Source organism: Mucilaginibacter sp. OK268, assembly GCF_900103125.1.
GTDB lineage: Bacteria > Bacteroidota > Bacteroidia > Sphingobacteriales > Sphingobacteriaceae > Mucilaginibacter.
Map to the genome: position 1 here is coordinate 806,564 of NZ_FNJV01000001.1, position 115,343 is coordinate 921,906.

The 115,343-nt window shown below is 42.4% G+C and carries 108 protein-coding genes and 5 tRNA genes (1 of these 113 cut by a window edge); 67 read left to right on the forward strand and 46 right to left on the reverse strand.

The features are described from left to right. Window positions 1-442: 442 nt before the first annotated feature. From cysQ to BLR84_RS03340, 14 genes are all read left to right on the forward strand, one after another. On the forward strand, window positions 443-1,228 hold the full coding sequence (gene cysQ, locus BLR84_RS03275; RefSeq protein ID WP_176851932.1) for a 3'(2'),5'-bisphosphate nucleotidase CysQ: 786 nt from the start codon (window positions 443-445) through the stop codon (window positions 1,226-1,228). 160 nt (window positions 1,229-1,388) lie between these two features. Continuing rightward, window positions 1,389-2,621 carry a chromate efflux transporter gene (chrA, locus tag BLR84_RS03280; RefSeq protein ID WP_090464250.1) on the forward strand — a complete coding sequence of 411 codons (1,233 nt, stop codon included), beginning with the start codon at window positions 1,389-1,391 and terminating at the stop codon, window positions 2,619-2,621. Further along, complete coding sequence (locus tag BLR84_RS03285; protein WP_090464253.1) at window positions 2,618-3,634, forward strand: sulfotransferase family protein; 1,017 nt, start codon at window positions 2,618-2,620, stop codon at window positions 3,632-3,634. The genes chrA and BLR84_RS03285 overlap by 4 nt, the downstream gene beginning before the upstream one ends. Window positions 3,635-3,743: 109 nt before the next feature. Further along, window positions 3,744-5,693, forward strand: coding sequence for a M1 family metallopeptidase (locus BLR84_RS03290; RefSeq protein WP_176851934.1), 1,950 nt, complete (start codon window positions 3,744-3,746; stop codon window positions 5,691-5,693). Window positions 5,694-5,727: 34 nt separating this feature from the next. Continuing rightward, the gene (gene cysC, locus BLR84_RS03295; RefSeq protein WP_090464256.1) at window positions 5,728-6,270 is read left to right on the forward strand and encodes an adenylyl-sulfate kinase; all 543 of its coding nucleotides are present in this window, start codon (window positions 5,728-5,730) and stop codon (window positions 6,268-6,270) included. Window positions 6,271-6,789: 519 nt separating this feature from the next. After that, window positions 6,790-9,870, forward strand: coding sequence for a SusC/RagA family TonB-linked outer membrane protein (locus tag BLR84_RS03300; RefSeq protein WP_176851935.1), 3,081 nt, complete (start codon window positions 6,790-6,792; stop codon window positions 9,868-9,870). A 45-nt stretch (window positions 9,871-9,915) separates the two neighbouring features. Further along, a complete protein-coding gene (locus BLR84_RS03305) occupies window positions 9,916-11,433 on the forward strand; it encodes a RagB/SusD family nutrient uptake outer membrane protein (protein WP_090464262.1) in 1,518 nt (505 codons plus the stop codon). 68 nt (window positions 11,434-11,501) lie between these two features. Continuing rightward, window positions 11,502-12,944: an aryl-sulfate sulfotransferase gene (locus BLR84_RS03310; RefSeq protein ID WP_218128199.1), complete on the forward strand. Its 1,443-nt coding sequence runs from the start codon at window positions 11,502-11,504 to the stop codon at window positions 12,942-12,944. Beyond that, window positions 12,944-13,960: a c-type cytochrome gene (locus BLR84_RS03315; RefSeq protein WP_090464265.1), complete on the forward strand. Its 1,017-nt coding sequence runs from the start codon at window positions 12,944-12,946 to the stop codon at window positions 13,958-13,960. Before BLR84_RS03310 ends, BLR84_RS03315 begins: the two co-directional genes overlap by 1 nt. A 32-nt stretch (window positions 13,961-13,992) precedes the next feature. Further along, entirely contained in the window at window positions 13,993-16,971 is a 2,979-nt protein-coding gene (locus BLR84_RS03320) for a glycoside hydrolase domain-containing protein (RefSeq protein ID WP_090464268.1), read from the forward strand. Window positions 16,972-16,982: 11 nt separating this feature from the next. Beyond that, window positions 16,983-20,096 (forward strand): DUF5107 domain-containing protein, encoded by a 3,114-nt coding sequence (locus BLR84_RS03325; protein WP_176851936.1) that lies wholly within the window; start codon window positions 16,983-16,985, stop codon window positions 20,094-20,096. An 8-nt stretch (window positions 20,097-20,104) separates the two neighbouring features. Then, window positions 20,105-21,430, forward strand: a complete 1,326-nt coding sequence (locus BLR84_RS03330; protein ID WP_090464273.1) for a DUF3472 domain-containing protein — start codon at window positions 20,105-20,107, stop codon at window positions 21,428-21,430. Between the two features lie 132 nt (window positions 21,431-21,562). After that, complete coding sequence (locus BLR84_RS03335; RefSeq protein WP_090464276.1) at window positions 21,563-23,362, forward strand: glycoside hydrolase family 35 protein; 1,800 nt, start codon at window positions 21,563-21,565, stop codon at window positions 23,360-23,362. 218 nt (window positions 23,363-23,580) lie between these two features. Then, on the forward strand, window positions 23,581-24,213 hold the full coding sequence (locus BLR84_RS03340; protein WP_090464281.1) for an ankyrin repeat domain-containing protein: 633 nt from the start codon (window positions 23,581-23,583) through the stop codon (window positions 24,211-24,213). Between the two features lie 430 nt (window positions 24,214-24,643). On the opposite strand, the gene BLR84_RS03345 is transcribed toward BLR84_RS03340, so the two are convergent. After that, window positions 24,644-26,062, reverse strand: a complete 1,419-nt coding sequence (locus tag BLR84_RS03345) for an aminotransferase-like domain-containing protein (RefSeq protein WP_090464285.1) — start codon at window positions 26,060-26,062, stop codon at window positions 24,644-24,646. A gap of 117 nt (window positions 26,063-26,179) precedes the next feature. On the opposite strand from BLR84_RS03345, the gene BLR84_RS03350 reads away from it, so the two are divergent. Further along, window positions 26,180-27,211, forward strand: coding sequence for a zinc-dependent alcohol dehydrogenase family protein (locus BLR84_RS03350; RefSeq protein WP_218128200.1), 1,032 nt, complete (start codon window positions 26,180-26,182; stop codon window positions 27,209-27,211). Window positions 27,212-27,404: 193 nt separating this feature from the next. Then, complete coding sequence (locus tag BLR84_RS03355) at window positions 27,405-28,346, forward strand: NAD-dependent epimerase/dehydratase family protein (RefSeq protein WP_090464288.1); 942 nt, start codon at window positions 27,405-27,407, stop codon at window positions 28,344-28,346. A 317-nt stretch (window positions 28,347-28,663) separates the two neighbouring features. On the opposite strand, the gene BLR84_RS03360 is transcribed toward BLR84_RS03355, so the two are convergent. Beyond that, window positions 28,664-29,737: a phosphotransferase enzyme family protein gene (locus BLR84_RS03360; protein ID WP_090464291.1), complete on the reverse strand. Its 1,074-nt coding sequence runs from the start codon at window positions 29,735-29,737 to the stop codon at window positions 28,664-28,666. Between the two features lie 157 nt (window positions 29,738-29,894). Next, the gene (locus BLR84_RS03365) at window positions 29,895-30,932 is read right to left on the reverse strand and encodes a LacI family DNA-binding transcriptional regulator (protein WP_090464295.1); all 1,038 of its coding nucleotides are present in this window, start codon (window positions 30,930-30,932) and stop codon (window positions 29,895-29,897) included. A gap of 32 nt (window positions 30,933-30,964) precedes the next feature. On the opposite strand from BLR84_RS03365, the gene BLR84_RS29915 reads away from it, so the two are divergent. Together BLR84_RS29915 and BLR84_RS03370 are read left to right on the forward strand one after the other, a co-directional pair. After that, window positions 30,965-31,114, forward strand: a complete 150-nt coding sequence (locus BLR84_RS29915; RefSeq protein ID WP_176851937.1) for a hypothetical protein — start codon at window positions 30,965-30,967, stop codon at window positions 31,112-31,114. A gap of 34 nt (window positions 31,115-31,148) precedes the next feature. After that, complete coding sequence (locus BLR84_RS03370; RefSeq protein WP_090464298.1) at window positions 31,149-31,559, forward strand: DUF4267 domain-containing protein; 411 nt, start codon at window positions 31,149-31,151, stop codon at window positions 31,557-31,559. A gap of 69 nt (window positions 31,560-31,628) precedes the next feature. Here the strand turns inward: BLR84_RS03370 and BLR84_RS03375 are convergent, their stop codons facing one another. The 3 genes from BLR84_RS03375 to BLR84_RS03385 form a co-directional block, all read right to left on the reverse strand. Then, window positions 31,629-31,901, reverse strand: a complete 273-nt coding sequence (locus tag BLR84_RS03375) for a DUF1905 domain-containing protein (protein ID WP_090464302.1) — start codon at window positions 31,899-31,901, stop codon at window positions 31,629-31,631. Between the two features lie 106 nt (window positions 31,902-32,007). Next, entirely contained in the window at window positions 32,008-32,718 is a 711-nt protein-coding gene (locus BLR84_RS03380; RefSeq protein WP_090464305.1) for an SDR family oxidoreductase, read from the reverse strand. A 76-nt stretch (window positions 32,719-32,794) separates the two neighbouring features. Next, on the reverse strand, window positions 32,795-33,721 hold the full coding sequence (locus BLR84_RS03385) for a helix-turn-helix domain-containing protein (protein ID WP_255366845.1): 927 nt from the start codon (window positions 33,719-33,721) through the stop codon (window positions 32,795-32,797). 468 nt (window positions 33,722-34,189) lie between these two features. Between BLR84_RS03385 and BLR84_RS03390 the strand changes: the two genes are divergently transcribed. Further along, a complete protein-coding gene (locus tag BLR84_RS03390) occupies window positions 34,190-34,738 on the forward strand; it encodes an inclusion body family protein (protein WP_218128201.1) in 549 nt (182 codons plus the stop codon). An 88-nt stretch (window positions 34,739-34,826) separates the two neighbouring features. Here BLR84_RS03390 and BLR84_RS03395 read toward each other — a convergent pair whose 3' ends face one another. After that, complete coding sequence (locus tag BLR84_RS03395; RefSeq protein ID WP_090464308.1) at window positions 34,827-35,894, reverse strand: cobalamin-independent methionine synthase II family protein; 1,068 nt, start codon at window positions 35,892-35,894, stop codon at window positions 34,827-34,829. A 529-nt stretch (window positions 35,895-36,423) separates the two neighbouring features. Between BLR84_RS03395 and BLR84_RS03400 the strand changes: the two genes are divergently transcribed. Beyond that, window positions 36,424-37,122 (forward strand): NAD-dependent epimerase/dehydratase family protein, encoded by a 699-nt coding sequence (locus BLR84_RS03400; protein WP_090464311.1) that lies wholly within the window; start codon window positions 36,424-36,426, stop codon window positions 37,120-37,122. A gap of 49 nt (window positions 37,123-37,171) precedes the next feature. Here the strand turns inward: BLR84_RS03400 and BLR84_RS03405 are convergent, their stop codons facing one another. Beyond that, window positions 37,172-39,847, reverse strand: coding sequence for a TonB-dependent receptor (locus tag BLR84_RS03405; RefSeq protein ID WP_090464314.1), 2,676 nt, complete (start codon window positions 39,845-39,847; stop codon window positions 37,172-37,174). Continuing rightward, window positions 39,844-40,776: a GLPGLI family protein gene (locus tag BLR84_RS03410; protein WP_090464317.1), complete on the reverse strand. Its 933-nt coding sequence runs from the start codon at window positions 40,774-40,776 to the stop codon at window positions 39,844-39,846. Before BLR84_RS03410 ends, BLR84_RS03405 begins: the two co-directional genes overlap by 4 nt. A 234-nt stretch (window positions 40,777-41,010) precedes the next feature. Between BLR84_RS03410 and BLR84_RS03415 the strand changes: the two genes are divergently transcribed. The 6 genes from BLR84_RS03415 (at window position 41,011) to BLR84_RS03440 (ending at window position 50,382) form a co-directional block, all read left to right on the forward strand. Next, window positions 41,011-42,159: a sensor histidine kinase gene (locus BLR84_RS03415; RefSeq protein ID WP_090464320.1), complete on the forward strand. Its 1,149-nt coding sequence runs from the start codon at window positions 41,011-41,013 to the stop codon at window positions 42,157-42,159. After that, window positions 42,156-42,851 carry a LytR/AlgR family response regulator transcription factor gene (locus tag BLR84_RS03420; RefSeq protein ID WP_090464324.1) on the forward strand — a complete coding sequence of 232 codons (696 nt, stop codon included), beginning with the start codon at window positions 42,156-42,158 and terminating at the stop codon, window positions 42,849-42,851. The genes BLR84_RS03415 and BLR84_RS03420 overlap by 4 nt, the downstream gene beginning before the upstream one ends. Window positions 42,852-43,005: 154 nt before the next feature. After that, window positions 43,006-43,959, forward strand: a complete 954-nt coding sequence (locus BLR84_RS03425; RefSeq protein ID WP_090464327.1) for a family 43 glycosylhydrolase — start codon at window positions 43,006-43,008, stop codon at window positions 43,957-43,959. A 420-nt stretch (window positions 43,960-44,379) separates the two neighbouring features. Next, entirely contained in the window at window positions 44,380-47,406 is a 3,027-nt protein-coding gene (locus tag BLR84_RS03430; RefSeq protein ID WP_090464330.1) for a SusC/RagA family TonB-linked outer membrane protein, read from the forward strand. Between the two features lie 38 nt (window positions 47,407-47,444). Continuing rightward, on the forward strand, window positions 47,445-48,992 hold the full coding sequence (locus BLR84_RS03435; protein WP_090464333.1) for a RagB/SusD family nutrient uptake outer membrane protein: 1,548 nt from the start codon (window positions 47,445-47,447) through the stop codon (window positions 48,990-48,992). Window positions 48,993-49,098: 106 nt separating this feature from the next. Beyond that, window positions 49,099-50,382, forward strand: coding sequence for a glycoside hydrolase family 99 protein (locus BLR84_RS03440; protein ID WP_090464335.1), 1,284 nt, complete (start codon window positions 49,099-49,101; stop codon window positions 50,380-50,382). 97 nt (window positions 50,383-50,479) lie between these two features. Here BLR84_RS03440 and BLR84_RS03445 read toward each other — a convergent pair. Beyond that, window positions 50,480-50,564: transfer RNA gene (locus BLR84_RS03445), tRNA-Leu, on the reverse strand. A 73-nt stretch (window positions 50,565-50,637) separates the two neighbouring features. After that, window positions 50,638-50,710, reverse strand: a tRNA-Gly gene (locus BLR84_RS03450). 231 nt (window positions 50,711-50,941) lie between these two features. Between BLR84_RS03450 and BLR84_RS30525 the strand changes: the two genes are divergently transcribed. From BLR84_RS30525 to BLR84_RS03465, 3 genes are all read left to right on the forward strand, one after another. Next, window positions 50,942-51,244 (forward strand): N-acetylmuramoyl-L-alanine amidase, encoded by a 303-nt coding sequence (locus BLR84_RS30525; protein WP_369829170.1) that lies wholly within the window; start codon window positions 50,942-50,944, stop codon window positions 51,242-51,244. Between the two features lie 121 nt (window positions 51,245-51,365). Continuing rightward, on the forward strand, window positions 51,366-51,602 hold the full coding sequence (locus BLR84_RS30530) for an SH3 domain-containing protein (protein WP_369829171.1): 237 nt from the start codon (window positions 51,366-51,368) through the stop codon (window positions 51,600-51,602). A gap of 267 nt (window positions 51,603-51,869) precedes the next feature. After that, window positions 51,870-52,115 (forward strand): GlsB/YeaQ/YmgE family stress response membrane protein, encoded by a 246-nt coding sequence (locus BLR84_RS03465; protein ID WP_090464343.1) that lies wholly within the window; start codon window positions 51,870-51,872, stop codon window positions 52,113-52,115. A 64-nt stretch (window positions 52,116-52,179) separates the two neighbouring features. On the opposite strand, the gene BLR84_RS03470 is transcribed toward BLR84_RS03465, so the two are convergent. Continuing rightward, window positions 52,180-52,860 carry a GNAT family N-acetyltransferase gene (locus BLR84_RS03470; protein ID WP_090464346.1) on the reverse strand — a complete coding sequence of 227 codons (681 nt, stop codon included), beginning with the start codon at window positions 52,858-52,860 and terminating at the stop codon, window positions 52,180-52,182. 131 nt (window positions 52,861-52,991) lie between these two features. Here BLR84_RS03470 and tam point away from each other — a divergent pair, with 131 nt between their 5' ends. Further along, on the forward strand, window positions 52,992-53,759 hold the full coding sequence (tam, locus tag BLR84_RS03475; protein ID WP_090464349.1) for a trans-aconitate 2-methyltransferase: 768 nt from the start codon (window positions 52,992-52,994) through the stop codon (window positions 53,757-53,759). 59 nt (window positions 53,760-53,818) lie between these two features. Here the strand turns inward: tam and BLR84_RS03480 are convergent, their stop codons facing one another. Together BLR84_RS03480 and BLR84_RS03485 are read right to left on the reverse strand one after the other, a co-directional pair. Beyond that, window positions 53,819-55,027: an FAD-dependent monooxygenase gene (locus BLR84_RS03480; protein WP_090464352.1), complete on the reverse strand. Its 1,209-nt coding sequence runs from the start codon at window positions 55,025-55,027 to the stop codon at window positions 53,819-53,821. A 1-nt stretch (window position 55,028) separates the two neighbouring features. Continuing rightward, a complete protein-coding gene (locus BLR84_RS03485; protein WP_090464355.1) occupies window positions 55,029-55,715 on the reverse strand; it encodes a GIN domain-containing protein in 687 nt (228 codons plus the stop codon). Window positions 55,716-55,877: 162 nt separating this feature from the next. Here BLR84_RS03485 and BLR84_RS03490 point away from each other — a divergent pair, with 162 nt between their 5' ends. Further along, window positions 55,878-56,861: a helix-turn-helix transcriptional regulator gene (locus BLR84_RS03490; RefSeq protein WP_090464359.1), complete on the forward strand. Its 984-nt coding sequence runs from the start codon at window positions 55,878-55,880 to the stop codon at window positions 56,859-56,861. Between the two features lie 58 nt (window positions 56,862-56,919). On the opposite strand, the gene BLR84_RS03495 is transcribed toward BLR84_RS03490, so the two are convergent. Beyond that, entirely contained in the window at window positions 56,920-57,348 is a 429-nt protein-coding gene (locus tag BLR84_RS03495) for an SRPBCC family protein (protein ID WP_090465790.1), read from the reverse strand. Window positions 57,349-57,583: 235 nt separating this feature from the next. On the opposite strand from BLR84_RS03495, the gene BLR84_RS03500 reads away from it, so the two are divergent. Then, window positions 57,584-58,003 carry an SRPBCC family protein gene (locus BLR84_RS03500; RefSeq protein ID WP_090464362.1) on the forward strand — a complete coding sequence of 140 codons (420 nt, stop codon included), beginning with the start codon at window positions 57,584-57,586 and terminating at the stop codon, window positions 58,001-58,003. A gap of 47 nt (window positions 58,004-58,050) precedes the next feature. Next, window positions 58,051-58,518 carry a MarR family winged helix-turn-helix transcriptional regulator gene (locus BLR84_RS03505; protein ID WP_090464365.1) on the forward strand — a complete coding sequence of 156 codons (468 nt, stop codon included), beginning with the start codon at window positions 58,051-58,053 and terminating at the stop codon, window positions 58,516-58,518. Window positions 58,519-58,542: 24 nt separating this feature from the next. Here the strand turns inward: BLR84_RS03505 and BLR84_RS03510 are convergent, their stop codons facing one another. After that, window positions 58,543-58,971: an SRPBCC family protein gene (locus BLR84_RS03510; RefSeq protein WP_090464368.1), complete on the reverse strand. Its 429-nt coding sequence runs from the start codon at window positions 58,969-58,971 to the stop codon at window positions 58,543-58,545. 217 nt (window positions 58,972-59,188) lie between these two features. Between BLR84_RS03510 and BLR84_RS03515 the strand changes: the two genes are divergently transcribed. Beyond that, window positions 59,189-59,470 carry a hypothetical protein gene (locus BLR84_RS03515; protein ID WP_176851938.1) on the forward strand — a complete coding sequence of 94 codons (282 nt, stop codon included), beginning with the start codon at window positions 59,189-59,191 and terminating at the stop codon, window positions 59,468-59,470. Window positions 59,471-59,530: 60 nt separating this feature from the next. Here BLR84_RS03515 and BLR84_RS03520 read toward each other — a convergent pair whose 3' ends face one another. Then, the gene (locus BLR84_RS03520; RefSeq protein WP_090464371.1) at window positions 59,531-59,905 is read right to left on the reverse strand and encodes a winged helix-turn-helix transcriptional regulator; all 375 of its coding nucleotides are present in this window, start codon (window positions 59,903-59,905) and stop codon (window positions 59,531-59,533) included. 105 nt (window positions 59,906-60,010) lie between these two features. On the opposite strand from BLR84_RS03520, the gene BLR84_RS03525 reads away from it, so the two are divergent. Then, window positions 60,011-60,676 (forward strand): NAD(P)H-dependent oxidoreductase, encoded by a 666-nt coding sequence (locus tag BLR84_RS03525; protein ID WP_090464374.1) that lies wholly within the window; start codon window positions 60,011-60,013, stop codon window positions 60,674-60,676. A gap of 126 nt (window positions 60,677-60,802) precedes the next feature. Further along, a complete protein-coding gene (locus BLR84_RS03530) occupies window positions 60,803-61,366 on the forward strand; it encodes a CCDC34 family protein (protein WP_090464376.1) in 564 nt (187 codons plus the stop codon). Between the two features lie 272 nt (window positions 61,367-61,638). Here the strand turns inward: BLR84_RS03530 and BLR84_RS30535 are convergent, their stop codons facing one another. The 4 genes from BLR84_RS30535 to BLR84_RS03550 form a co-directional block, all read right to left on the reverse strand. Then, window positions 61,639-61,851 (reverse strand): VOC family protein, encoded by a 213-nt coding sequence (locus tag BLR84_RS30535; RefSeq protein WP_369829172.1) that lies wholly within the window; start codon window positions 61,849-61,851, stop codon window positions 61,639-61,641. 103 nt (window positions 61,852-61,954) lie between these two features. Beyond that, window positions 61,955-62,812 (reverse strand): class I SAM-dependent methyltransferase, encoded by an 858-nt coding sequence (locus BLR84_RS03540; RefSeq protein WP_090464383.1) that lies wholly within the window; start codon window positions 62,810-62,812, stop codon window positions 61,955-61,957. 60 nt (window positions 62,813-62,872) lie between these two features. Beyond that, a complete protein-coding gene (locus tag BLR84_RS03545) occupies window positions 62,873-63,247 on the reverse strand; it encodes a VOC family protein (protein WP_090464386.1) in 375 nt (124 codons plus the stop codon). Window positions 63,248-63,332: 85 nt separating this feature from the next. Further along, window positions 63,333-64,127 carry an AraC family transcriptional regulator gene (locus BLR84_RS03550; protein ID WP_090464389.1) on the reverse strand — a complete coding sequence of 265 codons (795 nt, stop codon included), beginning with the start codon at window positions 64,125-64,127 and terminating at the stop codon, window positions 63,333-63,335. Between the two features lie 173 nt (window positions 64,128-64,300). Here BLR84_RS03550 and BLR84_RS03555 point away from each other — a divergent pair, with 173 nt between their 5' ends. From BLR84_RS03555 to BLR84_RS03570, 4 genes are all read left to right on the forward strand, one after another. Further along, window positions 64,301-64,882 (forward strand): Crp/Fnr family transcriptional regulator, encoded by a 582-nt coding sequence (locus BLR84_RS03555; RefSeq protein ID WP_090464392.1) that lies wholly within the window; start codon window positions 64,301-64,303, stop codon window positions 64,880-64,882. 3 nt (window positions 64,883-64,885) lie between these two features. Then, window positions 64,886-65,458, forward strand: a complete 573-nt coding sequence (locus BLR84_RS03560; protein WP_090464394.1) for a Crp/Fnr family transcriptional regulator — start codon at window positions 64,886-64,888, stop codon at window positions 65,456-65,458. A gap of 72 nt (window positions 65,459-65,530) precedes the next feature. Further along, window positions 65,531-66,286: an SDR family oxidoreductase gene (locus BLR84_RS03565; RefSeq protein ID WP_090464397.1), complete on the forward strand. Its 756-nt coding sequence runs from the start codon at window positions 65,531-65,533 to the stop codon at window positions 66,284-66,286. Window positions 66,287-66,369: 83 nt separating this feature from the next. Beyond that, window positions 66,370-66,744 (forward strand): hypothetical protein, encoded by a 375-nt coding sequence (locus BLR84_RS03570; RefSeq protein ID WP_090464400.1) that lies wholly within the window; start codon window positions 66,370-66,372, stop codon window positions 66,742-66,744. Window positions 66,745-66,862: 118 nt separating this feature from the next. Here the strand turns inward: BLR84_RS03570 and BLR84_RS03575 are convergent, their stop codons facing one another. From BLR84_RS03575 to BLR84_RS03585, 3 genes are all read right to left on the reverse strand, one after another. After that, a complete protein-coding gene (locus BLR84_RS03575) occupies window positions 66,863-67,564 on the reverse strand; it encodes an alpha/beta hydrolase (RefSeq protein ID WP_090464403.1) in 702 nt (233 codons plus the stop codon). A 192-nt stretch (window positions 67,565-67,756) separates the two neighbouring features. Continuing rightward, entirely contained in the window at window positions 67,757-67,960 is a 204-nt protein-coding gene (locus BLR84_RS03580; RefSeq protein WP_090464406.1) for a helix-turn-helix domain-containing protein, read from the reverse strand. 171 nt (window positions 67,961-68,131) lie between these two features. After that, entirely contained in the window at window positions 68,132-69,316 is a 1,185-nt protein-coding gene (locus BLR84_RS03585; RefSeq protein ID WP_090464408.1) for an acetyltransferase domain-containing protein, read from the reverse strand. Between the two features lie 396 nt (window positions 69,317-69,712). On the opposite strand from BLR84_RS03585, the gene BLR84_RS03590 reads away from it, so the two are divergent. From BLR84_RS03590 to BLR84_RS03605, 5 genes are all read left to right on the forward strand, one after another. Beyond that, window positions 69,713-70,282, forward strand: a complete 570-nt coding sequence (locus tag BLR84_RS03590; protein WP_090464410.1) for a dihydrofolate reductase family protein — start codon at window positions 69,713-69,715, stop codon at window positions 70,280-70,282. A 66-nt stretch (window positions 70,283-70,348) separates the two neighbouring features. Next, window positions 70,349-70,501 (forward strand): hypothetical protein, encoded by a 153-nt coding sequence (locus BLR84_RS29920; RefSeq protein ID WP_176851939.1) that lies wholly within the window; start codon window positions 70,349-70,351, stop codon window positions 70,499-70,501. A gap of 247 nt (window positions 70,502-70,748) precedes the next feature. Then, window positions 70,749-71,354: a GTP pyrophosphokinase gene (locus BLR84_RS03595; RefSeq protein ID WP_090464414.1), complete on the forward strand. Its 606-nt coding sequence runs from the start codon at window positions 70,749-70,751 to the stop codon at window positions 71,352-71,354. Beyond that, window positions 71,351-72,346 (forward strand): MvdC/MvdD family ATP grasp protein, encoded by a 996-nt coding sequence (locus tag BLR84_RS03600; RefSeq protein ID WP_090464417.1) that lies wholly within the window; start codon window positions 71,351-71,353, stop codon window positions 72,344-72,346. Before BLR84_RS03595 ends, BLR84_RS03600 begins: the two co-directional genes overlap by 4 nt. Beyond that, the gene (locus tag BLR84_RS03605; protein ID WP_090464420.1) at window positions 72,327-72,527 is read left to right on the forward strand and encodes a hypothetical protein; all 201 of its coding nucleotides are present in this window, start codon (window positions 72,327-72,329) and stop codon (window positions 72,525-72,527) included. Before BLR84_RS03600 ends, BLR84_RS03605 begins: the two co-directional genes overlap by 20 nt. Window positions 72,528-72,653: 126 nt before the next feature. On the opposite strand, the gene BLR84_RS03610 is transcribed toward BLR84_RS03605, so the two are convergent. From BLR84_RS03610 to BLR84_RS03620, 3 genes are all read right to left on the reverse strand, one after another. After that, window positions 72,654-72,738, reverse strand: a tRNA-Leu gene (locus BLR84_RS03610). Window positions 72,739-72,811: 73 nt separating this feature from the next. Then, window positions 72,812-72,884 (reverse strand) — tRNA-Gly (locus BLR84_RS03615). Window positions 72,885-72,952: 68 nt separating this feature from the next. Then, window positions 72,953-73,435, reverse strand: coding sequence for a regulatory protein RecX (locus BLR84_RS03620; RefSeq protein ID WP_090464423.1), 483 nt, complete (start codon window positions 73,433-73,435; stop codon window positions 72,953-72,955). A gap of 59 nt (window positions 73,436-73,494) precedes the next feature. On the opposite strand from BLR84_RS03620, the gene BLR84_RS03625 reads away from it, so the two are divergent. Continuing rightward, a complete protein-coding gene (locus BLR84_RS03625) occupies window positions 73,495-75,957 on the forward strand; it encodes a bifunctional UDP-N-acetylmuramoyl-tripeptide:D-alanyl-D-alanine ligase/alanine racemase (protein ID WP_090464426.1) in 2,463 nt (820 codons plus the stop codon). Window positions 75,958-76,054: 97 nt separating this feature from the next. Next, a complete protein-coding gene (locus BLR84_RS03630; RefSeq protein WP_090464429.1) occupies window positions 76,055-76,651 on the forward strand; it encodes a DUF502 domain-containing protein in 597 nt (198 codons plus the stop codon). An 87-nt stretch (window positions 76,652-76,738) separates the two neighbouring features. Here BLR84_RS03630 and BLR84_RS03635 read toward each other — a convergent pair whose 3' ends face one another. Both BLR84_RS03635 and BLR84_RS03640 read right to left on the reverse strand, forming a co-directional pair. Beyond that, window positions 76,739-78,013: a TCR/Tet family MFS transporter gene (locus tag BLR84_RS03635; RefSeq protein WP_090464432.1), complete on the reverse strand. Its 1,275-nt coding sequence runs from the start codon at window positions 78,011-78,013 to the stop codon at window positions 76,739-76,741. Between the two features lie 254 nt (window positions 78,014-78,267). Beyond that, window positions 78,268-79,527, reverse strand: coding sequence for a TCR/Tet family MFS transporter (locus tag BLR84_RS03640; protein WP_090464435.1), 1,260 nt, complete (start codon window positions 79,525-79,527; stop codon window positions 78,268-78,270). 470 nt (window positions 79,528-79,997) lie between these two features. On the opposite strand from BLR84_RS03640, the gene BLR84_RS29615 reads away from it, so the two are divergent. Beyond that, complete coding sequence (locus BLR84_RS29615) at window positions 79,998-80,207, forward strand: hypothetical protein (protein WP_143013819.1); 210 nt, start codon at window positions 79,998-80,000, stop codon at window positions 80,205-80,207. A gap of 65 nt (window positions 80,208-80,272) precedes the next feature. Here BLR84_RS29615 and BLR84_RS03645 read toward each other — a convergent pair whose 3' ends face one another. The 3 genes from BLR84_RS03645 to BLR84_RS03655 form a co-directional block, all read right to left on the reverse strand. Next, window positions 80,273-80,980 (reverse strand): LOG family protein, encoded by a 708-nt coding sequence (locus tag BLR84_RS03645; protein ID WP_090464438.1) that lies wholly within the window; start codon window positions 80,978-80,980, stop codon window positions 80,273-80,275. 111 nt (window positions 80,981-81,091) lie between these two features. Then, the gene (locus BLR84_RS03650) at window positions 81,092-82,594 is read right to left on the reverse strand and encodes a sodium:solute symporter (RefSeq protein ID WP_090464441.1); all 1,503 of its coding nucleotides are present in this window, start codon (window positions 82,592-82,594) and stop codon (window positions 81,092-81,094) included. A 181-nt stretch (window positions 82,595-82,775) separates the two neighbouring features. Beyond that, a complete protein-coding gene (locus tag BLR84_RS03655; protein WP_090464443.1) occupies window positions 82,776-84,089 on the reverse strand; it encodes a DUF2268 domain-containing putative Zn-dependent protease in 1,314 nt (437 codons plus the stop codon). Window positions 84,090-84,287: 198 nt separating this feature from the next. Here BLR84_RS03655 and BLR84_RS03660 point away from each other — a divergent pair, with 198 nt between their 5' ends. The 4 genes from BLR84_RS03660 (at window position 84,288) to BLR84_RS03675 (ending at window position 87,539) form a co-directional block, all read left to right on the forward strand. Next, on the forward strand, window positions 84,288-85,721 hold the full coding sequence (locus BLR84_RS03660; RefSeq protein ID WP_218128202.1) for a glycoside hydrolase family 76 protein: 1,434 nt from the start codon (window positions 84,288-84,290) through the stop codon (window positions 85,719-85,721). Window positions 85,722-85,871: 150 nt separating this feature from the next. Beyond that, entirely contained in the window at window positions 85,872-86,615 is a 744-nt protein-coding gene (locus BLR84_RS03665) for a hypothetical protein (protein ID WP_090464446.1), read from the forward strand. Between the two features lie 168 nt (window positions 86,616-86,783). Then, window positions 86,784-87,329, forward strand: coding sequence for a DUF2975 domain-containing protein (locus BLR84_RS03670; RefSeq protein WP_090464451.1), 546 nt, complete (start codon window positions 86,784-86,786; stop codon window positions 87,327-87,329). Window positions 87,330-87,332: 3 nt separating this feature from the next. After that, a complete protein-coding gene (locus tag BLR84_RS03675; protein ID WP_090464456.1) occupies window positions 87,333-87,539 on the forward strand; it encodes a helix-turn-helix domain-containing protein in 207 nt (68 codons plus the stop codon). 85 nt (window positions 87,540-87,624) lie between these two features. Here BLR84_RS03675 and BLR84_RS03680 read toward each other — a convergent pair whose 3' ends face one another. Further along, on the reverse strand, window positions 87,625-89,115 hold the full coding sequence (locus tag BLR84_RS03680; protein ID WP_090464459.1) for an MAC/perforin domain-containing protein: 1,491 nt from the start codon (window positions 89,113-89,115) through the stop codon (window positions 87,625-87,627). A gap of 338 nt (window positions 89,116-89,453) precedes the next feature. On the opposite strand from BLR84_RS03680, the gene BLR84_RS03685 reads away from it, so the two are divergent. Then, window positions 89,454-89,879 carry a hypothetical protein gene (locus tag BLR84_RS03685; protein WP_090464462.1) on the forward strand — a complete coding sequence of 142 codons (426 nt, stop codon included), beginning with the start codon at window positions 89,454-89,456 and terminating at the stop codon, window positions 89,877-89,879. A gap of 417 nt (window positions 89,880-90,296) precedes the next feature. Here the strand turns inward: BLR84_RS03685 and BLR84_RS03690 are convergent, their stop codons facing one another. Continuing rightward, complete coding sequence (locus BLR84_RS03690; RefSeq protein WP_090464464.1) at window positions 90,297-91,451, reverse strand: hypothetical protein; 1,155 nt, start codon at window positions 91,449-91,451, stop codon at window positions 90,297-90,299. Window positions 91,452-91,666: 215 nt separating this feature from the next. Here BLR84_RS03690 and BLR84_RS03695 point away from each other — a divergent pair, with 215 nt between their 5' ends. Then, complete coding sequence (locus BLR84_RS03695; protein WP_090464474.1) at window positions 91,667-91,876, forward strand: hypothetical protein; 210 nt, start codon at window positions 91,667-91,669, stop codon at window positions 91,874-91,876. A gap of 451 nt (window positions 91,877-92,327) precedes the next feature. Here BLR84_RS03695 and BLR84_RS03700 read toward each other — a convergent pair whose 3' ends face one another. Further along, window positions 92,328-92,963 (reverse strand): hypothetical protein, encoded by a 636-nt coding sequence (locus BLR84_RS03700; RefSeq protein ID WP_090464477.1) that lies wholly within the window; start codon window positions 92,961-92,963, stop codon window positions 92,328-92,330. Window positions 92,964-93,227: 264 nt separating this feature from the next. Here BLR84_RS03700 and BLR84_RS03705 point away from each other — a divergent pair, with 264 nt between their 5' ends. From BLR84_RS03705 to BLR84_RS03725, 5 genes are all read left to right on the forward strand, one after another. Further along, window positions 93,228-93,572 (forward strand): FxLYD domain-containing protein, encoded by a 345-nt coding sequence (locus tag BLR84_RS03705; RefSeq protein ID WP_143013820.1) that lies wholly within the window; start codon window positions 93,228-93,230, stop codon window positions 93,570-93,572. A 451-nt stretch (window positions 93,573-94,023) separates the two neighbouring features. Beyond that, a complete protein-coding gene (locus BLR84_RS03710) occupies window positions 94,024-95,061 on the forward strand; it encodes an alpha/beta hydrolase family protein (protein ID WP_143013821.1) in 1,038 nt (345 codons plus the stop codon). Window positions 95,062-95,110: 49 nt separating this feature from the next. Then, complete coding sequence (recR, locus tag BLR84_RS03715) at window positions 95,111-95,728, forward strand: recombination mediator RecR (protein ID WP_090464483.1); 618 nt, start codon at window positions 95,111-95,113, stop codon at window positions 95,726-95,728. Between the two features lie 3 nt (window positions 95,729-95,731). Continuing rightward, window positions 95,732-96,565, forward strand: a complete 834-nt coding sequence (locus BLR84_RS03720) for a glycosyltransferase family 2 protein (RefSeq protein ID WP_090464486.1) — start codon at window positions 95,732-95,734, stop codon at window positions 96,563-96,565. Continuing rightward, a complete protein-coding gene (locus tag BLR84_RS03725; protein ID WP_090464489.1) occupies window positions 96,552-97,367 on the forward strand; it encodes an SDR family oxidoreductase in 816 nt (271 codons plus the stop codon). The genes BLR84_RS03720 and BLR84_RS03725 overlap by 14 nt, the downstream gene beginning before the upstream one ends. A 1-nt stretch (window position 97,368) precedes the next feature. Here BLR84_RS03725 and BLR84_RS03730 read toward each other — a convergent pair whose 3' ends face one another. Further along, complete coding sequence (locus BLR84_RS03730; RefSeq protein ID WP_090464491.1) at window positions 97,369-98,325, reverse strand: ion channel; 957 nt, start codon at window positions 98,323-98,325, stop codon at window positions 97,369-97,371. 279 nt (window positions 98,326-98,604) lie between these two features. Here BLR84_RS03730 and trpD point away from each other — a divergent pair, with 279 nt between their 5' ends. From trpD to trpA, 4 genes are all read left to right on the forward strand, one after another. After that, window positions 98,605-99,594, forward strand: a complete 990-nt coding sequence (trpD, locus tag BLR84_RS03735) for an anthranilate phosphoribosyltransferase (RefSeq protein WP_090464493.1) — start codon at window positions 98,605-98,607, stop codon at window positions 99,592-99,594. Window positions 99,595-99,596: 2 nt separating this feature from the next. Beyond that, window positions 99,597-100,241 (forward strand): phosphoribosylanthranilate isomerase, encoded by a 645-nt coding sequence (locus BLR84_RS03740; protein WP_090464496.1) that lies wholly within the window; start codon window positions 99,597-99,599, stop codon window positions 100,239-100,241. Continuing rightward, entirely contained in the window at window positions 100,225-101,406 is a 1,182-nt protein-coding gene (gene trpB / locus BLR84_RS03745) for a tryptophan synthase subunit beta (RefSeq protein WP_090464500.1), read from the forward strand. The genes BLR84_RS03740 and trpB overlap by 17 nt, the downstream gene beginning before the upstream one ends. 102 nt (window positions 101,407-101,508) lie before the next feature. Continuing rightward, the gene (trpA, locus tag BLR84_RS03750) at window positions 101,509-102,279 is read left to right on the forward strand and encodes a tryptophan synthase subunit alpha (RefSeq protein WP_090464503.1); all 771 of its coding nucleotides are present in this window, start codon (window positions 101,509-101,511) and stop codon (window positions 102,277-102,279) included. Between the two features lie 120 nt (window positions 102,280-102,399). Here the strand turns inward: trpA and BLR84_RS03755 are convergent, their stop codons facing one another. Both BLR84_RS03755 and BLR84_RS03760 read right to left on the reverse strand, forming a co-directional pair. Next, window positions 102,400-103,020: an L-threonylcarbamoyladenylate synthase gene (locus BLR84_RS03755; RefSeq protein ID WP_090464506.1), complete on the reverse strand. Its 621-nt coding sequence runs from the start codon at window positions 103,018-103,020 to the stop codon at window positions 102,400-102,402. 689 nt (window positions 103,021-103,709) lie between these two features. Then, entirely contained in the window at window positions 103,710-104,252 is a 543-nt protein-coding gene (locus tag BLR84_RS03760) for a YceI family protein (protein ID WP_090464509.1), read from the reverse strand. A 164-nt stretch (window positions 104,253-104,416) separates the two neighbouring features. Between BLR84_RS03760 and BLR84_RS03765 the strand changes: the two genes are divergently transcribed. After that, window positions 104,417-106,057, forward strand: coding sequence for an FMN-binding glutamate synthase family protein (locus BLR84_RS03765; RefSeq protein WP_090464511.1), 1,641 nt, complete (start codon window positions 104,417-104,419; stop codon window positions 106,055-106,057). 153 nt (window positions 106,058-106,210) lie between these two features. On the opposite strand, the gene mgtE is transcribed toward BLR84_RS03765, so the two are convergent. Further along, window positions 106,211-107,581: a magnesium transporter gene (gene mgtE, locus BLR84_RS03770; protein WP_090464514.1), complete on the reverse strand. Its 1,371-nt coding sequence runs from the start codon at window positions 107,579-107,581 to the stop codon at window positions 106,211-106,213. A 272-nt stretch (window positions 107,582-107,853) separates the two neighbouring features. On the opposite strand from mgtE, the gene ychF reads away from it, so the two are divergent. Together ychF and BLR84_RS03780 are read left to right on the forward strand one after the other, a co-directional pair. Further along, the gene (ychF, locus tag BLR84_RS03775; protein ID WP_090464516.1) at window positions 107,854-108,957 is read left to right on the forward strand and encodes a redox-regulated ATPase YchF; all 1,104 of its coding nucleotides are present in this window, start codon (window positions 107,854-107,856) and stop codon (window positions 108,955-108,957) included. Between the two features lie 36 nt (window positions 108,958-108,993). After that, window positions 108,994-109,449 carry a nuclear transport factor 2 family protein gene (locus BLR84_RS03780; RefSeq protein ID WP_090464519.1) on the forward strand — a complete coding sequence of 152 codons (456 nt, stop codon included), beginning with the start codon at window positions 108,994-108,996 and terminating at the stop codon, window positions 109,447-109,449. A 161-nt stretch (window positions 109,450-109,610) separates the two neighbouring features. Here BLR84_RS03780 and BLR84_RS03785 read toward each other — a convergent pair whose 3' ends face one another. Beyond that, on the reverse strand, window positions 109,611-111,041 hold the full coding sequence (locus BLR84_RS03785; protein ID WP_090464522.1) for an MATE family efflux transporter: 1,431 nt from the start codon (window positions 111,039-111,041) through the stop codon (window positions 109,611-109,613). A 356-nt stretch (window positions 111,042-111,397) separates the two neighbouring features. Here BLR84_RS03785 and BLR84_RS03790 point away from each other — a divergent pair, with 356 nt between their 5' ends. Next, on the forward strand, window positions 111,398-111,616 hold the full coding sequence (locus tag BLR84_RS03790; protein ID WP_090464525.1) for a hypothetical protein: 219 nt from the start codon (window positions 111,398-111,400) through the stop codon (window positions 111,614-111,616). A 166-nt stretch (window positions 111,617-111,782) separates the two neighbouring features. Here BLR84_RS03790 and BLR84_RS03795 read toward each other — a convergent pair whose 3' ends face one another. From BLR84_RS03795 to BLR84_RS03820, 6 genes are all read right to left on the reverse strand, one after another. After that, window positions 111,783-112,865, reverse strand: coding sequence for a DUF262 domain-containing protein (locus BLR84_RS03795; RefSeq protein WP_090464528.1), 1,083 nt, complete (start codon window positions 112,863-112,865; stop codon window positions 111,783-111,785). Then, window positions 112,855-113,433, reverse strand: coding sequence for a hypothetical protein (locus BLR84_RS03800; RefSeq protein ID WP_090464531.1), 579 nt, complete (start codon window positions 113,431-113,433; stop codon window positions 112,855-112,857). The genes BLR84_RS03795 and BLR84_RS03800 overlap by 11 nt, the downstream gene beginning before the upstream one ends. A gap of 119 nt (window positions 113,434-113,552) precedes the next feature. Further along, window positions 113,553-113,624: transfer RNA gene (locus BLR84_RS03805), tRNA-Arg, on the reverse strand. 100 nt (window positions 113,625-113,724) lie between these two features. Further along, window positions 113,725-114,096 carry a DUF1801 domain-containing protein gene (locus BLR84_RS03810; protein ID WP_090464534.1) on the reverse strand — a complete coding sequence of 124 codons (372 nt, stop codon included), beginning with the start codon at window positions 114,094-114,096 and terminating at the stop codon, window positions 113,725-113,727. Continuing rightward, complete coding sequence (locus BLR84_RS03815) at window positions 114,096-114,491, reverse strand: hypothetical protein (protein ID WP_090464536.1); 396 nt, start codon at window positions 114,489-114,491, stop codon at window positions 114,096-114,098. The genes BLR84_RS03810 and BLR84_RS03815 overlap by 1 nt, the downstream gene beginning before the upstream one ends. 74 nt (window positions 114,492-114,565) lie before the next feature. Beyond that, window positions 114,566-115,343, reverse strand: the 3' portion of a protein-coding gene (locus BLR84_RS03820; RefSeq protein ID WP_176851940.1) for a helix-turn-helix domain-containing protein. Its footprint extends 26 nt past the window's final position; 778 of the gene's 804 nt are visible here — the last part of the coding sequence; its start codon lies beyond the right edge, outside the window — the gene reads right to left on this strand; the stop codon is at window positions 114,566-114,568.

Here is a 115,343-nt window from a genome sequence, read left to right on the forward strand (position 1 = left end):
AGCAAACATGAATAGTTGACCTGCTTATGTAGAGATTGCTTCGTACCTCGCAATGACGCGCGGAAAAAAGACAAAGCGCAGACAGGGCGACCCCATTTGCTTATCCCTCCAATTTTTTGTATATTTGAATAAGCACCGGCCCGGTTCTCTTTTATCAGAGAAACCGGGCTGTTTTGTTAAGGGGAAAAGGGCACAAAAATAGATGGTTTTATACTTAGTTATTTGACAATCAATTAATTAATACTTTTTAAAGTTTAAAAAACACGTTAAAACTGTGTTAAAATTTGTTAAAAAGTGTTAAAATCGATGGTTTTGGATCAATTTTCAAGCGTTTTTTGCCCGTTTTTGCCCCGGAAATTGTTAAAATAAAAGGTTTAAAAAGTTTTTGGAAGCACAATTTATTACATATTTATCCGATCATTAAAATAGCATATCCCTCAAAATGATTTTTACTTACCAGGATCTGGAACCAATCGATTTGACTAAAATTAACCAAATAGCCAAAGAAGCCGGGGCCGCCATACTCAGCATTTATAACCTGTCGCCCGAAAATATTGGGCTCAGCCTGAAGGACGACCAATCACCCCTTACTGCTGCCGATAAGTTATCGCACGAGGTGATCATGAAGGCCCTGACCGCCTTAACACCGCATATCCCAATCATTTCTGAGGAAGGCAAAGATATCCCCTACGAAACCCGCAAAAACTGGCCATATTTCTGGTGCGTCGACCCGCTGGATGGTACCAAGGAGTTCATCAAGCATAATGGCGAGTTTACCGTGAACATCGCGCTTATCCATCAAAATACGCCGGTTTTGGGCATTATCTATATACCCGTTACCGGCGAACTATACTACGGTGGCCAAAACATCGGGAGCTGGAAAGAGACCCAGGATGGAACCACCACCCATCTGCATGCGGATATAAACAGTACCAACTGGACAGCCGCAGGCAGCCGCTCCCATGCCTCGCCCGAAGAAACCGCGGTATTAAGTCAATACTCTATAAAAGAGACTATTTCGGCAGGTAGTTCACTTAAATTTTGCCTGATAGCCGAAGGCCAGGCCCATATCTATTATCGCCATGGCCCAACCATGGAGTGGGATACGGCCGCAGGGCAGGCCATCGCCACGTTTAGCGGTGCAAAAATGACCATGCCCAATGGTGAGCCTTTTCTGTATAACAAGGTTTCACTGCTCAATTCAGGCTTTTTGTGTAAGGTAAAATAGGGGTTTAAGTATTGCTCTGGAGCCGCGAAATATCGCTATTGAAAATTAACTGATCTTAAAGTAATTAGGATTATAACAAACGTTTGTGTTGACTTAATTATTAACGCAGCGTGAGTTAATCATTAACTTCATCAGTATAATTTAAATCGGCGGCATATTAATGGATGGGGCAGCTATCAATATAACACAAGAGCAAAAGGTTCAAGCTAGCTTAAAATACCTGTTTTTTACCTTCTTGAAAATAGGTTGCGTAAGCTTTGGCGGCTATATGGCCCTGGTTGCGCTGGTTCAAAAAGTAATGGTCGACCAGGACGAGGTTCTGGATAATGATACCATCCTGGATAGCGTTACCGTGGCTAGTTTGTTACCTGGTCCGCTTGCAGTAAATATTGTGGCCTATATAGGTTATCACTTAAAGGGTAAAGCCGGGGCTGTGATCAGCATGCTGGCCGTTTTGCTGCCTGCTTGTACCTTGATACTGTTATTATCATGGCTATACTTTAACTATTCGTACAAAATTGAATGGGCGCAGATAATGCAATACGTGGCTGCTGCGGTAAGCGCCATTATCCTTTCGGCAGGAATGCAATTGTTTAAAAAGGAGATCGCTAAAAACTACCCGAAAGCGCTATTATGCCTGTTTACCATCGCGGTTATTTCCTGGTTCAATAGCTATTTGGTTACCATCACACTTATTTTAACAGGGGCTGTGGCCGGGCTTTTCCTGAGCGGCAATAAGTATAAGAATATAGCTGTACTTACTGTTTTTAAAAGCAGGTTTAAGTTCAGTCCGACTTCTGTATTGATTGGTTTGCTGTTGATTAACGAAGGGGTATTTATCAGTAATATCTACAAAAACATCAACAGTATCTTACTAAAAATGGGGATTGTTTTTTCGGGGATAAGCCTTTCTTTGTTTGGTGGTGGGTATGTGATGGTCCCCATTATGCAATCATTATTTGTAAAAGACCTGCACTGGGTCACCACTCAGCAATTTGTGGATACGATAGCCTTTAGCCAGGCTACGCCGGGGCCTATCCTGGTGAGCGCCACTTTTATCGGTTATAAACTGGCTGGTATTGCCGGGGCGATATTGGCTACGGTGGCTATGTTTGGGCCTTCTGCCGTATTGATGATCGTGGTAAGTAAACTATTTAAAAAAAATAAAGACCACAGCCTGGTTAAAGATATGGTGTCGGGTATCAAGGTGGTGGTTATCGGCCTGATTATTTCGTCGGCATTTAAAATCTTCTTTCAGCAGCATTTATCGGTGCTTTTTGTAGCCGTGGGATTAGTGTCCTTGCTGCTGAGTTTTAAGTATAAAATAAACCCGGTTTATTTAATTATAGGCTCCATAACACTTGGGGTAATCGCAAAATTTTATGGCATATGAGTAAACTTTACCAACCACAAGGCATTCAGATGATCGGCACGCAGCGGTCGGGCTCCAATTTATTAAGGGTGATACTGGATCAGTCGGAAGCTATTGCATCCCCGCATCCGCCGCATATACTGGTTACTTTTGTACCCTTATTAAAGTTCTACGGTCCGCTGGATGAGAGCGCTTATAAGATACTCATTAACGATGTAGTTGATTATGTAGAAGCCAATCCCGTGCCTTGGGAAGGCATCAGTTTGAACCGGGATCGGATCTTCGAGAACTCTACTGTACACAGCCTTTTCGAGATCAACCGGCTTATTTATGAGCAGGCCGCTGTAGCCAAACATGCCCGGTATTGGTGCTGCAAAAGTATGGCCAATGTGCATTATGCGGCTGAGCTGGAAAAACATAACCCAGGCCTGAAATACATTTACCTGTACCGCGATGGCCGCGATGTAGCTGTATCGTTTAAAAAAGCTATCGTTGGCGAAAAGCATATCTATCATCTGGCCCAGCAATGGACGCACGACCAGCAGGCCTGTATCGATCTGTCTGAACGTATTGGTGAGGATCGTTTCTTCGCTCTGAATTACGAAACGCTTATTACCCAGCCCGAAATGCTGATCCGAAAGCTCTGCGCATTTCTGGAGATCGATTATAGCGATAATATGCTCAGTTTTTATAATTCCAACGAGTCAAAGGCTACCGCCGCTGCTGGTGAGATGTGGCAGAACCTCGAAAAACCTATCATGACTAACAATAAAGGCAAGTTTCATAAGGAATTGACATCACAGGAAATTGAAGTATTTGAACTGCTGAGTCACCAGGTTTTAACCCGGCTGAATTATCCTTTATTGACCGCTTTAAGCAATGTCGAACTCCTAACACCTGATGCTATCGAAGTTTATGATGCCGAGAACAAGGCGCTGAAAAAAGCGATACTGAGCAATGCCCGGCAATCAGATCTTGACCGCCGAGAACTACAATTACAGATCCTGGCCGATATTAAAAGCAAGGTGGAGTAAACGGTTCGGCTCTCAAACGTTTGCGTTGAATAATATCGTGTAAAGGTTGTTTTAGCGCCTTATCTTTCATTTTCGCTAAAGCAAACCAAATAAATACATCCAATATAATATGAAGTTTAAACAGATCAATTTGTGGCTCTTTTGCGTGACCATGATGCCACTTTTGGCCATTGCCCAAACCAAACCGGCCTATAACGAACTCCAGGTTTTCGACCATTCGTTTTTTACCTATAATGGTAACGAATTCCGTAGCGCCAACGGCGCACCCGGCCCCAAATACTGGCAAAACAAAGCCGACTACGTGATCAATGCCGAACTGGTAGAGAAGGATACGCTGATCAAAGGCAATGTAAGCATCAATTATACTAATAACAGCCAGGATACGCTCAATTACTTATGGCTGCAGTTGGATCAGAACCTGTTTAAACCCGATTCAAGAGGTGCTGCCTCAACCCCGGTTAGCGGCGACCGTTTCGATGCCAAAGGTTATACCAAAGGCGGTTACGATATTGGTGCGGTTTCGGTTACCTACATGGGCAAAAACTATGTGATCAAACCTACCATCACTGATACGCGCATGCAATTGCGCTTACCTTTTGTAGTAAAACCGCACGGCGATCAGATCAATGTAAAAGTTAACTATTCGTTTTATGTACCCCATTATGGCGCCGACCGTATGGGCCGACTGGGTGTTAAACAAGGTGTGATCTATCAGCTGGCGCAATGGTACCCGCGCATGTGTGTGTATGATGATGTGAATGGCTGGGATACTTTGCCTTATATAGGCACCGGCGAGTTTTACTGCGAATATGGCAATTACGATTACTTTATCACCGCGCCTGCCGATATGATCATAGCTGGTTCCGGCGATCTGCAAAACTCACAGCAGGTATTAACCGCGAAGCAAAACAGGCGCCTGGCTGCCGCCGCTAAGAGTGACAGTTCGGTACATATTATTACTGAAACTGAGGTTGGTACAGCAGGCATCAGGCCAAAACATGAAGGCACGCTTACCTGGCATTATAAAATGCACAACACCCGGGATGTATCCTGGTCGGCTTCAAAAGCCTTCATCTGGGATGCGGCGCGGGTTAACCTGTCGGGTGGTAAAAAGGGAATGGCCAATGCCGTTTACCCGGTTGAAAGTCGCGGCTATGATCGTTATGGTCGTGCGGCACAATATTTAAAAAACAGCATCGAATTTTATTCCAAAAACTATTTTGAGTATCCCTGGCATTCGGCATTTGTAGTGGCCGGGGTAGCGCTGGGTATGGAGTATCCAGGTATCGTGTTCTGTAGTTACCAGATTAAAAAGGATGATCTGTGGCATGATATCACACACGAAATGGGCCATAACTGGTTCCCGATGATCGTGGGCAGCAACGAGCGCCGCTTTATGTGGATGGATGAAGGGATGAATACTTTTATCAACGGCTACGCCTCGAACTGGTTTAACCACGGCGAATATGGCGATACCAGCAGCATGGCTGTAGGCATGACCCGCAGTTTGATGCGAGAGAAAGACCCGCTGATGACCGCGCCCGAAGTAATGCACGATGGCGGCCAATATTATTACAAAACGGCCCTGGCCCTGAATATCTTACGCAACGTGGTTTTAGGGGCAGATCGTTTTGATTATGCCTTTAATATGTACATTAAACGCTGGGCCTACAAACATCCACTGCCGCAGTATTTTTTCCGCACCATGAATGATGCCGCGGGCGAAGACCTAAACTGGTTCTGGAAAGAATGGTTTTATACCACCTGGAAGCTTGATCAGGCGGTTACTGACGTAAAATATAACAAAAACGACCCTGCTACTGGTGCCATCATCACCATTGAGAATTTAGGGGAAATGGCCTTACCTGTAACCTTAAAGGTAACCGAGCAAAACGGTAAGGTGCAGCAAATCAAGCTTCCGGTTGAAGTATGGCAAAAAGGGGCTAAGTGGAAATTGAAATGCAATACCACATCAAAAATAACCTCGGTTATCGTCGACCCCGACAGGCAATTGCCGGATATTGATCGTAGCAATAATATTTTTAAATTGCCTGAATAAGTAATTCGCTACTGGATTCGCAAAAGGGCATCAAATGAACAGGATATCTGATCAGAAAGGAATGGTTGTTTGGCTGTACGGATTATCCGGGGCGGGTAAAACAACCATTTCTTTGTTATTAAAGCAGATGCTGGAAAATGATGGTTTTTTCGCGGTTTGTTTGGATGGTGATGAACTGCGCTCGGGTATTAATAAAGACCTGACTTTCACCGAAGACGACCGGGAAGAAAACATCCGCAGGGCTGCCGAAATTGCCCGGCTCATGCTGCAAAATAATATCATTACCATCTGTTCCTTTATCACCCCACTCCAAAAACATAGAGCTTTGGCTGCCGGTATCATCGGCGAATCTTATACTGAGGTCTTTATTGAATGCCCCCTGGATGTTTGCCAGGCCCGCGATGTAAAAGGCCTGTATAAAAAGGCCCGAACCAATCAAATAACACACTTTACAGGCATCAGCTCAGGATTTGAAGCTCCTGCCAATCCGGAATTGATCATCCATACTGCCGTCGAAAGCCCTGCAGAGAGCATGGAAAAGGTGTATCAGCATATAGCGCCGCTGTTAAAAAGGTAACAAACAAAGAGGGCTGTCATCCTGAGCTTGTCGAAGCATGGTGGGCAGGGCCTCTACGCACGATCCTTCGACAAGCTCAGGATGACAGCCCTCCATTATGTCCTCGCTATGACATGAGAGGGTCATGCCATGTTAGCTTGGTTTCAGCTACCGCCTTAAAAATGTGTTTGTTACAACATCAAAAATCAAAAATTTTTACCGCTTTACCCAAAACAGGAAGCTTTTGATCAATATCATCCGATTTCTCATTCTAAAAACCGCGAAGTCCGTCATTAACAGTCGTTTTGATTTGCGGAACAGGCCATTTTGTGCTTGTTATCAAACGTTTGCGTTGTTTAAGTTTTTGTAAAACAAACGTTTGCGTTGTGTTTGAGGGCCCTCAATTTTGCTTTGTTAGGGCCTTATCTCTAATTTCCAATATCCAAAAAACATAAAAAACGGACTAAAAATTTCTTGATTAATTAATACTAACACCAACAATGTATGATTAAAATTTACTCACAACTTAGCTCGGATTTCATGCAAGGTATTTTCACAAAAGGACGCTCAGGCATCAGTCCTTTTGTGAAACTGATCTGCTGTTATCTGTTTGTATTGTTACCCACCTGGGCCAGTGCCCAAACGGTAATAAATGGTACCGTAAAAGATACCAAAGGTTTAGCCGCGATTGGCGCTACAGTATCCGAAAAAGGAATCAAAAACTCTACTGTAACCGATGTCAATGGTAAATTCAAATTAACCCTTAAAGGTAAATCCAATGTTTTAACGGTAACCTATATAGGTTTTAAGCCGCAGGAAGTAACGGTAGGCTCATCAAATGAAGTATCCGTTGTTCTGGAAGAGGACTTAAATAAGTTGAACGAAGTAGTGGTAGTAGGTTACGGTTCCGTAAAGAAGAGCGACCTCACCGGTTCTGTAAGTTCTGTAAAAAGTGATGACCTGATTTTAGGTGGTACAACTTCAAATTTGGGGCAAGCTATACAAGGTAAAGCCGCCGGTGTGCAGGTACAACAATCGAGCTTTGCCCCGGGAGGCGCTATTTCAATCACTGTACGTGGCGGTAACTCTATCAGTACAAGTAATGCACCACTATATGTTGTTGACGGATTTATTACCGACAACGGAAACTTGATAAACCCGAATGATATTGATGATATTCAGATATTAAAAGATGCTTCGGCAACTGCTATTTATGGTTCACGTGGGGGTAATGGCGTAATTTTAATCACTACCAAAAAAGGTAAAACCGGTAAAGTATCTATTGATGCAGATATATCTAACGGTACACAATACCTAACATATAAACCTGCTTTATTAACGGGACAACAATACACAGATATTCAGAATGCCACCGCTATTGAGGATGGAAACCCTCCGCTTTTTCCTGCAGGGTTTCCTGTAGCTAATACCAATTGGTTAAAAGCTGCCACCCGTAATGCTACCGTTCAAAACAGGACTGTAAGCATAAGCAGTGGCGATAAAAATTCAAAAATTTATGTATCAGGTAACTATATTAAGCAGGTTGGTGTATTGAAAAATACCGATCTGGAAAGATATAGTGCAAGGATAGGTGCCGAAAAAACACTTAATGAGAACATCAAATTAAGCGCTAACTTTTATGGTGCAAGTACCAATCAGAACCAACAATCTTATTCAGGCGATATTACGGCGCCGTTATTTGGCCTTTTAACAGCGCAACCCAATATCCCGGTTTATAATCCGGATGGCACTTATTATGTTTACCAGGGGAAAAACAATGCACTGGCCAATCTTTTAGAACCAACCAATACCAGCGGTAACAAACTTATTAACGGAAACATCGCTTTAGATTACCAGATCCTAAAAAATCTAACCTATCATCTTGGTGCTGGTAGTGAATATAACCAGACAATCGCCGGTCAGTACACGCCAACAACATTAGTAGCGGGGGCTAAAAATGGAGGGTTGGCAAGTGAGCAAACATATAGCACCTTTAGGTGGTTGGTTGAGAACTATTTTACTTATAAATATAATTTGAAAGATCATGCCTTTACACTATTAGTAGGTAATTCGAATCAAAAAGATGTTTATCAGTCTTTAAATGCTGGGGCAAGGGGTTTTTCAACTGATGCCTTCTTGTTTTATAATTTAGGTGCAGGGTCTGCTGCATACGCAAGTAATGGTTATAGCGCTTATAATAGCTATAAAGAAGAAGCAACGCTTACAGATTACTACGGAAGGCTTAATTACGCGTATAAAGATAAAATTTTAGCCACGTTTACTTTAAGGGATGATGCTTCATCTAAGTTTGGACCTAACTTTCGCCATGGTATTTTCCCATCGGGAGCGATAGCTTATAAACTTACTGAAGAAGACTTTATTAAGAATTTAAATACGTTTTCAAATTTAAAACTTAGGGTAAGTTATGGTATTACCGGTAACGACCGTATCCCCAACTACAGGTATTTGACCACATTTGGTAATTACAGTACTACACTTGATGGCTCCGCTTTGCAGGTAGGTATCGAACCATCATTGTTACCAAATCCAAACCTGAAGTGGGAAAGTACCGCACAGCTTGATGTTGGTTTAGATATGGGATTTGCAGATGGAAGGATCAATGCCACTATCGATGTTTACCGGAAAAAAACCAGCGATTTACTCCTCAATGTTCCTGTTGGCCAGTATTATGGTTTCAGCACCCAGTTACTAAATGCAGGCTCTGTTGAAAATAAGGGTATAGAATTATCTGTAAGCTCAAATAACATCAGAACAAAAGATTTTTCATGGAATACCAGCTTCAATATTGCCTATAACAAGCAAAAAACATTAAAGCTGGCCGACAATGTTGCACAAATACTTACCAACACTGCTAATCCAAGCGGTACCGTTTCTGGTCGGCCATTTACTAAGCTGGTACCAGGGGTTGAGTTAGGAGAGCTTTATGGCTATGTTTACGAAGGTGTAATAAAAACCGGCGAAAACTATGCTCCTCAGCCAAATTCAAAACCGGGCGATCCTAAATATAAAGATGTTAATGGCGACGGTAAAATTACGCCCGATGATCAAACCTATTTGGGTAATTCAAACCCGCACTATACCGCAGGTTTAGGTAACGATTTTCATTATAAAGGATTTGATCTGAATATTTTTATCCAGGCATCATTTGGTTATTCGCTGTTTGATATGAACAGGTTGGTATTAGAGTCAACAACAGGTGCTGATGCTTTAAACCGCTTTGTTGCCGGTAAAAATGAAAATACACAAGTACCACGTGAAGGTTACTTTTTAAGTACCTACGGTGGTTATGTAAATTCAAGGTTTGTAGAGAATGCTTCTTTTGCCCGCCTAAAATCGGTTTCATTAGGTTATAGTTTCCCATCATCATTATTCCAGAATATGAAAATACTTCAGGGTATAAGGATATATGCCGAGGCTCAGAATTTGTTCACCATTACAAGTTATAAGGGTACCGATCCGGAAGCTAACGTTCACGCCGCCGCCGTTTCTGCAAGTACACAAAACGTAGGTACCATCAATAACCTGGCCGGTGGATTGGATTTTGGCTCATTCCCTGCATTCAGGACTATAACTTTTGGTATAAGAGCTTCTATTCACTAATTACTCATAAACCTTTTATTAAGGTTCAACATAAAATTAAAAGAGATGAAAAAATATAGTATTCTTCTTATGGTGATGATGGTTTTTGTACAGTTTTCCTGTAATAAGAATCTCGATCCTAAAGTATATAGCAGTTTAACTACTGTTAATGCGTTCCGTACAAAATCTGATGCTATTGCAGCAGTAAACGCGGTTTATGCACGCTTAAAAGGTCCTGCTGTTGGTGATAATTTTGATTATTGGACAGTAAGGCACTTCGCCCTTACCGATTTGAGCACTGATGTTGGCCATTGCTCTTTAGGGGGTGATCCAGGGCAATTGTCATTAGTACAATGGAACTCGGCTAACGGCCTGATAGCGGAAGACTGGCGCCAGATATACAAACTGATAGCCAATGCCAATAACGCGATATATAACATCAGCCCAATGACTGCTCTTACAGCGGAGCAAAAAAAGCAGTTTCTGGCAGAGATTAAATTTTTACGCGCTCTGGCGTATATGGACCTAATTGATGCCTGGGGCCCGGTTGTATTGATCACGGAAAAAGATTTGGCTAATCCCAATTATACTGCTCAGCCACCAGTTACTTCGGTTGAGCAGATCGATGCACTATTAATAAGCGATCTTACCGATGCGATTAATACATTACCGGTTGACTATAAAAGCAATGCTATATATTCCAATAACGATGTTGGCCGTGCAACCAAAGGTTCAGCACTTACTTTGCTCGCTAAACTTTACCTGCGCGAAAAACAATGGCAAAAAGTAGTTGATTTAACCAAGCAGGTTATGGATCTGAATGTTTATCAGCTATATCCAAGCTACTCTGGTTTATTCGCCGAAGCAAATAAATGGTGTTCTGAAAACATCTTCTCTGTATTGAGTGATGCCAACGTAAACGGTACCGAGCTTTTGAATCACTTTGGTCCGTTACAGCACCCCGTATTGACTGATAGATGGCAATATTATGCCGTAACCTGGGATTTTTACAGCACCTACGGTGACGAGGATGACCGTAAAAAAATGTTTTTTGCATCATACCTGGGTGTGGACAAGTTGATACATCAGCAAGCGCCAACCATAGGCGCTACCCCTCCTGCAGGCGTTTTTTATATGCCCGATGTAGCCACCATGAAGTATGCCGATCCACACGGTGCTAACACCTATTATGACGGTCACAGTGTGGATATTTTACGCTATGCCGATGTATTATTAAGCAGGGCCGAGGCTATCAATCAATTAAGCGGCCCAACAGCCGAGGCTATCTCTCTGATCAACCAGGTGAAGGCACGTTCGCACGCTAAATTATTGGTTGCGGGTAACTATACACAAACAAGTTTGAACGATGCTCTTTTACAAGAGCGGGGTTGGGAGCTATATTATGAAGGAAAACGCAGAGCCGATTTGATACGTTTTGGTAAATACGCCGAGGTGGTAAATGCCTACCTGAAACGCACTGGCCAAACCCAAACCGTTCAAATGCCGCGCGATCAGTATTTCCCATATCCTTTAAACCAGGTTACCCTTAATCCAAATTTAAATAACGCGGGCAGGCAACAGTAATTGATATCCCGTTCTGAAAAAAGAATATACAGCCCGAAAAGGCTGTATATTCTTTATATTTAAAACAGATGGTACATAACCTGTTTAGCATTGTAAATGGTATGATGAAGTATTTCTTTAAAGGGATAACCTTACTGGCTTTTTTAACAGTTTTTGCAGGCTGTGCTAATAACAGCACTGCTATCAAAGAAATAAAGGTAGGCCTGCATAATAATAATGAACTAAAGATCGAGATCAACGTGCTCACCGGTTCGCCGGTGGATGCCTATGCCGAATATTGGGTTGATAAAGGCGCGGACACCACGAAACAGGTTTCACCCTTATCAAAAAATACAGCTCAGCATAAGCTTGTACTATGCAACATAACCCCCAAAACCAATTATGCCTACCATATTGTTACCATAGCTAATGGGGTTAAAACGGTAAGTAAAACATACACTTTTAGTTCGCATGAGTTGCCTTTGTTTTTGCAGGAGCAATTCACGGCAAAAAGCGCGTCTGAAAATCATATCCCGGCAGCTTTTAAAAATGGCTTAATGCTTATCAATAAACGATATGCGCCGGGCGTAGCTTACCTGGTTGATTACAAAGGGCAGATCAAATGGTACCACATGATCGATAACCTGGGCTTTAAGGTGATCCATTTTACTAAAGATCATACTCTGCTTTCTATCCTCGGTCGCAATGACGAGCCTACCAGCTATGGCAGCGAGATATTGGAAGTAAACCTGGAAGGCGATACCCTGCTGCATCTCAAAAAAGGTCAGGGTGATTTTAAACAAACCATCCACCACGAAATTTTAAAGAATACCAGCAACCAGATAGTAACCCTGTTTGTCGATCAAAAGATCATGGACCTGAGCATGGTTGGTGGCGGTAAAAAGGACACGGTGAACGGCGATGGTATTATGGTGATGGATAAAACCGGCAAGCAGCTCTGGAAATGGAGTGTGTTTGATGTGATGGATCCATTTAAAGATCCCAAACTGCTTAAAACCAAAAAGGATTGGATGCACGCCAACAGCCTGAATTATGACAAGGATGGCAACTACCTGATCTCCTTTTACAATAACGGGCAGATCTGGAAGGTTGATGCCCATACCGGCAAGGTGATCTGGAAGTTTGGCAAGGGCGGCGACATAGCCATGCCCGCCGAATGTAATTTTACTCAGGCCCATGCAGCGCATATCAACAGTGAGGGTAACCTGATGTTTTTTGATAATGGTGTCGAAAAACACCAATCAGGTGTATTCGCCATGAAATTGGATGAACAACAAAAAACATCTAAGATCGATCTGCATATTCAACTGCCAAAAGAAGTATTTAATGGCCGCATGGGCAGCGCCTATATGATCAATGATACCAGTGTGCTTTGCTGCTGCTCCAAAAGGCATATCCTGGTGCTCAGCGACCGCAAAGGTGTTTTGTTATGGACGATGGAAACTGCCGTGCCTACATACCGGGCAATTTTTATAAAAAACAGCGAGCTCAATCCTTATTTAAAACACTGATGAACAAAAGGTATCCATATTTCATCATTTGGCTTGCAGCAGTCTTTGTACTGTGGAACCTGGCGCAAGTCTGTTCCTGCAACGAAGACCGGGCAGCGACCTTAAAAAGCCCTGCTACTGCCGTTAATGATAACCTGGTGACCATCGATACGCTTAAGATACCACATGATAAATTTGGAGAGGCCGTGCGATATGGTCGTGCATTGATGCTACGTACTGCCTATTATATTGGTCCCGATGGTGTAAATGGACATTATACCGGCAACAAGATGAACTGTACCAATTGCCACCGCGATGCCGGTACAAGGCCCTTCGCATTTAACCTGGTCAATTCATTTAAGGAATATCCGCAGTACCGGGCCAGGGAAGGCAGGATTCTGTCGCTGGCAGAGCGGATCAATAATTGTGTGATGCGCCCCAACCTGGGCCGGCCTTTACCGCTGGACGGGCGGGAGATGATCTCGATCATGTCATACCTCAAATGGCTCAGCGATTCGGCCAGGGTGAACAGCCATACCAAAGGACTAAAGAACATGGAGGTCAGTTTCCCCGATAGGGCAGCATCTTCAGATCATGGTGAAAAACTATATGTACAACACTGCGGACGCTGCCACGCGGCAAACGGCGAAGGACAAATGCAGTTTGACCAGGCAACTTACACTTACCCTCCGTTGTGGGGGCCAAAAGCCTACCGCCAGGGATCAAGCATGCACCGGGTTGTAAAATTGGCGCAATGGCTGAAAGCCAATATGCCTTTTGATAAAGTAACGCACAACAAACCATTTTTGACCGATGCCGAGGCGCTTGACCTGGCCGCTTTTATCAATGATGATCAGAAACATCCGCGACCGTCAAAAGGGGTAACCGAGGTACAATACCCTCATGCCAACGAAAAAGCTATTGATTATGATAAAGGGCCTTTTAACGATCCTTTTTCCGAAACACAACATAAATACGGGCCATACAAACCAATTGCCGATTACTGGGAGAGTAAAGGATTAAAGCCCACTTACTAAATTTTGAATACCACTGATATTGACCAATTAACATGAAAAAACAACTCTTTGCGCTCATCCTCTTATTGTCTGCCCTTGCGGCCCAAGCCCAAAAAATACCTTATACCAATTGTAAAAACTGCTGGCTACCTGATTCATTGGGGAACCACCGGGTGGTTTTAACTTTTAACGGTACAGGTAAAGCAGCCAAAGTAATTATCCCCTGGAGAAGAAGGGATAACGATCCGGAAAACAAGCGGTTGATCATAGAAGATGCCAAAACAAAGCAAAAAGTGACCAATGTAAAATTGGGCGCCATCACCCGCGAAAGCGGCGAAGTGGTTTTTGAGCCTACATCGGGCAAGGGCACTTACTTTGTGTATTACATGCCTTATAAAAACGAAGGCAGGTCCAATTATCCGAGGGGTATCTATCTGAAACCGGAGAACACCGCTTCATCTGCCTGGTTAAACAGTTTGGGCGCTAATATCCCTGCGGCTACGGTAAAAGAGTTTCAGTCGATAGATGCGTTTAATAGTTTTTATCCGATGGAAGTGATCGCCACCAAAAATGAGACGGATGCGCTGATCGCCAAACATAAAAATGAATCGTTTTTAGTATTCCCGGAGGATAGACTGAACTCTATCCGCATGACGAAAGACCTGCCACAGCGCTGGATAGAGTTTGGTCCGCAAAGTAAATATACCTCCGCTACCCTGCGAGGCGAAAACTTCTCGTTCCAGTTAGGGGTATATGCCCTGCAAAACCTGGACGACGTAAAAGTTACTTTCAGTGATCTCAAAAGCACAACCGGTAAAAAGATCCCGGCTTCGGCCTTGTTCTGTATCAACACGGGCGGTACGGCCTATGATGGTTCTGCACTGACCAAAACCGTAAATGTAGCAACCGGCACTATCCAGGCTTTATGGTGCGGTGTAGATGTGCCTGCAAGCGCTACCGCCGCTGTTTATACTGGTAAAGCTACTATCAGCAATGGCAAAACTTCTAAAGAGGTCCAGTTATCTATCAAAGTTAACGCCGCCCTTGCCAAAAATGGAGGTGTTGATGAGCCATGGAAAATGACCCGCCTGGGCTGGTTGAACTCTACCATGGCGCAAAAAAACACGGTGATAGCGCCATACAAGCCATTGGTCATAAAAAATAACACCGTAGAATTGTTAGGCAGAAAAGTGGAGGTGAACAGCGATGGTTTCCCAAAACAGATCCAGACCTTCTTCACGCCAGAAATGACCGAATATGCCGATGCTCCTAATAACCTGCTGACAGAGGCCATCCATTTCCATTTCCTGAACACCGCGGGCAAAAACATCAAGCTGAAAAGCCAGGGCCTGCAATTTACCAAACAGGAGCCGGGCACCGTGCAGTGGACAGCCACCAGCGCGAACGACAGTCTGCAAATGGAAGTAACCGCTTCAATAGAGTTCGACGGTTTTATAGCTTACACCGTAAAGGTAAAAGCCCTGCAGGATGTGAGCTTTAAAGACATTACTATGCATATCCCTTTTAAAAGAGATGTGGCTAAATACATGATGGGACTGGGCCAGAAAGGCGGCTATCGCCCCGAGAATTTTGAGTGGAAATGGGACGTTACCCATAAAAACCAGGATGGCGCCTGGATAGGTAATGTAAACGCTGGTTTGCAATACTCGTTGCGCGATGAAAAGTATGTTCGTCCGCTGAATACCAATTTTTACCTGCAAAAGCCACTCATCCTGCCATCATCATGGGGTAATGGCGACAAGGGCGGTATCAATGTAAAAGACGATGGTAAAGCCGTATTAGCCAACAACTACAGCGGCGAGCGCAAGCTAAGTAAAGGCGATGTGTTGTATTATAACTTCAACTTACTCGTTACGCCTTTCCATACCATCAATACCGATTTTCAGTGGGCTACCCGTTTTTATCACTCCTATAAACCTATCGATACCATTAAACAGGCCGGCGCTACGGTGATCAATATTCACCATGCTACGGCTATCAATCCTAATATCAATTACCCTTTCATCGCCTGGAAATCTATGAAGGCTTATGATGATTCGGCACATGCTGCTGGTTTAAAAGTGAAGATCTACAATACCATCCGTGAGCTATCTAACCATGCTTATGAAACTTTTGCCTTACGTAGTTTGGGTCATGAGATCTACTCGTCGGGTAAGGGTGGTGGTTTTAGCTGGCTGCAGGAGCACGTGGGCGACGATTACATAGCCGCCTGGTTTGTACCTGCAATTAAAGATGCCGCCATCATCAACAGTGGTATGAACCGCTGGCACAACTACTATGTGGAAGGCATGAACTGGCTAACCCAAAACGTAGGCATCGATGGTATTTACCTGGACGATGTGGCCTTTGACCGCGTAACTATGAAACGGGTTAAAAGGGTGTTGACCAAAGATGGTCACCCGGGCATTATCGACCTGCACTCGGCTAACCAGTACAACAAAAGCGATGGCTTTAACAACAGCGCCAACCTGTATATGGAGCATTTTCCATATCTGAACCGCTTATGGTTCGGTGAGTATTTTGATTACGAAAAGAACAGTCCGGATTTTTTCCTGACCGAAGTGAGCGGTATCCCATTTGGTTTGATGGGCGAAATGCTGCAAGACGGCGGCAACAAATGGCGTGGTATGGTTTATGGTATGACCAACCGCATGCCCTGGAGCGATGGCGCCGACCCACGCCCCATTTGGAAAGTGTGGGACGATTTTGGCATCAAAGGCACCAAAATGATAGGCTACTGGGTTGATGATAATCCTGTAAAAACTGACCATGATAAAGTGCTGGCCACCATTTACAAAAAAGATGGCGCGGTGCTGGTTTCCATAGCCAGCTGGGAAGATACGGATACCGAGATCCAACTGAAAATAGACTGGAAAAAATTAGGTATCGACCCATCAAAAGCGACGATCACCGCACCGGAGATCAGGACATTTCAGCATGCCAAAACATTTGGTTTGAATGATAAGATTCCGGTTGAAAAAGCCAAAGGCTGGTTGCTGATCATTAAATAATGTCTATAGCTATGCGAAAAATCGGACTGCTTGCTTTAGGGATATGTTTATCGGCCAGCTGGGTTAAAGCCCAGGAAAAGGCGGGTTTCAGGGAGTATAACAAAGTGATCACTACCTACCCGTTCTCGGATCCTAACCCGATACCGGCGTTCACCAATATTTACCCCTACTTCAGGTACGATGGCTTTACCGATAAACCCGTGCAGAAGGAGTGGAAGGTGGTGGAACTGCAAAACAAGTATATCACCTTAACCGTGCTGCCGCAGATCGGCGGCAAGATCTGGTCGGCTGTGGAACGGTCGACAGGCAAAGGGTTCATTTATGAGAACCACGTAGTAAAGTTCCGGGACATTGCTATGCGCGGCCCCTGGACAAGCGGCGGTATCGAACCCAATTATGGCATTATTGGCCATACCCCCAATTCAGTTACTCCAGTTGATTATATAGTACGCAATAATGATGATGGCAGCGTAAGCTGCATCATCAGCGTGCTTGACCTGCTTACCAGCACCACCTGGGCCATGGAGATCAACCTGCTCAAGGATAAAGCGTATTTCACCACCAGGTCTACCTGGTATAACGCCAACACGCTGGATGAGCCCTATTACCACTGGATGAACATCGGGATAAAAACCAAAGGTAACCTGCAATACATGTACCCCGGTACCGGTTTCCTGGGCCACCAGGGTGAGCATGGCGACTGGCCCATCAACAAGCAAAACGGGAAGGACGTTTCCTTTTATAATAACAACGATTTTGGCGGTTCCAAATCATACCATGTATTTGGCAAGTACACCGATTTTTTTGGCGCTTACTGGCATGACGATGAAATGGGTATGGCCCGCTATTCGGGTCGTGATGACAAAGCCGGCAAAAAGATCTGGATCTGGGGATTGTCGGAGCAGGGCATGATCTGGGAGAAACTGCTGACAGATAATGATGGTCAGTATTCCGAGATCCAGTCGGGCAGGTTGTTTAACCAAACATCGCCCGAAAGTACATTTACGCCGTTTAAGCACAAAGGCTTTGCACCCGGCGAAGCTTCGGTATGGACGGAATACTGGTACCCGGTACTCAAAACCAAGGGTTTTGTGGAAGCCAATAACTACGGCGCATTAAACGTAAAGACCGGAAATGGCTGGCTAAAACTGGCGCTGAGCCCGGTGCAAAAAATTGCCGATAGCCTGGTTGTGAAGCAAGGCGAAACCATCATCTACAGCAAAAAACTGGAATTGGATCCGCTGCAAACTTTTGCCGACTCTGTTCAAATGGATGCAGGCAAGGGTGATGTGCTGGTTACGCTGGGACGCGATAAGATCATATACAATTCAAAACCTGACGAAGGTGATCTGAGTCGCCCGCTTAATTCGCCCAAAGATTTTAACTGGAATACGGCCTACGGCCTGTATATACAAGGCAAGGAACTGATGGACGAAAAAGCCTATCCGCAGGCCGAAGAAAAATTGCAGGCAGCGCTGAAACTCGATCATAACTACGTGCCGGCTCTGGTAAAAATGGCCCAGCTGGATTACCGTAACCTGGACTATACAGAAGCTCTGGAACTGGCCAAACATGCCTTAAGCATCGATACCTATGATGGCGGGGCGAACTATTATTACGGCATCATCAATACTAAACTGAACCACATTGCCGATGCCAAAGATGGTTTTGATATCGCAGCTTTATCCATGGAATACCGGACTGCAGCCTATAACGGACTGGCTGGTATATATCTCCGGGAAAAAAACTACGACAAAGCCCTGGAATATACGGCCAAAGCGCTCGACTTTAACCGTTATGATCTGTCGGCTTTGCAGGTTCAGGTTATCGCTTACCGCTACCTGCATCAGCAGCAAAATGCGGAACGAGTATTGGCTCAGATCCTGGCATTTAATCCGCTTGATCATTTTGCCGGGTTCGAAAAATATTTGTGGGATGCTTCGACCAAAACTGAGTTCACTGCTGCTATCCGGAATGAACAGCCGATTGAGAGCTACCTGGAACTGGCCAATGTTTATTATCAGAACGGGTATTTAGAAGAGTGTCGCAAAGTGCTTGAACTTTCGCCAGCGAATGCTTTGGTAAATTATTGGCTGGCCTTTTTACAGCATCAAGCAGGCAAATCGTTTGCACAGCAATTGGATAAGGCCAACAATACCACACCTGCCTTTGTATTCCCCTTCAGAGCTGATGATGAAGAGGTGCTGACCTGGGCCATGCAGCAAAGTAATAGCTGGAAACCCAAATACTTCCTCGCCCTGCTGTATAAAGATCGCAACCGTATCAACGAAAGCAAAACCCTGTTTACCCAATGCAGTAACCAGCCCGATTTTGCGCCGTTTTATGCTGCCCGTGCAGCCATGCTGATGGGAGCATCTGATCTGACCGATCTGCAAAAAGCCCTGAAATTACAGCCCAACGAATGGCGTTATTCCAAATTACTGGGCGAATATTATGTGGCTCATAACCAGTATCTGGAGGCTTTGGCTACGGTGGAACCTTTTTACCGCAAGCACTCCGAAAATTATATTATCGGCATGCTGTATGCCAAAACGCTGCTGCTGGATAAACGCTATGCAGAATGTACTAAGTTGCTTTCAGGTATCAATATATTGCCTTTTGAAGGCGCTACTATTGGTCGAGATTTGTACCGGGAAGCTAAGCTGATGCTGGCTATCGAAAAATTAAGGAGCAACAATTATACTGCTGCACTTGCTTTAACCGCCGATGCTAAACTATGGCCGCTCAACCTGGGCGCCGGTAAACCTTATCCCGAAAACATTGACGAAAGGGCAGAGGACTGGCTGACCTACCTGTGTTATACCAAACAGGGCAAAGATGCGGAAGCGCGCAAGTACCTGCAAAAGATCATCGCATTTACCCCAAAAACCGACAATACCGTCAAAAACTTTTTACCGGCCAATAGCCTGGTAACCGCCTGGGCTATGGAAAAGCTGGATGGAAAAGCCGCTGCCACCACATGGATGGATGCGCAGGTTAAACAGCACCCGGATAATGATATCATACAATGGTGCCGGCAGGTTTTCGAAAATGGGTCGGCCCCAAAAGCTGATACCAGTGATACCATCGTGCGCATCCTGCAACAAATCATGACGCTGAAATAATCATCTATATGAAAAAACACAGAATAACCACGATTGCTAAAATTGCTTTATTGGGCGCTGCGTTTGCACTGCTGCAATTGAATAGTCAGGCGGCTACACTCCCGGCAGATACCGCGCTTAAAGTACCGCTGGGCGGCAACAGCTGGGTAAGCAAAAACGGGCAGGCTGTTATTGACAGTGCCGGTCTGAGTAACTGGAGCGCCAATACCGATGTGGTAAGCATATACGTGCGCCTGGAGGCCGCCGGAGACTTGAAAATAGCCCTTCGATTGCAGGTGCCTGAGGGTAGCAGTACCATCAAAGTATCGGCAGGGTCAATTGTGTTAACCAAAACGGTATCTAACCACGAATCTGCTATTGTTGATTTTGGTACTGCGCATATCAAAGCTCCGGGCTATGTGCAAATAAAGCTGCAGGGTTTAAAAAAGAGCGGCAAAGTATTCGCACAGGTAAGTGATCTGTTGTTGAGTGGTGCAGCTACGGCTAATGGCGCTGAGTATACTAAAGATAACCATGGCAGTTATTTTTACTGGGGCAGGCGAGGCCCGTCTGTGCACCTGAACTATCCTTTACCTGATGAAGCCAAAACGACCGCCGAATGGTTCTATAATGAAGTGACCGTACCCGTTGGTAACGATGTGCTGGGTTCGTACTTCATGGCCGATGGCTTTACTGGTGGATACTTCGGTATGCAGGTAAACTCACCCACCGAGCGCCACGTGTTGTTCTCTATCTGGAGTCCTTTCAATACCGATGATCCAAAAAGTATCCCCGATAGTTTAAAGATCCGCCTGCTGAAAAAAGGAACTGGTGTACATGCCGGCGAATTTGGCAGCGAAGGTTCAGGAGGACAAAGTTATATGAACTTTCCCTGGGTGGCCGGTAAAACCTATGCTTTTTTGATCCATGCCCAGGCCGATGCCTCGGCTAAAACCACCATATTTACCGCATATTTTAAACCGGCTGATCAAGGCACCTGGCAACTGGTGGCCAGCTTTAAACGACCAATGTCGGGTTTTTATTTAAAAGGCTTGTATTCGTTCCTGGAAAATTTTGATCCGGAAATGGGTACTACCGAGCGCCGGGTAAACTTTGGCAATGGCTGGCTGGTAGATACAGCAGGCAAATGGTACCCGCTTACCAAGGCCCTTTTTACAGGCGATGCCACCGCAAATATCAAATACAGAAAGGATTACGGCGGTGGTGTACAGGGTGATCATTTTTACCTCAGAAATTGTGGATTTTTTAATGATTTTTCGACACTCAAAACCGATCTTAGCCGCCAGCAATCAAGCGCGGCTCACCCGACAATTGATTTTAATAAATTACCGTAAGTGGTATCAAGTAGCTAGTATCAAGTATCAAGATACCTTGCTTCTTCCATGTTAAAAGAAAAAAGTCGTGATACTTGATACTAGCTACTTGATACTAAATATGCTACTCGATACTAAATAAAAACAAGAACCGTGAAAAAATACCTTTTACCCTTACTCTTTTTGTTACCCGTATTGTGTTTTGCGCAGGACAAACATGTTTTTAGCCTGAGTAAAAACGAATTTCTGCTGGATGGCAAACCTTTCCAGATCATCAGCGGCGAAATGCACCCGGCCCGGATCCCCCGCGAATACTGGCGCGACCGTATCCGCATGACCAAAGCCATGGGCTGTAACACCATTGCGGCTTATGTATTTTGGAATTATCATGAGGCCAAGCCAGGTGTTTTCGACTTCAAAACAGGCAACCATGATATCGCCGAATTTATCCGCATTTGTAAGGAAGAAGGCATGTGGGTGCTGCTGCGTCCTGGTCCGTATGTGTGTGCCGAATGGGATTTTGGCGGATTGCCGTCATGGCTGTTGAAAATACCTGATATAAAAGTGCGCTGTATGGACAGCCGCTACATGAGCGCTGTAAGCCGTTACGTGGCCCATCTGGCTGCCGAGGTTAAACCCCTGCAATGTACCAATGGAGGGCCTATCATCATGTCGCAGATCGAGAATGAGTACGGTAGCTATGCCAATGATAAAACTTACCTGGAGGCCCTGCGTAAACTATGGGTACAAAACGGCATCACCGTACCTTTCTATACAGCCGATGGCGCTACACCTTATATGCTGGAAGCCGGTAATATCGATGGTGCGGCTATTGGTCTGGATAGTGGCACCAGCGATGAGGATTTTGCCCAGGCAAGCAAACGCAATCCCAACGTGCCATCTTTCAGCAGCGAAACTTATCCCGGCTGGTTAACGCACTGGAAAGAGAAATTTGCCAAACCTGATACCAGTGGTCTCAAGAAAGAAATTACCTACCTGTTGGAGAACCATAAATCATTTAACCTGTATGTGATCCACGGTGGTACCAACTTTGGCTTCACAGCAGGTGCCAATGCTTTTTCGGCTACCCAATACCAACCCGATCTCACCAGCTATGATTACGATGCGCCCATCAACGAGCAGGGTCAGGCAACGCCTAAATACTATATGCTGCGTAACCTCATCAGCAAATATGTAAAATATAAAATTCCGGCTGTACCGCAGGCTGCCAAAGCTATCAGCATACCGGCTATCACTTTAGCGCCACTCACCAGTATCTGGCAGCAACTGCCAAAGCCGTTCCTGTCGCCACAGCCACAGCCGATGGAATATTATGATCAAAACCAGGGCCTGATGCTTTATCGCACCAAACTCATCGGCCATAAAAAAGGCACGCTTACCATTACCGAACCGCATGATTATGCCATGGTATTTGTAGATGGCAAACTCATCGATACCGTTTACCGCGATGGCGGCAAATGGAACGTGAAGATTCCCGAAAGCAGCAGTAAAGACCCGGTACTGGATATTTTGGTAGAAGGTATGGGCCACATCAACTTTGCTCAATACATCATTGATCGTAAAGGTATTACCGATCGCGTAACCCTCAATGGCATGACCCTGATGGACTGGCAGATCTATCCTTTACCCATGACCGAAGCTTTTATCAAAACACTAAAACCGGCAAAAGCCGAAGCTGATGCCAAAGGCATGTTCTTTAAAGGAACGTTTGATCTGAAAGCAACCGGCGACACTTATTTCGACCTGAGTAATTACGCAAAAGGCATCATTTATGTGAATGGTCATAACCTGGGCCGCTACTGGAACACCGGTCCGCAGCAAAGGCTGTACTGTCCGGCATCATGGCTCAAAAAAGGTTCCAACGAAGTTTTGGTGTTTGATTTTCATCAGAACGAAGCCAAAACCATCAGCGGTAAAACTACTTTGGAGTAGGGGATAGTATCAAGAAGTTAGAATCAGGAATCAAGACTTTTTTCCTACTTGGGAATTGTAAGACTTACAAAGTTTTCAAAACTTCTTAAGTCTTTACGTGTTTTAGCAAACGGGTGTCATGCCGACACCCGTTTTTTTTTGCTGTTGTTTTTATAAATAAATAGTTAAATTCAACAAGTAAAAAGTCGTGGTGCTTGATACTATCTACTTGATACTAAATGAAAACACTTATTGACAATAAAGATTACCAGGGGATAGAGCAGGCACTTATCCATGATCCGGCTTTGGCCAATGAAGGCATTCCATATGATAGCGTGAACACCACCCTGGCCCACCCGCTGCACCGCATCTGCGACGGCGTGTTTTCCGGAACATATACCGATGCAGAAGGTGTTCAAATGGCCAGAATATTTTTAGCGCATGGAGCAAATGTTAATGGTAACGGACTGATAGAAAAACAGGATACGCCACTTACCGCCGCGGCAAGTCTGCATGCCGATCAGGTTGCGCTTTTGTATATCGAAAACGGGGCGATTTTAAACCACCCAGGCTGCCATGGCGGTACCGCATTACACTGGGCAGCCTGGTGCGGCCGGGATAAAGTAGTTGAAAAATTGGTACAGCAAGGAGCAGAAATTAATAAGATATGTATCGATTTTAAAGCCACGCCGCTCTTTTGGGCAGTTCATGGATTAAAAAATGGAGGGGCAACCAGTTCATCCAATTATTTGGAATGCGTCAGGATCCTGGTTCAGGCTGGCGCCGATAAAACTATCCCCAATTGTGATGGAAATACAGCTTTTGAATTGTTGGATGATGGGGATTTGGAGTTAAAGGAATTATTGAAATAAGGGCAGTGCTCCCGCGAGATTAGTGATAGCGTATCTCGTGGGTGGTATGGTTAAAGCCTTCTGCTTTTTAGTTTAGCTAAAAGCATGTTGTCTCCATTGCTACCTCAAGCGTACCGCTTTTGATCATATACAATTGAACGGTTTGAGTGTATAACTAATCCTGGGGACCACAAGCGGGACGCTTGCGGTAGCTGGGAATTGGTAACATTACCGCTAAAGAAGAAGTATTGCCGATGGTGGAATAGCTGAAAACCTATCCCGGAAAATCAATTACTTTGAAAGCTTTAATATTTTTTGTTCCCCAGCTGGGCTCGAACCATATAGTTGATCAATTAAAGATATTAAACGATTTTTAGCTTATTTTACTGTAGGCGCTTGACTTAACTAAATCTCCCTTGGATAAATCGATTGTCTTCGTTTACAAAAGCTGTCAATAATTTTTAATGTGCTTTGCAAGGATTTTGATGGCGTTTTCAATTCTACTATTCCATAGTGGGCAGCAATTTAATCGGATATAATTATGATAATAATTTAAAGAAGAAAAGATATGGCCAGGGCAAATACCTATTCCGTTACTGAGTGCCGTTTTTTGATAATTGAATGAGTCAAGACCGGCAGGAAGCTCAATCCAAATACTTAAGCCTCCTTTCGGCACGGCGAGTTTGGTTCCTTCCGGGAAATAAGTAATAATGGCACCGATATATTTAATCATTTGCCCCTGAAGTTCAATTCGCATTTTTCTGATATGCTTGGTATAAAAACCACTTTCAAGGTATCTGGCAATAGCGTCCTGAAATATTCCGTTGGTAGAGATATTAGAACCAAATTTTAACTTTTCTATAGTTTGATGATGTTTGCCTGATGATACCCAGCCAATTCGAAAGCCCGGTGCGAGTGTTTTAGAAAAAGAGCTGCAATAAAGTACATTATCATATTGGTCATATGCTTTTGCTGGAAAGCCATTAGCACCATCAAAGCATAACTCCCCAAGGCAATCGTCCTCGATCAGTGGAATATTCCGCTTACCTAATAGTTCAACTAGTCTGATCTTATTTTCTTCAGGCATCGAACATCCAGTCGGATTATGACAGCGCGGCATAAAAACGCAGGCCGTTACCTTGTTTTCCTTCAACGCCACTTCGAGTTCGTCTAAAGAAAGCCCAATCTGTGGGTCAACGTTTATTTCAAGCGCTTGTAATCCCCGGCGTTCCAAGCTTTGCAAAATACCGTGATACGTGGGGGATTCGATGGCTATGATGTCGCCGGGTGAAGTAATTGCATCCAAACAAAGATTGATAGCTTCCATACCACCATTAGTGACTAATATTTTATTGGATGAAATAGGGTTTCGCCAGTCTAATGATAATCTTGAAATTTGCTTGAGCAATTTAGGGTGGCCATCAACAAGTGGATACTGGAAATTGTCATTCCCTGCTTCAGTCAGTGATGCCCTTACCGCTTTGTTCAAACTTGTAATTGGTAAGAACTCATTGACAGGTGCCAGGATAGAGAAATTGATTATGCCGTTCTCTTTCGCGTTTTTCATCATGGCAGCAGCCATTGCTGTAATTTCTACATTCGCAGGAAGCATCGGACCTGATTTAGTCTCGGGCACCTTCAGTGTTCCCATTGAATTGATAATATAACCCGACCTTGGTCTTGATACTATAATGCCTTTTGCTTCCAATAGGGAAAAAGCCTGGAAAGCCGTATTCATACTTACCTTCTGATCTTTCACAATCTGGCGTACCGAAGGTATCTTATCGCCTGCCTTTAGTTGAAGAACCTTGATGGTTTCCTCAATTTTTTCTGCGATCTGTTCATAACGAAAGCTTTTACCTGTCATCATTGTACAATTAGCAATAGTGAGCGAAGGTACGCAAAACTGTTCTCGTTTTATTTATGCAATCTGCACCTGTTCTTGTTATTGCATTTACCTCATCTTTGTCCTAAATAAAAAATGATTATGTCAGATATAAATAAAACAATGAAAGCCTGGCAGCTACATGCTTTCGGATTAGATAACTTAACATTAGATACCATTGCTAAATCGGAGCCAAAGGCACATGAAATCTTAATTAAGGTAGGCGCGGTTTCCTTAAACTTTAGAGATAAGGCTATCGTTGATGGTATATACGAACCTGAAATGATACCAAAGCCATTGATTCCGGTATCGGATGCGGCAGGCACTGTGGTTGCCGTTGGCGCTGATGTTACCAAATTCAAAGTTGGTGACCGTGTCATATCGCACTTATATTCTCATTGGATTGAAGGCGCTCCCGCACCTGATGAGCCTGCTCATTGCCTTGGCGCTCCTTATCCAGGCGGCCTTGCCGAGTACATGATCCTTGAAGCCGAATCTGCGGTACTGGCTCCCTCAACAATAACCGATGAAGAAGCATCTACTTTGCCTATTGCTGCTTTAACCGCATGGTTTTCTCTGGTCACCTATGGAAATTTAAAAGCGGGCGAAACAGTCGTTATTCAGGGAACAGGTGGTGTATCCATATTTGGTTTACAGATCGCTCATGCGCTGGGTGCAAGGGTTATCGTAACAACCAGCAGCGATGCGAAGGGTCAAAAGGCAAGAGAACTGGGTGCTGATGAGATCATTAATTACGTTACAACACCTGATTGGGCAAAAAAAGTTCAGCACTTAACTAATGGCAAAGGCGCTGATCAATTACTGGAAGTAGTAGGTGGTGAGGGTTTGAATGACTCTGTTGAAGCGACCAAAGTTACCGGACAAATCGCAGTAATCGGTTTCTTAGCAGGACAGACAACCAATCTCGACCTGATGAGGGTAATCTTCAAACAAACAAAAATACAAGGTATCGCTGTTGGTCACCTTACAGCATTTGAGGAGATGAATAAAGCTTTCGATGCGTATAATATCAAGCCAGTTATTGAAAAGGTATATCCATTTGAACAGGCAGTTGAAGCCTATCAACATCTTGCAAAAGGCGCTTTTGGTAAAATTGTGATTAAAATGAGCTAATCATAAACCCACTCTGATGAGTGGGTTTTAAATTCCAAATCCCCTGGATGGCCTCGAATCATTTGATCGCACGTTTGAGTTTAAGGGCGATCGAAATAAAACCTATAATTATCAAACGTTTGTGTAGAAATTGAAGAGCCGCTGGGCCTCTTTTTCGGTTAATCATCCCTAATTTTCGGTTTTTAAACCGGATATGGATAGTATTTTAGTAATAGGCTCAAACGGCCAGATAGGTACCGAACTGATTGATGCCTTAAAGGTAACCTGGCCGGCGTATCAGGTCATTAGCTGCGATATAAGGCCACGTGAGCAGTTAAAGGGCGACTTGTTTGTACAAGCCGATGTTAATGACATGGAGCGGCTTAAAACCATTTTTGAGCGGTATCGTATCAAACAGGTATACCTGCTGGCCGCATTGTTATCCGCCACGGGCGAAACCAAACCCCGTTATGCCTGGGATCTCAACATCAATGGTTTACTCAACGTGCTTGACCTGTCAGTAGCTTACCGGGTCGAAAAAGTTTTCTGGCCCAGTTCTATCGCGGTGTTCGGTCCGGGTTCGCCCAAGGATGATACCCCGCAGTTTGGTGAAAAGGATCCGCAAACGGTTTATGGCTTCAGTAAGCTGGCCGGCGAAAACTGGTGCAACTATTACCGCGAAAAATATGGCCTGGATGTACGGAGCATCCGATACCCGGGCCTCATCAGCTGGAAGGCCGCGCCCGGCGGTGGCACTACCGATTACGCCGTGCAGATATTTCATGATGCCATATCCTCCGAAAGCTATCAATGTTTCCTTTCGGCGGATACGCGCCTGCCCATGATGTACATGGATGATGCCATCCGTGGTACGATAGAATTGATGCAGACCCCACTGGAAAAACTAAAAGTATTCCGCTCGTATAACCTGGCTGGTTTTAGCTGTACCCCCGGCGGACTGGCAGCTGAGATCAGCGGGCACATTCCCGGATTTACCATCAGCTACCTCGAAAACGACCCGCGCCAGCAAATAGCTGACAGCTGGCCGCGGTCAATTGACGACAGCGAGGCCCAAAAAGACTGGGGCTGGCAAGCCCAATTTGACCTGGAAGCCGTGACCGGCGATATGATCAAACATTTGTCGCTGGTGATATAATAGAAGACCCATACCTTACCATAATCCCGCAAAATTTTCGTATATTTACGGAAAGCCAAACAGCCCGCTTCTCTTTTATCAGAGGAGCGGGCTGTTTGGTTAAGGTCCAAAAGGGAACAAAAATAGGCTGTTTCTTATATAGTTATTTGATAATCAATAAATTAATACTTTTTAAAGTTTTCAAAACATATCAAAATCGTGTTAAAATTTGTTAAAAAGTGTTAAAATCGATGGTTTTGAATCAATTTTCAAGCGTTTTTAACCCGTTTTTGGCCAGAAAAGTGTTAAAATTTAAGGTTTAAAAAGTTTTCCAGGCATCATTTGGGCTGACTTTGAGTCGAGGACACCATCTGCATAAATTTATCTTCGGAAGCTATGTATTTTTCCAACAGGGTAAACTGGTTACGGGCCCTCAGCAGGTTATGCCCGGGATAGCTGGAGCCATAGTAAATATCATTGTTCAGGTAATCGGTCAGGAATCGGATGGCCTGCATATAGATCATAAACTTGCCCGAATACACAAACAGCTCGCGCTCAGCCTCGGTAAGGCTGGTGTTCATTTCCGAAAGGTAGCCCTCAACAATAGCCGCGAAAAAATCTTCGCGCACATTGATCAGGGAAAGGTTCTGCTCTTCCTCGTTGGCGGGGGAGAGGTAGGTACGCATCATATCACCCACATCGCTGATGTAATAGCCCGGCATCACGGTGTCCAGGTCGATGACACACAGGCCTTTATGGTCGGCATCAAACAAAATATTGCTGATCTTGGTATCGTGGTGAACAACCCGCAGAGGTATCAGCTGGTCGTGCATAATGGATTGGTGCACATCGGCAATATCCCGGTGCCGGAAAGCCTGATCGATGGTATCGCTGGCTTCGGCCAATCGTTCGGCGCCTGCGTTTTTTACAACCCGTTTAAAGGTTTCAAACCGGCCGGACAGGTCATGGAAGCCGTCAAGAGTATAATGCAGTCCACTAACATTAAAACCGGCCAGCAAATTGGTGAATTTGGCAAACTGGCGGGCGGCCTCAAAAGCTTCGTCGCGGGTTTGTACCGTATTGAGGGTGATGGAGTTTTTGATAAACGGAAACAGGCGGTAATATTCGTTATCGGTATACTTTACCAGGTAATCACCGCTGATAGTAGGCAACGATGCTACGAACAAATAATCGGGATAACGCTTTGATAAGTAGTCATCTATCTTGTTGGTATTTTGGGCTATATTTTCTGGTGTTCTGAAAACGTTTTTATTGATCTGCTGCAATATAAACTCACTATCGTTTTTAGAACTGGTTATTTTCCAGGTTCGGTTGATCAACCCCTCGCCAAATTTTTCAATATGATAATCGTGTGCAATAAGGCCAAAGGATTTTAGAATAACATCAAACATTTACTAAGTTTTTTAAGGTTTTTTGAATGCTTAAACCAAACCTAATTAATAAACCGCTAAACTTTTCACGCAAACGTTTGCCTGTTTTTTTAATTGACAATCCTTTAAGATAAGTTCAAAACCGGCGCCTGATTGGAATAGTTTAATATTCACAATTTCAATAGCTGTTCCTGGTTTTATTTTCGATCAGTTGCGACTCTACTATCACATTGTAATAGGCCTGCACTTCATCCAGCGACTGTTCTTTACGCGACAGGAGATCTAATAAAATATCGGCAGCTTTTTGTCCCTGGAGGTAGGGGAACTGCTCAACCGATGCCACCGGGGCATAATCCATATAGTTGATGATGGGTAAATTGGCATAACTCACAAATTGGAGGTCTTTATCCAGGTTGATGCCCAGGTTGCGGGCATGTTTTATGGCGTATAAAGACACGTAATCATTAAAAGTAACAATAGCCGAAGGCCGGCGTTTATGGGCCAGCAGGCCATCCAAAGCGGCACGGGTACCTTCTTCGGTTAAATTGCAGCCTACTATTAATGAAGGGTCAAACTTTAACCTGTTCTTGGTCATGGCTTTAATGTAACCCTCCTTGCGTTCGCCGCTGGCTGCCAGGGTAGCAGGTCCGTTGATGAGACCGATGCTGCGGTGCCCTTTTTGTAACAGGTAGTTTACGGCCTCAATACTGCCGGTTTCCATATTGCAGGCCACATAATGTATATTTTTAAGCGGGGGGATACGGTCAAAAAATACAACGGGAATATTAAAACGCTTCAACATGTCGAAATGAGCAAATGAAGATGTGGTTTTGGCCACAGATATCAGCAGACCATCCACACGCGAGTTTTTCATTTTTTCAACCAGCTGTATCTCCTTTTCTTCGTTATCATGCGATTGGGCAATCAAAACGGTATAGTTTCTTTTGTAGGCCGTATCCTCAATAGCGCTGATAGCAGCCGAAAAGAACGCTTCGGACAATTCCGGAATAATAACACCTATGGTATAAGTTTTCCCTTTTTGAAAAGATATGGCATTCTGGTTGGGTTCGTAACCCAGTTTTTCGGCCAGTGCCTGTACCTTCAATTGGGTGGTAATGCCAATAGTAGGGTGCTTGTGCAACGCCCTTGAAACTGTTGATACAGAAACATTAAGAATTTTGGCTATTTCTTTTATGGTGGCTGGTTTTCCGGTCATTATCAGTTTTAGTAATCATTAAAATTAGTAAAATGCTTTTAAACTGGCAATTTAAGCAGGGTTTTATTGAAAAAGTAGAACGTTCGAAGAGCGTAAAAGGCCATTTATCTTCACGCAAACGTTTGTTCCTGGACCCGGTCGAAACTCATTTATTAACCCAGGTGCATGAACAGAAATTTTAGGCGGCCGAAATTTGTGGTATTAATTTAAATAAAAATGAAGACACAAATTGATTTTACGCCCTGGGGCCTGCGCTCAGTGTCCTGGTGGATCACTTTACTGCTGGCTGCGGGTATTATTTTTATCGGCATCCGTTTTATGATAGCACCGCAGGTAGGTGCCACAGGCTTTGGCATCTCTTTTTCAAATACCAGCGATGCTGTTTACGGAAAAATTAAAGGTATCCGTGATACTTTTTCAGGCCTGGTATTGTTACCCTTTTTATGGATGCGTATGCGCCGGATAACCGCATGGGTATTTACCATTGCGATTATTGTACCCGCAACCGATGCGCTCATCATTCTAACAACCAACGGAATACATGATACCGCCCATCTGTTGATACATGGTGGTACCGCTTTTGTAATGATCATTACCAGTGTTTTACTTTTTTGGCGAAAAGACTGATAGGTAACAATTTAACAAAGAAAACCCGGCATGAATTGCCGGGTTTTCAAAGAGAATTATCGGAGCCTGTTAAATGCGCTCCTGAAGGTTAATAGCTACGGTATCGCCTACTTCTTTGCCAATAAGTTTACGCAGGTCGGCTTTGATGGGTAATTTGTGCGTGCCATCGCCCAGGGCCATAAAGGAGCTTTGGAAAGGATGCCCGTCGACCGTGGCTTTAACTTTTACCAGACCGCGGGTTCCAAAAAAGCTAACCGAATCGGGCCAGATCAAATAGGTCCAGCCGCCTTTGTTGGGGCTTTTTAACAGCGTTGCTGTGAATTGTTTATTTAAAGTGCTCATATTGTAATATTTAAATTAACAATACAAATTTAAATAAGTGACTGATGCAAGGGTGGGGGTAAACACGACTTTTAAAGGTGCTTTCGCGACATAGCGTAGTTTATATTTAAGCCATACCGCCGTCGCAGCCTACTACTTTGCCGGTCATGTATTCGTTACCTGCTAAAAACAGGATTACGTTGGCTACCTCATCAGGTTTACCTACACGCCCTACAGGAATATTGGTTGCATATTGTTTAAAGGTTTCCTGTTTGTTTTGTTCGGGTAAAAAATCCCACCAGGAGGTGTCGACCACTCCGGGTGATACAGCGTTGATGCGAATGCCGGCGAACTCTTTGGCTAAAACCGGAACCATGATCTCCAGGGAACCATTGATAGCTCCAAGTCCCGATGTGCCGGGCATTTGGGCTGTTGCCGATATAGCGGTAACCAATGTAATACTGCCGCCCGCGTTGATATAAGGCAAAGCCGCCTGGATAGTATTCAGATTGGTGAAAAACTTTTCTTCAAATCCCTCACGGAGTACCTGTAATGATAGTTCGGCAAAATTGCCTATGCCTTTGCTGCCGCTTAAGGATATCACCAGGTGATCAATCGGGCCCTGGTTTTTAAAGAAAGTGTCTAATGCTTCACGGTTGGTGCTGTCTATCGCGGCAGTCTGTAAGCCAGCTTGTTTGGCCTCGTTTAATTTATCGGCATTACGCCCGGTTACGGTTACCTGGGCTTGTTGGTTAGCGAATTGTGTTGCAGCGGCCAGGCCAATACCTGATGAACCGCCGGCTACGATGATCTTTTTGTTTTGAAATGTAGTTGTCATAGATCTGCTTTTTGTATACACAAAGTTGCAGACATATCAGGTCGGCGCTATATACCGTTTTATGCTTTATCTTGATCTAATCATGCTTTGTGCGATACAGCATTGGGGTTTCCTGGGTTCCCGCTTTAAAAAAGCGATTGAAGGAGGCGGGATCGCTGAAGTCAAGCTTGTAGGCTATCTCGGCTACGGTTTGATCGGTATATTTTAACAACGATTTGGCCTCGATAAGCAGCATATCCTTAATGGTATCTGATGCAGTTTTCGCGGTTACAGTTTTTACAACCCGGTTCAAATGGTTTGGGCTTACGGCCAGCAATTCGGCATAATCGGTTACCTGGCGTTTGGTGAGATAGTGCATACCCACCAGTTTCCGGAAGCGCGAAACCATGGCAGAGCTATCCTGTTGTTCGGCACCGATATGCAGTTGTTGCCGCTCATAGCTTCTTTTGGCCTCCAGCAAAATGAGGTACAGATACATTTGTATGGCTTTTTGCCGGCCTGTATCCTGGTTTCTTAGCTCGTCATTGATCCTGAAAAGAAGCTGGATGATATTATCCATCTCAGATTCGCTTAAACGGAAGAGGGGTGTACCGGAAACATCATAAAAGGGAAACTCTTCGCCTATTTTAACCGAGGGGATGATGCTGTTTAAAAAGTCGCTGCTAAACAGCATATAATAACCAAAAGCATCCGGACTGATATTGTTTTTGGCGAAGATCTGGTTGGGATAAGTTAGTGAAATAGTGCGGGGCTGGTGTTTGTAATGATCAAGCCCGATCTGCATATCCAGGGTGCCCTGTACAGTTACGCTAACGCGGTAAAAATCGGATTTCAGGGGACCTACAGCACCGATCAGTCCCTCGCTTGAATACATTTCAAAACCCGGTATTCGGGCTAATTTTTCCAGGTTGCTGTAACCAAAAGTAGAAGGGGTGTCTTCGCGGTGTATATGCTTAAACTGATCCAGATCATACCTGGGTATATCATCTTTCCTGCTTTTCATACTTAACATTTTACCTGCCATGAAAATATGCAATTTTAATGGAAAATTTCCCTTATTCAATGGCATTGTATTTACAAAGGTGGGTTTAAGCATAATCCCAGAACAGAGCAATAGTCCATAAATAGACAAGAGGAATAAATAATGTTAAAAAGGGGCTGTCACCCTGAGCTCCGTCGAAGAGTAGAGCGCAGAGGCCTGTCCACCATGCTTCAACGGAGCATGACAGCCTTTCGGACAAATGGGTTTATTCAATATTAAGTATCGGCGCAAGTGCTTTATAAATCAAAGGCATTTAAAGGTTTTTGAACGTATAAATACTTATTTTTTTTATTGGGTATTTATACGCTTAGACGGTTGGGTATAAAATGGCAGGTTTGTACAGTAATAGGGAATAAGAAAAACAGACCGTGAAGTCGTGCTCTTTCCCCTGTTAGGCTTAAAAACACCTGCATTTTTAACCGTACCATTGTGGCGATTTATAATGAGCTTCTTTCTTCCTCACAGGAAATAATCAATATCCAGATAGTTATTGATACCGACGCAATTACAGCTGATTATCCTAATCCGAGTAAAGATCCAGCCGATCCAAGCGGTTTACCACATAACTACATGTACTTGGTGGCCACCAGGAGTGATGTTATTACCGGGTCGGGGACGGCAAACCTGAATATAAAGGCCAATGTTGGGGATGTAATTCGCTGGCATGCTGTTTCTGAAAATAGCAATTTCGACTCTGCAGTAGTCATTTACAACTTAAGCCAATTTGGAGGTACAACAGTATTTAATAATTTAACTTTTAGTGTTTATACCCGGCAAGGTATTTTACCCATTGATCGTGCTACGTTACCGGTAGATTTTTCTGCGCAGAGTTTTTGGTTTAACCAGGCCAATGTGATCAATACCGGAACCGAATACTATACTGTTCAATTCGCGTTATATGTTCGCAAGGAGGGTTTTGCTGATCCCGTGTTGTTTGGCTATTACTACTGGAATCCAACAGTCACTGTACAACAATAATCATATTATCTCTAATAAGAATAAAGCCCGGGCTTGCCGGGCTCTTATTGTTTCAATAAAATTTTTAATGAAGACTTTACCGGCAATTTTAATTGGAAAGTATTTTCTCGGCTAATCTGGTTCCGTCTACCCGGGCGCGGATCTTGGAGAACGCAATATCCCTGGCTGTAGAAGTATCATCACCAAAAGGAGAAAAACCACAATCATCCGTAGTCCCCAATTGTTGAACAGGAATAATTTGCGCGGCTTCCAGGATCAGGTCACTGATCTGCTCTGCGGTTTCTACCCGTGGATCAAGCACATCGGTAACCCCTAAAAATACATGCTGATTAGGTTTCAGGTTTGCTTTTATCGATTCAAGAACCGTTTTCTTGTCCTTTTCGGCGGCATATTCCAGGTAAAAGTTACCTGCATGCAGTTTAAACAACAGCGGGAGCAGCTCTGTGTAAGGAATATCAGCGCTATGGGTAGAATCATGGTCGCCGCCAGGGCAAGTATGAATGCCTATCCTCTTTTGTTCTTCGGCTGTAAACTTGTCCAACACCTGGTTGTTTAAATCAATAAATGCAGCAAGTAACTGCTTGCTCGGGTCTAATTTGATGGCCAGCCGGGCTTCTGTAAAATCAATTTGTACATTGTATGCCCCGTTGTTCAAGCAGGTTCTGATATCATAAACGGCGTCATTAACCAGGTCTGTTAAAAATTGTTCGCGTGAATAGCCGTCGATACCCTCTGCCGGATAAAGCAAACTTATGGCTGAACAGGAAATAACTGCCTGTTTGATGGGAAGTGACGAAAATTGTTTGGCTTTTTGCAGGTATAAATTGGCAAAAGTAGTATAGTGAAAGGGGCCCGCTGTAAGTTTGGGTAACTGCCTTGTATGCCCATCGGCGAAAGGAATTACCACGCCATCCGGAGCAAAGCTTTGAAAACCCTGTAAGGGATAGGTGACAAAACTTGGTTTGGATTGCTCGCCATCAGAAATTACCGGCGAACCCGTAGCTTCCAGTTCTTTGATGGTTTCTTGTGTAGCCAGATCAAATAACCTGTTTAATTCTTCAGCTTTAATTTGTCCGGCTCCAAAGGCAATCATAGCTTGCTGTAAGTAGGCCGGACGGGGGATGCTCCCGATAGGTTCTGTTAATAGTTTTATCATTTGGTTTAAGATTGTTCATAAAGTTAATTTTTTTAGGTATTGCTACACAGGGAATTATATAATAAATTATCTATATATCACATAAAATCATTGCCGTTGACTTTAGTCAACGGAATAATAAAATGAAAATCAAAGGGCTTTAGCCAAAATACCGCTTGGATAATTGGGCTGAAGCCCACCTTAGTGCTTTCTTTTACCGTTGACTAAAGTCAACGGCAATGAATAATCTTCGTTTTTAGACAGATTCTTAGGTTAAACAGGATGATTACAATTGGCGCTTTAATAAAAACCTTACAACAAAGTAAAATATGCCTTTTTAACAAAGTAGCGAGCCTTTGTTTCTGCGTAACTTTGTGCTATCAAAAACTTCTGGCAGATGATCCTGAGGTATAATTTGGGTTTACATGTAAACCCATTATATAGTAGAAAAATATAATTATTTAATTGATTATCAATTAAATATATCAATGTTGACCATAAAAAGTGTAAACCATGTAAACCCACTTTTAAAACCTTAAATAAACTTTGTATGCAACAGTATCCAAGTAATTATACGAGTGTTTCAAAACTACGCGTCATCCTCACCGGGGCTTCTGGCTTTGTGGGTGAAGGCGTATTGCTGGCAGCATTGGCTCATCCGGCTGTTGAGGAAATACTAATGACTAACCGCCGGCACCAGAAAATACAGCATGCCAAACTGAAGGAGTTGATCGTCCCAGACCTCTTCCAGATCGAAAGCTTTCAGGAGCATCTTGGCGGATATAATACTTGTTTCTTTTGTGCCGGAATCAGTTCTGTTGGGATGAATGAAGAAAGCTACACCCGTATCACTTATGATATGACCATGCAGTTTGCCCAAACCTTGTTGAAGGTAAACCCCGCAATGGTATTCAATTTTGTTTCGGGAAGCCATACGGATAGTTCTGAAAAAGGAAAAGTGATGTGGGCAAGAGTTAAAGGAAAAACAGAAAACGCGCTGATGAAGCTGCCTTTCCAAAACGAATATAATTTTCGCCCGGGCGGCATGTTGCCGGTATCCGGGCAACAGCATGTAAAACCATTGTACAAATTCATAGTAAAGGTCATGAAGTTTTTGATCCCTAAAAAAATAGTCAGCCTGCAAGAGCTTAGCCTGGCAATGATCAACGCCACGGTCAAGGGTTATTCTAAGCAGATATTGGAGATAGCGGATATCAAAGAACTGGCTGGTGCAGGCAATACAAAATGATCAAAATATATCATCGTAAAAACTAATACGTACCGACCACGACGATTTATCAAATATTAAACAGCACTTTGAGCAGGATAATCCTTCCCGGAAGGGTGTACGAACTGGCCGTTAACGTATTGGCCGATAAGTAAAGCGCATTATATGTTTTTACGTTCAGGAAGTTGGCGGCGCTCAGCTCCAGGTCGGTTTTCCATTTTTCGATCCTGAATTTTGCCGAGGCGTCCGTAAAAAAGTATTTCAGATCTGGATTGCCCTGTTGGCGGGTAAAATAATGCTCGCCCGACAATTTGAACTGCAACCCGGATGTAGGGCTATAATTGATCGAAGCTTGCTGAAGTAGCTGGTTGATGTGATAAGCCGATGTCCCCACTGCCGAATGACTGTCTGTTTGGGTAAAGGTCGCCTTATAGCTAAAGTTTACCTGTTCGTTTACTTTGGTATCCCCGCCTGCATTAAAGGTCTTCGAGGTGGTATTGAAAGGCAGCAATGCATTATTTTGTATCTGTACCGACTTATTACTTTGCCATTGTACGCTGCCGCTAAAAGTGGTTTTTAACGCAAAGGAATATTTGCTAACCGTACCATTCACCGTCCATGAATCGATATTGTTTGGATAGGGTAGCACCACACGCCGCTGCAAACTGTTGGTGATCACTTGCGAAGCAATATTATTGGAAGCAATATGGTTATAAAGGGTGTTCAGGCTGACGAAAAACAGTGTAAGCGCCTTTCGATAGTTAAACCCAAAGGCTGCCAGTTGGTTCTGCCGTTCGGTCAGGCTGGCATTGTTGGCATAAAGTGTCCGGTAATCCTTTAGGATATAACCCTGGTACATGTCTTCTATCGTACCTGTCTCATTGCGGTAACTGTAGAGGAAGGTCAGGTAGTTCTCGATCCCGGTTTGATATTTTACCTTTAATTGCGGGTTGAAATACAACCTTGTCAAACTCTTGCTCAGCGCATACAGGCTATCCGAATAATTGATCTGCTGCAGGCTTAGCGGCAAGGTCAGGTTCACTTTAAGGATACTGCCCGGCAGATCGTAAGCCGCTTCAGCATAGAGTTTTTTCCTGGTCCAGTTCAAATGATTGATAGCACTGTCCGATGCCAGGTTAGTCTGGTTATTAGCCTGCACAACGTTCAGGTCAGAGGTCAAATGTTGTGATTGAACGCTGAACCCTGTTCTGAAACTTTGTGTGATGAGGTTCGATGGTATTTTGAACGAAATATAGTTATTGGTGAACCAGGTAGGCACATTCACATTTTGCCCCAATTGGGTGTAAGGAACGTTGTTATTAAATATTGCATTGTTGTAGTCCGGCCCAATTGTCCTGCTCTCCGGCTCGGTCGAATGACTGATATAAGAATAGGCCTGGATAATATTGTTCGATTTTAATGATTTGATCAGGTTAAACTCATTAGAAAAACTCAGCGCATTATCCTTGAATCCCTGATTTACCTTAGTGCCGTTAGTGTTCAGATACGAATAATTGATTGACCGGTTATTATCCATCAACAGGATATTGTTCAGGTAATATTTATCCTGATTAATGTTCAGGGTAAATTGAGTATGCAGGATATCCGGGCGGAAGCGGTTGTGCTGGGTTTCGTTATAGCGAACAGTGTCTCCGGGCAAAAAAATGGTGGTGTTTTGACTGTAATCCTGTCGTTGGGTATCGTGCAAATACCAAGCATTGATCTTGAGCTGCACATTCTTTTTAAAGTTCACCAGGTTATTGAGGTTGAGGATACCCCACTGATCGAACAAATACCGGTTACGCGATAAAGCCGGGTTATTCACAGAACCCAGCGACAACACAGTGGCCGGCACATCGTTATCGATCCGCTGCATATAATCAGCAAAATTGTGCGATACCAGGTCCTCCTGCAGATCTTTACCCGTGTTATTGCCTTTGAGGTAATTAATGGCCTTGTATTTATCTTTAAACATCATGGCGTTCAAATCCACGTCATACTTGCCTGGTAATCCCGCGCCGATGCTTTCCTGTCCTACCATTTGTAGTTTAGCGCCTTTCTTGAAGCTGAGGTTGAGTGCAACATCGTCGCTGACCACTTTATTTTGAAGCGCTTTAATAGGTTGATGATTTTCGATCACCTGTACCTGGTCAACCGCGCCTTGCGGAATAGTGGTGGTAGCAATATTATATTTATCATCCAGCAGGTTATCGCCGCCGATGTACAGGTTGGAGATCGGTTTATTATTATAGCTGATCTTACCGTCGGCCGCAACCGTTATACCTGGTAATTTTTTGATCACATCGCCAATAACCCTGTCCTGTACGCTGCTGAAATCAGACACCTTATAGCTCAGTGTATCGCCGCTCGTCCGCAGTATTGGCCGGCTGCTTTTGATCACTACCGCCTGCAACTGATTAATGGAAACAGATAGAATAAAATCAACGGGTGCCTGCGCATCTGTAATGTTTTTGCTCTGATTTTTATAGCCTATGCAGCGCACCTCGATCAGCATGCCGCTCACCGGCGTATTGGCCGGGAGCGGCAAAGTATAGATGCCTTTTACATCAGAAATGGTATAACTTATAATGCTGTTAGTAGCGCTATTCTTCAGGTTAATGCTGGCATAAGGCACGGCTTTACCGGTGCTGTCCTTCACTATCCCCTTGATACTTTGACCAAAGCCCGAGGTCGAAAATAGTAACGCTATAACCAGCAACCAGGTATATCTTACAAGCTGGCTCATTTCTTTTCGGGTAATTCGATCTGGTTATTGATCACCTGCGGCGGACCTATCTTTATATCGATTTTCGGCGCCGGCCTGCCATCTCCCTGGCTCGCCGAATGCGCATTTATCATCGACTGTGCAAAAGCATTAGGGTCTTTGCGCATAGCCTCCTGCAAATTGACAAACTCCTTTTCGGTAGTTCTGATGGCCTTGGTCGGGAGCTGGATGATATTAGGATCGCTATCCTCGTCGTCCATGCCGATCATGACGGCCATTCGCCCTTGGCTATCCGAGGCTTGATTGGCTGGTCGGTCACCTTTTTTTGTGAAAATGATCGCTTTTTCAATCCCGTCGAACTTAAAATCGACTTCTTTTTTGGTGTCATAAGCCTCCACAATTACACCCGGCAGTCCGTTGAGTTTCCAGGGGCCTATATGCAGCGGCAGATCAGGACTGAACCAGGCCGTATAATCCCTTCCCTTAAAATGAGTTGTCGCCTTTTGGCAATGCAAGCCACCAAAGGTTGCTGTATCGCTACTTATTTTCCAGTCGATGGCGGGCAAAGCATCTGTTATGAGATAATTATTGAACAACAGCGGTTCTTTCCTCACCATTTTTTTCCCGTTTGGAAACTGGTAATATTCCGTACCCGAACCAGATGATCTCCGCTGGATGTTTACATGTCCGTCGACCGAATTGGCCTCTTGTTCCTGCACCTGTTTTTTGAATAATGCATCTTGCAAGCGCTTGTCATAACTTTTGTAAGCGCCCGCGTTTTTGCCCACAATCAAAATCATGTTCTCGGTGTAAGGGTGCTCGCGATTGGTAGTATCTCTGACATGGGAAAACTTGTAATGCACCAATACCTGTGCGGTATCGGGCTTTTGGGCCCAGGCGATAACAGTGCCTGATAAAAGGACTGTACACAATAGAAATTGCTTTTTCATATTTCTGATATTTTTAAGCAATAGTACTTCGCCCTTTCAACCCGTCGAAAACTTTGGTACAAACACCGCTTTCATATCGGCGTAAAATGGATATATGTTATTTGGAGTTTTGCCAAAAACAAATTGCGGATAACCAGGAGCCCGGATTTCAAAAATTACCTGTTTACCAGCTAAATCGCTATATTGACATCAATAGTTTATGAATAAACCGAGCGGTGATATACCTTTGATAAAATGCGCCGCATTAAAGCCAAACATATCATCGAAATACTGATCCACCTGGCATTCTGGATAGGTGTTTACTATACGCTGGATTCGCTAACCAGCTCAACCATTAAGGTGCGGGTAAACCACAACGGAAAGATCATGGAAAGGAGCGCGGTGGATACCATTTTTCCCTATTCGCGCATCACGCTTGCTTTTCTGGCTGTGCTGTTTTACGGCAATATATTTTGGATATTTAAAAAGGTACTTAGTTATAAAAACTTACTTGCAGGCATCGCTATGGCTGTCGGCTGGTTTATCCTGATCTTCATGGCCAACTATATTCTCGTTGGGGCCAAATTAAACCATAACCAGCCCATAGGGCCTTTGCCTCCTGGTTTTGATCCAGGCAAGAGCAGTCCTGACCATCTTATGCAGAGCCCTGCCGCGTTTTTTGCAATAGGAAACTGGGTGCATATGCAGCTCACCATGTTGCTTATTTTTTTGACTACAGTTGGGCTTTCAATAGCTTATTTCTTTTTGAAAGAATGGGCACGGAATGAACTGGTGCGCAACCAATTGGAAGCCTATCAATTGAGCACCGAGATCAAATTCCTTAAATCGCAGATCAACCCACACTTCCTGTTCAATACACTCAATAACCTGTTTTCGATGGCCCAGGAAAAGGGGAATGATGACCTTGCCGACGGGATCTCAAAACTCTCGGGCATGATGCGCTATATGATCTATGACAGCAATGCAGCCAACGTACCGCTAAATAAAGAGATAGCCTACCTGGAAGATTGTATCACCCTGAATAAACTGCGTTATGCTGATGATGAGGTAAAAGTGATATTTGATTACCCTCCACAAACCGGAAGCGCCACCATCGCCCCGATGTTGTTTATCCCTTTTGTAGAAAATGCCTTTAAACATGGCGTTTCTATTGGTCAAACTTCCGGGATCGATATTGCCATCATCGTTTCAGATCAAAAATTGATCTTTACCTGTATAAACACAAAGTATAGTGCTATCAAAAAAATGGAGGACGAAAAAAGTGGCATCGGGCTCGAAAATGTAAAGCGACGGCTCGATCTGTTATACCCGGGTAAGCATAACCTGCAGATCAATGAAGATAATGGAAAATATATTGTTAAACTTGAAATTGACCTGGAATGATAACCTGTATTGCCATTGATGATGAACCGAAGGCGCTTGAAGTGATAGAACGCTATTGCCACAAAACCAACCTGGTTGATTTGAAAGCCACTTTTCGCGAACCGGTGAAGGCGATCGAGTTTCTGAACCGCGAAAAGGTGGATCTCATTTTTCTCGACATTAATATGCCCGATATCAGCGGGATGCAGCTGGTTCAAACTTTGTCGCCAAGACCAATGATTATTTTCACCACCGCCTACAGCCACTATGCTGTGGAAAGTTATGACCTGAACGCCCTCGATTACTTGCTGAAACCCATTACTTTCGAGCGCTTTCTTGCGGCAATAAATAAAGCTGCTGCGGGAACGCTATCTTCAAAAAACGGTATAAGCAATGAGGATGAATCCACTGTTTTTATCAAAAGCGGTCCACAAACCTACCAGGTTAAGGTGGGCGAGATATTGTACCTGGAAAAAGATGGTAACTACATCACCATTCACCTGAAAGACAGAAATATTCTGATCCGCGAAAATATGGGCGATATTTTTGACCTCGTACCGGCAGCGGATTTTTTACGGGTGCACAAATCGTACGTGGTGGCCATTAAGCATATTACCATGATCGAGGTTCATCAACTCATTATTAACAGTGAAAAAATCCCCATTGGCAGCACCTACCGCGACGCTTTGCGCAGTAGGCTGGGGCTAAAATAATGTCAGCTGCTTTATTTTCGTTGTTGTAAATGTGGCAGCATCAGCCTCAGATAAAACCTGTACCTTATTTATAATAATCTTTCAGATTAAGGGAATATTAACATTTTTTTAATTGTCAGCGTGTTATTTGCTCATGAATAACATGCTATACAATATGAAAATAAACACACAAACATTTGCAGGGCTACTCCTGCTTATCTATCTCTTTTTTCCATTGGCGGGTAAGGCACAAAACCCTATCATACGAAACATTTACACTGCCGACCCATCTGCTCATGTTTGGAGCGATGGAAGATTATATGTTTACCCATCTCATGATGTTGACCCTCCGCGGGGATGCGATCTGATGGATAAATACCATGTATTTTCTACAGACGATATGGTACACTGGAAAGATCATGGCGAGATACTTAAAGCAAGCGACGTGCCCTGGGGCCGGAAAGAGGGTGGTTTTATGTGGGCACCGGATTGTGCCTATAAAAACGGTAAATATTATTTTTACTTCCCGCATCCTACTGGAACCGATTGGAATAAAACCTGGAAGGTTGGTATTGCTACCAGTACACAGTCTGCTGGCGGCTTTATAGCCCAAGGATATCTTGATCTGGGCGATGACAGTAGGTCTATGATTGACCCTTGTGTGTTTGTTGATGACGATGGACAAGCCTATTTTTATTATGGCGGTGGCGGCAGATGTGTTGGTACAAAATTAAAAAGTGACATGACAGAAATAGCAGAGCCACTAAAAACAATGGAAGGATTAAAGGACTTTCATGAGGCAACCTGGATATTCAAGAGAAATAATATCTATTATCTGACTTATGCAGATAACCATACCGTAAATGGTAAAGGGGCTAACAGGCTAAACTATGCCACAAGCAAAAGTCCCCTGGGCCCCTGGACTTATGGTGGCGTTTATCTCGACCCAACAGGTTGCGATACCAGTCATGGCTCAGTAGTGGAGTATAAAGGCCAGTGGTATGCTTTTTATCATAACAGTGTCCTTTCCGGTCGCGGGAATTTGCGGTCAATTTGTGTCGATAAGTTATATTTCAATGAAGATGGATCAATACAAAAAGTAATTCAAACTGGTATGCTAAGCCAATAATGGCATTTTTTACATCTCATCCATTGGATTTCTACATTTCGTCCAGTGTACGAATTGAGTTAATATGCATTTCATAATAATGTCCCCTTTTACGTTTTGAGAAAGGGGACATTGTTTTTTTATTATGGAGCATACGATACCCACGTGCAGTTTTCACAACCCGAAAGTTTATATCAATCGTAAAAACCAAAATGATTTATAGGTATTTCTCCCGCCTTTAAGCTAAGGATATGGAACTTTTTTTATCAAATTCTGAATTTATTATTGATATAAATATTTGAATTTAAGTGTGTTGTATTCGGTGGCTTTCTGTTGTCGCTATATTAATCTGTTATTAAGATTTTATTAATGCCCGAGAGGTTATTTACTCCCAGTTAATTAAATAAACCAATTTTTTATAACCCAAATTTTCAATAGAGCATGAAAAGATTTTTATGTATGCTGTTGGTATGCTGCATTACATGGAGCAGTTATGCCACGGCCACACACTTAAAAGGTGATAAATATGCCCTGGCCGCCGCGCCTATCAGTGGTAAGGTTAAGGATAGCAAAGGTGTGCCGCTGCCCGGGGTATCTGTAAAGGTACAGGGAAGTAACACAATAGCCCTTACCAATGCCAATGGCGTGTTTCAAATAGACGCTCCTGCAGGGGCTACACTATTATTCACTTATGTTGGTTTTGAAGACCAAACAGTTATACTGAACGGCCAAACCACCCTGGATATCACCATGGCCGAAAAAACCATCAGTTTAAATGAAGTGGTAGCTGTAGGTTACGGCATTCAACAAAAAAGAGATGTAACAGGAGCTACCAGTACGGTTACTGCTAAGGAGATAGCTAAACGGCCACTGGTTAGGGTGGAGCAGGCTTTACAGGGTACCACGGCAGGTGTAACAGTATCTAGTAACAGCGGCCAGCCAGGTGCAGGGCTTAGTGTAAAAATACGCGGAGCTAACTCTATTACCGGTTCTACAGAACCTTTATACGTTATAGATGGCTATATCGGAGGTAATATCGAATCGATAAGTCCGAGTGATATCCAATCACTGGAAATATTGAAAGATGCATCTGCCACGGCTATCTATGGATCGCGCGGTGCCAATGGGGTGGTGTTGATCACTACTAAAAGCGGTAAAACAGGTAAGCCTGTTATCAATATTAACACCTGGTTCAGCAAGGCAAGCGTACCCAAAGAGCTTGATTTGATGAATGCCTATGATTTTGCCCGTACGTTAAACGCGCAATTTGCCACAACCGGGAATCCTCCGGCGTTTTCTGACGCTGATCTGGCTAATTTTAAAAATAACCCGGGTACCGACTGGCAAAAAGCCGTGCAGCAAAAGCCCTGGATCAGGAGCTACCAGGGTGATATATCCGGTGGGAGTGATAATGTGAATTACCTGGTATCATTCAATCATCTTGACCAGCCCGGATTGATCCTTAACCAGTACTACAAAAGAACCACGCTACGTGCCAACCTGGGTATTAAACTGAACGACAGGATGGATCTTAAAGTAAACCTGACCGCCTTACTGCCGCAAAGCCGTAATACAGGTTATTCCGGTGACATTACTGATCCGTTTGCACAAGCCACACAATGGGACCCAACTTCTCCCGTGCGTGACGCCAGTGGCAACTATGTCCTAAGGTCTCAGTATGCCTCGAACCAGATAAACCCGGTGGCCCAGGCCAATAACCAGCAGGTTGATGTAAGTACTACCGATATAACCGGTACCGGCATATTTACCTACCGCATTACCAACGATCTGACCCTTACATCAAATAACACCTATGAAAATCAGTCGCAACTAACGCAAACGCTGTATGGTTTACAAACCAGTTTGGGTTTGGTAGGTGGTGACTATGCCGCGGCAGCTACAGGCAGATACCGTGCTTATCAGACCAGTGATTTCCTGACCTACAAGAAAAAGTTGGGTGATCATTCGTTAACGGTTACCGCGTTGTATGAGTTTCAGAATCACCAGAACACCAATATTAATGCACAATCAAAAAACCTGTCAACCTATGCACTGGGTTATTATAACTTAGGATTGGGTACAACACAGCTCACTACATCGGGATATTACCAGGATGCTTTGCAATCGTTCATGGGCAGGGTTAACTATACCTACAAAGATAAGTACCTGTTGACAGCCAGTTTACGTTCTGATGGATCGTCGCATTTGGTTCAAAAATACAGTACCTTCCCTTCCGTGGCCTTAGGCTGGAATGCTGCCCGTGAAAGTTTTATTGATAAATGGAATGTTTTCTCCGACTTGAAATTACGTGCAAGCTGGGGTAAAACCGGGAATCAGGCGGTGGCTGCTTACGCTACCATACCTCAGTACTCAGCCGGCGGCCCGGCTTATTATTTTGATGGTACAACAGCATCTATCACCACCCCATTGGGTACGCCTGTATCCAATACTTTGAAGTGGGAAACCACCACCACTACTGATGCTGGTTTAGATATGTCGTTTTTTAAAGGCCGTTTAACATTTACGGTTGATGCTTACCAGAAAAAGATCAGCAATTTGTTATACGCCAAGCAGGTACCCGCTTATGATGGCGGCGGTACCTATCTGGCTAATATCGGCAGCCTGGATAACAAAGGTATTGAGTTTGCTTTGGGTGGAAACCCATTAGCCGGTAAGCTGCACTGGTCAACCAATTTTACCATATCCTTTAATAAAAACCGGATAACCAGTTTAGGCGGTGACGATAACATTGTGGTAAACAATATTGGTTCGGCACAAACCGGTGTGTCTATATTAAAAGTAGGTACGCCCTTAGGTGAGTTTTACGGTTATCAGTTTTTAGGTACCTGGAAAACAAATGAAGCCGCACAGGCAGCCACATTTGGTATGAAACCTGGTGACGCTAAATACACCGATGTTAACGGTGACCATAAATATACCAGTGCCGACCTCATGCCTATTGGTAATGGCACGCCTAAATACAGTTTCGGCTTTATTAATGATGTAAGCTATAGCAATTTCACCTTAAGCTTTATGTTTCAGGGAACCCATGGCAACCAGATCTATAGCGGTACCACTCCTTATACTTTAGGTGGCTTGGGTGATGCCCGAAATGCCACGTCGACAACGGCGCTGAATATCTGGACACCAACAAATCAAACCAACAACCCAACATTCAGCAGCACCAGTCAGAACTTTATCAATAGCAGCCGCTTTGTTTACAATGCAAGCTATATCAAGCTTAAAAACCTGTCATTGGGCTACACCATACCAACCCATGTTTTAAGCTGTGCAGGCTTTAAAAGCGTTGAAGTTTATGTGAGCGGGCAAAATATCTGGACGATCACCAAATATCCAGGGTATGATCCTGAGGTCTCTAATGCAACCAATGCTATTACACAAGGTTTGGAAACAGGTGTTATACCCAACCCTAAAACTTACACATTGGGTTTAAGAGCCACGCTATAATACATTAATCAATTGCTTTCTATATAAATTATAAAAAGATGAAAACAAGATATTCAATAACGGTTGCTTTATTTTTGGCAGCATCCATATTCAGCTGCAAAAAACAGCTTACCGAAAATCCCAAAGGTAACCTTACACCGGTTAATTACCTCAAAACACAGGCGGACCTGGATGCCGCTGTGGCATCTATTTATGCCAAATACGCTGTTGATGGCGCTTATGCATTTACCAACAAAAGTACCTCCTATTTTGGCGCCGACGATTTGACTACCGATCCCGGGCTTAATAAAGGCGATATGCGGGCCTTTGATCAGCTAAACGGAAGCAGCACCAACGCCAGTATGCAGGCTCAATGGAACGGTCCATGGACTGCTATTTACCAGGCTAATAATGTTATTACCAATTACGCGCAGGTAAACTCCACAGATGATTTAAAGCGTAAGGCAGTAGGGCAGGCCTACTTTTTACGCGCATGGGGTTATTATAATCTGGTGCGGACTTTCGGTGGTGTTCCGCTGGTTGATAAGTTAATATCGGTGAATGACCGGCCGCCACGTGCAAGCGTAAGCGATATCTATAATTTGATCATCAGCGATCTTAAAATTGCCAAAAGCTGGTTGCCGGTTAGCTATGGCGATGCCAAACAGATAGGCAGGGCCAATCAAATGGCGGCAAGAGCCATGTTGGGAGACGTATATTTAACCATGGCTGGCTGGCCGCTGAAACAAACGGCCAATTATGCCCTGGCCGCTGCCGAAGCTGATACTGTTATACGTAACGGAAACTATAACCTGGTGAGTAGTTATGCGTCAGTGTTTACAACTAACAATAATTCTGAATCTATATTTGGCATCCAGTTTAATGTCAGCGGAGGATCGCCCAACCGTACTTACGGATCATCAAGCGTGCCTTTGGATGAAGTAGCCGTCGATGGGTCAGGCGGTTGGGATGATTATTACCCGGAGATAAACTTCTTTTTGAATGCGCCAAAATGTGATCGTACCGATGCTACTTTTTATACTACGCTAAAATTAAGGCAGGGGTCGGGCAATAACATAACTTTCAAATTAGTACCTTGGAATTCATCCGAAACCCATGCAGGCCATCCGTATTACAAAAAATTCAGGGCAGGGCTGGGGGGGGATGGGGTAAGTGAAACGGCCACTGCCATACTGTCCATCAATCCAAGTACCAATAAAACTACCGATATAATCAGGTATCCTTTGGTGTTACTGGATTATGCCGAAGCTCAGGCCATGTCATCAGGCGGGCCATCCGCGGCGACCTATGCGGCGGTTAACCAGGTCAGGACAAGGGCCGGTCTGCCCAATCTTCAAACGGGATTATCTGCTGCCGACTTTCAGAAAGCTGTAGTTAATGAGCGCGCCTATGAATTTGCAGGTGAGTTTGGTATACGCTGGTTTGATATTGTGCGATTACAGTTGCTGCCGCAGGTTATTGCAGCGCGTGCCAGCAATGAAAACCCTATCAACTTTACAGGTGACATAAGCCAGCGCTATTTAGCTCCAATACCGCAAAACGATATGTATATCAATTCCACCTGGACACAAAACCCAGGCTATTAAAATGAGTAAATTCTAACATGATTATCAAAATGCCTGTCCATACCAAAACCTGGACGGGCGTTTTGAATACTTAAAACCAATAACCTCAATAAAACCACATGCAATTATGAAAAAGATACACTTTGCAGTCATGTATTTTTTAATGTTAAGTGTAGCTGCTTATGCGCAAAATAAACATTCAAAAGTTACCCGGTACCCAACTTATCATGGCCTGGTAATGGCCGGTTACCAGGGTTGGTTCAGGGCCGAGGGGGATGGTACTAAATCAGCCTTTAGTCACTATTTTGCTTCCGAGAGTCGTTGCGGCATTGATGCCTGGCCTGACGTAAGTGAATACACTAACACCTATGCTACGCCGTTTAAACTGGCCGATGGAAGCCCGGCCAAGCTATTTAGCTCGCATGATAAAAGCACGGTTGATCTGCATTTTAAATGGATGCAGCAATATGGCGTTGACGGAGTTTTTATGCAACGTTTTATGGGCTACACCAAAAGCGCAGGCGGACGCCGGGAAACAGGTGTAGTGGTTAAGAACGCGCTGGAAGCTGCTTCAAAATATAACAGGGCCATCGCTATCATGTATGATCTTTCGGGCCTTAATGCTACGGGCGAAGATTGCTCGGCCATTATAGCCGACTGGAAATACCTGGTCGATTCATTAAAGGTTACAAATCAACCTGGTAATAAAACTTACCTTAATAATAACGGCAAACCTGTGGTAGCTATCTGGGGGCTTGGCTTTCCGGACAGGCCGTATAACATCCGCAATATTGGCATCCTGAAACTGATAGACTTTTTAAAGCATGATCCGGTTTATGGTGGTTGTGCTGTGATGCTGGGTGTGCCCACTTTTTGGCGCGATTTGAATGCTGATTGTTTGAATGATCCGTTTTTACATGAGGTGATCAAACAGGCAGATATTGTATTGCCATGGACTGTGCAACGTTTTTCGCCTTTGCTGCATAATGACGTGGATCGCTATCGCGACCTGATGATCGGCGATATGCAATGGTGTAAAGCCAATCACCTGGAATATGCACCTTGTGTTTATCCTGGTTTTAGCTGGCATAACCTTAGCACCTATGAGTTTCCGGACGATGTAAAACCAGTGGCATCTATACCACGGCAGGGCGGGCGATTTTACTGGCAGCAGATCTCCACGGCTTTACAGGCCGGGGCTTCCATGCTTTATGTGGCCATGTTTGATGAGGTTAATGAAGGTACCGCTATCTTTAAAGTGACCGATAAACCGCCCGTGAGTAATACCGCTAAATTCATTGATATGGATGGCAAACCCAGTGACCACTATTTATGGCTAACCGGCGAAGCCGCCAAAATGTTGCGCAATGAAAAACCGTTGAGTTATACGATGCCTGTACGTGCGAATTAGGGTAGAACAATACGGCCCCAATAAAATTGACATCCACATGAGTTAGATCGGTACATATAAAAACAAAAGCCCCGATACGCCAGTATCAGAGTTTTTGTACTCAGAGCGGGAATCGAACCCGCACTCCGTTTACGGGAACAGGATTTTAAGTCCTGCGTGTCTACCAGTTCCACCATCTGAGCAGCGTTTATTCCGATTCAAATCGGAAGTTAACCTTTTAAAAATAAAGCCCAACTTTTTGAAGGAAGGGCTTTGAGCGAAAGACGAGATTCGAACTCGCGACCCCGACCTTGGCAAGGTCGTGCTCTACCAACTGAGCTACTTTCGCGTTGGGAGTGCAAATATAGACAGAAAACCATATTCTGCAAGCACAAAAATGAATTTGGTATGCTTTGCATAATTCAACATGTCCACCCCGATATTCAAATGGGGTACAAATAACAGAAAATAATATGTGAAACACTGTATTTGATACAAACGCTTCTGGATTTGTTCTTTTACATCTGATTTATAAAATAAGTGAATATAAAAAATAGCGTATTACTTAACTGTTTCATATATATTTAAAAATCATGCTGGCCCAAGTACCAGGGATGGTACCGATAGTTTAAATTATCACTCCATCGGCATCGAGATCGTCAACCCGGGTTTTGTTGAAAAATTAGCCGACGGTAGTTTCAGAAGAGGTACCGATGGTGGCTTTAAAACATACCCTGCTGCTAACAGTGCTAAATTTTTGAAAGCTGAACACAAGCATAAATTCTGGACTAATAAAGACAATCATTATTGGGGGGTATACCCCGACGCGCAGTTACAAGCTTTATATAAACTTAGTAAAGCATTGGTTCAAAATTATCATTGATATTACTATAGGGCATGATGATAGTTCACCGGCTCGTAAACCCGACCCAGGACCGGCTTTTTCCTGGGATGCGTTCAAAAAAAATGTTTATGGCAGCGTTAACAACATCGGTAAAATTTACCTGGTAAATACCGAGGGCACTAATTTCAGAAGCGGCCCCTCAACCGCTGATGCGGCTATTAAGAAACTATCCAAAGGTTATGAAGTTGGCCTGATCAGTACAAGTAGCGACTGGAGTAAAGTTTACCTGGTAAACAGCCAAAGCGAAGTTTTGGAAAAAGTGAACGGTAAGGTTAAGAGTATTAAAACCATAGGATGGGTATCCAGCCCTTTATTAACACTAAAGGCCGGACAATAAACACCAGGCATGCGATAATAAATTACATCCTGTTAATAAATTGGGCGTAATTGTTGTTTTTATTACTATTTGAAAATGAAGTAAATGTATTCTGCAAATATTGCGGATAATGAATATCTTTATATAAACCTAAAAATAGTTTAACTGGCGTTTTAGTGCTTGTGAAAACTATGTGAACAATCCTCTAAATACCAAAGCGTAACCAGTAGCATCAAATTTGCTATCGGGGTATTTTCTATTGATTTTTTAACTTAAACTCATATAATTATGCACTTATTATTTCAGATTTTATTAGGCGGTATTGCCGGTTGGCTCGCAGGGAAAGCGATGAAGGGTGATGGTTATGGAATTATTATCGATATTCTGTTGGGTTTGGTCGGCGGATGGGTCGGCGGTGCTATTTTAGGATGGCTCGGTATTCATTGGGGTGGGAGTATCGGTTATCTTATTACAGCCTTTTTGGGTGCTGTGTTGCTGGTATGGATCTCGAGACTTATCAAAGGTAAATCCTGAAACGGCTATAACTGGCAATGCCATAAAACAAATAGGTCCGGTATTTTTATGCCGGGCTTATTTGTTAATTTTTTTGGATGATATTGAAAGTCATTTCCTTCCTGATAGAAAAGCCCAGTTTTTGATAAAGTCTGATGGCATTCGCATTATCGATACGCGAATGAAGATAGGGGATTCCCGATGCCGCAACAATTTGCCGTATATGGTAATTAATTAATGTACCGGCGTAACCTTTACCAAGATGGTCTGGATGTGTACATACAGCGCTAATTTCAATGTAAGGCGACGGCTGCGTACGATATCCCGCCATAGCGGCTAACTCACCATTGTTGAAAATACCGTTGTAATTACCAAAATCAATGGTGCGCTCAGAAAAAGGCCCCGGATTGGTCATTTTGGTTAATGCAAGCATGGCCGGTATGTGTTGGTCTGTTAAAGTGACTAATTCCTGGTTTACAGGCTCCTGTGGTATTGGGTCATCAAACACTAATTGTAATATTTTCATATTATTCAGCACCTTCCAGTTATTAGGAATGGTGATTTCTTCGGCCGAAACAACAGCTAAAACCCGTTGATTGGTTACCAGTTTATAAAGTATATTAAAGTTCGCTGTTGAATAATCTTCAAAACCAACAAAAGGAGCTACGTTTTCGGCATAACATTTAACCTGGCTATTACCATGAGCCAGGTTGCTGTTTCCGGATATCAAAGCATTCCAGATGGGGTTATCAAGCAGATGTTCCATAATATTTGTGATGTAAGCCGGCAAAATTAACAGAAATAGTGGTGCCAGAAGTTATCTTAAGGTAATAACGAACAGCACTGGGGGGACAATTTTTTCATCTATATTTTGTTAAATATTAAACGTAAAAATATATGAGTTGGTCGTCAGAGCAATATTCAAAATTTGAGCATGAACGTAATCGCCCTATCAGGGACCTGCTTTTTAATATTCCAATAACTAAAGTAAATTATGCTGCGGATATTGGATGCGGCCCGGGTAATTCAACGGAGTTATTGCGTGCTAAATTTCCAAATGCTAGAATCACGGGCATGGATAGTTCTGAAAATATGATTGAAGCCGCCCGAAAACGTATGCCCGATGTGCATTTTGAGGTCGACGATATTTCTTCATGGCGGGATCCGGGGCCCTATGATGTTATCCTCGCTAATGCTGCTTTGCAGTGGGTGTCTGATCATCAAACACTTTTCCCGGCATTGATCAGTAAGCTTGCTAAAGGAGGCTGCCTGGCTGTGCAAATGCCCGATAATTTTGATGAGCCCGCACACCGCCTTATGCGCGAAACCGCTGCCAAAGGGCCCTGGGCTACCAAATTAAATCAGACATCAAAACGAATGACAAGGGAAGGAGCCGAATGGTATTATCGCAGCCTGCGCGATAAGGTTGCTACACTGGATATCTGGCGTACCGTTTATCATCACCCACTTCAGAGTGGCCCTGCGGCAATTGTAGAGTGGTTTAAGGGAACTGGTCTCCGCCCGTTTATTGATCCGCTTGATGATGCCGAACGTAAGGCTTTTTTAGCACAATATGAAGAAGGGACAGCGAAAGAGTATCCGCAATATGCTGATGGTTCGGTATTGCTGCCATTTCCGAGATTGTTTATCGTGGCAACTATTTAAATTCTTCCAAATGTATAAAAACAACAGAACTCCCTGTATTAATACAGGGAGTTCTGTTGTTAATCACCCCATTCCACTTTATAGTTATACTTCCAGTCGACGGCCCCTAATCCAAATAATTTGAGAAAAAGCGACATCATGGTGTCCCTAAACCAGGCGGAGATTGGCGAGTGGATTTTTTTATCGATATTATGCTTGTTAGCGTCGGCACGCACTTTCTCTGTTCGTGGTTTTCTGACAGATTGAAAATCGAAAAAAGCTTTAGAATATTCATTGGTAGTATACCTCCTAAGTAGTTTAGCTAATATCATGGCGTCTTCCAAAGCTAACGATGCACCCAAGCCACTGGTAGGGCTAACCGCATGGGCAGCATCGCCTATCAAAATTGTTTTGCCTTTGTACCATTCGGGTAGGCTGGGCATATCATACATAACGGTTTTGATAATATGGCCTGAGTTGGCGATCAGCTGCGGGACAGGTTGATAAAAATCTTTATAATCTGCTACTAATTTGTTTTTTAGTGTCCCGGCTGAGAAATTCGTCAGTGTTTGTTTTGCATCCTGTTCAGATAGTTCAAGGCTGCACCACCACGTGAGCTCATCCACAGTCTGGAAACTAAAACCAAAGAATCCGCTTAAACCAAACGACAGGTTAAGCGCATCGTGGTCGTGTAGCCCCAGGTATTGTTCAACAGTTGATCTTTGCACAAATCCGCCGGCACCATAAAATCCGGTATATTGTTCGGGGAAGGCGTTGTTAAAGATGATTTTTCGGGTTGTGGAATGGATACCATCGGCGCCAATTATCAGGGGGCCTTCAAAGCTGCTTTCATCGTCAAAAATAGCTGTTATGTCACCAGCACTTTCATGTATGTGGCTCAATCGTTTTTGAAATTTTATTTCGATACCCTGTTCAATTGCTTCCTGATAAAGTATCTGATGTAGCACTGCCCGGGAAATCATCACAAATGGTTGTCCAAATTTTTTGATGGCATTGGGCTTTATGCGAGCCAGGAACTTGCCTTTGTAATTCCTGAAATTATTATAATCTACGACCTTTCCGGTATTGATCACTTTTTCATTTAGTCCCAACTGCTGTAGTATGTTTATGCCATTTGGGGCCAGGCCTATACCTCCACCAATGTTCTTTACATCGGGATATGCCTCAAAAACTGTGGAAGGTATACCTGCCTTTTTCAAAAACAAAGCCAGGGATAAGCCAGCATAGCCGGCTCCTATAATGATTATTGGTTTATTGATAGTTTCCATATTATTTAACGTGTTTGATGATGCCGTCTCCGTATTGTTTTACATCTGTTAGTACCGCGTTGCCGGCGTAATGCACATCGCCCTGACCCCAGTGAGCAATGCTGATGGCTCTGTCGGCATATAGTTCTACATTGCCCTCAGCCATATTTCTGATGCTTAATTCATCTGCAATCATTTCCAGGGCAAATAAATTTCCTTCGCTCTGATTTTTGATGGTCAGTGTACCGCATTTACCTTTAAGGGTAACATTTCCGGAGCATTGACTTAATACTTTTATAGCAGGGGCAAAAATGTTAAGGTTGGTATTGCCAACGCTCTGTATTTTTATTTCAAGCGGATTATCCAGCGTGATCGCTTTGCTGCAGTTTACATCGCCTCCATCGCAACGGATATAAAGGGTATCAATCTGGCGTAAATAAACCTTGATCTTGCACTGGGTAAAAGATGGTTTTCGGAATTTGGCCTCGGATGATATATAGAGGGTGCGGCCGGAGTTAATTGCTTCAAAATAATCAAGCAGGTTTTCGTCGGTCTCTATTACTACTTTTTCTTCATCGGATGGTATTAATTCTATCAGTCCTTTTGCTGCCAGGTGTAGTCTGATAAATGAGCTTACAGGTATTTCTTTGGAAACTATGTTTCCATTTCCTTTTATTTCAATCATTTGTCTTAATTTTTTAAAATTCATTTTTTGATTACTACTATCGCCTGGTGATCAGTAACAAGAAGTACTTTTCTGTATCTTACTATTGATTGCCAGGGTTTGATCAGTTTTTGTATTACAAAGGTGTCCGCAACCCGGTAGTCGCTTGTTACATTAAAAGGAGTATGATTTATATAATACGGAGTAATGCCATTTGAATTAAAAGATGCGGCCAGTAACGATATCCTGTATAGCCATCCGCTTAACGAGGCCGGGTTTAATACGGATGAACTAAAAACAGAGCTGGTTAATTTGAACTTGCCTTTTGGAAATATGCAAACGCGTATCTGGGTATTTAATGGTATCCGTATGAGTTACTCTGAATCTGTTTTCAGAGAGCAGGGTACGCTTGATTGGCGGGGCGATATGAGAATGGTTACCATGTACTTTAGTTTGAAAGGCAAACTGTTGATGGTAGATAAACACCTGAATAAACAATTTGAGTTGAACACCAATCAGCACAATCTTTTTTACGGAAGTGAGGCAGAAGGTAAGATGAAGGTGGAGGAATTAAAAATGAGATCGTTCATGATCCAGTTTACCGAAGATGCTTTCCTGAACATTACACGCGATGGTAACGATACGCTGAAAAGATTTGCCGACAAAATATTGAAAGGGGAGTCGGCAGCGCTATCTGCTGATAATTTAAATATTAATCTGGCTATTCAAAGTTGTATCAATGTGGTTGTTAACTGCAAATTTGTTGGGCCGCTAAAAAAAATGTTCCTGCTTTCCAAAGCCATCGAGATATTGGTTTTACAGGCCGAATCCTATAATCAACTACTTATCCCAACAAAAATATATGCCAAAACCGACTATGATAAAGAACGATTGGTATATGCCCGAGATTATTTGATACAACATATGGAGGTGCCGCCAAGCTTAACCCAGCTGGCCCGTGCGGCAGGTATCAATGAGTATAAATTAAAGCGGGGGTTTAAAGAGATGTTTGGTATAACCGTATTTGGATATTTGGCTGAAAGTCGCTTGGAGCTCGCTAAAATTGATCTGTTGGAGGCCCGGAAATCGGTTACCGAGATCGCGTTTGAACTGGGCTATTCGTCCATTCAGCATTTTAGTACAACCTTTAAAAAGAAATTTGGAGTGGCTCCGAGCCAGTTAAAGTATTAGTAATTAAACAATAAAGCCTGGCACATATCCGTGCCAGGCTTTATTGTAGTATGTTTTACTAAACAGTGGTTTCAGTATACTTCTTGAAATTATCCAGAATGGCCTGCCAGCCCCCACGTTGCATTTCGATGGGGTTTGTGCCTTCCGGATCAAATGTTTCAATCACTTTAGTAGCATTACCAAGATCGTCAAAAACGATTGACACCTTTCGGCCATCACCTATGGTGTATTCAATAAGCCGATGTTTTTCTACCGTGGTATAAACACCACCAAAATCAAAGCTAAAACTACCGTCTTTAGCGGCCATGGTAGTTTTAAAAGTTCCGTCAACACGCAGGTCATTATCTGCATAAGGGGCGTGCCAATCGTCAGATGCCTGACACCATTTGGTTATATGTTCAGGTTCGTTCCATGATTCCCAAACTTTTGCAACAGGAGCGTTTACGATAGTCTCAACTGTAATTGCGATGTTATTTGCTGTTTCCATTTTTAATTGCTGTTTTGTTTTGATGAAATAAAGGTAGGGCAACATGTTTAAAAAGAAAGGGGGCAATTACGACAATTATAGGGTGCTGATCACTCTATATTATAGCAATAAATCATTAAAAAGAAAATTGGAATTATATGATTATAAAAGATTGGAGTAATAATTGAATTTTAATTTGCATATAATAAGTATACTTATTATATTTGAACATATGATAAATTAAATTTTAACAATCATGTGGAAAAGAACCTATTCAACCGTAACAACAGAAGTAACCAAAGAACAATTATGGAAACTGTTTGCAGATGTAAATAATTGGCACAATTGGGATAGCAATATTGAATATGCCAAAATAAATGGCCGGTTTGAGGCTGGCAATAGTTTTATATTAAGACCAAAAGGTGGTCCTGATGTAAAGATAAAATTGCTTGAAACCATCGCGAACAATAAGTACATTGATGTAACCAATTTTCCGCTGGCAAAAATGTATGATGAGCATTTGTTTGAAGATACGCCCGATGGTGTAAAAATAACCAATACCATTTGGGTAACCGGGTTGCTGAGCTTTATTTGGGTGAAGCTGGTGGCTCAAAAAATTGTTGATGATACCCCGGCCGATATGCAGAAGCAAATTGCTGCCGCTAAAATACTGTAAGCGTATAAATAGGTGGATTTAATCTACTCAACTAAAAATAATAAAAAATGGAATCGACAGATAATACCTTTAGTGTTGACAAAGCCGAAGATAGCAGCGGCTTTTTATTGTGGCAGGTTACCAATTTGTGGCAGCGCGAAATTAAAAAAGCATTGGTGCAATATGACCTGACTCATTCGCAATTTGTATTGCTGGCAAGTACCCATTGGCTAACCTTGCAAAAGCAGGATGTAACCCAGATTTTGCTCTCCACACATACCAAGATCGACCCGATGACAACCTCAACGGTGTTGCGTGCATTACAAACCAAGGGGCTGTTGCAACGGCAGGAACATGTTAGGGACACCCGTGCCAAAAGTGTTGCCCTTACCGAAACTGGTAAACAGGTGATCAAGCAGGCAGTTATTGTAGTGGAAGATTTTGACCGGAGATTTTTCTCGGCTTTGGGTGAAGGTACTGTTGGATTTAATAAAAAGCTGATTGCCCTGCTAGCTTATAATCATGAAACAGAGTGATTTGCCTGTTATCAAAACAATCAATTATGATTCACAAAGCTTCTTGAAAACATCAAGCGTTACCGTCCAGTAAAAATCAAGATGTTTATAGGTTATCTCATCCGTGATATTACTCAGGGTTAAGGTTAGTGCAGTTTGCTTTGCTATTGGCCTCAACACAAAACCAACTATGATATAGTTTCCGGGTATATCAGACAGACCGGAAAGTGTGCTCCAATAGTTATATTGAAAAATTTTCTCTGGTTCAAATTGCAGGATGGTTCCTTTGTTTTCAAAATCTGTCCATTCCAAGCTTCCCTTAAAGATGATGGAACTCCCAATTTGCCAGTCTGTGGTCACATTTATTTCTGTGTCCAGCATCCATCGTTTTATTAATTCCGGATTTGTCAAGACTTCCCACACCCTTGATACGGGGCTGCTAATGGTAACGGTTTTATTTATTTCCTGGGTCATTTTCTATTGATGGTGAGGTTCAAAAACTGAAAATAATTGAATTTTCTGTTGATGCATGGAAACGCTAAACATTTGATATTGGGGTGACGAGAGAACGTCTCATTAGCTGCTTCTCCGGCGTCAGTAAATATTTTATTTATATTTAGTGATGCATCAATTGAGTAAGTCGGGTTTATTTCCCATCGTTATTGTGTTTCCTTTTCTTAGGGTAAATGGTATGGCTGTTTTTCCTTTTATCCTGATAAAAAATCAGGATTTAAAAAATGATACCCGGCTTATCAGGCACGAAACCATTCATTTAATGCAAGAACTGGAATTATTGATCGTGCCGTTTTACATACTTTATCTCATTAATTATTTAGTTAATATGGTAAAATACCGGGATCATGAAAAAGCTTACCTGGATATTGTTTTTGAACGTGAGGCATACGCTCATGAAGCTGATAATGGCTATTTAAAACAACGGAAGTTTTGGGGATGGTTAAAGTTTGTCAGGTGAACTTTGAGATCCGGGGGATGTTACAAGAAGGATAATTTTTAATTTAAAGCTTACAACAAATTATACATTTATTTTTTCGCTCCGACTTTCCTTATGGGCCAGACCCCAGTGCTCCAATTGCTGCCACACGGGTATCAATAGCTCGGCGCTGTTGGTGAGCCTATAATCAACCCGTGGTGGTACTTCGGCATAAATAGTTCTGTCAACTAAGCCGCTTTGTTCAAGTTCTTTCAGGTGTAGCGTCAGCATACGGTCTGTAATACCCGGGATTATCTTTTTCAGTTCACTAAAACGTAGAGATCCTTTTCCCAGTTTATAAAGAATTATCAATTTCCATCTCCCTCCCAACAGATCAACAGCGTACATCATCCCGCAAAAGTCGATCAATTTTTCCCGGTTGATATTATTGGTGGATGTAATTTTTCTAGTGCTCATGACTTACATTTTTGTGTGCCTCACACAATTAGCGGCACATCCACAAACTTACTGATTAAGGAATAATTTTGCCCCAGGTTTATTAAAAACACGAATATCATCTATATGAAAATTCTTATTATATACGCACATCCAGAACCGCGGAGTATGAATGGCGCCATGTTTACCGAGGCAATAGATACGCTCATCAATGCAGGCCATGAAGTAAAGGTATCCGATTTGTATGCGATGCAATTTAACCCTGTTTCTGACAGGACTAACTTTACGACTATAAATGACCCCATCTTTTTCAAACAACAATTAGAAGAGGAGTATGCAAGCCAGGCGAATGGCTTTGTAACATTTATTGAAGAAGAACAACAAAAGGTGGAATGGTGTGACCTCATGATCTGGCAGTTTCCGCTTTGGTGGTTTAGTGTACCTGCAATTCTGAAAGGATGGGTAGATCGCGTATTTGCCATGGGACGCTTTTACGGAAATGGTAGAATTTACGAAAACGGCGTTTTTTGTGATAAAAAAGCATTGCTCTCCATTACTACAGGAGGGCCGGAAGCTAACTATATTAAGGATAGATATGGAGACCTTAGTGTAATACTGCACCCATTGCAGAGAGGTATTTTAGAATTTACGGGATTTTCTGTACTGAGGCCCCAAGTAATTTATGGAACAGAAAGGCAATCGCCAGAGAGCCTTTCCCTCGAAGTGGAGACATGGAAAACCAGGTTGAGCAATATTTTTGAGGAAGTTCCTATTGTTATGGGAAATTACTAAGGGTCATTGGGCTTCTCCATTTTTTGATATATACCAATTGTCATTCTTTATTTAAATATTCCTTCTGTTTTATTAAACTTTTTTTAACAAGGAACGTTGTTAATTAAGTTTTATAAACCATTTATTATGAGAAAGTTAATTTACGCATCAGTTATACTGATTTGCTGTTTCTTTACTAAAGCAGGCAACGCCCAGATCAACGTCAGTTTAGGGGTGAATATTGGTAGTCAGCCGTCATGGGGACCGGTTGGTTATGATCATGCCGATTATTATTACCTGCCTGATATTAATACTTACTATTCCGTCCCTACCCATCAGTATGTTTATTACCAAAACAACAGGTGGATCAGAACCGTCAGTTTACCCGCCACTTATCGTAATTATGATTTATATCGGAGCTATAAAGTTGTTATTAATGAGAGAGAACCCTGGTTAAGGGATAACATTTACAGAACCCGGTATGCCAATTATAAAGGCCGGCATGATCAGTTGATCATCAGGGATAGCAAGGACGAAAAATATCGTAATCACTGGGATAATGGTAAACACAAAGGCTGGTATAAGCAAAAAGATAAAGAATATAAACAGCAGGATAAGAGGATGAAAAAGGAGTACAAAGAGCAGGATAAAGAGATGAAAAAAGAGATGAAGGATAGGAAACACGAGGATAAAGGCCACGGCCATGATTAGTCTGAATAAATAAAACTAATACCCCAGGTATATAAAAGTAAAGCCTCTCTGTGTACTCAAATAGAGGATTTATTATTTAAAAGTTAAGTTTGCTCAAGCACGGCAAAAAGAGTTAATACTGATGTTGAATTCACTGATGTTAACGAGGGCGACCAAAGAACAAAACATAGCCATCAGCGTCTTTGAGTTCGAATCCACGCAAACCATCATGAGTATCTTTTAGGGGTACAGAAAAGATGACACCCTGCGATGTGAATTCCTCCGCCAGTGCATCAGGGACGGGGGACATTAACATAAGCATCCCATCGGACCGCCGGATCTTGTTTATAGTTGGGAAGCGGGTCCTTGCCAACAGACTTGACAAAGATCATTGCCCCACCACGTTGTACAATGGCAAAAAAAGGCTCTTGATCGGGCTCTTGAAAAACGATGTTAAAACCGAGCTTTTCCCGATAGAAGGAAAGTGCTACGGTAACGTCTCGCACAATGAAGAATGGCGCGATACCGGCTATAGATGGTTGAGTTATACGTTGAAATATTAAAAAACAAAGGCTGACAGTAAATAATAAAATCAATATGCAATTCAGGTTATGTTGTTGCTAACAGGAATATTTCCCCACTTGCAGGTAAAAGGTTGTCGGCCCGGTTCATAAAATAGAGTTGTTCCATATCCTTTGCTGAGGTCGTTTTTGCTTTCTTAAAACCCGTCTCATGAGCTAAAGCCAATACTTCGTAAGGAGTAAAAAAACTAATAAATGGCGTACCGGCTTCACGGGCGCCTTTCTCTGCTATTTGTTGCAAAAATTTATCTTCTTCATTAAGCAGGTCCATTGATAAATAAAAAGCCATCGCCAATTTTGAACCTGGTGCAAGGGTTGTAAGCTGACGTAAGGTAGCCAGAATTGCTTCTCTTGTAAGATATAAGCTAACGCCGGTGCAAGCTACAACAGCCGGTTTGTTGATGTCAAAGCCTGCATTTAATAATTGCTCCCACCAGGAAGAGATCTCAAAATCAACAGAAACAAAGTGCAGCCATTCCGGAACGCCGAGGCCTAGTTCAATTAATCTTTGTTGTTTCCAGGTTTGTGTATCGGGCTGATCAATTTCAAATACCTGAAGTTTGGATGCAATATCTGCTCTCCGCTGGGCAAATGTGTCAAGTCCGGCACCAAGAATAACATACTGACTGATCCCTTGCGTGCTTTGTTCAATAATTAAATCCTCAATAAAACGGGCACGGGCCACAATAGATGCCCGAAGACGTTTGGTAAATTCCGGGTGCATATCCGGGCGTTGCTGCCACTCCTCATTTGGTGCAATCAATTTTAACCCTACCTCGTCTTCAAGTATGTGTGGAGAGGCATCTATTTGAACATGCATTGCTCTCCATAAAGCTGTTCTTACAGCCGTATTATCAGGTTCTACTGTTTTTTTGTTCTGATCCATTTAGTTTTGAAATTACCGCCAAATCTTTATTGACGGTAATTCTTATTAAATTTAAAGAAGTTATTTTGATGAATGCAGACCAATTAAATTTCCTTCGGTATCTTCTATCAAAGCAATAAAACCAAAATCACCTACACTTAATTTGGAACGAAGGATCTTTCCGCCTGCAGACTCAACCCGGCTTAGTTCTGCATTGATCTCTTCCGAAGCAAAATAGATCAGGGAACCACCGCCTCCCGGCTTTACTTCATCTAATTTAACCAATGCCCCATTTATATTTTCATTGCCGGGAAAAGTAGCATATTGCATTTGCGAATGCCGGTCACTACTCATCGGAATATCTGTTAGTTTATATTTAAATACCTCGGTGTAAAATTGTTTCGCCCTGTTAAAGTCCGAAGTATAGATTTCAAACCAGCTAATTACATTTTTCATCTCATTTTTATTTTGAAGTTTATTAATGAGACAAAATTAACCTACACAGATTTTAGAAGATTGTAAAAAACCGACAGTACCCCCTTTATGATTCCCATTCGGGAAAGCCAGGCATCCGTTCAATAGCTTTACGGAGATAGATGCTCGGGCTTACGCCGGAGAATATTTTAAAATCACGTATAAAATGAGATTGATCGAAATAGCCCAAAGTATATGCGATATCAGTGAGCGAACGAATCTCGCCTTTCCGTAAAAGTGCCACGGATGTTTGGAAACGACAGATGCGGGCGTATAAAATTGGCGTAATACCGATATGCGTAAGAAAAAGGCGCTCCAGCGAACGTTCAGATAAATTAAGATCGTACAATATCCGAGGTAGTTTTTTGCCTCGCTGCAATGCATTAACGGCATAACCCAGTTTTTTGTTTTCTCCTTCATCGTGCTGTTTCTGCTTCTGTAGGAATACGCTAAGGCAAGAAACTTGTTGTTGGGTGGAACTACAGCTGAGTAATTGTTCGGTTAAAGAAGTTTTAGCAAGCTGACTTATACAAGTACTTTGATCTGTTAACTCATTGGCGTTTAAACCAAACATCGACTTTAGCGCAGTAGGCTGAAAGCTTACACCTATGGTACTAAAACTGCCGCTACCATGCAACTGCCCATACCTAGTGGCCTGACCGAAAACAAATAATTGTGGCAGCCGTTCCCGTTTAAAACCGGTGAAGATCCTTGGGTCTTGCTGAAAAATAAGTCCTGGTTCACCATTTGACATTACGGTGAACGTTTTTTGCGACACATCATCAGTTTGGTTCTCCAACGTCCAAAAGTAACGAACATGTTTTTTTAGGGACGGGGGAGGTGCTATTACCTGGTAATTCATGCTTTAATTAATTCGTTTTGTGGTCAATGTCATCACTTACTATAAAGATATACAAACCCAATAAGACCAACAAAGTTTCCGAGTGAGCATACTATGTGTCTTTAGGATCAGTTTTCGCTCAAACTTTGGCATTCTTCTCCATTTCTTATATTTGGGCATTGTTTCTATCAAAAATGCATCCGCTCATACAACACATTCAAAAAATTACTTCCCACCACGAGATAGAGGGCGATGCTATATTATCGTTTTTTGAGACAAAGACATTTAAGAAAAAGGATATTTTGCAGCAAGAAGATAAGCGTTGTTCGTTATATTTTTTTGTGGTAAAAGGATGTCTTCGGTTGTATTTTACAGATTATAATGGCGTGGAGCAAACGCTGCAATTTGCATTAGAAAACTGGTGGATGACAGATTTGAATGCTTTTCGGACCGGGCAGCGGTCAGCATATACGATCCAGGCACTGGAAGCTACTGAGGTGCTGACCATTACTGCCCCCAATTATGAATTACTCCTGGCAAAATTCCCGGTAATCGAAAATTATTTTCGATTAGTATACGAGCGGGCATATGCGGCTTCATTGCTTCGTATCCGGATGATCTCCAGAATGCCGAAGGATGAGTTTTATGAACTGTTTCAATCTAAATACCCGGAATTTATTCAACGGATCCCACAAAAAGTGCTAGCCTCCTTTTTAGGCTTTACACCAGAATATCTGAGCGAATTGCGAAAAAAGAAAGTAAAAGCGAAAAAATAATTCATGACCGAACAATTATACCGCCACATTCAAAAACTCATTCCTGATTTCATCGTAGACCAGGAAAAAATAGCGCCCTTCTTCCAAACAAAAACAATAAGAAAGGAGGAGTTACTTTTGAGCGAAAAGGAAATATGTGATACTATTTACTTCGTTAATAAAGGTTGCCTGTATTTGTTTTATGAACAGAACGAAGAAAAGCAGGTGATACATTTTGCATTGGAAAACTGGTGGATAACTGACTATAAAACTTTTCCGGATGGTAAACCTGCTGTTTATTCAATCGCGGCGATGGAAGATTCGGAAATTACCTGCATGAGCAGGAAAAACTACCAAACACTGCTGTTACAATTTCCCTTGATGGCATTATATTTCAATAAAATTCATGAGCGGGCATATGGTGCGGCCTTATTTAAACAAAAAACATTTGCTACTGTATCTAAAAAAGATTTCTATTCCCATTTCAGAAATACTTATCCCGAATTAATCCAAAGAATCCCAGACCCTATTTTTGCGAGCTATATGGGTGTTTCATTGGAAGCTTTAAAGACCTACCAGGACCTGTATATTTCTTAAACCAGCTTAAGTTTTCCCGGACGGGCTATGTTCATCTTTGTATTATATAATTAACCTTAAATAATACAGATCATGAAAATAGTAGTTATCGGCGGTACCGGCCTTATTGGTAGTCAAACAGTAACTCAATTACAAAACAGTGGCCACGAAGTGATCGCCGCTTCGCCCAACAATGGTGTCAATACACTTACCGGCGAAGGTTTAAAAGAAGTGCTGCAGGGCGCGCAGGTAGTAGTGGATGTATCCAACTCCCCATCCTTTGAAGATAATGCTGTAATGAACTTTTTCAAAACGGCTAACGAAAATCTATTACCAGCAGAAAAGGCAGCAGGCGTGCAGCATCATATTGCCTTATCGGTAGTGGGGACTCAAAAGCTACAGGCCAGCGGTTATTTCCGTGCCAAACAAGTGCAGGAAGAAATGATCAAAGCATCGGGCATTCCTTACACTATTGTTCATGCAACACAATTCTTTGAATTTGCAGGAGGTATCCTTCAAATGAGTATGGTCGACGGAAAAGTAATACTGCCGGCAGCCAACATTCAACCCATAGCCAGTAAAGATGTAGCGGCTTTTATGGCCCAAACAGCATTACAACAGCCTGTTAACAAGATATTAGAAATAGGCGGCCCCGAAAAATTCGATATGGTCGTATGGGTAAAGCAATATTTGCAGGCAACCCATAAAAGCTACGAGGTAGCATCGGATACTCATGCCTTGTATTCAGGAGCACCGTTAGATGCTGATACTATAGTGCCGGAAAATGCGGTTTCATTGGGCAAAACAAAATATGCAGATTGGATCGCGATACCTGAAAACCAGAGGTAAGAACAAAAAACAAAGTCCTGATATAGTTATGTATCAGGACTTTGTTTTCAGACTATTTGTATCAATTTCTAAAAAATTAAAAGATGACCAGCGAACAATTAATCGAATTAACTAAAGAGCTCATTTATGAGGCGACGCATTTTAATGTACCGTACGTAAAGCAAATTTATGCGGATAATTTGCTTATAGTAAAAGTTGATGAAAATGGCGTAGTAGATACAATGAACAAAGAACAGCTTTTAGAATTTGTTCAGGGAAATAGCGATGCAAATGCGGCGCCACTTTCCACCAAAGCTGAGTTTCATTACGCTGTTTGTGATGGAAACATGGGTATGGTGATCATCACCCGCGATCTGGAACAGGATGGGCCGTCAGGAAGAAAGTTCATTACACTGATCTGGGAATATTTATCAGGAAGGTGGCAGGTTGTCAAAGAATCATTCGTGCCACGTAGCTAACAGCAAACCCGATACCTCCCTGTATCGGGCTTGTTATATAAAGCCAGGAATCTAACTAAAGAAAATCCGCATACTAATAAAGGTATGCGGATTAAATAAAAGCGATATCAAATGCTAATTAGGCTTCTGATGCTTCTTCAGCTGCTTGTATAATTACCCCTGCAACAATCTCAGGCTGCGACATAAAGATCACGTGACTACCTTTAACTTCCGTTACTTTTGTATTAGACCGGCTATACATATTTCTTTGTATGTCGGGGTTAATGCTTTTATCTTCAGTAGCGACCAAACCATAGGCTGGTTTATGCCTCCAGGCTGCATCAGTAATGGGGCTTACAAATCCTTTAGCATAAAATGCTCCCTGTGAGGCATACATAAATGCTGCTTCATCCGCGTCGATATCAGCACAAAAGCCTGCATGGTATTTGTCTTTGTCATAATATACAATACCTTTTTCATCAGGAGGCAATACGCCGTTTTCGGGTGCTGGCGGGGCGGTTTGCAGCCATTGCAACGCTGATTCGCCATTGTCAGGCTGAAATGCAGCTATGTATACCAGGGCAGCAACATTTGGGTGGTTACCAGCTTCGGTGATCACCGCACCACCCCATGAATGACCAGCAAGAATTGCAGGGCCGCCGATCCTGTCCAGCGCCACATGTGTTGCCAAAACATCATCTTCCAATGAAGTTAAAGGGTTCTGTACAACTGATACGTTATACCCTTTTTTTGTTAATTCGTTATAAAGCGCTTTAAAGCCTGAACCGTCGGCGAATGCTCCGTGCACCAGCACTACATTCTTTACATTTGAGTTTTTCATTGTTTTGTGAGTTAATATTGTTTGAATGATTTAACAATACAAAGATGCCGCCTAAGTCAATGCTGGGGAATACAAGGATTTCCCGAAGAATTGTAATTATTTCCCTTGATGCTTTTTTGCGCTTATAAAAAAACAAGATCCGCAAGCTTGCAGCCTGCAGATCTCTTAATTTCATTTGCTTATCGTTGATATTCAATTCAAATGGCGGTAGTCACTTGGCGCATAGCCGGTTTTGCTTTTGAATAACCTGGTGAAATGCGAAGAATGGTCGAAGCCCAGCGTATAGGCTATCTCGCTCACCGATTTTTGCGTACTCCATAACAGCGACTTGGCTTTATCCTCCAATTGTAAATGGATGTACTCCTGCGTGGTTTTGCCGGTAAAGCGCTGCTGCAGATCAGATTATGGTTTTTTTCATGATTTGTATCGTTTTGTTGATACAAAGTTCCGGATACCACACCTGTATGACTTAACAATATCTACGCAATACTTGACTATTTCACGGTAGGTGTATGTACTTTATGAGTTACTCTACCGTAAAACTCCCATATCAAATCTTTTGCGCCTTTACAAATAACTGAGCCACCATTTTCCTTTGTTGGCTTGTTTGTAAGCATCATAGCGTTTGCATAAAGGATATAAAGCGATCACTAAGCCTATCCAGATCAGGTAAGCAACAGGTAACGAAAATCCATAACCTTTCAGATCTGTGGTAAACCAGATGGGTTTTGTTAAGATCCATCTTTTCCAGTCCTGACCGGATGTGAGTGTCGATGCAATGATTGCCATTAAATGGATCACATAGATATGAATGAGATAATAGAACATGGGCACTCTGCCATATACAGAAACAACTTTTACAACAGCTCCTTTTAGTTTTTCAGTAAACGAAAGGAATAAAAATGCCCCGCCCAATGTCAGCAAGACGTACAATAGAGATGGTGGGTATTTATTTACTTTAATAAAGGACAGGAACGTAAAAAAAACATTTTTTTGAACACTCCATTTTACCGGGTCGCCATACAGGTTCGTGTAACGCAGCACGATGAACGCAGCAATGGAAAAACAACCAAGCAGCAATAAGTTTCTTTGTCTTTTTTGAATATTATAGTCCGCAGTATACCATGAGCCAAGACAATATCCTAAAGGCATTATAGCCACCAGCGGAATAATGGGGTAGCCGACTAAAAGAATTTCCTTGTGCCAGGTAAAAAACTGCTGGTCATGAAGCACAGACCAGCCAAAGGCCGACAGTGAATTACCTGCTACATGAATATTATCTAAAAGATTATGACCTGCAACTATTAGAATACAAATACCAAGGATCAATTTTTTAGGCAGATGGATCAATGCGGCCAAAACTATCATACTTACACCCAGCGCCCATATGGTAATAAAGAAAAACATGGGGAAGGTAATGTTGAAATTCCAGCCAAAATTAACCACGATCATTTCGAGAAAGATGAGCCACAGCCCCCTTTTTACAAGGAATACAGATAATTCACTTTTAGTTTTCTTTTGCCCGATGAGGTATGCGGAAGTTCCAGCTAAGAGCATAAATATGGGCGCACAAAAATGAGTGATCCATCTTGTAAAAAATAAAATGCCACTTGTTTTTGTCAGATCCAGCGGATCATAAAAAAATGAGCCGGCATATAAATAATCCCTTACATGGTCAAGGGCCATAATGATCATAATGGCGCCGCGAAGAAAATCAATAGATGTTATCCGGTTCTTTATAATTGTGTTCATTCAGGTTTTAGTTGAATATAAAAGTAGCTTTTACAAATTGAATTTAATAATGGTCAATTTTGTTAAACCTTATAGCGAGTTCATTATTTGCCGGTGATGGCGTTATTTAAATGCTTCCGAAAAGATGCTTATTACAATTTTAGCTTGCTTGTGGTTGGTGTTATAATCCAACTACTGATATATAAAAGTATAAATGTTTATATATAAATGCAAAAAGCCTCAACCTTTCGATCTGAGGCCTTGAATTAAAGCGAAAATTTGATCTTGGATTGTTATCCTCTCTTTTGACAAATACAAATGGTCGCAAAATGCCCCCTCAAATTGTCATGATTGCCCCTTGTGCGCGTACCTCGTCCGTTTTAACTTTATACTAACATTAAACTAAGAGTAAACAAAATGAGAAAGATCAGAATTTTCGAACACATCTCGCTGGACGGCGTGATAGAACATGACGGAGACTACACCTATGGCGCGTGGACTACACCTTATAGAAGCCCTGCCGGGGCGGCAATGCTCTTAGAGGCATACGGGCCGAACTTTGACCTGCTGCTTGGCCGCCACACCTACGATATATTTAGTGGCTTTTGGCCTACTGCCGGAGATTTCCCAATGGCAAATGCTATAAACGCTGCAACCAAACACATCGCGACCCACAGGCCCGACAGCCTGGAATGGGGACCAGTGCAGCATTTGGACAAGGACATTATAAAGGCGATTCGTGATCTCAAATCAACAGAGGGCCCCGACCTGATCGTTGTAGGAAGTTCGACGCTAACATCCGTGTTGCTTGACCAGGGACTGGCCGACGAGGTTGTGCTCATCACTTACCCGGTTTTGCTTGGCCGGGGTAAACGCTTATTGGCTGACAGTATTGACGCCCGCGAACTTGTTTTTGTTGATTCGAAGAGCACACCCACCGGTATACTCGTTAACACTTATCGCCACGTTGGACCGCTGAAAAAGTAATTTTTCCCCAACGCGGGTGAATGAGTTACGGACTACCGGAATAAAAGTTGTAATAAAACAAAAGCCTTGATACGGATATGTATCAGGGCTTTTGTGCTTTTTGCTGGCGCACGCGTGTCGCGTGTGATCTCTATGCTATTGAATAATTTGGTTGATGAAAGCACACGCGACACGCGTGCGCCAGCGGAGGGAACATCTGAGCGAATAGCCGAAATCTAAAGTGATTTTTAGCTTCTGGTCGGTGTTATCACCGCACCATCAAAAACAAAAGGCCTTGATACACCGGTATCAGGGCTTTTACAGTTATTGGCTTAACAAAAAAGATAAATTATTTCAAGATAGTATGAGTTATAATAATAATGTTACCTTTAAGAACCTAACCTTCATAATTGCCTAAAAATCAATAAAAAAGGTCATTTTTAATCATAGGCTATTTTGTATCTATATTATTAAATGAATCCATTCTATGAGTTCTGAAGCTATTGAGTTATATAAAAAAAGTCTTCGTAAATACGAGGAGTTTACCAATAAGTGCGAGGATTTATTAATTACTCTTTTTCAAGAGTCTGAATTCAATTATCAATTAGTTGAGAGTAGAACAAAGACATTATTAAGTTTTGAAGATAAGATAAGTAGAAAAAAATATACAAATCCTATCAATGAGATTACTGACATGTGTGGGCTTAGGATTATAGTTTATTATATTGAAAATATTGATGAAGTCAAGGCATTAATAAGAACCAACTTTGTGATTGATGAAGAGAATTCAATGGATAAAGGAACAGAACTTGAAACAAATCAATTTGGGTATTTATCACATCATTTTGTAGTTAGCCTAAGTGAGAATCGAATTAATTTACCAGAGTGGAGGACCTATTCAGATTTTAAAGCCGAAATTCAGGTTAGGACAGTAATGCAACACTCTTGGGCTTCTATTTTTCATGAATTACACTATAAAAAGCCTAAAGAATTTCCAAAAAAATTGGATAGGAAGTTATTTAGGTTAGCTGCATTAATTGAGCTTGCAGATGAAGAACTCTTGAACATTAAAGAAAAATACAATTTAGAATGATATTAGTACTTACAGACAGTAACGATGCCCATGCAAATCATTTAATTGAGAAAATTGAAGTTGAAGAATTGCCTTATTTTAGATTCAACCTTGAAGTAGCCTCACTGCTTGATACATATTACACATTTCGGAATGGTGAAATTTCAATTAATCAATCAAAAAGAGTCTTGAATATAACAGATGTAAAATGCGTTTGGAACAGACGAAATTTTGTTGAACTTCTTTTGGAAGAATCTTATGATCAGGACATGGATTTTAAACTTTGGAAAAATGAATGGAATAAGACTTTAACCGGGATTTATAATTCTTTAAAAAATGTAGATTGGCTAAACCCCTGGAGGCTTGCATACATTGCTGAAAATAAATATTTACAAATGGAAGTTGCAACCAAATTAGGTTTTAGAATCCCTGAAACATTGATTAGCAACGAGATAAATGAATTAAAATCATTTGTTAGCCTTTATAATCCAGTAGTTTTAAAATTAATGAATCAAGATTTTTATAAAACCGATAAAAACGAATTTAAAGGAATATATGTAAATAAAATAACAATAGAAGATTTGGAGAAATTTGGGAACAGTAATGAAAATCCGATTGTATTACAAAAATATATAGAAAAATCATTTGAAGTAAGATACACTGTTGTAGGGGAAGATCATTTTGTTTGTAAAATTGAATCGCAAGCTTCCAGTATTGCAAATATTGATTGGCGAAGGTATGATATACCCCATACCCCACATTCAGCAATAGAGCCTCCTGCCAACATAAAAGAAAAGGTTACTTATTTCATGAAAGAGCTCAATATCGAATATGGGGCTTTGGATTTTGTTGTGGATACTCTTAATGATTGGTATTTCTTAGAGGTAAACTCAATGGGACAATTCTTATGGATTGAGGATTTGACAGATCTAAAAATATCTGACGCTATATTAAAATGGTTTAAAAATAAATTAAATTTAAAAGTTAATAATTATGAAAGTATTCTCAACTAACTATTTAGAAAGCTTGTCTGTAGAACAAGTTTTACCAAGTGATCAATGGAACTGGAATCCTGCTAATCCCAATGTTGACAAAATTTATGCATCAGGGTCTAAAACTGGTACACGTCAATCTACTTACTCTACAGAAAAAGACAATGAGGCAGATAGTGACAGACCAAATGAAGGTAATTAATTTTATCCCCGGCTGTCCGAAGTCTCTGACTTCAGACACACTATGCTTGTAGTCTTCAGACTACAGAAATGAAGAAGAGAGGATATAAAAACAAAAGCCCTGATACGGGCATGTATCAGGGATTTGTACTCAGAGCGGGAATCGAACCCGCACTCCGTTTACGGGAACAGGATTTTAAGTCCTGCGTGTCTACCAGTTCCACCATCTGAGCAGCGTTTATTCCGATTCAAATCGGAAGTTAACCTTTTAAAAATAAAGCCCAACTTTTTGAAGGGAGGGCTTTGAGCGAAAGACGAGATTCGAACTCGCGACCCCGACCTTGGCAAGGTCGTGCTCTACCAACTGAGCTACTTTCGCGTTGGGAGTGCAAATATAGACAGAAAACCATATTCTGCAAATACAAAAATGAAATATTTTAAAGTTTTTTATAAGTCGCTGTTTTTCAAAACTTCAGCTATCAGGTCGGCCTCGTATCCGCGGCTCATGGCGTACTGCTGTAGTTTGTAACGACGTTTAAACTCATTTTTTTCAATTACGGATGCCGCTTTTTTCTCCAGCAGGCGGGTGAGCGCGGTCATATAGTCGTCAAGATCAATGGTTAGCAGCGCTTTTTTGATCAGTACATCGGGTACGCGTTTTAGTTTCAGGCCCTGTTTTATTTTGATCTTACCCCAGGCTTTCTGGTTAAACTTACCTTTCACATAAGCTTTGGCAAAGCGGTCCTCATTCAAAAAATTCCCCTCTATCAGCCTGCTGATGGTTTGCTCCACCGCGTCGGGCCAAAGCCCCCAGTCATATAGCTTATCCCGAACTTCCTGCTGCGAACGTTCCTGGTAGGCGCAAAAATGTTCGGCCTTGGTCAATGCTACTTCCGGGTTGCTTATCTTGATTTTTTTAGGCTCGTCCATCAATGTCAAAATTCGTTAAAAATTCTTCTATTGTTAGATAATATACTCAAATTCGTGGCATGCATAACAATCAATACACCATCACCGAAGTTAAGCAGATCATTAATGCCGAAGGCAACATTGTGAGCGATAGTATCGTGAGCACCCTGCTTACCGATAGCCGCAGGATCAGTAACGCGGCCGAAGGGTTGTTTTTTGCATTGAGTGCCCGTCGCAACGGGCATGAATTTGTGGCCGGGGCCTACGCCGCCGGTGTACGTAATTTTGTGGTGAAACACGGACCTGAATTTAACCTGCCCGGAGCTAACTTTTTACTGGTTGATGACCCCCTGGCTGCTTTACAGACGCTGGCTGCAGTTCACAGGTGCCAGTTTAAATTACAGGTGATTGGCATAACAGGGAGTAATGGAAAAACCATTGTGAAAGAGTGGTTGTATCAATTGCTCGCCGCTGATAAAAATATTGTGCGTAACCCTAAAAGTTACAACTCACAAATTGGGGTGCCGCTGTCTGTATGGCAGATCAACAGCCGTAATGATTTGGGGATTTTTGAAGCAGGTATCTCCACTGTAAACGAAATGGAAAAACTTTGGGCTATGATCAGGCCGCAGATAGGTGTATTGACACACATCGGCTCGGCCCATGATGAGGGTTTTACCAACAGGCGACAAAAGGTGCTGGAGAAGCTGTTGCTGTTTAAAAGGAGTAAAAAACTGATTTATCATTATGATGATCTGCTGGATTATCAGAAAGACATTCCGGTGAAAGAAACTTTTACCTGGAGCCGCAAGTTTAAAGTAGCCGATCTGTATGTTTTCAGCGAGACGGTGATCTCCAAAAAATATTACCTGCGGGCATATTATCAAAAAAAGGAAATAGAATGCCTGATCCCATTTTCCGACCAGGCCTCTATCGAAAATGCTATTACCTGCTGGGCCATTATGCTGGCTCTTGGCTATAGTCCGGCCGAGGCTGATCGGCGCATTGAACGTCTTAACCCGGTAAGCATGCGCCTGGAGCTGAAGAACGGCATCAACAATTGCTCGGTTATTGATGACACTTATAACTCCGATCTGCAGTCGCTGGAGATAGCGCTTAACTTCCTGGGGCAGCAAAATCAGCACCAGAAAAAAACGCTTATCCTGTCGGATATTTTGCAATCGGGCCTGCAGCAGGATGTGCTGTACTGCCAGGTAGCTACGCTTATTGGTACCCAAAAGATCGACAGGTTTATTGGGGTAGGTCCGGCTCTTATGAATAATCAAACCTGCTTTGCCCTGCCCGAGCAGCATTTTTTTGCTGATACTTCGGCATTGGTGCAACAGCTTAAGACGTTGAATTTTAAGGAAGAAACCATCCTGATCAAAGGTTCACGCAGTTTTGAGTTTGAACGCATCAGCAGTGCATTAACGCAAAAGGCCCATGAAACCATCCTGGAGATCAACCTGAATACGCTCTTGGGTAACCTCAATTTTTATCGCTCCAAATTAAAACCGGGGGTAAAGGTGATGGCTATGGTCAAAGCTTTTTCGTATGGTAGCGGCACTTTTGAGGTAGCCAATATGCTGCAATATAATAAAGCCGACTATCTGGCGGTAGCCTATATTGATGAAGGGGTGGCCCTGCGCCAGGCAGGTATCAATTTGCCATTGGTGGTGCTTAACCCAGAGTCTTCGGCCTTTGATAAACTGGCCGAGTACAAGCTGCAGCCCGTAATTTATAGTTTTGGTTTATTAGATGATTTTGTATCCTATAGTCGTGATCATGGTTTATTGGCCTATCCCGTGCACTTGAAGATCGATACGGGAATGCATCGCCTGGGTTTTGAGGGTTTTGAGATAGATATGCTGTGCGATATGCTGGAGCAAAACCGATATATCCGGGTAGAGTCGGTATTTTCGCACCTGGTAGCCAGCGAGGCCCCCCAGCACGATGAGTTTAGCAAAACGCAGATCAAGCGTTTTGAAAAGGCTTTTAAAGAAATAGAAAGAACGCTGGGCTATAAGGTGATCAAGCACATTTGTAATACAGCAGGCATTATCCGTTTCCCGGGCGCTCATTATGATATGGTACGGTTGGGCATTGGTTTGTACGGCATCGATTCATCGGTACCGGCATCAGATCAGGCTTTGCAGCCTGTAGCGCGATTAAAAACCAGCGTGGCCCAGGTTAAAAAAATAGGAGCCGGCGATACCATCAGCTATGGCCGCAGCGGCAGCCTGTTAAAGGATGGTAAAATAGCCACAGTACGTATTGGCTATGCCGACGGCTATTTACGTGCATTTGGTAATGGAGTAGGCAAAATGCTGGTAAAAGGCACACTAGTGCCCACCGTAGGCAACATTACCATGGATATGTGTATGCTGGATGTAAGTGGGCTGGATGTAAGCGAGGGCGACGAGGTGATCATCTTTGATGATAAGCACCGCATTGAGGAGCTGGCCAAACAAATAGGCACTATTCCGTATGAAATATTAACTAATGTTTCACAAAGGGTAAAAAGAGTGTACTTTTATGAATAAGTGAACAGAATCAAGAATTAAGAGTCAAGAATCAAGAAAATAAAACAAGGCTGTTTTAATTCTTGATTCTCATCTCTTGACTCTATTTAAAAAAGATATGAACAGGTTAGTGGGCGCTTTATTAAGGTATTTTGTAAAAGGGTTATTGGTGGTAGTACCCATAGGCGCGGCATTCTTTTTAATTTACTGGGCAGTATCAACCATTGATAAGGCGCTGAATTTAAGTGATGTACTTTGGGTTGATAAGGAAGGCAAGCACGTATACATTCCCGGTTTAGGTATCCTTAACGTATTGGTGGTTATCCTGATAGCGGGCATACTGGTTACCAATGTAGTTACCGACCCCATAAAACGCTGGTTTAACCGCTGGCTCAACCGCCTGCCGCTGATTAAATTCCTGTATTCATCCATCAAAGATCTGACCGAAGCGATTGTAGGGGAGGAGAAGAAATTCAACGAACCTGTTATTGTAGAGGTAAATGAATTTGGATTAAAGAAGATAGGGTTCATCGTACAAAAAGACCTGAGCTCGCTCGACCTACCGGGTGAAGTGGCAGTCTACTTTCCATATTCCTACTCCTTCGCCGGACAAGTGGTGATCATATCAGCCACCAAAGTAAAACACCTCGACAAAAACGCTGCCGACATGATGAAGTTCGTTATATCAGGCGGTGTAAGTGGCCTGGATCATTAAGAGCTTAAAGCTCAATGCTGAAAGCAAAAAGCTTTGAATTGCAAGCAAATACTTCGTCAGTATAAAATGATTTTTTAGCTTTAGGCTTTAAGCTTTTTGCTTTCCGCTAAAGGTTTCGCTTTCGGCTTTTTGCTTTAAGCTTTCGGCTCTTTTAAAGCTTCTGATGGCCAAAAATACACTGGTCAGCATTAATACAGCTCCAAGAATATAAGGTGCTCCCGGGAAGTAGGTTGTAGTATTGCGGTGCGTGAACAGGTGAAAAACAGAACTCATTAACAAGGGGCCGATGATAACAGTTACGCTGGTTAAACTGGTTAAAGATCCCTGCAACTCGCCTTGTTCTTTGGGCGATACCGTGCCTGTTATCAAGCCCTGCAATGCCGGTCCGGATATACCACCCAGGCAATAGGGTATCATATACAGGTACATGAGCCAGCCGTGATTTGCAAAAGCTATCAGCGTTAAACCAATCGTGTAAAAAAGCAAACCGGCCACTATGTTTTTTTCCTGCCCGAATTTGGGGATGGTGTAACGGATGAGGCCGCCTTGTATGGCCACTAGCACTACACCAATAAAAATACCCAGTGTCCCGATGCTGTTTAGCGTCCAGTTAAATTTTTCGATCAGGAAAAAGGATAAAACATACTCTACTGATTTTTGGGCCACATAAACCAGGGAAAATGAAGCTACCAGTCCGATAAGCGCGGGATATTTGCCCAGGTTGCGTAAAGAACTGATGGGGTTTGACTTTTTCCACTCAAAACGGCGACGGTTTTTAAGCGCTAACGATTCGGGTAATACAAAATAGCCATAGGCCGCATTCACTAGAGCAAAAGCGGCAGCAGCCATAAAGGGAAATTTAACATTAAGATCGCCCAGATAGGCGCCCAAACCTATACCAATAATAAAACCCAGACCGGATGCCGCGCCAACCAGTCCGAAGTTGGCAGCCCGGTTTTTCCCGGTACTGATATCGGCAATATAAGCGGTAGCGGTGGAGTTACTGGCCCCGGTGATGCCGGCAATGGTGCGTCCAACAAAAAGCCAGCCTATGGTAGGGGCAAAGGCCATAAAAATATAATCGATACCAAAACCAAGTAAGGAACTCAGCAATACCGGGCGGCGGCCATACCTGTCGCTCAAATTACCCAATACCGACGAAAACAGGAACTGCATGGAGGCATAGGTAAAGGTTAAATAGCCGCTGTATTGTGTAGCGGTACTTACATCAATATGGCCCAATGTTTCCAGTAATTTAGGCATTACCGGTATAATAACCCCCAGGCCAAGCACATCAACAAATAAGGTAACAAATATAAATCCCAGCGCTGCCGAGTGTTTCTTTTTAGGTTTGGAGGTCATTAAGGGTATAAAGGGTTAAAGTGGGTAAAAGTTTTGGTATAACTCATTTTGCACTTTTACATCAAATATACGCCGTGGAATACTTAGCTCTAAAGTTGTCATGTAAACCCATTATTTTATAGAGAAATTCATTTAATTAGTTGACTGTCAATAAAATAAATTAATGTTAACCATGAATTGTGTAAACCATGTAAACCCACTTTGTCCCCTCCGGGGCCATTTCAGGAGACCCGGAGGAGACAAGATCGACAATTTTATGGTAACGATTCTACTTTTACTTCCTCTACAGTGTGTTGCTTCTTAACTGTTCTGAAACTTCGTATGGCCAATATCGTGCTCAGCAACATCAATACACCGCCCATCATAAAAGGTGCCCCGGCAAATTGTACCGGCGCGCTTTTGCTGGTAAAGTAAGCAAACAGGCTGGTCATGAGTGGGGGGCCAATAATAGTAGTGGCACTCATTAAACTGGTTAAGCCACCCTGCAATTCGCCTTGTTCATTGGGTGGCACCTCCTGGCTTATCAGGCCCTGCAACGCCGGACCCGCAATACCACCCAGGCAATAAGGAACCAGAATAGCGAACATCATCCAGCCTTTGGTGGCAAATGCAAACAGGAAAAGCCCCGCACTGTAAAATAATAAGCCAATCCAGATACTTTTTTGCTGACCCAATTTGGGGATAGTGATACGAATAAGCCAACCCTGTACCAGTGCCGACATGATACCCACAAAACCCAGCGAATAGCCTACCCAGGCTTCGTTCCAGCTAAATTTTTCCATGGTGAAAAAGGTCCAGGTGCTTTGTACGGCCTGCGCGGCTATATAGATCAGGATCAATGATACCACCAGACCACTGATGGCCGGGTATTTTTTTAATTGCATCAGCGAACCCACCGGGTTTGCCCTTTTCCATTCAAACTTACGGCGGTGATCCATCGACAAGGACTCTGGTAGAATGAAAAAGCCATACAAGGCATTAATAAGCGCCAATACCGCTGCCGCGATAAAAGGCAACTTGGTGCTGTATTGCCCAAGTATGCCGCCTAATACCGGGCCGATGATAAAACCAAGACCAAAGGCCGCACCAATGAGCCCAAAGTTCTGCGCGCGTTTTTCGGGTGTGCTGATATCGGCAATGTAAGCTGATGCTGTGGTGAAGCTGGCCCCGGTAACACCCGCTATAAGCCTGCCCACAAACAACCAGCCTATGGATGGTGCAAAGGCCAGGAATGTATAATCGATACTAAAGCCCAGCAAGGATGCCAACAGCACTGGCCGCCTGCCATATTTATCGCTCAGATTTCCCAACAACGGGGCGCATATAAACTGCATAAAGGCATAAGCAAAAGCCAGCCAGCCCCCATAACGAGAAGCATCGCTCAAATTACCATGAATAAGATGCTGTATTAGCTTGGGCAGTACCGGTATAATGATACCAAAGCCAATAATATCTATCAGCAGGGTAACAAAAATAAATCCTAAGGCGGCCTGGGGTTTAACTTTAGTGCTCATAAGTATATGTTGTTTGCAAATTGTTTACAGGTCAAATTTACCTCCGCGTATTCAAACCTGAAAGGGGCTATTACGACACATTTAGGGGCACATCGTGACATAATGCAGTCTTTCTGGTGAAAAAACAGTATGGGAGTGGCTTAAGATAAAAAAGACTCACTAATGTACCATTTGTTACAAATGGTTTTAAGAATAAAATGTATCTGCCTGATATTTAGCGCTGTCTGTTGAAATAAAAAAGTAACATATTATATTATCAACAAGGTAACAAAAATAAAGCTCAGGATAACTTTCATTCCTGTTTGGTTAAACGTGTGCATAGCCATAAATAAATAGCTAATAAATAAAAAACCGTATTAATTATTGGATAATATTTGGAAATATTATTCCTAAATCTTTAAATTAGAATGCTACACTTTATTTCTTGTTACATTTTTAATCATTTAATATTTATTAAAAATTTTACAACTATGAAAAAATTTGATACTAACAAGCTTTCAAGAGAACAAATGAAAGCAGTTAGAGGAGGGGTATTGCAAATGGATTGTTATTGTTTAACTAATCACGGTGAACCTACTTCAACAGGATATGGCTGTGTAACTGTTGATGGTTGTTCAGCAGCAGCTGCTACTGTGTGTTCTTCTGGTCAAGCCAAGTGCTTTTCTATAGACCCAACATAAATAAAGAAAGCCCCGTCAAAAGATGCCGCACAACGTGCGATATTTTTTGACGGGGCTTTTCAATATTAAAAATTCGGTTTCAATACGTACTTGTTGTAGAAACGGGTAATGTGCTCTACGGCTTCTTCAGCGGTATCAACCACGCGATACAGGTTCAGATCGTCGGGGTTGATGTTGTGCTGTTCGGCCAGCATTTTTTCTTCTACCCAGTGAAACAGGCCTTTCCAGTACTCTACCCCAACAAAAATGATGGGGAAACGGGCAATTTTACCGGTTTGTATCAGCGTGATCGCCTCAAACGACTCATCCATAGTGCCAAAACCACCTGGCAGGATAATAAAGCCCTGCGAATATTTCATGAACATTACCTTGCGGATAAAGAAGTAATCAAACTCCAATATTTTATCCCTGTCGATGTATTTATTATGAAACTGCTCAAACGGCAGCTCGATATTTAAACCTACCGATTTACCACCGGCTTCATAAGCACCTTTATTGGCAGCTTCCATAATACCAGGTCCGCCGCCTGATATTACGCCATAGCCATGCTCGGTAAGCAGGCGGGCGGTGTCTTCGGCCAGTTGGTAGTATTTATTATCGTTATGGGTACGTGCCGATCCAAATATGGATACGCATGGACCTATTTTAGCCAGTTTTTCAAAGCCGTCAACAAATTCGGCCATTATTTTAAATATCTGCCAGGAGTCGGTCACTTTGATTTCCTGCCAGTTCTTGTTCTCAAACGCTTGTCTTATCTTTTCTTCGCCTGTCATTATTCTTTTTATTAGTCCGTCAGTCCGGAAGATTATTTTTTATTAGTCCGTCAGTCCGGAGATTAATAACGTAAAAATATAATTATGTTTTGCTTTGCAGGATAAATTGAGTTAAAAACTTTCGGGCTTCCTGTCTCCCCAGGTTCCGGGCTTCCGAAAAGAGGTGATCCAAAGACCCACAAAAGTAATTAATCCGTTTACGATGATCAGTTCGTTACTGAAAACATAACCGCCGAAAATTTTGGCCGATTCGCTGCTTAAAAAGTAGCATACCGCAGGAGATATCAAACAAATAAAGGGTACTAGCTTGTCACGCACCTGCCGGTTGCCCACAAACAAGCCAAAGGAATACAAACCCAGCAATGGCCCGTATGTATAGGATGCTACCGCAAATATGGCGCTTACCACCGCGTCATTATTAATGGCATTAAATATGATAATGGTTAAAAACATCAGCCCCGAAAACGCGATATGCACGCCATGCCTGATGCTTACCATTTTTTTACTGTTGAGATCGCCTTTTTTATTGAAGTTCAGGAAGTCGACACAGAACGAGGTCGTGAGTGCCGTAAGGGCCGAATCCGTAGTGGCAAAGGTGGCCGCTGTTAGTCCCAGCATAAACACCATGGCCGGTACTATGCCCAGGTATTTAAGGGCGATGGTAGGGTACAGGTAGTCGGTTTTATCTACATGGATGCCATATTTGTTGGCATATATCCAAAGCAAAGCGCCAACGCTTAAAAAGAAGATATTGATCACCACAAACACCCCGGTAAAGCTGAACATGTTTTTCTGGGCTTCTTTGATGTTTTTAAGGCTCAGATTTTTTTGCATCAGGTCCTGGTCAAGGCCGGTCATACCTACGGTAATAAACAAACCACCCAGGAAGGCTTTGGTAAAGTGGAGCTTACTGCTCAGGAAATCGTTAAAGAAAAATATCTTGGAATAGCTGCTGTCTTTAATGGCATTGGCGGCTTCAAAAATATTCATGTGCAGGCTCTGGCAAATAAAATATATCGACAGGAATACCGACAGCACCAGGAAAAAGGTTTGCAAACTATCGGTTATAATAATGGTTTTTAAGCCACCCTTAAATGTGTACGACCAAATTAATAGCAAACAAATGAGCACCGTGACGGCGAAAGGAATATGATAGCTATCGAAAATAAATTTTTGCAGCACAATAACCACCAGGTAAAGTCTGAAAGCGGAGCCGATAACCCTGCTGATCAAAAATATACCCGCGGCAGTTTTATAGCTCCAGGTACCCAGCGCGCCTTCAATATAGCTGTAGATGGAGGTGAGTTTAAGCCGGTAATACAGCGGTAATAGCACCGTAGCAATGATGATAAAGCCCGCGGCATTGCCCAATACGAATTGAAAGTAAGAGAACTGATCGCCTGAAGGGGCGCCAACTTTGCCCGGTACTGAAATAAAGGTAACTCCGCTGAGTGCTGTACCGATCATCCCGAAGGCTACCAAATACCATTTGGAATTGCGGTTGGCTACAAAAAAGGTATCATTATCTGATGATTTTTTGGAGGTGAGCCATGATATAACCAGGAGCACCAAAAAGTAACCGATAATAAAAGAAAGCAGTATTCCGGGCGACATATGTTTTAGTTAGTCCGGATACCGAGTCGGGATTCCGGAAGTTCAATTCTTTGATTATTCCGAAAGTCGGAAACTTTTTTTACAAAAGGTAATTATTGGGTTGGGTTTGTGTATTTATTATTAGGGGGAAGAATGGTAAGACAGGCAGTATGTTTAAAGCTTTTGCTTTTTTAGTTGGATATTACTTACCCGCCGTACTAAAATCAATGAGATAAGGTTTCAGCGGGATACCATCCTTGTTCCTGAATCCGGCGCCAATCACGATCTGATAATGCTGACCGGGTTTTAGTTCTACCATAAAAGTTGTCGACCTGCCATCTTCCGAAAATCCTTTAAATTCCTTAATTTTTAACAGGTTACTTTTGCCTAAAGGTCCTAATTCAAAATTGCGGTAGCGTGTATTCATCGCTTCAGAAAACAACAAGGTGATCTGTGTATTCGCGGTATCAACATTTGTGGCGTTGTTTTTGAATTCCTTAATCCCGGTTACTGTGGGGCGATGTTCCTCATATTCACTTTTCAGCGTTTGCACCGGTTTGGTCAGATAGCCCGACTCATCAACAAAGCGGCTCAATGCTGTTTCGTTGTTATAATCCAGTTCAATCATATCTTTAATGGCTTGCTTTTTATCTTTTGCCTTATTGTAATACTTTTCGCAAATGACATAACCTACATAGTAGCCCAGGTCGCGTACGCCAAACTCATTTTGAGCATCGCTATATAACCAAAAGCTGTAGGCCGGGTTAAACAGTTGTTGAGAAAATACCTCCCTTATCCGTTCATAATGATCTTTGGCATAGTATAGAGCAGGCAGGGTAGTGGCCTGTCCGGTAGCTTTTACAGCTACAAACTCCGCTACACCTTCCATTACACATTGCGCCAATAAATAATCCCCTTCGTTTGTTTTTTGTTGAGTATGTACATATTCGTGTACATTGGTAAAAACCACCAGGTCGATAGGGTAAGTTTTGGCAGAAGTTTCTGAGCTACTCTTGTTTTTAGAAAACTCCTGTTTTACCGTATTTTTATCGGTCAGGGCTATCTCACTGCCAATCAGGATCATGTTGCCCAGGGTTGTTCCGCCGGTTCTGAAAGCGCCTATGGTGAAGTAGATCTGTGCCGGTTTTAAATCGGGATAAAGCTTTTTGAGTTTCAGCACATCAGCGGCTATCTCATTCGAAAATACTCTCGCCTTTAATGTATTTGCACGGATAGAATTCCAGAACAGCGGATACTGATTAATAGCATCGATATATGATTTTGGGGTGTATTGCCGGGCCTGCATAATAGCTTTTAACCCGGGTGTGCCTTTTTCAATAAAAAGCTGATTAAGGTAGGCATATTGCTGCGCGCTGTCTTTAGTGGTGACGATCTTATCATAGGCTTTCCAGAAGTTATCGATATCCGAAGTAATAAAATTGGGATCGGTTTTCTGTGCAAAAGCTGTTTGGAGAACAAACAGGCAAAAAACAAGGGTAGTAATGAGGTGCTTCATATGTATAAAAGACGTCAAAAAAAACATTGTGTGACAGGAAGATATGCTAATTTTTAATATCCTTAAATAAGGGGTTAATGCCCCGGTTAATAAAAGGGTTAACGATTTTTTTATGAGGCTTAACCTCTGTTTACATATTGGTTCGCCTTATTATTGTTATAAATAATAACCAATAGTTAAACCTTAATACTTAAATCTATGAGCGTACAAAAAACTTTCGTTTGTGTGGTTTTGGGTGCATGCACCGCTTTGCTGAGTTGTAGTAAAGCCAGGAATGTCTCGCCAGATACTGCTAATGCCGATGCAGTGACTAAGCAACAGCAACTCAGCGTGCTAAACTTATCCGCTTCAAATGATGCCATTGCCGATCTGGCTTATTCATCCTTTGATGCCGCCTGTTTTAATCCCAATACTAACCTGTATTACAGTACCACCAACAAAGATGGTATAGCTGCCATTTGGACACAGGCTATTTACTGGGATATGGCTATGGATGTTTATAACCGTTCCCGGAAACCTGCCCAGCTGGCCCGTGTAAATGCCATATACCAGGGTGGTTTTAATCAGTATGATGGGTACAACTGGAACAATACCACCACCTGGTTTATATATGACGATATGATGTGGTGGGTAATGGCCCTGGCCCGTGCTAACCAACTCACGGGAAATGCTGCCTATCTACAAAAAGCACAGGCAGGGTTCGACCGGGTTTGGGCAGGCTCTTATGACCCGGTTGATGGTGGCATGTTTTGGGATTTTAACCATAGCGGTAAAAACTCCTGCATCAACTTTCCAACGGTTATAGGGGCTATGCGCCTGTATAATATAACCCATGATAAAGCCTATTTAACCAAGGCGCAATCTATTTATACTTGGGCAAAAACCAACCTTACAGATGCCAGCACAGGCGAGGTTTATGATAATAAAATAGGGGCTAATCCTCCCGGTGGTCAGGCTTATACCTATAATGCCGGTACCGCTATTGGTGCTGCTTACGCGTTGTACAAGCAATCACACAACGCCACCTACCTGGCCGACGCCAAAAGATATGCCGACTATGTAAAAAATAATTTGTGTACCGATGGCATCCTGCCTGCCGAAGGCGACTTTAACGAGCAAGGTGTAATGAAAGCCATATTTGCCGATTACATGATGCAATTGGTTAACGAAGGCGGGCAAAGCCAGTACCTGGACTGGATCAAGGGCAATATCACCACTGGCTGGTTAAACCGCGACAGGGCCCGCAACCTTACTTACCGCAATTATGCCGTAACCTGCCCAACCGGCTACATACAATCGTACGAAGCCAGCAGCCTGGTAACGTTTTTGCAGCTGTTTCCCAAAAATGTTTGCCTGTTTCCGCCGGGAGTAACCTTTTATGCCAATACCATGTATGGCGGTACCGCCACCAAGCCTATCCCCAAAGGGAATTATACCCTGGCGCAACTGCAAAAGTATGGCTTTGTGGATAATTGGGCATCATCGGCAAGTATCCCGGATGGATGGACGGTAACCCTATACAGCGATGATAATTTCCTGGGTACTGCATGGCAATTAAATGCTGATACCCCGCATTTTCCTAATCTGTCGCCAACGGCTAATGATGTGGTGTCGTCGGTAAAAATACAGTAAGCTTTATTATTTAGATGAGGCCCCCGCTGCATAGCGGGGGCTTTTTGTTTGATATTAAGGGATCTGTTCCTTCTCCAATAATAAATTTGAAACCACAATAAACTATAGGGTAAAGGAGATGTCAAAAAACAGAAACTAAATCACAAGTATATGACTACCGTAAACCTTCAAATGAAAAAACTGTTGCTGGCTGCCTCGCTGATATTTGTTTCCTACTTAGGGCACAGCCAGAACATCACCTACACCAAAGACGCTTCCGGAAATATGGTTCAGGACGACGGCCACGGCAATAAGCGAATCTATAAAACAGATGTATGGGGCAATACGGTTGTAGAAGATGGATGGGGAAGGGTTATCACTAAGCTTAAAAAAGATAATTGGGGTAACCCTGTGGAAGAAGGTGAAGACGGAAAAAAAAGGGTTTATAAAAAGGATGCATCGGGTAATACGGTTGTAGAAGACGAAGGGGGAAGGGTTATCACAACGGTTAAGGAGGATTTTTTGGGAACGGTGAGCGAGGGTGATGGCGGGAAAAAGGCTTATGGAAAAGATATCTCTGGCAATACGGTTATAAAGGACGACAGGGGGGTAACGATAGGAACCGTTAAGAAAGATATTTTTGGGAATAATGTGGAGGAATACAACGACGGAACGAAAAGGGTTTATGAAAAGAACATCTTCGGCGATACGGTTGTAAAGGACGAACGGGGAACAACTATCTCAACCCGTAAAAAGGATATTTTTGGCAATGTTGAAGAGACGGACGCCCAGGGCAAAAAGAAGACGTATAAAAAAGACATCTTCGGTAATACGGTTGTAACAGATGAAAGCGGAAAGACCATCGGCACCTACAAGAAAAATATTTTCGGGGATACCGTTTTTGAAACGCAGTGATCTTAAAAAACTGTTTTAACCCGGTATTGGCCCACCGATCTGCATCGGTGGGCTTTTTGTTTTAAATTTCAGCTTGCGATAGCATTATAGTTTTTTTTCAATAAAAATTTATTGTTTTTCGATAAATAGTATTACGTTTGTACTATCATTCTTTAAAACTGAAATTTTATGGAAATTACTACCAAACGAACACTAAACGTATTGCTCATCCTTTCGTGGATAATATTTGTTGGCGTATGTGTTGAGGCCGGTGGCTTTATAGTAAATGCATTTTTTGCATTGGTGAACCCCGCTGTTGTGAAGCATCTTTGGCACGAAACCGATCTGTCGGCTCTTTTACAATACAATACCGGGTACTTTTTTGCCGAGATGTTGTTGATGAGCGTTGTAGCCGTACTGAAGGCCTGGTTGTTTTACCTCATCATCAAAATTATGCACGATAAAAATTTCAATTTGGTTCAGCCTTTCAATAAGGAGGTGAGGCGTTTTATTTTTAATATAGCCTGCATTACCTTCATGATCGGTTTGTTTTCCTGGTGGGGCGTAAAATATACCGGTTGGCTGGTTGGGCAGGGGGTAGCCATGCCCGATGTACAATATTTGCGCCTGGGCGGTGCCGATGTATGGCTGTTTATGAGTGTTACCCTTTTCGTGATCGGGCAGATCTTTAAAAGAGGTGTCGAAATTCAGGCAGAAAACGAACTAACCATATAAGCTATGCCGATCATTGTAAATTTGGATGTGATGATGGCTAAACGGAAAATGTCATTAAATGAACTTTCGGAAAAGGTAGATCTCACGTTGGCCAATCTTTCTATCCTCAAAACCGGGAAGGCCAAAGCCATCCGTTTCAGTACGCTCGAAGCTATTTGCCAGGCGTTGGACTGTCAGCCGGGCGATCTGCTGGAGTATTCGAAAGAGTAAAGTATAAAAAAACGCGTCATTGCGAAGCAAGAGCCTCGCAATGACGCGGGTAGTAGTTACTAAATAGCGATTAAACTAACTTAATTTAATTTGCAAAAGCATAAAATGCAACGCCATCATTTGTCCAGGTACCATCAAAAGGCGTTTTATTTGGACTGAAATAATGATCCTCATAAGCGTTTTTACCGGAGCCGCCCTGTATTCTGAATGAATAGATAGGCACAGTGCCTGCAACACTTGTTGCGTAGGCATAAAATATAATGCCATTTTGAGCCCATGCTCCCCATCCCGGGTTTGGATTTGGATTAAGTATACGGTCGTTTAATTGTGGGTTATAATATTGATAAATAGGCACAGCATTATTATACGGAGTGGAATATGCCTTAAACGGCTGACCGTTTGGATGCCAGCCATCGCTTAAGTACTGAACGTACATATTGGGATTTAAGTTATTGGCATGCCTGCCCAGTTGATTGGTATAAAAATCATAAACTTCCTGCGGAGCAAGTTTAATCTGTTTATCATTGATATGTTTGTCAACAGCAGCCTTAACCAGTGCTTTTTTAGCAGGATCGGCTATAAAATCATACAAATAAAGCGCGTTTCCTACATCAATCAATGCTGCGTTAGTAACGCTGATACTGCTTTGCCAGCTTCCAATATTCACCGTTTCGCTTGTGTTTCCATCTTTATCAACTGCTATAGTTCTGCCTGAGTTTGTTCCGCCGTAAAACTTTACGGTATATTCCTTCTGACTGGTGGCCGTTGTAATTTGGGTTACTTGTTCTTTACTCTTATCGGCACTAAGATTAACACCAATTACGTTCAGTACACTAACACCTAATCCTACTTTTACATCCGATGTTTTTTTGGTATAATCAGTTTCGCCCAGTGTAGCACCACTATAATTAAATCTTAAACGGCCCCCTATGCTAATATCCAGCATAACGTGGGTGCCATATCTGGCTACTAAAGCGTCGGCACTCAGCGTGGCTACATTGTTAATGAATTCCGGGGTTAAATATTGCGTTAATAAAGCGGTGGTAACATCACCGGTAAATCTTATCCTTTTTATCTTTTGCGATACTTCGTAAGTTGCGTAGGAGTATCTGCTTGAGTAGGAAGTTTTGTTTTCGTCAGTACTGTTTACACTCAAACTCCCCGAAAAAAGAGATTTACTGGCATCTGGTGTAGCGCCTTCAATTTTAGGATTGCTGTTGCCATTAATATCGAATGATTTTTTTGAACTAACATCCTTCATGTAATCATAGGCGGTGGCACCGCCGTAATATTGCTCTGTACCTTCGGTGGTAGTGTTTACATCAATTCTGCTCAGATAGGCAGTCGCAAACCTGTCCACGTCAAAAATTGGGGCATCAGATACGCTGGAAGCGTTAAGTAAATCGCCGGTAACATCTAAGCCGTAGCCTAATAAATCCCACTTACCATCGCCACCAGACCGGATTTGAAGTTTTCCGTCATTTACGGGCGTATTGTTTTTTGCGGGTGAAATGTCGTTTTGGCGCTTACATGACCAAAATAAAGTAATAAAAAGAAAAAAATAGAGTTTTTTCATGAGTGATAAATGATTGTTTGGTTTAAATAATATCACGAAAATACTATTTGCCACAAATCATGAATTATAAACTCGACGGAGATGCATATATACCTGGCCAATCAAGAGATATCGTCGTCGAATTGATAAGGGGCCGATTCAAATACTAATGCAGGCATGCCGTGTGTACTTCCTCATATGTGGGAATGATTAGACACACGCGACACACGTGCGTCAGCGGGGATCTGCTGGAGTATTCGAAAGAGTGAATTCCAGCGTTGGCGATTTGGCAAAATCTAATAACTTTGTTTTAATCGGTTAGTATTCAATGTAAACAAAAAGCCATTATCACAAAAAGCATGGAAAACGCTATCAGTACAAAAACATTAAAAAACGCGGAACTGCTGTTGCGCATCCCCATGAGCATTACCCTGCTGGTTGCCGGTATCAGCAAATTTTGCAGCCATGGAAATTTCCATAAATACTACCTCAAACAGTTCACCAATCCCGATCTGCGTATCAATCTGCCATCGTCGCTGTTTGACGTTTACCTGGGCCTGATCCCTTTTATCGAAGTGGGGATAGGCATAGCGCTGCTCACGTCCATCAAACGCCGCTTTTTTATCGTGGTATGGATAATCTATTTTATTTCCCTGGAAGTAGGGCATTACGTTTTGGAAGAGTTTACCTCTGTCGATCTGCTTATTCCCATCATCTTGTTTGGCGTAGCAGCGTATATACTGCCCGGGTATGAGTTTTTTGGAGGGAAGGAGAGAGTGCAGTAGCGGAGGATAAAAAATATAAGCCTGTCGCCCTCGCGGTTTCAGGCTTATGTTTGACTAACGTAACTTGTGCAATCTTAATTAACCCCTAACTGGAGAAGAAGAAATTAAAATAATAAGCACTGCAATATAAGGGATACCCGGTTTCGGACAGGCAAAAACGGCAGAAAGGAGAATCCGTCCGTTGAATCAACCTAATGGATCGTTGAAATAATGCTAACAATGTCAGTAATGTTGACTGGATTTGGCTGGTGGGGTTATTGAAACTCTCACTCCTATAAGCGTGATGCTTGTGGCATTGGGTTATTTGTTTGTGCTGCCGCAAGGGTCCCCATTGTGGCTAACATGCTAAGTTTATAACCTTCATACGTACCACAAGCGGGACGCCTGCGGTAGCGGGGGTTCAATTATTCCTTTAATTTATTGTGTGCTTTCATCATCCTCACCATCTTTATCAGTTGACTCCTCTAATTGTAAAAAGCTTCTTCCTTCCGTTAACGCGGCAACGTTATTTCTTTGAAGTTTAAATTGAGTATTTCTCTCTCTAAGATTTAAAATAGCCTGTTTATAGTCTTCATTTTTTTCCAAAATTTTCGCATCTATCCGACCTCCTTTACCTTCAAATTTTATAATGTTTTTTACTGCCATTAAAACGGCCGTTTTGATCTCATGGTAGTCCGTATGTTCTGTATTCGGGAAATAATACTCCATTAATTCTTCTGTTATCTCCTGCGCTTGCTCGTTCACATTTATATCGGTTTTCTTTAGCAGTTTAGCAATTTCCAATTCTGTCATAATGCCTGTTTTTTGGAGTTCCAAAACTTTCTGCTTGGCATTTAAAAACCTCAAAAAAGTCTCTAAAACTTTGTTGCTACATCTGCAAAGAGCCCCAATTATTGTTGAAGCAACAAATACAGTTACAATTAATGACCCTCTTTTAATTGAAGATATTTCAACATCTGTATCGGTCTCACATACTAACCTGGCAAAACAATTTATGATAAAATTCCATTCCTTAGAAGCTGCGGAAATTTCGTTAAGCTTAGTTATCAGGGCGTCATCTTCAAAAATTATAGATAGAGTACTTTTTTTAATATCTGAATCCTCCTCAATATCCGATATTTCAAGGGGTTTAGTTGAATTGAAAAAATGGCTAAATTGTTGAAGCCTGGAAAACGCGTTGTATAGTTCATTTATGCTTGATAGAAGTTGTTCATAAATAAGAATAATGTTGTTTATGTTAGCGTTTTTGATCTTACCGATAAGTTCGTTTATTTCGCTTATATTAACATCTAATATATCTATTTCATCTATTGTTAAATTACCTACAACTTCAGCCTGTAATGCTGGCAAAGTCTTTTGGATAGTAATAAGCAAAGGCTCAATTTTCGCTAATGAGTTTGTTATATTGGGGGATGCTAAATTTTGACTACTAAAATTATTTCTGGCTTCCGATAAGGTTTTCGTCAACGAAGATAGTTTGGCAATAAGTTCATAAATTAGGGATTCTATTTTAAAAGAAGAAAAAGCGTTATTAATAACCTTACCGATGTTGTAAGCTTGTGAAAAGTTCATGGTGAATACTTATATTAAAAGGATAAATATAAATATCTAAAGGGTACTATCACATTTTATTTTTATCCTCTTTTTTTAGTTCTATTCTCGTATTATGGTATTACGTGTGCTGAAATTGGATAGCCCTTGAGAGGGGCTTTTTTTATGCTTTATATTTCGTAATTTTTGAGCTCATTAATTAAGTTGTTCAAATTACTATAACCTTAGCTCATACCATGATATTTAAAATAAAATCCAAACAACATTTTGCCAATTCATTTGATATGTTTTGCCAGGTTAACAAATTGCCCGAACTGCCTATCTATAAGTTCAAATCTGACCCATATCCAATGACGGATATTGATGATGGTTACCTGGAGAAAATTAAAAACGATGATCCAGTAAAATATGAAAAGCTGATTGAATTTTTGAATGGAGTGTCTTAAAATGATATTCGACTCTTTTAAGAGACTCGTAAATAGGCATTTAATCAAAAAATATTGTTAATATGTGCTATTTTTCAACATTACATCCGGTTTAAAATAATCCACATATTTTATTGGTTATATTTGTACCAGCGCATGAAAAAGGGGCTAACGGAAATTAGCCCCTCAATGTGATAATTTCTTATCGTTGGTTCTTGAATAAATCAAAGATAAGGATAATTAAAAATATTTTGAATGTTTTTATGAAATTAATTTTATAAAACGCTTGCGATGTTTTTAGTAGAATATCATATTAATTAAAGCTCTGCGCGTTTTTTTAATATGGAGGTACTACATCATCTCCCCATTGTTATTGCGTGTATTGGCGCAGTGACACGTTTAGTGAAGGCTCTTACTTTATTACTAAAAGAGGCCAAAGCAAAAAAGAATCAGCCCCCCTAAAGGGGCTTTTTTATGATAAACTCGCCAATCCGTGAGTATGTGCCCAAACACCAGCAAAAAAGATGAAACCTATAAGGGTCAACAAAAAGGCAATAACAGCCACTCCTGTACCTATGGGTAGGTGCGTAAAAATTCCGAAGAGCTTTTTTATTGTTAACTCGTCAAGTTGAAAGACGCTGTCTTTTAATCTTTGTATTTCTGCATCTTTTTCGGCTAAATCTGTTTGCAGTTGAGCGATGGTCAAATTATTTGCTTTTACTTTTTCTGCAAGTTGGCTATTGCTATTTTGTATTTGAGCATACTGAGTTTGCAATTTATTATATTTGGTTTCCCAAGTTGGTTGAGCAATTGCGGCTTGTACGGGATCAGGTATGTGCTCCTCTATAAAACTAATATAGCTTTGAACAAGTTTTTTTGCAGTTTCTTTTGATCGATTAATTTGGTCTATACTGCTTACGCCAACAATGCTGCCAAACCTTAATTGACTTATTTCAAGATGTCTCATATCCAGCACTCCAAAAATGGCTTTAACCTCATGTTCTGTTTTAGACTTCCATACCTTTTCATCAAAGCTATTGTCTAAGTCAAAGATGCAATCGTTTAATAATTTTATTGCTTTCTGTTTGGGTATTTCTATGCCAGCCATTGTAATAAGGTTTGTTTAATATCAAATATAGGAATAAGTGTAGAAACCGCTGTCAGTACTACTATGTGCGCGGTTGCTTTTTGCATGTGCTAAAATTCTTAGGTAACTTTATACCTGATTGATTTATGGCACTCGGGCAGCAACTTATTACCAATTTACTTTCAGAACCGCTAAGGAAATCCGATGTTAAGCACCTAAGCTGAAGGCTGAAAGATTAAAGCTGAAAGGTTATATTTGTGTATGCGCAAATTATTAGTATTCATTTTGTTTGTAATCTTAGTTAGTTGCGAAAGCGAAGTACACAAACCAATAATAGAAGTAAACAATCAGCTAAAAGATATTTCATTTTCGAGATTGGATTGCCGCTATGATGCCAGCAACGGTCAGCATCGTGTATATGCCTTGTTAAAGCATAATGGCAACAAGAGATTAAAATACTTGCAAATGAATGCTATTTATTACGATGCTAACGGAAAAGAGATAGCCCGCTCACTTGGTGGTTTGAAATATGAGTTGATGCCTGGCGATAGTGATGTTGTAGAAAATATTTGGCTTTTCCCAACCCCAGCCGATCTGCCAACTAAAATAGTATTAAACGCTACAAATTAAAAAAGACTAAGATTCTCCGCTACCACAAGCCTCTCGCTTGCAGTTAACCTATTTCCCCATCCCACAAAAAAATCGTATATTTATACAAACACCAGCCCGGTTACCCTTCAAAAAAGGTAACCGGGCTGTTTAGTTAAGGACAAAACCAGGCCAAAAACCGACCGTTTGGTATGTCATTATTTGACAGTCAATAAATTAATACTTTTTAAAGCTTTTAAAACTGCTCAAAACCGTGTTGAAATTTGTTAAAAAGTGTTAAAATCGATGGTTTTGAATAAATTTTTGAACGTTTTTGCCCCTGTTTTTGTTAAAAAGTGTTAAAATTTAAGGTTTAAAAAGTTTTTTCGCACCGGTTTTAACCAATTTGATTTATTGACTTTTGTCAAACTGATCACCAATTCGCCACCGGATATTTGGACAAGGAAAAATTAAAATTCTCCGGTAAGGATCAATGAAGAATATACTACTTGTTTTATGCATGCTGATAGGCGCCCAAATAACCCATGCACAAACCGCCACGCTGAAACCCGCCAAAGTGGGCAGCACCACCCGCGATTTCGCAGATAGCAGTCGCAGTAACTGGCTGGGCACCGGTCCGCGGCCGCTCCGCACCATGATCTGGTATCCGGCCGGGAATGGGGGAGTATCCGAGCAAGTGGATGATCCACAGCAGTTTGCGTCGCCTGTGACTGTATATCGTAATGCGGCCATAGCGGGTAAGGGTAAATACCCGCTCATCATGATATCGCATGGTGCGCAGGGCAACCCGGTACAAATGCGCTGGCTGGGCTATTACCTGGCTGCCAGGGGCTTTATAGCGGTCATCGTGGCCCATAACGGCACCAACCCCGAAGAACGCCGCGCAACCGAAAACGACCGCAGCCTGTCTGATTTCTGCATGTGGGAACGTCCCCGGGATATCTCGGTAGTGCTGGATAAAATACTGATCGACAAGGAGTTCAAAACAAGGATAGATATCAGCCGGATCGCTGTAGCCGGTTTTTCGCTGGGCGGTGCGACGGCCATCTGGTTGGCAGGCCCTATATTTAACCTGGACAGCCTGGTCAAAAGTGAGCCCGAACCACCTGCCCAGATCCGCGAGGCCATCAACCGGCTCATAGCCCTGTCTAAAACCGATCCTGTGATGCTACAATCCACTAAGCACCAGGGAGATTCGTTTCGGGATGGGCGTATCAAAGCTGTTTTCGTGCTGGGTCCGGCTATCGGGCATGCCTTCAGTAAGGAGAGTTTGCATAGTATCACCGTGCCCGTTCAAATTGTAGTCGGTGATGCCGACCTGATAGCTCCAAAGGACCTAAATGCGGAATATTATACCCAAAATATCCCCACAGCTAAAAAGTTGATCATTCTGCCCGGTGAGCGTGGACATTATACCAGGCCGCAATTGGCCCATGAGCGTCCGGCTGAATTACAGGAGGTTAGCGAAATAGCCTACCGGTTTTTCATGACCACTTTAAAGCCAAATTGAGGGTATGCCCGGTTTTTCTGAATTGCGGGTTATTCATTAACTTCGTGCTATGAATTTTTCGTCCAAATTGCTGGAGAATGCCGTAGCGGAGTTTGCCAAACTGCCGGGAGTAGGACAAAAAACCGCCCTGCGCCTGGTGCTGCATTTACTGAATCAGGATAAGCAGGATGTGGAGCAGTTTAGCAAGGCTATCAGTAAGTTACGTAACGAGATACAGTTTTGCAGCGTTTGCCATAACATCTCAGACCAATCGGTATGCGAGATCTGCTCGTCGCACAAACGCGACCATAGCCTGATATGCGTGGTGGAGGATACCCGCGACGTTATGGCTATTGAAAACACCAACCAATACAATGGCATTTACCATGTACTGGGCGGCCTGATATCGCCTATGGACGGCATCGGGCCATCAGATCTGCAGGTGGATACTTTAGTGGAACGACTGAAAGCTAATGAGACCAAAGAGATCATTTTTGCCCTGAGCGCCACCATGGAAGGCGACACAACTTTATTCTATCTTCATAAAAGAGTAAAAAGTTTCAATATTACTATCTCAACCATTGCCCGTGGCATAGCTTTTGGAGGTGAGTTGGAGTACGTTGATGAGATTACCTTAGGACGATCTATCGCTACACGTGTTCCATATGAAAACTCACTGACAAAGTAAAAAATGAAACTATCGGTTATCATTGTTAATTATAATACCTGCAACATGCTCCGGCTGGCGCTTAACTCTGTGGTAAGAGCCGCCCAGGACATCGCGAATGAGGTTTTTGTGGTTGATAATGGTTCAATTGACCGGTCGTTGGCCATGATCCAGGAGGAGTTTCCGGAGGTGAGGGTGATAGCTAATACCAAAAATGAGGGTATAGCCAGGGCCTATAACCAGGCTCTGAAACTGGTTTCGGGAGAGTATGTTTTAATGGTCAGTGCGGATACTATTACAGGCAAAAAGACCATAGAGAAAACGCTGGAATTTATGGATCTGCATACCGATTCCGGCGGGCTGGGTGTCCGGATGATCACACCTGAGGGGCGTTTCCTGAAAGAGTCGAAACATGGCTTTACCAGGCCATGGGGCATATTTTTTAAATTGACCGGGCTAGCTAAATATTTTTCAAAATCGCGGCTTACCGATGTGCAACGTAAAGACTGGGTAGAGGAGTTTCAAACTTCCGAAACCGATGTGCTGAATGGCGCTTTTATGCTGTACCGGAAAGAGGCCCTTAATCTGGCCGGTTTGCTGGATGAGCGTTTCCATATTTATGGATATGATATCGACCTGTCATACCGGGTAAGGCTTACCGGGTTCAAAAACTACTATTTTCCAAAAACATATATCATCAACTTCAACACAAGGGGAAAAGCTAAATTTAGCTATGCTTATATCAGGGAATTTTATGGTGCTATGATTATATTCGCCACAAAATACTTGTTTAAGGTGCCCGAAATAAAAGTGGAGGGCTTACCGCAGCTTTACCCTCCATCGTATGAAGTTGAATAATAAAATCGTTATCATCACCGGTGCCTCATCGGGCATTGGCAAATCACTGGCTATTGAATGTGCAAAACGCGGCGCAAATGTAGTATTGGCTGCCCGTCAGTACGTTACCCTTTGCGAAATAGCGCAGGATCTGGAAAAGCAATACAACATTAAAGCTCTTGCAGTACAGTGCGATGTAGCCATTGAGGAGGATTGCGAACACTTGATAAAACAGGCATTGACCACCTTTGGTAAAATAGATGTACTGATCAACAATGCAGGTATTTCCATGCGGGCGCTATTTCAGGATGCTGATCTGAAAGTATTAAAGAGCCTGATGGATGTTAATTTCTGGGGAACGGTATACTGTACCAAATATGCCTTGCCAGAAATATTGAAAACTAAAGGGAGTGTAGTAGGCATATCATCCATAGCCGGATATAAAGGTTTGCCAGGCCGTACAGGCTATTCGGCATCCAAATTCGCGATGAACGGCTTTTTGGATTCATTGCGGGTAGAGAATTTAAAAACCGGCGTTCATGTGCTTACGGCCTGTCCGGGTTTTACCACATCAAATATCCGCAACACTGCTTTGGCAAAAGACGGTAGTCAGCAGGGAGAAAGTTCCATGGACGAAAATAAGATGATGAGCAGCGAAGAAGTGGCCCGGATCATCGCGGATGGTATCGAGAACCGCTCCCGTACCCTCATCATGACCAGGCAGGGTAAACTGACTGTAGCCATTAGTAAGTTTCTGCCGGCATTTTTGGATAAGATGGTGTACAATGTTTTCGCGAAAGAGAAAAATCCATTGCTGAAGTAGGTTATTGGTTCACTGGCGAAAGCACTTCAAAATCATTGATCTTATCCAGGTGCAATACAATCCTTCCATCTTCGTCGCGGTCAAATGTGGGTCTGAATTTGGCATCCCACACCATGTCTTTATAAGTATAGGTAGTACGGGAATGGATAGTTTGCGAAAAAGTATCGTCAAAGATTCTTAATAATACCGAGAAAACTACCTGTGCTTTTTCAAAATCTTCCCGCGTAAAATCTTTCAACGGACTATCATCATCAATAGGATGTACTACAGTCCAGTTAATGGATAATATACTTACTGCTTTACGCTCCAGTACCAGTGGATAAAATTTACGTTCTGTTTTGCCATTTACCTCTTCATTATAGGAGAAATTTACTTCTATATGCAAATCAATCAATACGTTATGCCTTGAATTGGCCAGCCTGAACATGAGGCCGGTTTTATCTCCTTTATAAGGGGCAACAAGAATATTTTCGCTGTATTTGATCTTAGCGGTAGGTTTTGAAAAACGGCCGTAAAGTAAACCTGTGGCTAAAGCAAAGGCCAGCAAACCCATCATTGATTCCAATGCCGCCACTGAATTGGCGGCCATACCCTGCGGACTAATATGCCCGTAACCTACAGTAGATATGGTTTGTGCCGAAAAAAAGAAGGCATCCATAAAATGGTCAAAAAGGGTAGTGCCGCTTTTGCCGTCAAGACTGTCTGTTCCGAGGGCAACGTATATACAGGCAAAGATGATATTGGCCACCATATAGCCACTTAAAACAACCAGCCAAAACTTTGTCCAGCTCATGTTGATGAGGGTTTGATAGCTGTTTAACCGGTTAAAAAAGGGGAGCCCTGTACGTTTTACGTTGATAGAGCCGTCTTTATTAATTACCGGCTGGCTTTTTATAACCGGCTGTGTGCCAAAGCCAAGATCGTCTTCCGGGTTTACTTTTCGTGTATTATGGTTCATTTGGAGTGTAAGCTTTTCGGCTTTTGCGTAAATTTATCATTCTGTTTGCTTTTAGGAAAAACTATTTCCATATTTGTGGCACAAATGAAAATGATAGTATTAAACAATAACTGGTGGTGGCTTAACGATTAATCGTAAGGCAATTCCGTTTTTTGTTTTTTAACATAATATTCAGAAGGGTTGCCATAAGGTAACCCTTTTTTGTTGCCCTCAATTTTTGAGGGATAAGTTGGATAAAAATTAATCATAAAAAATCTCCCCTTTAGGAGATATTGGCTTATGAAACAGATACTAAATCATCTTTTTGAACACAAAACCTTTACCCGGGAAGCTTCAAAAAATATTTTGACAAACATTGCGCAGGGGCAGTACAATAACTCGCAAATGACAGCTTTCATGACGGCATATTGCATGCGCAGTATCACCGTTGAAGAATTGGAAGGCTTCCGTGACGCGATGTTGGAGCTTTGTTTACCTATTGATCTGGAAACTGGTCAGCTGATAGATCTTTGCGGAACCGGCGGCGATGGTAAGGATACTTTCAATATATCAACCCTGGCATCGTTCGTGGTAGCAGGTGCCGGCTATAAAGTAGCTAAGCATGGTAATTATGGGGTATCATCGGGTTGTGGTTCATCCAATGTGATAGAATACCTGGGTTATCAGTTTACTAATGATGCCGATAAATTGAAGACTAGTATCGATAAAGCAAACATCTGCTTTTTACACGCGCCCTTGTTTCACCCAGCCATGAAAACGGTAGCCCCTATACGCCGTGAATTAGGGGTAAAAACGTTTTTTAATATGTTAGGTCCCCTGGTTAACCCGGCTAAGCCCGAGAATCAGTTGGTTGGTGTATTTAACCTGGAGCTTGCGCGGGTTTACGCCTATCTATATCAGAAATCAACCACTAAATATACCATAGTAAATGCGTTGGAAGGCTATGACGAGATTTCGCTCACCTGCGATTTCAAAACCTTCTCTGCCGAAGGCGAAAAGATCAATACGGTTGAAGGGCTGGGTTTTGAAAAACTGGATCCCAAACAAATAACCGGAGGCGATACCGTAGCTGCATCAGCTAAAATATTTACCGATGTGCTTAACAATCAGGGCACATTTGCCCAGAATAATGTGGTGCTGTCAAACGCGGCGCTGGCTATCAAAACCATCGGCCCTGAAAAAAGCTTTGCCGATTGCTATTATGAAGCAGAGGAAGCCCTATTAAAAGGAAAAGCGTTGAATAGTTTTAATCTTTTATTGCAGAACTAAGCATGAGGATTAAAGTTTGTGGCCTAAAGCAACCCGAAAACATCAAAGCCGTAGCCGCCTTAAAACCGGATTACATGGGCTTTATTTGCTACGGACCATCGCCACGCTATATTGATACTTTGTCATCAGAGGCGCTACAGGCAATACCAGGAAACATTCATAAAACGGGTGTTTTTGTAAATGAAACCACCGAAGCCATTAACTCATTGATCGATCAGTATGATTTTGATACCATACAACTGCATGGTGACGAAAGCCCGGAATTTGCTGATGCTTTTAAAGGCAAGGTGACGGTTATAAAAGCCTTTGGTGTTGATAACGACTTTGATTTCAGCAAACTTACTGCTTACGTCCACAAAGTTGATTATTTGATGTTCGATACCAAAACCACTATTTATGGCGGTTCTGGTAAAGTATTTAACTGGGACATTTTGAATAAATATACATTGGATACTCCTTTCTTTTTATCCGGCGGTATAAGTCTGGATAATATAGAAGAAGTTAAAAATATAACACATCCGCAATTTTACGCGGTTGACTTGAACAGTCGGTTTGAAGATGAACCGGGTTTGAAAAATATCCAGAAACTAGGAAAAGCATTTGATATCATCAAAAAACACACTATTACAGATGAAATACGGAGTTAACGAACATGGTTACTATGGCGATTTTGGCGGCGCTTATATCCCCGAAATGCTGTATCCAAACGTCGAAGAGCTAAGACAGCAATACCTTACCATCATCAATGATCCGGATTTTAAGGCCGAGTTTGATGATCTGCTGAAAAATTATGTAGGCCGGCCATCGCCTTTGTATCACGCCAAAAGGTACTCTGAAAAATATGGCGCTAACATATTTTTTAAGCGGGAGGATCTGAACCATACCGGTTCGCACAAGATCAACAACGCTATCGGGCAAATATTGCTGGCCAAACGCCTGGGTAAAAAACGTATCATTGCCGAAACCGGTGCCGGTCAGCATGGTGTAGCAACTGCTACTGTATGTGCCCTGATGGGTATTGAATGTGTGGTATACATGGGCGAAATTGACATGGCACGCCAGGCTCCCAATGTTTCCCGTATGAAAATGCTGGGCGCTACCGTGAGGCCGGCCTCATCGGGTAGTAAAACACTCAAAGATGCTACCAATGAGGCTTTGCGCGATTGGATAGCCAACCCGGTTGATACCCACTATATCATCGGCTCGGTGGTTGGCCCGTACCCATATCCCGATATGGTGGCCCGTTTTCAATCTATCATATCCGAAGAAACAAAAAAACAACTTGTAGAACATACCGGTAAAGAATTGCCTGAATATGTACTGGCCTGTGTGGGCGGTGGCAGTAATGCCATGGGGATGTTTTATCACTTTTTAGATGATGAGCAGGTTAAGCTGGTAGCTGTGGAAGCCGCCGGTAAAGGTGTCGATAGCGGTCATTCCGCAGCTACTACCTTTCTGGGCCACGAAGGCGTTCTGCATGGCAGCCGTACCATACTGATGCAAACACCCGACGGACAAGTGGTTGAACCGTACTCTATTTCGGCGGGCTTGGATTATCCCGGTATTGGTCCGCAGCATGCGCATTTGTACAAAATAAACCGTGCTCTATATGTGAGTGTTACCGACGATGAAGCAATGAGGGCAGGTTTACTTTGCTCGCAAATGGAAGGCATTATCCCAGCCATTGAGTCGTCACATGCGCTTGCACAGCTCGAAAAAATGAAATTTAATCCAACAGATAACGTCGTGATCTGCCTGTCAGGCCGTGGCGATAAAGATCTCGATACGTTTATCAAATATTTCGGTTATTAGTTAGTCGATGGTCCATAGACCATAGTTGAAAATTATATTCCTGAGAGCTAAACTTAAGCCATGGACAATGGACTATCGTCTATGGACAAATTATAAAACACAATGAACCGATTAAACCAGCTTTTTGCAGCTAAGAAAAATAACCTGTTATCCATATACTATACCGCGGGTTATCCTGCTTTGAACACTACAGTTGATATTGCCGAGGCTTTGGAAAAAGCCGGCGCCGATTTTCTGGAAGTAGGTTTCCCGTATTCCGACCCGGTTGCTGATGGGCCAACCATACAACATAGCTCAGAACAGGCGCTGGAGAACGGCATGACCCTAAACCAGCTGTTTGAGGAGCTGACCGAACTGCGTAAACGGGTTACCATTCCGATTTTGTTGATGGGTTATTTTAACCCTATTGCACAATACGGCGTTGAGCGTTTCTGCAAAAAAGCGGCTGAACTGGGTGTAGACGGCGTTATTGTACCCGATTTGCCCATGTATGAGTACGAGGCTTTGTATTCGGCTCATTTTATCAATAATAACCTGAGCAATATATTCCTGGTGACCCCACAAACTTCACCAGATCGAATTCGTAAAATTGATGAGTTGAGCAATAGTTTTATTTACCTGCTGTCGTCATCGTCTATAACCGGTGGTAGTCTGCAGCTTACCAATAGTATTGAAGATTACTACAAACGCATTAAGGCTATGGAACTTAAAAATCCAACCATTATCGGTTTTGGTATATCAGACAATGCAACCTTCAAAAAAGCCTGCGAATATGCCAATGGCGCTATTGTAGGTAGTAAGTTTGTAAAGCTGCTGGCCGAAGAGGGTTATATGGAAAAGATACCAGTTTTTGTGCGAGATATCAGGCCATAAGCATTTCTCCGCGCGTCATTGCGAGGAACGAAGCAATCCCTAATAGGCAGGTTCACTCCGTAGTTAGGGGATTGCCACGCTGCGCTCGCAATGACGCCATTTTTTGTTGTTTTACCCTCCTTACAAATACAATTCCAGGTCCCCTTTACCTTCACGGATGATCTCGAAATCGCCTTCGGTACAGTCAACTACGGTAGAGGCGATGTTATCCCCATAACCGCCATCGATCACGATATCAACCAGGTCTTCATATTTCTCGTAGATCAGTTCCGGGTCGGTAGAATACTCTATAATATCATCATCATCCTTAATAGATGTGGATAGGATAGGGTTACCCAAAACCCGCACGATCTCGCGGGCTATCTCATTAGCAGGCACCCGGATACCCACCGTCTTTTTATTGGAGCTTAACAGCTTGGGCACCATATGGCTGGCATTGAATATAAAGGTGAACGGTCCCGGCAAAGCCTTTTTGAGCACTCTGAAGGTAGTATTGTCAATCGGTTTGATATAGTCAGATATGTGGCTCAGATCGTAGCATATAAAGGAAAAATTAGCCTTTTCGGGTTTAATGTTCCTGATCTTGCAGATGGCTTCAATGGCTTTATGATTAGTGATATCACAACCCAGGCCGTAAACGGTATCGGTAGGGTATATGATGAGGCCACCTTTGCGTAATACTTCAACCACCTGCTCTATAGCTTTAGGGTTAGGATTTTCGGGATATATTTTAATAAGCATGATATACAGACAAATATACCTATAACTTGGTTTAAATCTGGTGACTGTCTGCTGTCAGCCGTGAGGATTTTAACATTTGGGGATAAGAAAAACTTTTTAAACCTCTTATTTTAACACTTTTCTGCTCAAAAACGACTTAAAACAGGTCAAAAATCACCCGGAAAACCCTCATTTTAACACTTTTTAACAAATTTTAACACAGTTTTGAGCAGTTTTTAAAACTTTAAAAAGTATTAAAATATTGTTATTCAATTAATTGAATTGAAAATAATCGATTTTAGGCTTGGTTTTGTCCTTAACTAAACAGCCCGGTCCTCTGATAAAAAGAGAACCGGGCTGCTGTTTGTATAAAGATACGAAAATTTAAGGGCATCGTCAAATGACTACTATATAGAATATGTCATTGCGAGAAGGAACGACGAAGCAATCTCCTCGCGTTTAATATGCAAGTGACGAGATTGCCACGCTACGCAATGACATGTCTCTTGGGTTATCAATTAAAAAACTCTTTGCGGAGATGTCAGAGAATAACTAGCACAGTAGGAAACAAAAAAGTCATTTGCCAAAGGCAAATGACTTTCATCATCATCATCTATTTCAACCTGTTGAGTGTTTTAATAAACCGGGTTGTTACCTGGGCAACAACGCCGGCTTTTAAATGTTAAAACACAGCAACAGTATTAAAACAATTAAGCTTGTTTGGTCAACTGTAGGTTGATGAGCAATTTAATGTCTTCGCCAACCACTACTGATCCGGCTTCGGTTACGCCATCCCAGGTTAAACCAAACTCTTTGCGGTTTACTTTACCCGAAATTTCAAAACCTGCTTTGGTGTTACCGTAAAAATCGGCTGCAGAGCCACCAAATTCGGCGCTAAGGGTTACCGGTTTGGTAACGTCTTTTATAGTCAGGTTACCTTTTAATTCATATTCCTCATCATCAGTTTTGGTTAATGAGGTTGATTTAAAGATGATCTTTGGATATTTTTCCGCGTCAAAAAACTCGCCGCTTTTTAAGTGCTCGTCGCGCTGAGTCTGGTTGGTATCGATGCTGTTAATGTCTAATGAAAAATCCACTTCGGCATTGTCAAAATCATCACCTTCAGTTATGATCTCGCCTTCAAAGCTTTTGAAAAAGCCGCTTACGGTTGATATAACTAAATGTTTTACTTTAAATTGTACTTCTGAGTGCATAGGGTCGATAACCCATTTTGTTGCTGTTTCTGTTGCCATGATTTTTTTTATTTGTTTTGTTGAGTCAAAGATAATAACAAATTAGATGTTTAAACATCTAATTTTATTTCATTACAATTCGCCGACAATCAAGTACAAGTTTAACCATACAATTGCGCTAATGTTTAACTTTAAGAGTTATTTTTATATTAAATAATCTATTTATGAAGAAGCTTTTCATTACCTCGTTCATTATCATATTTGCCGCGCTCATTGGGTGGACAATACTATGGAAACCGGCTGCCTGGTCGTTCGTGATCATGGTGCCTATATATGCGGTAGGCTTTTACGACCTGGTTCAAAAAAAGCACAGCATTGTACGCAATTATCCCGTGTTTGGTCATCTGCGCTTTCTGATGGAAGACCTTCGCCCCAAAATATACCAGTATTTTATTGAGAGTGATACCAACGGTACGCCCTTTAACCGCCAAAATCGCAGCGTGATATATCAGCGTGCTAAAAAGGTTGATGATACCCGGCCCTTTGGTACCGAACTGGATGTGTATGAAGATGGCTACGAATGGCTTAACCACAGCATAGCGGCGATTGATCATCATAAGCTTGATCTGTCGCCAAGGGTAAAAGTTGGTGGCCCCGATTGTAAGCAGCCTTATATGGCCAGTGTTTATAATATATCGGCTATGAGTTTTGGTTCGCTGAGCGAGAACGCGATTCTGGCCCTGAACGGCGGCGCCAAATTGGGCAACTTCGCGCATAATACCGGCGAAGGCGGCCTGAGCGATTATCACCTGAAACCCGGCGGAGATATTATCTGGCAAATAGGCACCGGCTATTTTAGCTGCCGCCATACCGATGGTACTATTGATTATGATGCTTTTGCCCAGCGCGCCGTATTGCCGCAGGTAAAAATGATCGAAATAAAGTTATCGCAGGGAGCCAAGCCTGGTCACGGTGGAATATTGCCAGCCGCCAAGGTTACGCCGGAGATTGCGCGGATCAGGCTGGTGGAGATGGGGCAGGATGTAGTATCGCCGCCATACCATACCGCGTTTAGTGATCCTATTGGTTTAACCCAATTTATCAAAAAGCTGCGTGAGCTATCGGGTGGCAAACCTATCGGCTTTAAGCTTTGTGTCGGTCATAAGAGTGAGTTCCTGGCGATATGCAAGGCTATGGTGAAAACAGGTATCTATCCCGATTTTATTACCGTGGATGGGGGCGAGGGTGGTACCGGAGCCGCCCCGCTGGAATTCTCGAACTCGGTAGGTATGCCCCTGCGCGAAGCCCTGGCTTTTATTTATGATGCCTTAACTGGTTTCGACATTAAAAAATATATCAAGATCATCGCATCGGGCAAGGTGGCTACCGGGTTCGACCTGGTAAAGAATTTTGCCCTGGGTGCCGATATGTGCAACAGCGCCCGCGGAATGATGTTTGCCCTGGGCTGTATACAGGCGCTGGAATGTAATATGAACACTTGTCCAACCGGCGTAGCCACACAGGATAAAAGCCTGATGCGCGGCCTGGTGGTGGACGATAAAAAGGTGCGTGTGGCCAATTTTCATAACCAAACGGTAAGCAGTGCCATACAAATGATAGGTGCGGCCGGCCTGGTAAAACCTTGCGATCTGCACCGTATGTTCATCTATCGCCGTATTAACCACAGCCAGATACAAACCTACGGGGAGCTGTTCCCCTATATCCCTAAAGGCAGCTTGCTGAATACACCATACCCTTCAAGCTTTGAACTGGATATGGCCATCAGTAACGAGGATAGCTTTGTGCCCGATTACAGCAATGTAACTAATATTGATTACAGCAATGTGAGTTCATATATGAGTTGAGTGGTGAGTGGTGAGTGTGCATTATGTTAAGGCGGATGCCCCCGGCACAACAACCTTACGCGTCATTGCTTCGTACCTCGCAATGACGTGTTAATCTTAATAATCGTCACTCGGCTGGAGCCGAGCGACTGCTGAGCTAACGAGATACCCTCATTACAGCATCACACCCTTCATGATCATCACGGCGATGCTAAAGTAAATGATGAGTCCGGTAACGTCCACCAGGGTAGCTACAAACGGGGCAGATGATGTTGCAGGGTCGGCGCCTAGTTTTTTCAGGATGAGTGGTAGCATGGAGCCTGCCAATGATCCCCACAATACAACACCAACCAGGGCGCAGCCTACGGTTAAGCCTACCAATATCCAGTGTGGTCCGTAAATGGGCGAAAACATGGTCCAGATGTAAATACGCATAAACCCTATTAATCCAAGCGTTAGGCCCAGCATTAAGCCCGACAACAGCTCACGGCGCATTACCCGCCACCAATCGGTAACCGTAACTTCGCCCAAGGCCATGGCCTGTATAATTAGGGTTGAAGCCTGCGAACCGCTGTTACCGCCACTTGATATAATAAGCGGGATAAACAAGGCTAATACCACGGCTTTTTCAATTGATTTTTCAAAAAATCCCATGGCGGTAGCGGTCAGCATTTCGCCCAGGAACAAAATAATAAGCCAGCCAACCCGCTTTTTAACCAGCCTGAAAAGGTTAATATCCAGGTAAGGTTCGTCCAAAGCTTCGGTACCACCAATTTTCTGGATATCCTCGGTATACTCTTCGTTGGCTATCCATAAAATATCATCGACAGTTACAATACCAAGCAATATATGCTCATTGTCAACCACAGGCAGGGCCACGCGGTTGTTCATCCTGAATATATTGATGGCTTCTTCCTGCGGATCACTGGCGCTGAGGGATATCAGGCGCCCGTCCATCAGGTCGCTTACTTTGGTTTCGGGTTTAACTAATAATATTTCCCGTATCCTGATATCATCAAGCAGTACGCCGTTTTCATCAATTACATAGATCACATCAATGGTTTCGGAGTTTTTACCGTAGCGGCGGATGTGGGATAATACGCGGGTAACATCCCAGTTTTTCTTAACGGCAATATAGTCGGGGGTCATCAGACGCCCAACGCTTTCTTCTTCGTAACCTAATAAAGAGAGCGCCTCTTTGCGGTCATCGGGCGACAGGTGCAGGATGAGTGTTTTAACGGCATCACCATGTAATTCGCTAAAAAGGGCGGTACGGTCATCGGGAGGCAGCGCGTTGATCAGATCGGCTACTTTTTGTCCTGATAGCTTTTTGATGATACGTTCCTGGGTAGGCGAATCCAGGATCCGGAAAACGTTAACAGCGCGGTTGAGCGACAGGGTTTCAATAAATCGGGGGCCATGTTCGGGTAGCTCACCTATCAGTTCTTCAACGTCTGATATGTTTAGGTTGTTCAAATATTCCTTTAATTGTTTATTGTTTTCCTGCTCCAGCAACAATTCTATTTGTTCAACCATTTCGTTCATAAAGTTCCCCCTGTTGTTTTACATCTTATTATTAATCTGTTTCGCCTTGTTTTGACGTTGGCAAAAGTCGTTTATTTTTTCAAATTATAGGCAAATTTTTGTGTTATCTTTGCGCGAATTTTATCGGTAGTCTGAATCAGAATTTCTCACCTGTTGCTTGTTTTCAAAGGTGTTCAAGAGAGCTTCGCAGTTTTCGGAATTAAAGAATTTTCAGAATTTGACTTTTGGGGTTTAGAATTTAGAGTTTAGAATTTACTGTTTTATAATAAAATATGGGTTTACAATGTGGAATAGTGGGTTTACCAAACGTAGGTAAATCGACACTTTTTAATTGCTTATCAAATGCCAAAGCACAGGCGGCTAACTTTCCGTTCTGTACTATTGAACCAAACGTAGGCGTAATTACGGTGCCAGATGAGCGCTTAACCAAACTTACCGAAATAGTACAACCCAAAAGCATTGTACCCAACGTTATTGAAATTGTTGATATAGCAGGTTTGGTAAAAGGCGCCAGCAAAGGCGAGGGCCTGGGTAACCAGTTTTTGGGTAATATACGTGCTACCAATGCCATTATACACGTACTGCGCTGCTTTGATAATGACAATGTGATACACGTTGACGGTTCTGTTGACCCTATACGCGACAAAGAGATCATTGATACCGAATTGCAACTGAAGGACTTGGAATCGATAGAGAAAAAGATCCAGAAAGTTGAAAAAATGGCTAAAACCGGTGGCGACAAAGAGGCGAAAAAGACCTTTGATGTTTTAACCGTTTACAAAGAGCACCTGCTAACAGGTAAATCGGCCCGTACCGCACCGGTTGCTGAAGAGGATAAAGAATACGTTGAGGACCTGTGGTTACTTACCGCAAAACCTGTAATGTACGTTTGTAACGTGGATGAAGGTTCGGTAAATACCGGCAATGCTTATGTAGATAGGGTAAAAGAGGCTGTTAAGGAAGAGAATGCAGAGGTGTTGGTGATATCTGCACAGATAGAATCGGAAATAGCGCAGCTGGAAACTTATGAAGAACGCCAGATGTTTCTGGATGATCTGGGATTGACAGAATCGGGCGTAAACAAACTGATCAAAGCGGCCTATAAACTGCTTAACCTGGCTACTTACTTTACCGCTGGCGTGCAGGAAGTACGTGCCTGGACAATTACACAGGGCTTTACAGCGCCGCAGGCTGCAGGCGTGATCCATACCGATTTTGAGAAGGGATTTATCCGTGCTGAGGTGATCAAGTATGATGAATTTGTTAAATTTAACGGTTCAGAGGCAGTGATAAAAGAAAACGGAAAGCTGGCCATTGAAGGAAAAACCTATATTGTACAAGACGGCGATATTATGCACTTCAGATTTAACGTTTAACATTATATTTGTTAAAAACCTAATTTGAAAATCCCTATGAAAAGATCTTTTTTATTAAAAGCCCTGCTATGTTTGGTAGTAACTTTTGTGCTTCATGTGGAAAAACCTTTTGCTCAAAGCTCAAAACAGATCACAGAGGTAACACAAGCCACCGAACAATTGCGTAAAGCAATGGTCGACGCGGATACCCTTACACTTAAAAAATTAGTATCAAGCGAAGTTAGCTATGGTCACTCAACCGGTAAGCTGCAAATTAAAAAAGAATTTATAAGTGATCTCGCTACCGGCGCCTCAGATTTTGTATCTATCAATCTGACCGATCAAAATATTAATGTGGTAGGTAACACGGCTATTGTAAGGCATATACTTACGGCGGCTACCAATGATAAAGGTAAAGGCCCGGGTATTGCAAAGCTGGGTATATTGCTGGTATGGATTAAAAATAAAGGGCAATGGGAATTGCTGGCCCGCCAGGCAGTAAAATTGCCGTAATAAGTCGACAAGTCCATAGTCGATGGTCCATAGTCCATGAAGTCCGCAAGTAAAAAAGTCCGAAAGTTTGGAGAGTGTAACCCTCCAGGCTTTCGGACTTTCTTTTGATCTTTATGTTTCTATCTTACAGACTTCTGGTCTCTGGACTATCGACTTCCCTCTTAAACCATAGTTTTTTTCCATTTACCACGTTTAAATAGAATATAGGCCCCTAAGGTAAGCCCGACTTCGGCAACGGGGATGGAAATAAAAACACCTGTTGGCCCCATTTCAAAATACTTGGCCAGCAAGTAAGCAAAAGGGATCTGGAACACCCAGAAGGTGAAAACGTTGATCTTGGTGGGTGTCCAGGTATCTCCGGCACCGTTAAACGCGCTGGTTAAAACCATACCCACGCCATAAATAATAAAGCCCCCGCTTAAAATTTGCAAAGAGCGGGTGGCTACTTTTATAACGGCTTTGTCCTCGGTAAAAAACGACGCGAATAAATGTCCGCAGGTTAAAAACAAGATGCTTACAATGCCCAGGAACACCATGGTGTATTTAATGGTTTGAAATACCGACTTTTCGGCCCTGTCTACATGGCCTGCACCCAGGTTTTGCCCTACCAGCGTTGCCGCCGCGTTGCTTAAACCCCAGGCAGGTAACAGGAAGAACATCATTAGCCGCAGGGAGGTTTGATAGCCCGCTGAGCCGGCTTCGCCGCCGGTGGTAGCTACCAGTTCGGCCAGGAATATCCAGCTGCAACTGGCTACTACAAATTGTAAAATACCTGGTGCGGCGATCTTGATGATGGCTTTGATCTGCTGCCAGTCGGGCACAAAATAGCTTAAGCGTATTTTCAAGATGTTTTTTCCGTTGAATAAGTTATAAACCTGGTAGCTAACCCCTAACCCTCTGCCAATAGTAGTGGCAATAGCGGCACCGGTTAAACCAAAAGCCGGGATAGGGCCCAGGCCTCTGATAAAAAGTGGGCATAAGAAACAGTTTGCTATGTTGGCTATCAATAAACTGCGCATAGCGACTGCGGCATTACCCGCCCCTCTGAAAATACCGTTGATCAGGAATAGCATCACAATAATAATACTACCGCCCATCATAATCCGAACAAAATTGGTTCCATGGTCGGCAGTTTCGGCAGAGGCACCCATGATGAGCAGGATATCCCGGGCATGTGTTAACCCTATAATGCTGATGGTAAGGTTAATAATTACGGCGATGATAATGGTTTGCATACCGGCTTTTGATGCCGCCTCGGGATTTTTTTCGCCGATACGACGGGCCACTACGGCAGTGGCCGCCATGCTCAAACCAATAGCCAGGGAATATATAACGGTTAATACCGACTCTGTTAAACCAACTGTTTGAATGGCAAGGCTACTGTTTTTCAAATGCCCCACAAAATACAGATCGACTAATGCGAATACCGACTCCATAGCCATTTCCAGCATCATGGGAATGGCTAACAAAATAATGGCTCTTTTAATGCTGATGGAGGTGAGGTCAACTTCGGCGCCTTTAAGTGATTGCTTTAAAACAGAAAAAAAAGAGGCTATTTTACTTTGGGGTTTGGGTTGAACTGTCTCTAACATAGGTGTATTGGTTATATGGAATAAAAAGGAATAGATGTTTAACCATCAATATGAAACCTTTTGGTTACAAATATAAGGAAGGCTTTTGTTTAGGCAAGCATTATTAAAAAATTATAATAGCCCTTACGTTAAAAATGATCAAAACGATACTGTTTGGCTAATAAACAAGTAAATAGATTAGCAATAAATGGGGCTAAAAATATAAGCTTTGAGGCTGTAAAGGCGTTTTATTGTACAAAATGTTAAAAACGCTTTAATTGGTTAAGAAAGTAGAAAAAATAGCGAATACGCATCTAAAACCAGGTAAAAATCGTTAAATTAACAACACCAATTAATACCTTATTTGTCTTACTATTATGGATACATTAGTTACTTATATGTTCCAGATCACAGTAGCCTTTATGATCATACAGGTATGTATACCTATTGTGATCATCATTAGAAGCAGGCACCAAAACAAAGCAAAGTATAGCGGCCTAACGCAGCTCGAGGTAGAAGAAATGGAACATCAGCGTTTTCTCCAGGAGGTAGATGCCATTTTAAATATGAACCATATTTCACATTGCGATGATTGAGCAATGCGAATAAAAAAGCCTCTTAAAATAATTTTAAGAGGCTTTTGTGCTCCCGACGAGATTCGAATCCGGCAGCGATTGATTGGGGGCGAATTGATTGAAAAAAATGAGATTATTTAAAAGCTAAATAAAGCCGTCGGAAATTCAGGCGACTTTTTCTATATCATCAATTAGTTGATAGTTTTTTCTTGTTGCGATGACCAGCAGCTGTAGTTTGCTTGGGCTTTTGAGTTTCAGGCAATCTAATATATTGAGTTTTACTCTTTAAAATATTTTCGACTATTTTCCCCCTATCAATTCTTGATCCTCTATCAGTAGTGGAGGACAACGTGGCCTTTCTATAAGTATTTACAGTTTTATTTCGAAGGTAATCCTTAGTATCAACTAATGAATAAAAACTTTCAAGCTGTTCGCCTATAGCTTTTAAATCTAATTCTAACTTATTTTTATAAACAGCTTTATATAATTCTATAATAAGAGTGAATAAATCCGATTTTTTCCAGCCTCTAGATTTATCACTTAATCCTAATTTTTCAATTTTAATGAAGATATCTTGTAATTCATATGTTAGTTCCTCTTCATATTCAAATTCATCGTTATATCTAAGTAAGTAACTTTCAATTTCTTCATCCCTATTAAAATATGTAGATAGTACTGTTATTATTACGTCTAAAGTAAAAACCATATCAGACATTCGCCTAATTTCTGTGATTGTAAAAACTCTATGATTTTCAAAAAAGATGTTTTGTGAGATTTTCTCAGCAAATTTTTTGAAGACGCCATCAAATCGAGCATTATGAGTCTCCATTGCATTTAAAGAATATTTTGTAGAATTAATTCTTTTAAAAATTTCCTTTATTTCCTCGATTGTCTTTTGTCCTAAATCGCGAGTGACAACTTCGTATTCTAGAAAAGCAACCTTTTGATCATTTGATAAGTCGGAATATGCAACAATGACATCCTTTAATTTTATTTCAGACGAAGCTATAAAGTATTGATATAATGTAGTAATACGTTGTTGGCCGTCAACTAACATTTCACTTCCTTCACCAGTATCTGGGTTAACTTTTCCGGCAGCAATATATATCTCAGGAAAAGGATAACCCTCAAGTACTGTTGAAAGGAATCTTAATTTATCGTCGTTAGTCCAAACTAGCCTTCTTTGGAATTCAGGACGAGGTATTAATATATTGTTTTTTATATCGTTTATTAATACCCTTAACTTTCTGTTAGTTGCGCTAGTTTTCATAATCTAGTTTTAATTTTTTAATATTATTTAAGTGGTAACCCTTAAAAAATTCCCAATCCTTATATAATGCTCCTGTAATTTTATAATTGCCAAATTTGCCCGAAGATGTTAATCTTCGAAAAAACTCCCACCATAATTGGTTAAAGTTAAATTGGTTTGACGGTGGCAATAAATCAGGTCTTATCCATCCGTTAAAATGATATTCTTTAAATGTATCGGACGTTTCCCAAATAATTTTTTCTTGATCTAATTGATAAACATTTTTCCAAATACTATCAAACAGGACTGAAGACACTATGGCTACATCAATATCTGAACTGTTACTAAATTTTCGAAAAAGTTTTTTGGGAGCTAATGAAAAACCTAATCTTGCTGAGCCAACGATTAAGACTTGACTTTTATCAATATTGAAATGTTTAGAAACTTGTTTTTTTAGTTCTTCATATTCATTATCAGATACCATAGCACATTTTCCAGAAGTTATCCATTTTTCAACTATCTTTTCGCTATCAAGAGCTGTTAAATCTTGTTTAAATGTATCGACATTATCTATTGATCTTCTTTTCAAAAACTGATATTTAATTTAGGTATTCCTACCGCAATTTATTATAAAATATTAACTTAATCTAATATTCAAATATATAATATTACGACAAAGCCGATAACTTTTCAGCTATCGGCTTTTTGTGCTCCCGACGAGATTCGAACTCATATCGATGGTACCGGAAACCATAATTCTATCCGTTGAACTACGGGAGCATTTGCTGCAAAGATATACATTCAATTGTTTTATTCATGATGGATTATACAAAAAATAGATTCGTGCATTGTTAAGCTGATGGAATGGTATTGTACGGATTTACCTGATCTTGATTACCCCGGTTCTGTACAGATCGAGGGCCTGCTTTAAAATATCACCTATAGTTTCTACCGGCAGATCCAGATCTGCTTCAAAAAGCATGATCTTCATACGCGAGCGTTTTTCGATGATGAGCTTAGGGTGATCAAATCTTTGCCCTTCAACAATACCGATGTAGGGTTGATGATATTTTTTGTGCACCCACAGATAGCAGAACATTTTGCCCTTGTAGCAGAAAAAGGGCATCCCATATTTCCATTCGGCCGATATGTTCTTGTCTTGTTTCAGGATGATATCTTTAAGTGCCAGTAAACAACCCCTGATGGGTTCGTCCTTTTGCAGGTAAAAATTATCCAGCTGAGTTAAGGCCATTACTTTTTCTTAACCAGTTTTGAGGCGATAAACGCAAACAGACCCTGCACCAATCCCGATGCTATGCCAATTACAACACCTATAACAGCCAGGGCCACCTGTGGTGGGATGTGGTATGGGTTGCCATTATACATGGCAGCTTCCTGCGCATGACCGGCTTCATAGCTTTTATAGAAAATAGCATGCGCGGCGATGATCCATACACAGTTCACGAGGCTAAGGCAAAAGCCATTAGTAAAATACATTTGTGTACAGTTTTTGGCGATAAGGTAAGCGCAGATAATAAAAATAACCGGCCAGAGAGCTCCCTCAACATTACTCGGAATAAAAAATGCAGTCGCCAGGCCCATGGCCAGGCCAAACATCGAAAGTTTAAAGATCAGGTTCCAGTTCATGTGGTTTCAGGTTTAGTATTCTGCTGTTATAAAGCTATCTAAAACAAAAGCAGAAAACAAATGATCATGAAAACCTAAACTCGTGAAGGCACAATCCCAAATACCTTTTTGAAAGTGTATGAAAAGTGCGAGAGATTCTCAAAACCAACATCAAGATATACCTCTGATGGTTTCTGACCCTTTTCCCTGATGAGGTAATAGGCTTCATTCAATCGCTTTTGTTGCAACCATTGTCCTGGTGCCATGCGAAATACTTTTTCAAAGTCGCGCTTAAAGCTGGCCAGACTGCGACCTGTGAGTTTGGCAAACTGGGCAGCAGGTACATTGAACATGTAATTCTGGTTCATGTAAGCTTCCAGGTCTATCTTATAAGGCTCCGTAAAATCAAAAAGGAAATCGTAAAAATCCGGATTGAAATTCAGGAGCAATTCAACCGCTTCTTTGGTTTTTAGCTCGGCCATGTTATCTGTGGCTCTTTCCGGATGATCAAAATAGGGCATCAAAGAATCAAAATAGCCTTTAATGAAGGGATCTGGCTGTAGGAGGTGAATGGATTCGCCGCTGTAAGGTTTGGCGGGCGCAAGTTTATGCGCGGCACTGTATCTGCGTAAAAATGCCTGATCTAAAAAAATATTGATCGATTTAAATTCTCCATCCAACCCAGGAATTTTTTCTGTTTTTACCAATTGATTCCGGCGGACAAGCCCTACAGTGCCGGCGCTGAATATGCGCGTGCCTTCGTTGGTTTTCTGGTGCGTTTCGCCCGATATGATGTACCCGAAAGCATGCTCGGGTACAAATGATTCGTTGCTGCGTTGTTTTTTATCAACGCAGGAGTACATCAGGTTGTTA

What these genes read in the sequence shown, in the direction of transcription:
- cysQ (WP_176851932.1), top strand. Translation starts at nt 443, where the DNA reads ATGATTTTTACTTACCAGGATCTGGAACCAATCGATTTGACTAAAATT.
- chrA (WP_090464250.1), top strand. Translation starts at nt 1,389, where the DNA reads ATGGATGGGGCAGCTATCAATATAACACAAGAGCAAAAGGTTCAAGCT.
- BLR84_RS03285 (WP_090464253.1), top strand. Translation starts at nt 2,618, where the DNA reads ATGAGTAAACTTTACCAACCACAAGGCATTCAGATGATCGGCACGCAG.
- BLR84_RS03290 (WP_176851934.1), top strand. Translation starts at nt 3,744, where the DNA reads ATGAAGTTTAAACAGATCAATTTGTGGCTCTTTTGCGTGACCATGATG.
- cysC (WP_090464256.1), top strand. Translation starts at nt 5,728, where the DNA reads ATGAACAGGATATCTGATCAGAAAGGAATGGTTGTTTGGCTGTACGGA.
- BLR84_RS03300 (WP_176851935.1), top strand. Translation starts at nt 6,790, where the DNA reads ATGCAAGGTATTTTCACAAAAGGACGCTCAGGCATCAGTCCTTTTGTG.
- BLR84_RS03305 (WP_090464262.1), top strand. Translation starts at nt 9,916, where the DNA reads ATGAAAAAATATAGTATTCTTCTTATGGTGATGATGGTTTTTGTACAG.
- BLR84_RS03310 (WP_218128199.1), top strand. Translation starts at nt 11,502, where the DNA reads ATGGTACATAACCTGTTTAGCATTGTAAATGGTATGATGAAGTATTTC.
- BLR84_RS03315 (WP_090464265.1), top strand. Translation starts at nt 12,944, where the DNA reads ATGAACAAAAGGTATCCATATTTCATCATTTGGCTTGCAGCAGTCTTT.
- BLR84_RS03320 (WP_090464268.1), top strand. Translation starts at nt 13,993, where the DNA reads ATGAAAAAACAACTCTTTGCGCTCATCCTCTTATTGTCTGCCCTTGCG.
- BLR84_RS03325 (WP_176851936.1), top strand. Translation starts at nt 16,983, where the DNA reads ATGCGAAAAATCGGACTGCTTGCTTTAGGGATATGTTTATCGGCCAGC.
- BLR84_RS03330 (WP_090464273.1), top strand. Translation starts at nt 20,105, where the DNA reads ATGAAAAAACACAGAATAACCACGATTGCTAAAATTGCTTTATTGGGC.
- BLR84_RS03340 (WP_090464281.1), top strand. Translation starts at nt 23,581, where the DNA reads ATGAAAACACTTATTGACAATAAAGATTACCAGGGGATAGAGCAGGCA.
- BLR84_RS03345 (WP_090464285.1), bottom strand. Translation starts at nt 26,062, where the DNA reads ATGATGACAGGTAAAAGCTTTCGTTATGAACAGATCGCAGAAAAAATT.
- BLR84_RS03350 (WP_218128200.1), top strand. Translation starts at nt 26,180, where the DNA reads ATGTCAGATATAAATAAAACAATGAAAGCCTGGCAGCTACATGCTTTC.
- BLR84_RS03355 (WP_090464288.1), top strand. Translation starts at nt 27,405, where the DNA reads ATGGATAGTATTTTAGTAATAGGCTCAAACGGCCAGATAGGTACCGAA.
- BLR84_RS03360 (WP_090464291.1), bottom strand. Translation starts at nt 29,737, where the DNA reads ATGTTTGATGTTATTCTAAAATCCTTTGGCCTTATTGCACACGATTAT.
- BLR84_RS03365 (WP_090464295.1), bottom strand. Translation starts at nt 30,932, where the DNA reads ATGACCGGAAAACCAGCCACCATAAAAGAAATAGCCAAAATTCTTAAT.
- BLR84_RS29915 (WP_176851937.1), top strand. Translation starts at nt 30,965, where the DNA reads ATGCTTTTAAACTGGCAATTTAAGCAGGGTTTTATTGAAAAAGTAGAA.
- BLR84_RS03370 (WP_090464298.1), top strand. Translation starts at nt 31,149, where the DNA reads ATGAAGACACAAATTGATTTTACGCCCTGGGGCCTGCGCTCAGTGTCC.
- BLR84_RS03375 (WP_090464302.1), bottom strand. Translation starts at nt 31,901, where the DNA reads ATGAGCACTTTAAATAAACAATTCACAGCAACGCTGTTAAAAAGCCCC.
- BLR84_RS03380 (WP_090464305.1), bottom strand. Translation starts at nt 32,718, where the DNA reads ATGACAACTACATTTCAAAACAAAAAGATCATCGTAGCCGGCGGTTCA.
- BLR84_RS03385 (WP_255366845.1), bottom strand. Translation starts at nt 33,721, where the DNA reads ATGAAAAGCAGGAAAGATGATATACCCAGGTATGATCTGGATCAGTTT.
- BLR84_RS03395 (WP_090464308.1), bottom strand. Translation starts at nt 35,894, where the DNA reads ATGATAAAACTATTAACAGAACCTATCGGGAGCATCCCCCGTCCGGCC.
- BLR84_RS03400 (WP_090464311.1), top strand. Translation starts at nt 36,424, where the DNA reads ATGCAACAGTATCCAAGTAATTATACGAGTGTTTCAAAACTACGCGTC.
- BLR84_RS03405 (WP_090464314.1), bottom strand. Translation starts at nt 39,847, where the DNA reads ATGAGCCAGCTTGTAAGATATACCTGGTTGCTGGTTATAGCGTTACTA.
- BLR84_RS03410 (WP_090464317.1), bottom strand. Translation starts at nt 40,776, where the DNA reads ATGAAAAAGCAATTTCTATTGTGTACAGTCCTTTTATCAGGCACTGTT.
- BLR84_RS03415 (WP_090464320.1), top strand. Translation starts at nt 41,011, where the DNA reads ATGCGCCGCATTAAAGCCAAACATATCATCGAAATACTGATCCACCTG.
- BLR84_RS03420 (WP_090464324.1), top strand. Translation starts at nt 42,156, where the DNA reads ATGATAACCTGTATTGCCATTGATGATGAACCGAAGGCGCTTGAAGTG.
- BLR84_RS03425 (WP_090464327.1), top strand. Translation starts at nt 43,006, where the DNA reads ATGAAAATAAACACACAAACATTTGCAGGGCTACTCCTGCTTATCTAT.
- BLR84_RS03430 (WP_090464330.1), top strand. Translation starts at nt 44,380, where the DNA reads ATGAAAAGATTTTTATGTATGCTGTTGGTATGCTGCATTACATGGAGC.
- BLR84_RS03435 (WP_090464333.1), top strand. Translation starts at nt 47,445, where the DNA reads ATGAAAACAAGATATTCAATAACGGTTGCTTTATTTTTGGCAGCATCC.
- BLR84_RS03440 (WP_090464335.1), top strand. Translation starts at nt 49,099, where the DNA reads ATGAAAAAGATACACTTTGCAGTCATGTATTTTTTAATGTTAAGTGTA.
- BLR84_RS03465 (WP_090464343.1), top strand. Translation starts at nt 51,870, where the DNA reads ATGCACTTATTATTTCAGATTTTATTAGGCGGTATTGCCGGTTGGCTC.
- BLR84_RS03470 (WP_090464346.1), bottom strand. Translation starts at nt 52,860, where the DNA reads ATGGAACATCTGCTTGATAACCCCATCTGGAATGCTTTGATATCCGGA.
- tam (WP_090464349.1), top strand. Translation starts at nt 52,992, where the DNA reads ATGAGTTGGTCGTCAGAGCAATATTCAAAATTTGAGCATGAACGTAAT.
- BLR84_RS03480 (WP_090464352.1), bottom strand. Translation starts at nt 55,027, where the DNA reads ATGGAAACTATCAATAAACCAATAATCATTATAGGAGCCGGCTATGCT.
- BLR84_RS03485 (WP_090464355.1), bottom strand. Translation starts at nt 55,715, where the DNA reads ATGAATTTTAAAAAATTAAGACAAATGATTGAAATAAAAGGAAATGGA.
- BLR84_RS03490 (WP_090464359.1), top strand. Translation starts at nt 55,878, where the DNA reads ATGCCATTTGAATTAAAAGATGCGGCCAGTAACGATATCCTGTATAGC.
- BLR84_RS03495 (WP_090465790.1), bottom strand. Translation starts at nt 57,348, where the DNA reads ATGGAAACAGCAAATAACATCGCAATTACAGTTGAGACTATCGTAAAC.
- BLR84_RS03500 (WP_090464362.1), top strand. Translation starts at nt 57,584, where the DNA reads ATGTGGAAAAGAACCTATTCAACCGTAACAACAGAAGTAACCAAAGAA.
- BLR84_RS03505 (WP_090464365.1), top strand. Translation starts at nt 58,051, where the DNA reads ATGGAATCGACAGATAATACCTTTAGTGTTGACAAAGCCGAAGATAGC.
- BLR84_RS03510 (WP_090464368.1), bottom strand. Translation starts at nt 58,971, where the DNA reads ATGACCCAGGAAATAAATAAAACCGTTACCATTAGCAGCCCCGTATCA.
- BLR84_RS03515 (WP_176851938.1), top strand. Translation starts at nt 59,189, where the DNA reads ATGGCTGTTTTTCCTTTTATCCTGATAAAAAATCAGGATTTAAAAAAT.
- BLR84_RS03520 (WP_090464371.1), bottom strand. Translation starts at nt 59,905, where the DNA reads ATGAGCACTAGAAAAATTACATCCACCAATAATATCAACCGGGAAAAA.
- BLR84_RS03525 (WP_090464374.1), top strand. Translation starts at nt 60,011, where the DNA reads ATGAAAATTCTTATTATATACGCACATCCAGAACCGCGGAGTATGAAT.
- BLR84_RS03530 (WP_090464376.1), top strand. Translation starts at nt 60,803, where the DNA reads ATGAGAAAGTTAATTTACGCATCAGTTATACTGATTTGCTGTTTCTTT.
- BLR84_RS03540 (WP_090464383.1), bottom strand. Translation starts at nt 62,812, where the DNA reads ATGGATCAGAACAAAAAAACAGTAGAACCTGATAATACGGCTGTAAGA.
- BLR84_RS03545 (WP_090464386.1), bottom strand. Translation starts at nt 63,247, where the DNA reads ATGAAAAATGTAATTAGCTGGTTTGAAATCTATACTTCGGACTTTAAC.
- BLR84_RS03550 (WP_090464389.1), bottom strand. Translation starts at nt 64,127, where the DNA reads ATGAATTACCAGGTAATAGCACCTCCCCCGTCCCTAAAAAAACATGTT.
- BLR84_RS03555 (WP_090464392.1), top strand. Translation starts at nt 64,301, where the DNA reads ATGCATCCGCTCATACAACACATTCAAAAAATTACTTCCCACCACGAG.
- BLR84_RS03560 (WP_090464394.1), top strand. Translation starts at nt 64,886, where the DNA reads ATGACCGAACAATTATACCGCCACATTCAAAAACTCATTCCTGATTTC.
- BLR84_RS03565 (WP_090464397.1), top strand. Translation starts at nt 65,531, where the DNA reads ATGAAAATAGTAGTTATCGGCGGTACCGGCCTTATTGGTAGTCAAACA.
- BLR84_RS03570 (WP_090464400.1), top strand. Translation starts at nt 66,370, where the DNA reads ATGACCAGCGAACAATTAATCGAATTAACTAAAGAGCTCATTTATGAG.
- BLR84_RS03575 (WP_090464403.1), bottom strand. Translation starts at nt 67,564, where the DNA reads ATGAAAAACTCAAATGTAAAGAATGTAGTGCTGGTGCACGGAGCATTC.
- BLR84_RS03585 (WP_090464408.1), bottom strand. Translation starts at nt 69,316, where the DNA reads ATGAACACAATTATAAAGAACCGGATAACATCTATTGATTTTCTTCGC.
- BLR84_RS03590 (WP_090464410.1), top strand. Translation starts at nt 69,713, where the DNA reads ATGAGAAAGATCAGAATTTTCGAACACATCTCGCTGGACGGCGTGATA.
- BLR84_RS03595 (WP_090464414.1), top strand. Translation starts at nt 70,749, where the DNA reads ATGAGTTCTGAAGCTATTGAGTTATATAAAAAAAGTCTTCGTAAATAC.
- BLR84_RS03600 (WP_090464417.1), top strand. Translation starts at nt 71,351, where the DNA reads ATGATATTAGTACTTACAGACAGTAACGATGCCCATGCAAATCATTTA.
- BLR84_RS03605 (WP_090464420.1), top strand. Translation starts at nt 72,327, where the DNA reads ATGAAAGTATTCTCAACTAACTATTTAGAAAGCTTGTCTGTAGAACAA.
- BLR84_RS03620 (WP_090464423.1), bottom strand. Translation starts at nt 73,435, where the DNA reads ATGGACGAGCCTAAAAAAATCAAGATAAGCAACCCGGAAGTAGCATTG.
- BLR84_RS03625 (WP_090464426.1), top strand. Translation starts at nt 73,495, where the DNA reads ATGCATAACAATCAATACACCATCACCGAAGTTAAGCAGATCATTAAT.
- BLR84_RS03630 (WP_090464429.1), top strand. Translation starts at nt 76,055, where the DNA reads ATGAACAGGTTAGTGGGCGCTTTATTAAGGTATTTTGTAAAAGGGTTA.
- BLR84_RS03635 (WP_090464432.1), bottom strand. Translation starts at nt 78,013, where the DNA reads ATGACCTCCAAACCTAAAAAGAAACACTCGGCAGCGCTGGGATTTATA.
- BLR84_RS03640 (WP_090464435.1), bottom strand. Translation starts at nt 79,527, where the DNA reads ATGAGCACTAAAGTTAAACCCCAGGCCGCCTTAGGATTTATTTTTGTT.
- BLR84_RS29615 (WP_143013819.1), top strand. Translation starts at nt 79,998, where the DNA reads ATGAAAAAATTTGATACTAACAAGCTTTCAAGAGAACAAATGAAAGCA.
- BLR84_RS03645 (WP_090464438.1), bottom strand. Translation starts at nt 80,980, where the DNA reads ATGACAGGCGAAGAAAAGATAAGACAAGCGTTTGAGAACAAGAACTGG.
- BLR84_RS03650 (WP_090464441.1), bottom strand. Translation starts at nt 82,594, where the DNA reads ATGTCGCCCGGAATACTGCTTTCTTTTATTATCGGTTACTTTTTGGTG.
- BLR84_RS03655 (WP_090464443.1), bottom strand. Translation starts at nt 84,089, where the DNA reads ATGAAGCACCTCATTACTACCCTTGTTTTTTGCCTGTTTGTTCTCCAA.
- BLR84_RS03660 (WP_218128202.1), top strand. Translation starts at nt 84,288, where the DNA reads ATGAGCGTACAAAAAACTTTCGTTTGTGTGGTTTTGGGTGCATGCACC.
- BLR84_RS03665 (WP_090464446.1), top strand. Translation starts at nt 85,872, where the DNA reads ATGACTACCGTAAACCTTCAAATGAAAAAACTGTTGCTGGCTGCCTCG.
- BLR84_RS03670 (WP_090464451.1), top strand. Translation starts at nt 86,784, where the DNA reads ATGGAAATTACTACCAAACGAACACTAAACGTATTGCTCATCCTTTCG.
- BLR84_RS03675 (WP_090464456.1), top strand. Translation starts at nt 87,333, where the DNA reads ATGCCGATCATTGTAAATTTGGATGTGATGATGGCTAAACGGAAAATG.
- BLR84_RS03680 (WP_090464459.1), bottom strand. Translation starts at nt 89,115, where the DNA reads ATGAAAAAACTCTATTTTTTTCTTTTTATTACTTTATTTTGGTCATGT.
- BLR84_RS03685 (WP_090464462.1), top strand. Translation starts at nt 89,454, where the DNA reads ATGGAAAACGCTATCAGTACAAAAACATTAAAAAACGCGGAACTGCTG.
- BLR84_RS03690 (WP_090464464.1), bottom strand. Translation starts at nt 91,451, where the DNA reads ATGAACTTTTCACAAGCTTACAACATCGGTAAGGTTATTAATAACGCT.
- BLR84_RS03695 (WP_090464474.1), top strand. Translation starts at nt 91,667, where the DNA reads ATGATATTTAAAATAAAATCCAAACAACATTTTGCCAATTCATTTGAT.
- BLR84_RS03700 (WP_090464477.1), bottom strand. Translation starts at nt 92,963, where the DNA reads ATGGCTGGCATAGAAATACCCAAACAGAAAGCAATAAAATTATTAAAC.
- BLR84_RS03710 (WP_143013821.1), top strand. Translation starts at nt 94,024, where the DNA reads ATGAAGAATATACTACTTGTTTTATGCATGCTGATAGGCGCCCAAATA.
- recR (WP_090464483.1), top strand. Translation starts at nt 95,111, where the DNA reads ATGAATTTTTCGTCCAAATTGCTGGAGAATGCCGTAGCGGAGTTTGCC.
- BLR84_RS03720 (WP_090464486.1), top strand. Translation starts at nt 95,732, where the DNA reads ATGAAACTATCGGTTATCATTGTTAATTATAATACCTGCAACATGCTC.
- BLR84_RS03725 (WP_090464489.1), top strand. Translation starts at nt 96,552, where the DNA reads ATGAAGTTGAATAATAAAATCGTTATCATCACCGGTGCCTCATCGGGC.
- BLR84_RS03730 (WP_090464491.1), bottom strand. Translation starts at nt 98,325, where the DNA reads ATGAACCATAATACACGAAAAGTAAACCCGGAAGACGATCTTGGCTTT.
- trpD (WP_090464493.1), top strand. Translation starts at nt 98,605, where the DNA reads ATGAAACAGATACTAAATCATCTTTTTGAACACAAAACCTTTACCCGG.
- BLR84_RS03740 (WP_090464496.1), top strand. Translation starts at nt 99,597, where the DNA reads ATGAGGATTAAAGTTTGTGGCCTAAAGCAACCCGAAAACATCAAAGCC.
- trpB (WP_090464500.1), top strand. Translation starts at nt 100,225, where the DNA reads ATGAAATACGGAGTTAACGAACATGGTTACTATGGCGATTTTGGCGGC.
- trpA (WP_090464503.1), top strand. Translation starts at nt 101,509, where the DNA reads ATGAACCGATTAAACCAGCTTTTTGCAGCTAAGAAAAATAACCTGTTA.
- BLR84_RS03755 (WP_090464506.1), bottom strand. Translation starts at nt 103,020, where the DNA reads ATGCTTATTAAAATATATCCCGAAAATCCTAACCCTAAAGCTATAGAG.
- BLR84_RS03760 (WP_090464509.1), bottom strand. Translation starts at nt 104,252, where the DNA reads ATGGCAACAGAAACAGCAACAAAATGGGTTATCGACCCTATGCACTCA.
- BLR84_RS03765 (WP_090464511.1), top strand. Translation starts at nt 104,417, where the DNA reads ATGAAGAAGCTTTTCATTACCTCGTTCATTATCATATTTGCCGCGCTC.
- mgtE (WP_090464514.1), bottom strand. Translation starts at nt 107,581, where the DNA reads ATGAACGAAATGGTTGAACAAATAGAATTGTTGCTGGAGCAGGAAAAC.
- ychF (WP_090464516.1), top strand. Translation starts at nt 107,854, where the DNA reads ATGGGTTTACAATGTGGAATAGTGGGTTTACCAAACGTAGGTAAATCG.
- BLR84_RS03780 (WP_090464519.1), top strand. Translation starts at nt 108,994, where the DNA reads ATGAAAAGATCTTTTTTATTAAAAGCCCTGCTATGTTTGGTAGTAACT.
- BLR84_RS03785 (WP_090464522.1), bottom strand. Translation starts at nt 111,041, where the DNA reads ATGTTAGAGACAGTTCAACCCAAACCCCAAAGTAAAATAGCCTCTTTT.
- BLR84_RS03790 (WP_090464525.1), top strand. Translation starts at nt 111,398, where the DNA reads ATGGATACATTAGTTACTTATATGTTCCAGATCACAGTAGCCTTTATG.
- BLR84_RS03795 (WP_090464528.1), bottom strand. Translation starts at nt 112,865, where the DNA reads ATGAAAACTAGCGCAACTAACAGAAAGTTAAGGGTATTAATAAACGAT.
- BLR84_RS03810 (WP_090464534.1), bottom strand. Translation starts at nt 114,096, where the DNA reads ATGGCCTTAACTCAGCTGGATAATTTTTACCTGCAAAAGGACGAACCC.
- BLR84_RS03815 (WP_090464536.1), bottom strand. Translation starts at nt 114,491, where the DNA reads ATGAACTGGAACCTGATCTTTAAACTTTCGATGTTTGGCCTGGCCATG.